Annotated in this window: 99 protein-coding genes, 3 tRNA genes and 1 other RNA gene (2 of these 103 only partly in view); 38 read left to right on the forward strand and 65 right to left on the reverse strand. The window is 71.0% G+C overall.

The window, feature by feature from the left end; genetic code table 11:
- Positions 1-237 carry the 3' portion of a SufE family protein gene (locus BJ984_RS13475; protein WP_179548449.1) on the forward strand. Its footprint begins 201 nt before the window's first position, so the window shows 237 of its 438 coding nt (coding positions 202-438); its start codon lies off the left edge, out of view; the stop codon is at positions 235-237.
- A gap of 30 nt (positions 238-267) precedes the next feature.
- Here BJ984_RS13475 and BJ984_RS13480 read toward each other — a convergent pair whose 3' ends face one another.
- Positions 268-1,458 carry an alpha/beta hydrolase family protein gene (locus BJ984_RS13480; RefSeq protein WP_271206558.1) on the reverse strand — a complete coding sequence of 397 codons (1,191 nt, stop codon included), beginning with the start codon at positions 1,456-1,458 and terminating at the stop codon, positions 268-270.
- Between the two features lie 72 nt (positions 1,459-1,530).
- Here BJ984_RS13480 and BJ984_RS13485 point away from each other — a divergent pair, with 72 nt between their 5' ends.
- The 5 genes from BJ984_RS13485 (at position 1,531) to BJ984_RS13505 (ending at position 7,421) form a co-directional block, all read left to right on the forward strand.
- Positions 1,531-2,127, forward strand: coding sequence for a DUF3000 domain-containing protein (locus BJ984_RS13485; RefSeq protein ID WP_173181078.1), 597 nt, complete (start codon positions 1,531-1,533; stop codon positions 2,125-2,127).
- A 37-nt stretch (positions 2,128-2,164) separates the two neighbouring features.
- A complete protein-coding gene (locus BJ984_RS13490; protein WP_179549466.1) occupies positions 2,165-3,367 on the forward strand; it encodes a ribonuclease D in 1,203 nt (400 codons plus the stop codon).
- Between the two features lie 70 nt (positions 3,368-3,437).
- Entirely contained in the window at positions 3,438-4,646 is a 1,209-nt protein-coding gene (locus BJ984_RS13495) for a thiolase family protein (protein ID WP_179548450.1), read from the forward strand.
- Entirely contained in the window at positions 4,643-6,787 is a 2,145-nt protein-coding gene (locus BJ984_RS13500) for a 3-hydroxyacyl-CoA dehydrogenase NAD-binding domain-containing protein (RefSeq protein ID WP_179548451.1), read from the forward strand. Before BJ984_RS13495 ends, BJ984_RS13500 begins: the two co-directional genes overlap by 4 nt.
- Before the next feature lie 73 nt (positions 6,788-6,860).
- Positions 6,861-7,421 (forward strand): dihydrofolate reductase family protein, encoded by a 561-nt coding sequence (locus BJ984_RS13505; protein ID WP_179548452.1) that lies wholly within the window; start codon positions 6,861-6,863, stop codon positions 7,419-7,421.
- A gap of 41 nt (positions 7,422-7,462) precedes the next feature.
- Here the strand turns inward: BJ984_RS13505 and dxs are convergent, their stop codons facing one another.
- From dxs to dut, 6 genes are all read right to left on the reverse strand, one after another.
- On the reverse strand, positions 7,463-9,463 hold the full coding sequence (gene dxs / locus BJ984_RS13510) for a 1-deoxy-D-xylulose-5-phosphate synthase (RefSeq protein ID WP_179548453.1): 2,001 nt from the start codon (positions 9,461-9,463) through the stop codon (positions 7,463-7,465).
- 145 nt (positions 9,464-9,608) lie between these two features.
- A complete protein-coding gene (gene acnA, locus BJ984_RS13515) occupies positions 9,609-12,425 on the reverse strand; it encodes an aconitate hydratase AcnA (RefSeq protein WP_179548454.1) in 2,817 nt (938 codons plus the stop codon).
- 153 nt (positions 12,426-12,578) lie between these two features.
- Positions 12,579-14,987 carry an HAD-IC family P-type ATPase gene (locus BJ984_RS13520; RefSeq protein WP_179548455.1) on the reverse strand — a complete coding sequence of 803 codons (2,409 nt, stop codon included), beginning with the start codon at positions 14,985-14,987 and terminating at the stop codon, positions 12,579-12,581.
- Positions 14,987-15,730, reverse strand: coding sequence for a DUF3159 domain-containing protein (locus BJ984_RS13525; RefSeq protein WP_271206557.1), 744 nt, complete (start codon positions 15,728-15,730; stop codon positions 14,987-14,989). Before BJ984_RS13525 ends, BJ984_RS13520 begins: the two co-directional genes overlap by 1 nt.
- Positions 15,731-15,734: 4 nt before the next feature.
- On the reverse strand, positions 15,735-16,439 hold the full coding sequence (locus BJ984_RS13530) for a DUF3710 domain-containing protein (RefSeq protein ID WP_179548456.1): 705 nt from the start codon (positions 16,437-16,439) through the stop codon (positions 15,735-15,737).
- Positions 16,436-16,894, reverse strand: a complete 459-nt coding sequence (gene dut / locus BJ984_RS13535; protein WP_173181087.1) for a dUTP diphosphatase — start codon at positions 16,892-16,894, stop codon at positions 16,436-16,438. Before dut ends, BJ984_RS13530 begins: the two co-directional genes overlap by 4 nt.
- 68 nt (positions 16,895-16,962) lie before the next feature.
- Here dut and BJ984_RS13540 point away from each other — a divergent pair, with 68 nt between their 5' ends.
- Positions 16,963-17,409: a DUF3093 domain-containing protein gene (locus BJ984_RS13540; protein WP_179548457.1), complete on the forward strand. Its 447-nt coding sequence runs from the start codon at positions 16,963-16,965 to the stop codon at positions 17,407-17,409.
- Positions 17,410-17,431: 22 nt separating this feature from the next.
- On the opposite strand, the gene BJ984_RS13545 is transcribed toward BJ984_RS13540, so the two are convergent.
- Entirely contained in the window at positions 17,432-17,725 is a 294-nt protein-coding gene (locus BJ984_RS13545; RefSeq protein WP_066038695.1) for a DUF4193 domain-containing protein, read from the reverse strand.
- A 201-nt stretch (positions 17,726-17,926) separates the two neighbouring features.
- Here BJ984_RS13545 and sepH point away from each other — a divergent pair, with 201 nt between their 5' ends.
- A complete protein-coding gene (gene sepH, locus BJ984_RS13550; RefSeq protein ID WP_179548458.1) occupies positions 17,927-19,165 on the forward strand; it encodes a septation protein SepH in 1,239 nt (412 codons plus the stop codon).
- A 144-nt stretch (positions 19,166-19,309) separates the two neighbouring features.
- Here the strand turns inward: sepH and BJ984_RS13555 are convergent, their stop codons facing one another.
- Complete coding sequence (locus BJ984_RS13555; RefSeq protein ID WP_179548459.1) at positions 19,310-20,470, reverse strand: alkaline phosphatase family protein; 1,161 nt, start codon at positions 20,468-20,470, stop codon at positions 19,310-19,312.
- Between the two features lie 75 nt (positions 20,471-20,545).
- Here BJ984_RS13555 and BJ984_RS13560 point away from each other — a divergent pair, with 75 nt between their 5' ends.
- Positions 20,546-23,077 (forward strand): DNA gyrase/topoisomerase IV subunit A, encoded by a 2,532-nt coding sequence (locus BJ984_RS13560; RefSeq protein ID WP_179548460.1) that lies wholly within the window; start codon positions 20,546-20,548, stop codon positions 23,075-23,077.
- Positions 23,078-23,087: 10 nt separating this feature from the next.
- On the opposite strand, the gene BJ984_RS13565 is transcribed toward BJ984_RS13560, so the two are convergent.
- On the reverse strand, positions 23,088-23,315 hold the full coding sequence (locus BJ984_RS13565; protein WP_173181092.1) for a DUF7455 domain-containing protein: 228 nt from the start codon (positions 23,313-23,315) through the stop codon (positions 23,088-23,090).
- Positions 23,316-23,522: 207 nt separating this feature from the next.
- On the opposite strand from BJ984_RS13565, the gene BJ984_RS13570 reads away from it, so the two are divergent.
- On the forward strand, positions 23,523-25,640 hold the full coding sequence (locus BJ984_RS13570) for a DNA gyrase/topoisomerase IV subunit B (protein WP_271206556.1): 2,118 nt from the start codon (positions 23,523-23,525) through the stop codon (positions 25,638-25,640).
- Between the two features lie 40 nt (positions 25,641-25,680).
- Here BJ984_RS13570 and BJ984_RS13575 read toward each other — a convergent pair whose 3' ends face one another.
- From BJ984_RS13575 to BJ984_RS13595, 5 genes are all read right to left on the reverse strand, one after another.
- Complete coding sequence (locus BJ984_RS13575) at positions 25,681-26,445, reverse strand: type 1 glutamine amidotransferase (protein WP_179548462.1); 765 nt, start codon at positions 26,443-26,445, stop codon at positions 25,681-25,683.
- A complete protein-coding gene (locus tag BJ984_RS13580; RefSeq protein WP_179548463.1) occupies positions 26,442-27,806 on the reverse strand; it encodes a MurT ligase domain-containing protein in 1,365 nt (454 codons plus the stop codon). The genes BJ984_RS13575 and BJ984_RS13580 overlap by 4 nt, the downstream gene beginning before the upstream one ends.
- A 4-nt stretch (positions 27,807-27,810) precedes the next feature.
- Entirely contained in the window at positions 27,811-29,127 is a 1,317-nt protein-coding gene (locus BJ984_RS13585) for an RNA polymerase sigma factor (protein WP_179548464.1), read from the reverse strand.
- Between the two features lie 216 nt (positions 29,128-29,343).
- Positions 29,344-30,657: an MFS transporter gene (locus BJ984_RS13590; protein WP_179548465.1), complete on the reverse strand. Its 1,314-nt coding sequence runs from the start codon at positions 30,655-30,657 to the stop codon at positions 29,344-29,346.
- 93 nt (positions 30,658-30,750) lie between these two features.
- Positions 30,751-31,677, reverse strand: a complete 927-nt coding sequence (locus BJ984_RS13595) for a proteasome assembly chaperone family protein (RefSeq protein WP_179548466.1) — start codon at positions 31,675-31,677, stop codon at positions 30,751-30,753.
- Between the two features lie 104 nt (positions 31,678-31,781).
- Between BJ984_RS13595 and BJ984_RS13600 the strand changes: the two genes are divergently transcribed.
- From BJ984_RS13600 to BJ984_RS13620, 5 genes are all read left to right on the forward strand, one after another.
- Positions 31,782-33,302, forward strand: a complete 1,521-nt coding sequence (locus BJ984_RS13600) for a leucyl aminopeptidase (RefSeq protein WP_179548467.1) — start codon at positions 31,782-31,784, stop codon at positions 33,300-33,302.
- 88 nt (positions 33,303-33,390) lie between these two features.
- Entirely contained in the window at positions 33,391-34,764 is a 1,374-nt protein-coding gene (lpdA, locus tag BJ984_RS13605) for a dihydrolipoyl dehydrogenase (protein ID WP_179548468.1), read from the forward strand.
- 96 nt (positions 34,765-34,860) lie between these two features.
- The gene (gene sucB, locus BJ984_RS13610; protein WP_179548469.1) at positions 34,861-36,363 is read left to right on the forward strand and encodes a 2-oxoglutarate dehydrogenase, E2 component, dihydrolipoamide succinyltransferase; all 1,503 of its coding nucleotides are present in this window, start codon (positions 34,861-34,863) and stop codon (positions 36,361-36,363) included.
- Between the two features lie 1,222 nt (positions 36,364-37,585).
- On the forward strand, positions 37,586-37,738 hold the full coding sequence (locus BJ984_RS13615) for a hypothetical protein (protein WP_179548470.1): 153 nt from the start codon (positions 37,586-37,588) through the stop codon (positions 37,736-37,738).
- 271 nt (positions 37,739-38,009) lie between these two features.
- Positions 38,010-38,723, forward strand: a complete 714-nt coding sequence (locus BJ984_RS13620) for a DUF4191 domain-containing protein (protein WP_173181103.1) — start codon at positions 38,010-38,012, stop codon at positions 38,721-38,723.
- Between the two features lie 67 nt (positions 38,724-38,790).
- On the opposite strand, the gene BJ984_RS13625 is transcribed toward BJ984_RS13620, so the two are convergent.
- Positions 38,791-39,213 (reverse strand): RDD family protein, encoded by a 423-nt coding sequence (locus BJ984_RS13625; protein ID WP_173181104.1) that lies wholly within the window; start codon positions 39,211-39,213, stop codon positions 38,791-38,793.
- Positions 39,214-39,400: 187 nt separating this feature from the next.
- On the opposite strand from BJ984_RS13625, the gene glnA reads away from it, so the two are divergent.
- Positions 39,401-40,825, forward strand: coding sequence for a type I glutamate--ammonia ligase (glnA, locus tag BJ984_RS13630; RefSeq protein ID WP_173181105.1), 1,425 nt, complete (start codon positions 39,401-39,403; stop codon positions 40,823-40,825).
- Positions 40,826-40,959: 134 nt separating this feature from the next.
- Here the strand turns inward: glnA and BJ984_RS13635 are convergent, their stop codons facing one another.
- Both BJ984_RS13635 and BJ984_RS13640 read right to left on the reverse strand, forming a co-directional pair.
- Positions 40,960-43,947: a bifunctional [glutamine synthetase] adenylyltransferase/[glutamine synthetase]-adenylyl-L-tyrosine phosphorylase gene (locus BJ984_RS13635; RefSeq protein WP_179548471.1), complete on the reverse strand. Its 2,988-nt coding sequence runs from the start codon at positions 43,945-43,947 to the stop codon at positions 40,960-40,962.
- A 51-nt stretch (positions 43,948-43,998) separates the two neighbouring features.
- Entirely contained in the window at positions 43,999-45,336 is a 1,338-nt protein-coding gene (locus BJ984_RS13640; RefSeq protein ID WP_173181107.1) for a glutamine synthetase family protein, read from the reverse strand.
- Positions 45,337-45,392: 56 nt separating this feature from the next.
- Between BJ984_RS13640 and BJ984_RS13645 the strand changes: the two genes are divergently transcribed.
- Positions 45,393-47,129, forward strand: a complete 1,737-nt coding sequence (locus tag BJ984_RS13645; protein ID WP_179548472.1) for an NAD+ synthase — start codon at positions 45,393-45,395, stop codon at positions 47,127-47,129.
- A 184-nt stretch (positions 47,130-47,313) separates the two neighbouring features.
- Here the strand turns inward: BJ984_RS13645 and BJ984_RS13650 are convergent, their stop codons facing one another.
- Positions 47,314-49,248: an alpha/beta hydrolase gene (locus BJ984_RS13650; RefSeq protein ID WP_179548473.1), complete on the reverse strand. Its 1,935-nt coding sequence runs from the start codon at positions 49,246-49,248 to the stop codon at positions 47,314-47,316.
- A gap of 98 nt (positions 49,249-49,346) precedes the next feature.
- Here BJ984_RS13650 and panB point away from each other — a divergent pair, with 98 nt between their 5' ends.
- The 4 genes from panB to rnpB all read left to right on the forward strand — a co-directional run bounded on the left by panB (position 49,347) and on the right by rnpB (position 51,603).
- On the forward strand, positions 49,347-50,180 hold the full coding sequence (gene panB, locus BJ984_RS13655) for a 3-methyl-2-oxobutanoate hydroxymethyltransferase (protein ID WP_179548474.1): 834 nt from the start codon (positions 49,347-49,349) through the stop codon (positions 50,178-50,180).
- A 61-nt stretch (positions 50,181-50,241) separates the two neighbouring features.
- Complete coding sequence (locus BJ984_RS13660; RefSeq protein ID WP_173181111.1) at positions 50,242-50,430, forward strand: SPOR domain-containing protein; 189 nt, start codon at positions 50,242-50,244, stop codon at positions 50,428-50,430.
- A complete protein-coding gene (ppgK, locus tag BJ984_RS13665) occupies positions 50,427-51,206 on the forward strand; it encodes a polyphosphate--glucose phosphotransferase (RefSeq protein WP_179548475.1) in 780 nt (259 codons plus the stop codon). Before BJ984_RS13660 ends, ppgK begins: the two co-directional genes overlap by 4 nt.
- A 22-nt stretch (positions 51,207-51,228) precedes the next feature.
- Positions 51,229-51,603: RNase P RNA component class A (rnpB, locus tag BJ984_RS13670), an RNA gene on the forward strand.
- 58 nt (positions 51,604-51,661) lie between these two features.
- Here rnpB and BJ984_RS13675 read toward each other — a convergent pair.
- The 3 genes from BJ984_RS13675 to BJ984_RS13685 all read right to left on the reverse strand — a co-directional run bounded on the left by BJ984_RS13675 (position 51,662) and on the right by BJ984_RS13685 (position 54,152).
- Positions 51,662-52,396, reverse strand: coding sequence for a zinc ribbon domain-containing protein (locus BJ984_RS13675; RefSeq protein WP_179548476.1), 735 nt, complete (start codon positions 52,394-52,396; stop codon positions 51,662-51,664).
- 64 nt (positions 52,397-52,460) lie between these two features.
- Positions 52,461-53,279 (reverse strand): Nif3-like dinuclear metal center hexameric protein, encoded by an 819-nt coding sequence (locus tag BJ984_RS13680; protein WP_179548477.1) that lies wholly within the window; start codon positions 53,277-53,279, stop codon positions 52,461-52,463.
- A 30-nt stretch (positions 53,280-53,309) separates the two neighbouring features.
- Positions 53,310-54,152, reverse strand: coding sequence for an SDR family NAD(P)-dependent oxidoreductase (locus BJ984_RS13685; RefSeq protein WP_179548478.1), 843 nt, complete (start codon positions 54,150-54,152; stop codon positions 53,310-53,312).
- Between the two features lie 160 nt (positions 54,153-54,312).
- Here BJ984_RS13685 and BJ984_RS13690 point away from each other — a divergent pair, with 160 nt between their 5' ends.
- Positions 54,313-54,804: a hypothetical protein gene (locus BJ984_RS13690; RefSeq protein ID WP_179548479.1), complete on the forward strand. Its 492-nt coding sequence runs from the start codon at positions 54,313-54,315 to the stop codon at positions 54,802-54,804.
- Between the two features lie 37 nt (positions 54,805-54,841).
- Here BJ984_RS13690 and BJ984_RS13695 read toward each other — a convergent pair.
- A tRNA-Val gene (locus BJ984_RS13695) sits at positions 54,842-54,914 on the reverse strand.
- A 113-nt stretch (positions 54,915-55,027) separates the two neighbouring features.
- Between BJ984_RS13695 and BJ984_RS13700 the strand changes: the two genes are divergently transcribed.
- Positions 55,028-55,732: a DUF1345 domain-containing protein gene (locus BJ984_RS13700; RefSeq protein WP_246306467.1), complete on the forward strand. Its 705-nt coding sequence runs from the start codon at positions 55,028-55,030 to the stop codon at positions 55,730-55,732.
- Between the two features lie 48 nt (positions 55,733-55,780).
- Here the strand turns inward: BJ984_RS13700 and BJ984_RS13705 are convergent, their stop codons facing one another.
- The 3 genes from BJ984_RS13705 to BJ984_RS13715 are packed head-to-tail and all read right to left on the reverse strand — an operon-like array spanning position 55,781 to position 57,870.
- Positions 55,781-56,698: a hypothetical protein gene (locus tag BJ984_RS13705; protein ID WP_179548481.1), complete on the reverse strand. Its 918-nt coding sequence runs from the start codon at positions 56,696-56,698 to the stop codon at positions 55,781-55,783.
- Complete coding sequence (locus BJ984_RS13710; protein WP_179548482.1) at positions 56,695-57,348, reverse strand: SatD family protein; 654 nt, start codon at positions 57,346-57,348, stop codon at positions 56,695-56,697. Before BJ984_RS13710 ends, BJ984_RS13705 begins: the two co-directional genes overlap by 4 nt.
- Positions 57,349-57,396: 48 nt before the next feature.
- Positions 57,397-57,870 (reverse strand): peroxiredoxin, encoded by a 474-nt coding sequence (locus BJ984_RS13715; protein WP_173181122.1) that lies wholly within the window; start codon positions 57,868-57,870, stop codon positions 57,397-57,399.
- A gap of 230 nt (positions 57,871-58,100) precedes the next feature.
- Here BJ984_RS13715 and aceE point away from each other — a divergent pair, with 230 nt between their 5' ends.
- The 6 genes from aceE to BJ984_RS13745 all read left to right on the forward strand — a co-directional run bounded on the left by aceE (position 58,101) and on the right by BJ984_RS13745 (position 65,924).
- A complete protein-coding gene (gene aceE / locus BJ984_RS13720) occupies positions 58,101-60,827 on the forward strand; it encodes a pyruvate dehydrogenase (acetyl-transferring), homodimeric type (protein WP_173181123.1) in 2,727 nt (908 codons plus the stop codon).
- A 104-nt stretch (positions 60,828-60,931) separates the two neighbouring features.
- Positions 60,932-62,161 carry a PucR family transcriptional regulator gene (locus BJ984_RS13725; protein WP_179548483.1) on the forward strand — a complete coding sequence of 410 codons (1,230 nt, stop codon included), beginning with the start codon at positions 60,932-60,934 and terminating at the stop codon, positions 62,159-62,161.
- Between the two features lie 95 nt (positions 62,162-62,256).
- Positions 62,257-63,177 (forward strand): ACP S-malonyltransferase, encoded by a 921-nt coding sequence (locus BJ984_RS13730; RefSeq protein ID WP_179548484.1) that lies wholly within the window; start codon positions 62,257-62,259, stop codon positions 63,175-63,177.
- 38 nt (positions 63,178-63,215) lie between these two features.
- The gene (locus tag BJ984_RS13735; RefSeq protein WP_173181126.1) at positions 63,216-64,220 is read left to right on the forward strand and encodes a beta-ketoacyl-ACP synthase III; all 1,005 of its coding nucleotides are present in this window, start codon (positions 63,216-63,218) and stop codon (positions 64,218-64,220) included.
- Positions 64,221-64,277: 57 nt separating this feature from the next.
- Positions 64,278-64,526 (forward strand): acyl carrier protein, encoded by a 249-nt coding sequence (locus tag BJ984_RS13740; protein WP_173181127.1) that lies wholly within the window; start codon positions 64,278-64,280, stop codon positions 64,524-64,526.
- A gap of 159 nt (positions 64,527-64,685) precedes the next feature.
- Complete coding sequence (locus tag BJ984_RS13745) at positions 64,686-65,924, forward strand: beta-ketoacyl-[acyl-carrier-protein] synthase family protein (RefSeq protein ID WP_179548485.1); 1,239 nt, start codon at positions 64,686-64,688, stop codon at positions 65,922-65,924.
- Positions 65,925-65,960: 36 nt separating this feature from the next.
- Here BJ984_RS13745 and BJ984_RS13750 read toward each other — a convergent pair whose 3' ends face one another.
- Positions 65,961-66,467 carry a DUF3145 domain-containing protein gene (locus BJ984_RS13750; protein ID WP_179548486.1) on the reverse strand — a complete coding sequence of 169 codons (507 nt, stop codon included), beginning with the start codon at positions 66,465-66,467 and terminating at the stop codon, positions 65,961-65,963.
- Positions 66,468-66,706: 239 nt separating this feature from the next.
- Here BJ984_RS13750 and BJ984_RS13755 point away from each other — a divergent pair, with 239 nt between their 5' ends.
- Entirely contained in the window at positions 66,707-67,255 is a 549-nt protein-coding gene (locus BJ984_RS13755; protein ID WP_179548487.1) for a PadR family transcriptional regulator, read from the forward strand.
- Here the strand turns inward: BJ984_RS13755 and BJ984_RS13760 are convergent.
- The 7 genes from BJ984_RS13760 to BJ984_RS13790 all read right to left on the reverse strand — a co-directional run bounded on the left by BJ984_RS13760 (position 67,202) and on the right by BJ984_RS13790 (position 74,756).
- On the reverse strand, positions 67,202-69,631 hold the full coding sequence (locus BJ984_RS13760) for a transglutaminase TgpA family protein (protein ID WP_179548488.1): 2,430 nt from the start codon (positions 69,629-69,631) through the stop codon (positions 67,202-67,204). The two genes, BJ984_RS13755 and BJ984_RS13760, sit on opposite strands and share 54 nt — an antisense overlap.
- On the reverse strand, positions 69,628-70,911 hold the full coding sequence (locus BJ984_RS18960; RefSeq protein ID WP_179548489.1) for a DUF58 domain-containing protein: 1,284 nt from the start codon (positions 70,909-70,911) through the stop codon (positions 69,628-69,630). The genes BJ984_RS13760 and BJ984_RS18960 overlap by 4 nt, the downstream gene beginning before the upstream one ends.
- A gap of 2 nt (positions 70,912-70,913) precedes the next feature.
- Positions 70,914-71,921 (reverse strand): AAA family ATPase, encoded by a 1,008-nt coding sequence (locus BJ984_RS13770; protein ID WP_179549468.1) that lies wholly within the window; start codon positions 71,919-71,921, stop codon positions 70,914-70,916.
- A gap of 180 nt (positions 71,922-72,101) precedes the next feature.
- Positions 72,102-72,260 carry a hypothetical protein gene (locus BJ984_RS13775; protein ID WP_179548490.1) on the reverse strand — a complete coding sequence of 53 codons (159 nt, stop codon included), beginning with the start codon at positions 72,258-72,260 and terminating at the stop codon, positions 72,102-72,104.
- 96 nt (positions 72,261-72,356) lie between these two features.
- Positions 72,357-72,430, reverse strand: a tRNA-Ile gene (locus BJ984_RS13780).
- A 93-nt stretch (positions 72,431-72,523) separates the two neighbouring features.
- Positions 72,524-73,783, reverse strand: coding sequence for a glycosyltransferase (locus BJ984_RS13785; protein WP_218870077.1), 1,260 nt, complete (start codon positions 73,781-73,783; stop codon positions 72,524-72,526).
- A gap of 70 nt (positions 73,784-73,853) precedes the next feature.
- Positions 73,854-74,756, reverse strand: coding sequence for a DMT family transporter (locus BJ984_RS13790; RefSeq protein WP_173181135.1), 903 nt, complete (start codon positions 74,754-74,756; stop codon positions 73,854-73,856).
- A gap of 54 nt (positions 74,757-74,810) precedes the next feature.
- Here BJ984_RS13790 and BJ984_RS13795 point away from each other — a divergent pair, with 54 nt between their 5' ends.
- A complete protein-coding gene (locus BJ984_RS13795) occupies positions 74,811-75,437 on the forward strand; it encodes a peptide deformylase (protein ID WP_179548491.1) in 627 nt (208 codons plus the stop codon).
- 76 nt (positions 75,438-75,513) lie between these two features.
- Here the strand turns inward: BJ984_RS13795 and BJ984_RS13800 are convergent, their stop codons facing one another.
- Both BJ984_RS13800 and BJ984_RS13805 read right to left on the reverse strand, forming a co-directional pair.
- A complete protein-coding gene (locus BJ984_RS13800; RefSeq protein ID WP_179548492.1) occupies positions 75,514-75,819 on the reverse strand; it encodes an AzlD domain-containing protein in 306 nt (101 codons plus the stop codon).
- Positions 75,816-76,598: an AzlC family ABC transporter permease gene (locus BJ984_RS13805; protein WP_179548493.1), complete on the reverse strand. Its 783-nt coding sequence runs from the start codon at positions 76,596-76,598 to the stop codon at positions 75,816-75,818. The genes BJ984_RS13800 and BJ984_RS13805 overlap by 4 nt, the downstream gene beginning before the upstream one ends.
- A gap of 131 nt (positions 76,599-76,729) precedes the next feature.
- Here BJ984_RS13805 and BJ984_RS13810 point away from each other — a divergent pair, with 131 nt between their 5' ends.
- Complete coding sequence (locus BJ984_RS13810) at positions 76,730-76,981, forward strand: hypothetical protein (protein WP_179548494.1); 252 nt, start codon at positions 76,730-76,732, stop codon at positions 76,979-76,981.
- 106 nt (positions 76,982-77,087) lie between these two features.
- On the opposite strand, the gene BJ984_RS13815 is transcribed toward BJ984_RS13810, so the two are convergent.
- The 6 genes from BJ984_RS13815 to dusB all read right to left on the reverse strand — a co-directional run bounded on the left by BJ984_RS13815 (position 77,088) and on the right by dusB (position 83,975).
- A tRNA-Asn gene (locus BJ984_RS13815) sits at positions 77,088-77,160 on the reverse strand.
- A gap of 66 nt (positions 77,161-77,226) precedes the next feature.
- Positions 77,227-78,237, reverse strand: coding sequence for a D-isomer specific 2-hydroxyacid dehydrogenase family protein (locus BJ984_RS13820; RefSeq protein ID WP_179548495.1), 1,011 nt, complete (start codon positions 78,235-78,237; stop codon positions 77,227-77,229).
- Entirely contained in the window at positions 78,234-79,232 is a 999-nt protein-coding gene (locus tag BJ984_RS13825) for an ATP-binding cassette domain-containing protein (RefSeq protein ID WP_179548496.1), read from the reverse strand. Before BJ984_RS13825 ends, BJ984_RS13820 begins: the two co-directional genes overlap by 4 nt.
- A 109-nt stretch (positions 79,233-79,341) precedes the next feature.
- Entirely contained in the window at positions 79,342-81,423 is a 2,082-nt protein-coding gene (gene dnaG / locus BJ984_RS13830; protein ID WP_179548497.1) for a DNA primase, read from the reverse strand.
- A 34-nt stretch (positions 81,424-81,457) separates the two neighbouring features.
- The gene (locus tag BJ984_RS13835) at positions 81,458-82,798 is read right to left on the reverse strand and encodes a deoxyguanosinetriphosphate triphosphohydrolase (RefSeq protein ID WP_271206555.1); all 1,341 of its coding nucleotides are present in this window, start codon (positions 82,796-82,798) and stop codon (positions 81,458-81,460) included.
- Positions 82,791-83,975, reverse strand: coding sequence for a tRNA dihydrouridine synthase DusB (gene dusB / locus BJ984_RS13840; RefSeq protein ID WP_179548498.1), 1,185 nt, complete (start codon positions 83,973-83,975; stop codon positions 82,791-82,793). Before dusB ends, BJ984_RS13835 begins: the two co-directional genes overlap by 8 nt.
- A 64-nt stretch (positions 83,976-84,039) precedes the next feature.
- On the opposite strand from dusB, the gene BJ984_RS13845 reads away from it, so the two are divergent.
- Complete coding sequence (locus tag BJ984_RS13845; RefSeq protein WP_246306468.1) at positions 84,040-84,576, forward strand: aminoacyl-tRNA deacylase; 537 nt, start codon at positions 84,040-84,042, stop codon at positions 84,574-84,576.
- Between the two features lie 121 nt (positions 84,577-84,697).
- Here BJ984_RS13845 and BJ984_RS13850 read toward each other — a convergent pair whose 3' ends face one another.
- From BJ984_RS13850 to leuA, 4 genes are all read right to left on the reverse strand, one after another.
- Positions 84,698-85,399: a DsbA family oxidoreductase gene (locus tag BJ984_RS13850; protein WP_179548499.1), complete on the reverse strand. Its 702-nt coding sequence runs from the start codon at positions 85,397-85,399 to the stop codon at positions 84,698-84,700.
- Between the two features lie 28 nt (positions 85,400-85,427).
- Positions 85,428-86,255 carry an isoprenyl transferase gene (locus tag BJ984_RS13855; RefSeq protein ID WP_179548500.1) on the reverse strand — a complete coding sequence of 276 codons (828 nt, stop codon included), beginning with the start codon at positions 86,253-86,255 and terminating at the stop codon, positions 85,428-85,430.
- Complete coding sequence (gene recO / locus BJ984_RS13860) at positions 86,252-87,010, reverse strand: DNA repair protein RecO (RefSeq protein ID WP_179548501.1); 759 nt, start codon at positions 87,008-87,010, stop codon at positions 86,252-86,254. Before recO ends, BJ984_RS13855 begins: the two co-directional genes overlap by 4 nt.
- A 154-nt stretch (positions 87,011-87,164) precedes the next feature.
- Positions 87,165-88,925: a 2-isopropylmalate synthase gene (gene leuA / locus BJ984_RS13865; protein WP_179548502.1), complete on the reverse strand. Its 1,761-nt coding sequence runs from the start codon at positions 88,923-88,925 to the stop codon at positions 87,165-87,167.
- Positions 88,926-89,158: 233 nt separating this feature from the next.
- Between leuA and BJ984_RS13870 the strand changes: the two genes are divergently transcribed.
- Both BJ984_RS13870 and BJ984_RS13875 read left to right on the forward strand, forming a co-directional pair.
- Positions 89,159-89,584: an OsmC family peroxiredoxin gene (locus BJ984_RS13870; protein WP_179548503.1), complete on the forward strand. Its 426-nt coding sequence runs from the start codon at positions 89,159-89,161 to the stop codon at positions 89,582-89,584.
- A complete protein-coding gene (locus BJ984_RS13875) occupies positions 89,581-90,474 on the forward strand; it encodes a TIGR01777 family oxidoreductase (protein WP_179548504.1) in 894 nt (297 codons plus the stop codon). The genes BJ984_RS13870 and BJ984_RS13875 overlap by 4 nt, the downstream gene beginning before the upstream one ends.
- Before the next feature lie 3 nt (positions 90,475-90,477).
- Here BJ984_RS13875 and BJ984_RS13880 read toward each other — a convergent pair whose 3' ends face one another.
- The 11 genes from BJ984_RS13880 to rpsO all read right to left on the reverse strand — a co-directional run bounded on the left by BJ984_RS13880 (position 90,478) and on the right by rpsO (position 100,535).
- Positions 90,478-90,936 carry a hypothetical protein gene (locus BJ984_RS13880; protein WP_373877441.1) on the reverse strand — a complete coding sequence of 153 codons (459 nt, stop codon included), beginning with the start codon at positions 90,934-90,936 and terminating at the stop codon, positions 90,478-90,480.
- Positions 90,933-91,787: a 4-hydroxy-tetrahydrodipicolinate reductase gene (gene dapB, locus BJ984_RS13885; protein WP_179548505.1), complete on the reverse strand. Its 855-nt coding sequence runs from the start codon at positions 91,785-91,787 to the stop codon at positions 90,933-90,935. The genes BJ984_RS13880 and dapB overlap by 4 nt, the downstream gene beginning before the upstream one ends.
- Positions 91,784-92,314, reverse strand: coding sequence for a GNAT family N-acetyltransferase (locus tag BJ984_RS13890; protein ID WP_179548506.1), 531 nt, complete (start codon positions 92,312-92,314; stop codon positions 91,784-91,786). The genes dapB and BJ984_RS13890 overlap by 4 nt, the downstream gene beginning before the upstream one ends.
- On the reverse strand, positions 92,314-92,916 hold the full coding sequence (locus BJ984_RS13895) for a histidine phosphatase family protein (protein ID WP_173181154.1): 603 nt from the start codon (positions 92,914-92,916) through the stop codon (positions 92,314-92,316). The genes BJ984_RS13890 and BJ984_RS13895 overlap by 1 nt, the downstream gene beginning before the upstream one ends.
- Positions 92,916-94,277 (reverse strand): M16 family metallopeptidase, encoded by a 1,362-nt coding sequence (locus BJ984_RS13900; protein WP_179548507.1) that lies wholly within the window; start codon positions 94,275-94,277, stop codon positions 92,916-92,918. The genes BJ984_RS13895 and BJ984_RS13900 overlap by 1 nt, the downstream gene beginning before the upstream one ends.
- A 99-nt stretch (positions 94,278-94,376) precedes the next feature.
- Positions 94,377-96,647 (reverse strand): polyribonucleotide nucleotidyltransferase, encoded by a 2,271-nt coding sequence (locus BJ984_RS13905; protein WP_173181156.1) that lies wholly within the window; start codon positions 96,645-96,647, stop codon positions 94,377-94,379.
- Between the two features lie 222 nt (positions 96,648-96,869).
- Entirely contained in the window at positions 96,870-97,451 is a 582-nt protein-coding gene (locus tag BJ984_RS13910) for a hypothetical protein (RefSeq protein ID WP_179548508.1), read from the reverse strand.
- Between the two features lie 4 nt (positions 97,452-97,455).
- On the reverse strand, positions 97,456-98,211 hold the full coding sequence (locus tag BJ984_RS13915) for a methyltransferase domain-containing protein (protein WP_179548509.1): 756 nt from the start codon (positions 98,209-98,211) through the stop codon (positions 97,456-97,458).
- Positions 98,211-99,365, reverse strand: coding sequence for a type III polyketide synthase (locus tag BJ984_RS13920; protein ID WP_179548510.1), 1,155 nt, complete (start codon positions 99,363-99,365; stop codon positions 98,211-98,213). The genes BJ984_RS13915 and BJ984_RS13920 overlap by 1 nt, the downstream gene beginning before the upstream one ends.
- 78 nt (positions 99,366-99,443) lie before the next feature.
- A complete protein-coding gene (locus BJ984_RS13925; RefSeq protein ID WP_246306469.1) occupies positions 99,444-100,109 on the reverse strand; it encodes an FMN reductase in 666 nt (221 codons plus the stop codon).
- A gap of 156 nt (positions 100,110-100,265) precedes the next feature.
- Positions 100,266-100,535: a 30S ribosomal protein S15 gene (gene rpsO / locus BJ984_RS13930; protein WP_173181160.1), complete on the reverse strand. Its 270-nt coding sequence runs from the start codon at positions 100,533-100,535 to the stop codon at positions 100,266-100,268.
- Positions 100,536-100,731: 196 nt separating this feature from the next.
- Between rpsO and BJ984_RS13935 the strand changes: the two genes are divergently transcribed.
- Together BJ984_RS13935 and BJ984_RS13940 are read left to right on the forward strand one after the other, a co-directional pair.
- On the forward strand, positions 100,732-101,802 hold the full coding sequence (locus BJ984_RS13935; protein WP_179548511.1) for an isopenicillin N synthase family dioxygenase: 1,071 nt from the start codon (positions 100,732-100,734) through the stop codon (positions 101,800-101,802).
- On the forward strand, positions 101,799-103,157 hold the full coding sequence (locus tag BJ984_RS13940; protein WP_179548512.1) for an MFS transporter: 1,359 nt from the start codon (positions 101,799-101,801) through the stop codon (positions 103,155-103,157). The genes BJ984_RS13935 and BJ984_RS13940 overlap by 4 nt, the downstream gene beginning before the upstream one ends.
- Positions 103,158-103,187: 30 nt before the next feature.
- On the opposite strand, the gene BJ984_RS13945 is transcribed toward BJ984_RS13940, so the two are convergent.
- The 8 genes from BJ984_RS13945 to BJ984_RS13980 all read right to left on the reverse strand — a co-directional run bounded on the left by BJ984_RS13945 (position 103,188) and on the right by BJ984_RS13980 (position 113,202).
- Positions 103,188-105,425, reverse strand: a complete 2,238-nt coding sequence (locus BJ984_RS13945) for a HelD family protein (protein ID WP_179548513.1) — start codon at positions 105,423-105,425, stop codon at positions 103,188-103,190.
- 87 nt (positions 105,426-105,512) lie between these two features.
- Positions 105,513-105,887: an FKBP-type peptidyl-prolyl cis-trans isomerase gene (locus BJ984_RS13950; protein WP_173181164.1), complete on the reverse strand. Its 375-nt coding sequence runs from the start codon at positions 105,885-105,887 to the stop codon at positions 105,513-105,515.
- A 60-nt stretch (positions 105,888-105,947) separates the two neighbouring features.
- Positions 105,948-107,201: a PrsW family intramembrane metalloprotease gene (locus BJ984_RS13955; protein WP_271206554.1), complete on the reverse strand. Its 1,254-nt coding sequence runs from the start codon at positions 107,199-107,201 to the stop codon at positions 105,948-105,950.
- Between the two features lie 74 nt (positions 107,202-107,275).
- On the reverse strand, positions 107,276-108,718 hold the full coding sequence (locus BJ984_RS13960) for an FAD-binding oxidoreductase (RefSeq protein ID WP_179548514.1): 1,443 nt from the start codon (positions 108,716-108,718) through the stop codon (positions 107,276-107,278).
- Positions 108,715-110,280, reverse strand: a complete 1,566-nt coding sequence (locus BJ984_RS13965) for an aspartate ammonia-lyase (RefSeq protein ID WP_179548515.1) — start codon at positions 110,278-110,280, stop codon at positions 108,715-108,717. Before BJ984_RS13965 ends, BJ984_RS13960 begins: the two co-directional genes overlap by 4 nt.
- An 85-nt stretch (positions 110,281-110,365) precedes the next feature.
- A complete protein-coding gene (locus BJ984_RS13970; RefSeq protein WP_179548516.1) occupies positions 110,366-111,769 on the reverse strand; it encodes an aldehyde dehydrogenase family protein in 1,404 nt (467 codons plus the stop codon).
- Between the two features lie 15 nt (positions 111,770-111,784).
- Positions 111,785-112,021: a hypothetical protein gene (locus BJ984_RS13975; protein WP_179548517.1), complete on the reverse strand. Its 237-nt coding sequence runs from the start codon at positions 112,019-112,021 to the stop codon at positions 111,785-111,787.
- Positions 112,018-113,202, reverse strand: a complete 1,185-nt coding sequence (locus BJ984_RS13980) for an inorganic phosphate transporter (RefSeq protein WP_179548518.1) — start codon at positions 113,200-113,202, stop codon at positions 112,018-112,020. Before BJ984_RS13980 ends, BJ984_RS13975 begins: the two co-directional genes overlap by 4 nt.
- Positions 113,203-113,260: 58 nt before the next feature.
- Here BJ984_RS13980 and BJ984_RS13985 point away from each other — a divergent pair, with 58 nt between their 5' ends.
- Positions 113,261-115,343, forward strand: partial view of a S9 family peptidase gene (locus BJ984_RS13985; RefSeq protein WP_179548519.1) — the 5' portion only. Its footprint extends 35 nt past the window's final position; 2,083 of the gene's 2,118 nt are visible here — the first part of the coding sequence; it begins with the start codon at positions 113,261-113,263; the stop codon falls past the right edge of the window.

Genomic DNA, 115,343 nt, shown 5'->3' on the forward strand with positions numbered 1-115,343 from the left:
GGCGTGGTCGTGCACCTCTACGCGACCGCGCCGCGCGAAGCGCCCACCACGCGCGGTTTCGCCTCGATCCTGGTGCAGGGCATCGACGGGCTGACCGTCGACGAGGTGCTCGGCATCCCCGACGACTTCCCGAACACGATCGGTCTGACCGAGGCGGTGTCGCTGCTGCGCATCCGGGGGATGACCGCCATGCTCGGCCGCACCAAGCGGCAGCTGCGCGAGCGCGTCGCGGCCTGAGCCGCAGCTGTTACTGCGCGTGCGCGGCCGCTACAGCCCGTTCGCGGTCAGCCAGTCGCTGATCGCGCGGTTCCACTTCACCCGGTCGTAGTTCCAGAGCTTCGTGTGGCGGGCGATCGAGAACGGCACGAAGGTGACGAGGTCGGGGCGGGCCTCCGCCAGCTTCCGCGACGCGCCAGAGGGCACGTAGCCGTCGTCGTCGCTGTGCATGAGCAGCACCGGCACGTCGACCTCGTCGGAGCGCTTCACGAAGTCCAGCCGGTCGAGATCGAGCGGATGCTGCTGCCCGGTCACGAGGCGGCCCGGCGCGTGCGTGATGGCGGCGAAGGCCGCATCCCCCACGAGCTCGGGCACCCGGCGCGCCCTCCCCTGGAAGCGCAGCACCTCGCGCCAGTCGACCGCCGGGGACTCGAGGGCGATCCCCCGGATCAGCTCGCGGTGCCGCGCCCGCCCCATCGCCTGCAGTGCGATCGCGCCGCCCATCGACCAGCCCATCAGCACGACGTCCCGGGCGCCGTGCTCGTGCGCCCAGGTGATCGCCGAGTCGAGGTCCTCCCACTCGGTGTCGCCGAGCGCGTAGCGGCCGTCGGCCGAGCGCGGGGCCTCGCCGTCGTTGCGGTAGGAGATGTGCAGCACGTGGTACCCGTGCTCGTGGAAGACCGGCAGCGCCCGGATGGTCTCGCCGCGGCGCACCCCGCGCCCGTGCACCTGAACGACCCACTTGGTCGACGCGGGATCGGCCGCCGGAACGTACCAGGCGGGGGCCGGGCCCACCGCGGTCGGGATGCCGACCTCCTCGACGGCCACTCCCAGCTCGCTCGGGTGGATGTAGTACCAGCCGCTGACCCGGCCGCTCCGCGCGCGGGAGAGGTCGCCGTAGTCGACGGCCAGCACCGAGCGCCGCACGACCCCGTCGGACACCGACAGCACCTCGCCGATCCTCGCGTGACCGGTGTCGGCCGAGAACCGCAGGCTGTAGAGGCCGGGCAGGATCGAGTCGGCGGTGACGGCGAGGTCGACCGTGCGGGCCGTCTCGTCGTAGCCGAGGATGCGCACGTCGTCGACGGGCAGTGACGGGGTCACGATCGCGCGCGAGGTCAGCGCCGCGACCACGGCGCCGGCGGCGGTGACCACCGTGGCGGCGGTTCCGGCGGCGAGGGCGACCACGGCCCAGACGGGGACGTTCGGCCGGAGGTCCGGCCGGGTCGACGCACGGCTCACGCGGGCTCTCCCTTCGTGCGGCACCCGGCGTGCCGTCGCCGGGTGGAACGCAAAGAACTCTAGTCTGCAGACGTGCCCGATTCTCCCTTCAGCCCGGACATTCCGGCGGCGTTCGGCGCGGCGCTCGACTCGCTGCGCCGGGCCGACACGCGCGAGGAGCTCGTCGTGCACGAGATCCCCGCCCCCGGCAACCTGGCCCCCAACGCCGTGGCGCTCGCGGCCGACGTCACGCCCGCCCGGCACGGCGCCGACTCCGAGCTCGGCACGGGGCGGTTCATCCTGCTCCACGACGAGGAGCGGCCCGAGGCCTGGGGCGGCGAGTTCCGGGTGGTCTGCTTCGCGCAGGCGCCGCTCGAGACCGAGATCGGGCTCGACCCCTTCCTGGCCGACGTCGCCTGGTCGTGGCTCGTCGACGCGCTCGACGCACGCGGCGCCAACTACCTGAACGCCTCGGGCACCGCCACGAAGATCATCTCGACCGGCTTCGGCGAGCTGCAGGCGCAGGGTGACGGGGCCCAGATCGAACTCCGCGCATCCTGGACCCCCACCGACCACAACATCCAGGCCCACGTCGAGGGCTGGAGCGAACTGCTGTGCATGCTGGCCGGCCTTCCCCCCGTGGTCGACGGGGTGACGATGCTGCAGACCAGGCGAGCACGACGTGACTGAGGACCCCATCGAGACACCGGCTTCATCCCCCGCCCCCATCGCCGTCCCGGCGCGCACCGTCATCACCACGGTCGACGACTTCCACGACGCGGTCGAGGCCATCGCCGCGGGCCACGGCCCCATCGCCGTCGACGCGGAGCGCGCGAGCGGCTTCCGCTACTCCCAGCGGGCCTACCTGATCCAGCTCTACCGGCGCGGCTCGGGCACCTTCCTGATCGACCCGCCCGCGATCGAGGAGTTCGCTCCCCTGCAGTCGGTGATCGGGGACATCGAGTGGGTGCTGCACGCCGCCAGTCAGGATCTGCCGTGCCTCCGCGAGGTCGGACTCGAGCCGAGCACCGTCTTCGACACCGAGCTCGCCGCGCGACTGCTGGGCATCCCCCGGGTCGGGCTCGGCACCGTGGTCGAGGAGCTGCTGGGCATCCATCTGGCGAAGGAGCACTCGGCAGCCGACTGGTCGACCCGCCCGCTGCCGGCCTCGTGGCTCGAGTACGCCGCCCTCGACGTCGAGCTGCTGATCGACCTGCGCGACTCGATGGCCGTGCTGCTGAAGGAGCAGGGCAAGCTCGAGATCGCCGCGCAGGAGTTCGCCGCCGTGGTGGCGAAGGAGGACAAGCCGCCGCTCGCCGAGCCGTGGCGGCGCCTCACCGGCGTCTCGGCGCTGCGGGCCGACCGGCACCTGGCCGCCGCCCGCGAGCTCTGGCTCGCCCGCGACGAGCTCGCCCGGGCCACCGACACCGCTCCCGGGCGTCTCGTGCCCGACGCCTCGCTGATGGTCGCCGCCCGCGCCCTGCCCACCTCGCGCCGCGAGCTCGCCTCGCTGAAGCAGTTCTCGGGCCGGGCCAGCCGCAGCGAGATCGACCGCTGGTGGGCCGCCATCGAGCGCGCGCTGACGACCGACGACATCCCCGTGCAGCGCCGTGGCACCGACACCCTTCCTCCCCCGCGCAGCTGGGGCGACCGTAATCCCGAGGCGGATGCGCGACTGAAGACCGCTCGCACGGCCCTCGCCGAGCTCTCCGCCGACCGCGCCATCCCGCTCGAGAACCTCCTGACGCCCGACTTCCTGCGCCGCGTGGCCTGGAACCCGCCCTCCCCGCTCACCCTCGAGAGCCTCTCGGAGGCCCTCGCCGAGCTCGGTGCGCGGCCGTGGCAGATTGAACTCACTGCACAGCCGATCCTGCAAGCCTTTGTGGAACCCCACCAAAGCGCCGATCCGGCCGAGAAAGCCGATTCGTAGGAAGAATCAAACGATTCCTGGCTGTCAGGGGCCCCCTCTACGATCGAGACGTTCCCAACCAGGAGGCATTGTGGCCGAAAGAACTGAAGTCGTTTTCGTCGATGGAATGCGCACCCCCTTCGGGCGCGCGGGCGAGAAGGGCATGTACTGGCAGACCCGCGCCGACGACCTCGCGGTCAAGGCGATCACCGGAGTGCTCGAGCGCAACCCGCAGCTCCCCAAAGACCGCATCGACGACGTCGCCATCGCGGCGACCACCCAGCAGGGCGACCAGGGGCTCACCCTCGGGCGAACCACCGCCATCCTCGCGGGCCTGCCGCTCTCGGTGCCCGGCTACGCGATCGACCGCATGTGCGCCGGCGCCATGACGAGCGTGACCACGGTGGCCGGGGCGATCGCCTTCGGCGCCTACGACTTCGCCATCGCGGGCGGTGTCGAGCACATGGGCCGGCACCCGATGGGCTTCAACGCCGACCCGAACCCGCGCTTCCTCGCGGAGCGGCTGGTCAGCGGCGAGGCGCTCAACATGGGCAACACGGCCGAGCGCATCCACGACCGCTTCCCGCAGCTCACCAAGGAGCGCTCCGATCGCTACGCGCTGCGCAGCCAGCAGAAGGTCACGGCGGCCTACGAGGCCGGCAAGATCCAGCCCGACCTGGTGCCGGTCGCCATCCGCAGCGGTGAGGGCTGGGGGCTCGCCACGCGTGACGAGGCGCCGCGCCCCGAGACCACGATGGAGGGCCTCGCCGGCCTCCGCACCCCGTTCCGCCCGCACGGCCGTGTGACCGCGGGCAACTCCTCGGGGCTGAACGACGGCGCCACCGCCTCGCTGATCGCGAGCGAGACCGCGGCCCGCGAGCTCGGCCTGCCCGTGCGCATGCGCCTGGTCTCGTTCGCCTTCGCCGGCGTCGAGCCCGAGATCATGGGCATCGGCCCGGTGCCGTCCACCGAGAAGGCACTGCGCAAGGCCGGGCTGTCGATCGACGACATCGGCCTGTTCGAGCTGAACGAGGCGTTCGCCGTGCAGGTGCTGTCCTTCCTCGACCACTTCGCGATCGACGACGACGACCCGCGGGTGAACCAGTACGGCGGCGCGATCGCGCTGGGGCATCCGCTCGCCTCCTCGGGCGTGCGTCTGATGATCCAGCTCGCGCGTCAGTTCGAGGAGCACCCCGAGGTGCGCTACGGCCTCACCGCGATGTGCGTGGGCCTCGGCCAGGGCGGCACCGTCATCTGGGAGAACCCGAACTGGAACAAGAAGGCGAAGGCTGCACGATGACCGACTACTCCACGATCGACTTCTCCGATCTCCAGGCCTTCTCGGTCGACGAGGTCGTCACGCACTCGCTGGTGCGCGACGTGCCGCTCGGAAGCGGCAAGACGCTCGCCCTGATCACGCTCGACAACGGGCGCGACCACACCCGGCCCAACACGCTCGGGCCGGTCGGCCTCCTGGAGTACCTGCACACGCTGCAGGGGCTGCGCTCGCGGGCCGCGGCCGGCGAGATCGACGCGGTGGCCGTCACCGGCAAGCCGTACATCCTGGCCGCCGGTGCCGACCTGAGCAAGGTCGGCGAGATCCCCAGCAGAGACGCAGCGCGCAAGATGGCGCAGCTCGGTCACTACGCCTTCGGCGAGATGAAGAAGATCGGCGTGCCGAGCTTCGCCTTCGTCAACGGGCTCGCGCTCGGCGGCGGTGTCGAGGTGGCCCTGGCCGCCGACTACCGCACCATCGACTCTTCGACGCCGGCGCTCGCGCTGCCCGAGGTCTTTCTCGGCATCATCCCGGGCTGGGGCGGCGCCTACCTGCTGCCGAACCTGATCGGCATCGAGAACGCCCTCAAGGTCGTGATCGAGAATCCGCTCAAGAACAACCGCACGCTCAAGGGACAGGAGGCCTTCGATCTCGGCATCGCCGACGCGATCTTCGGGCCGGGCAACTACCTCGAGGACTCGCTGAAGTGGGCCGACGGCGTGCTCACGGGAGCCGTGAAGGTGAAGCGCCCGAACGAGCCCGGCAAGGTCGAGCGCCTGGTGAAGTGGGATGCGGCGGTGGGCATCGCCCGCAAGATGCTCGAGTCGCGCATCGGCACGGTCGCGAAGTCGCCGTACCGCGCGCTCGACTTGCTGAAGGCCGCGAAGTCGGGCACGCCCGAGGAGGGCTTCGAGCGGGAGGACGAGGCGCTGGCCGAGCTCATCGCGGGCGACCAGTTCCGCGCGAGCATCTACGCCTTCAACCTGGTGCAGAAGCGCGCCAAGAAGCCCGCCGGCGCCCCCGACAAGGCGCTGGCCAAGAAGGTCACGAAGGTGGGCGTCATCGGCGCCGGCCTGATGGCCTCGCAGTTCGCGCTGCTGTTCGTGCGCCGCCTGCAGGTGCCGGTGGTCATCACCGACCTCGACCAGTCGCGGGTCGACAAGGGCCTGGAGTACATCCGCGGCGAGATCGCCACGCTGCTGTCGAAGGGCCGCATCTCCAGCGACGAGTCGAACCGCCTCAATGCACTCGTCTCGGGCACCACCGACAAGGCGGAGTTCGCCGACGCCGACTGGGTGATCGAGGCCGTCTTCGAGGAGCTCGGTGTGAAGCAGGACGTCTTCGCCGAGATCGAGAAGCACGTCTCCGAGACCGCGGTGCTCGCCACCAACACCTCGTCGCTCTCGGTGGAGCAGATCGGGGCGAAGCTCGCTCACCCCGAGCGGCTGGTCGGCTTCCACTTCTTCAACCCCGTGGCGGTGATGCCGCTGATCGAGGTGGTGAACGCCCCGGCCACCGACGAGGCCACGCTGGCGACGGCGATGGGCGTGGCGGCGAAGCTGAAGAAGACCGCCGTCATCACGCGTGACACCCCCGGCTTCGTGGTCAACCGCGTGCTGGCCAAGGTGCTGGGCGAGGCGATGCACGCGGTCGACACGGGCACCCCGTTCGAGGTGATGAACCACGCGCTCGACCGCTTCGGCCTGCCGATGACCCCGTTTGAGCTGCTCGAGCTGGTCGGCCTCAAAGTCGGTGCGCACGTGCTCGACACGCACCATGCGGCGTTCCCCGACCGCTTCTTCGAGAGCACGAACCTGCATGCGCTCGCCGAGCACGGCCGCATCTTCGATCGCGACGACAAGGGCAAGATCAAGGGCTTCGACAAGACCGCGGTCAAGATCGTCACCCCGCCGAAGGGCACCGGCACGCCGATGACCGCCGACGAGATCGCCCGCCGTGTCGAAGACGGGCTGGCCGACGAGGTGCACCGCATGCTCGAGGACGACGTGGTGCACGCGGCGGAGGACATCGACCTCTGCCTCATCCTCGGCGCCGGCTACCCGTTCCAGATGGGCGGTCTCACGCCGTACCTCGACCGGGTGGGCGCCTCGGAGCGCGCCTTCGGCGACACCTTCCACCACCCCCTGATCAAGGGCGTCGAGTAGCCCCTCGGCTCTCGCCCCTCGAAGCGGCCACCGCACCCTCCCGGGTGTCGGTGGCCGCTTCTACGGTGGGGGCATGGTGACGGGACGCAGTGGGAAGACGCAGTACTACGTGGCGGCCTCGGTCGACGGCTACATCGCCGACCGGGAGGGCGGCCTGGAGTGGCTGCTGCAGTTCGCCTTCGAGGAGTTCCAGGACGAGTACGACGCGTTCTTGGCCGAGGTGGGTGTGGTCGTGATGGGCTCGGCCACCTACGAGTTCGTGCTGGCCGAGGGCGGGCCGTGGGCCTATCCCGAGCAGGTGTCGTGGGTGCTGAGCTCGCGTCCGCTGCCCCTGCCCGAGCAGCAGGAGGGTGAGCTGCGGTTCGCCCGCGGCGACGTCGCCGAGCTGCACGCGCAGTGGGTCGAGGCGGCGGACGGTCGCAACATCTGGATCGTGGGCGGGGGTGACGTCGCGGCGCAGGTGGCCGACGCGGGGCTCCTCGACGAGATCGTGCTGACGACGATGCCCGTGGTGCTCGGCGCGGGTACACCGCTCCTGCCCATCGCTGCCACGAGCGGCGTTCTGATCGCCTCGGGCACGCACGTGCATCCGAGTGGCGCGATCAGCACGCGCTACGCCCTCCCTCGGCCCTGAGCGGGCGCAGGCCGCCACGGCAGACGATCAGGCAGCCGCGCTCAGCGGCTGGCGGGGTGGAAGGGGGTCGAGCCGGTGTCGGCCGAAGGCGCCGCCGCGTCGGGGTGCGACGAGGACGGGCCCGCGGAGGCGGGGCGGGAGTCGACGGGACGGGCGATCGGGATCTTGTTGCCACGCACCTGCGCCACGAGGTCTTCGGCGATCTGCGTCGGAGTGAGTCCCACGCGCTCGAGGATCTGCTCGCGGGTCGCGTGCTCGAGGAACTCGTCGGGCAGCCCGAGCTCGGTGACGGCGGTGTCGACGCCCGCCTCACGCAGGTCCTGACGGATGCGCGTGCCGATGCCGCCGACTCGCACGCCGTCCTCGATCGTCACGACGATGCGGTGCGCATCCGACAGCTCGATGATGCTCCATGGCACGGGAACGACCCAGCGCGGGTCGACCACGGTGCACCCGATGCCCTGCTCGGCGAGCAGCTCGGCGACGTCGAGGGCGATGGTGGCCATGGTGCCCACGGCGACGATCAGCACGTCCTTCGACTCGCCCTCGCGCAGCACGTCGACACCGTCGCCGGTGCGGCGGAGCGCCACGAGCTCAGGCCCCACGGAGCCCTTCGGGAAGCGGATGACGGTCGGCGCGTCGGTGACGCGCACGGCCTCGGCGAGCTCCTCACGCAGACGCTCGGCGTCACGGGGGGCGGCGAGACGGATGCGCGGCACCACCTGGAGGATGGCGAGGTCCCACATGCCGTGGTGGCTCGCCCCGTCGGGCCCGGTGACGCCGGCCCGGTCGAGCACGAAGGTGACGCCGGCCTGGTGCAGCCCGACGTCCATCAGGATCTGGTCGAAGGCGCGGTTCACGAAGGTGGCGTAGAGCGCCACGACCGGGTGCAGCCCGCCGAAGGCGAGGCCGGCGGCGGAGGTGACGGCGTGCTGCTCGGCGATGCCGACGTCGAGCACGCGCGACGGGAAGCGCTCGGCGAACTTGTGCAGCCCGGTGGGGCGCAGCATCGCGGCGGTGATGCCGACGATCGTCGGGTCGTTCTCGGCCTGCACCACGATCTCGTCGGCGAACACGCCCGTCCAGGACGGGGCGCCCGAGGAGCCGATCGGCTCGCCCGTCTCGGGGTCGATCTGGCCCACGGCGTGGAACTGGTCGGCCACGTCGGCGAGGGCGGGCTCGTAGCCGCGGCCCTTCTCGGTGATGGCGTGCACGATGACGGGCGCCGCGTAGTCCTTCGCCTGGCGCAGCGCCTCTTCCATCGCCCGCACGTCGTGGCCGTCGATGGGGCCGACGTACTTGATGTCGAGGTTGGCGTAGAGCGCGGCGTTGTTCGTGAGGCGGCTGAGGAAGCCGTGCAGGCCGCCGCGGGCGCCGCGGTAGAGCGCGCGGCCGGGAGCGCCGAGGTGGTCGAACAGGCGACGGCTCGACTGGTGGAGCTGCTGGTACTTGGATGCGGTGCGCACCCCGTTGAGGTACCGAGCCATGCCGCCGATGGTCGGTGCGTAGGAGCGGCCGTTGTCGTTGACGATGATGACCAGGTTGCGGGAGTTGTCGTCGCTGATGTTGTTCAGCGCCTCCCAGGTCATGCCGCCGGTGAGGGCGCCGTCGCCCACCACGGCGACGACGTGCCGGTCGGTCTGGCCGGTCATCTCGAAGGCGCGGGAGATGCCGTCGGCCCAGGAGAGGGAGCTCGACGCGTGCGAGGACTCCACGACGTCGTGCGGGCTCTCGGAGCGCTGCGGGTAGCCGGCGAGGCCGCCCTTCTGGCGCAGCATCGAGAAGTCCTGGCGCCCGGTGAGCATCTTGTGCACGTAGGACTGGTGGCCCGTATCGAAGACGATGGCGTCGCGCGGTGAGTCGAAGACCCGGTGGATGGCGATGGTCGTCTCGACCACGCCGAGATTCGGCCCCAGGTGCCCCCCGGTCTTCGAGACCTCGGCCACGAGGAACGCCCGTACCTCGGCCGCGAGGACTTCGAGCTCCTCGGTCGAGAGGGCGTCGAGATCACGCGGACCCCGGATCTGTTCGAGCAGGCTCATACCTTCCACCTTCCCACGCCCAGCTGAATTCGCAGTCTACGCCGCTCGGAAAGGCCACCTGGGGATGCGCCCGGAACGACGGAGCGGTGGGGCCCGGAGGCTCCCACCGCTCGCTGTCGGTCGCTGATCAGCTGTCGGTCACGGATCAGACCAGGCTGCGCAGCACGTACTGCAGGATGCCGCCGTTGCGGTAGTAGTCCGCCTCACCAGGGGTGTCGATGCGCACCACGGCGTCGAAGGTGATGGTCGACTTGCCGGGGGCCGACGACTCGCTGGGCTCGGCGGTGACGCGCACCGTCTTCGGCGTGCTGCCGGAGTTGAGCTCCTCGATGCCCGCGATCGAGACGATCTCGGTGCCGTCGAGACCGAGCGACGCCCAGCTCTCGCCGGCCGGGAACTGCAGCGGCACGACGCCCATGCCGATCAGGTTCGAGCGGTGGATGCGCTCGAAGCTCTCGACGATGACGGCCTTCACGCCGAGAAGCGAGGTGCCCTTCGCCGCCCAGTCGCGCGACGAGCCGGAGCCGTACTCCTTGCCGCCGAAGATCACCAGCGGCGTGCCGGCCGCCTGGTAGTTCTCGGAGGCGTCGTAGATGAACGACTGCGGTCCGCCCTCCCGCGTGAAGTCGCGGGTGTAGCCACCCTCTACGCCGTCGAGGAGCTGGTTCTTCAGGCGGATGTTCGCGAAGGTGCCGCGGATCATCACCTCGTGGTTGCCACGACGCGAGCCGTAGGAGTTGTAGTCCTTGCGGTCGACGCCGTGCTCGTCGAGGTAGCGGCCGGCGGGGCTGTCGGCCTTGATGTTGCCGGCCGGGCTGATGTGGTCGGTCGTGACCGAGTCGCCGAGCTTCGCGAGCACGCGGGCGCCCGTGATGTCGGAGACCGGGGTGGTCTCGAGCGTCATGCCCTCGAAGTACGGGGGCTTCCGCACGTAGGTGGACTGCGCGTCCCACTCGAAGGTCGGGCCGGTGGGCGTCGGCAGCGACCGCCAGCGCTCGTCGCCCTCGAAGACGCTCGAGTACTGGTGGGTGAACATGCCCGTGTCGATCGAGGAGTCGATCGTGGCCTGCACCTCCGCCGCATCGGGCCAGATGTCCTTCAGGAACACGTCGTTCCCCTGCGAGTCCTGACCCAGCGGGTCGACCTCGAAGTCGAAGTTCATCGAGCCGGCCAGCGCGTAGGCGATGACGAGCGGCGGCGACGCCAGGTAGTTCATCTTCACATCGGGCGAGATGCGGCCCTCGAAGTTGCGGTTGCCCGAGAGCACCGCGGTGACGGCGAGGTCGTTCTCGTTGATGGCGGCGCTGACCTCGTCGATCAGCGGGCCGGTGTTGCCGATGCAGACGGTGCAGCCGTAGCCGACGGTGTAGAAGCCGAGGGCCTCCAGGTCGTCGGTGAGGCCGGCCTTGGCGTAGTAGTCGGTGACGACCTTCGAGCCCGGGGCGAGCGTGGTCTTGACCCACGGCTTGGCCTTCAGGCCCAGCTTGTTCGCGTTGCGTGCCAGCAGGCCCGCCGCGAGCATGACGCTCGGGTTCGAGGTGTTGGTGCACGAGGTGATGGCGGCGACCGCGACGGCTCCATGGTCGAGCGTGTAGCTCTCGCCGGCGGGGGTCTCGACCCGGGTGGGCTTCGACAGGTCGCCGGGGGCGTGGCTGACGTGGGAGTGCGAGACCTCGTGGGCCGAGTTCTCGTCCTGCGGGGTGAAGCCGATCGGGTCGGATGCCGGGAAGGTGTCCTCCACCGCGGCGTCGACGCGGGACAGGTCCTGCGTGGCGTAGTCGGCCAGGTCGCGCACGAAGGTCTCCTTCGCGACGCTGAGCTCCACACGGTCCTGCGGACGCTTCGGGCCCGAGATCGAGGGCACCACGGTGCTGAGGTCGAGCTCGAGGTACTCGCTGAACTCGGGCTCCTGCGCCGGGTCGTGCCAGAGCTTCTGCAGCTTCGAGTAGGCCTCGACCAGAGCGACCTGCTCATCGCTGCGGCCGGTGAAGCGCAGGTAGTCGAGGGTGACGTCGTCGATCGGGAACATGGCGGCGGTCGAGCCGAACTCGGGGCTCATGTTGCCGATGGTGGCGCGGTTCGCGAGCGGAACCTGACCGACGCCCTCGCCGTAGAACTCGACGAACTTGCCGACGACACCGTGCTTGCGCACCATCTCGGTGATGGTGAGCACCACGTCGGTCGCCGTGACTCCGGGCGGGATGGAGCCGGAGAGCTTGAAGCCCACGACCTTGGGGATGAGCATCGACACGGGCTGGCCGAGCATGGCCGCCTCGGCCTCGATGCCACCGACGCCCCAGCCGAGCACGCCCAGGCCGTTGACCATCGTGGTGTGCGAGTCGGTGCCGACGCAGGTGTCGGGGTAGGCGCGGAGGACTCCCCCGACCTCACGGGTGTAGGTGACGCGCGCCAGGTACTCGATGTTGACCTGGTGCACGATGCCCGTTCCGGGCGGCACGACCTTGAAGTCGTCGAACGCCGTCTGGCCCCAGCGCAGGAACTGGTACCGCTCGCCGTTGCGCTCGTACTCGATCTCGACGTTGCGCTGCAGCGCGTTCTCGGTGCCGAACAGGTCGGCGATGACCGAGTGGTCGATGACGAGCTCGGCGGGCGCCAGCGGATTGATCTTCGCCGGGTCGCCGCCGAGGGCACTGACGGCCTCGCGCATGGTGGCGAGGTCGACGATGCACGGCACGCCGGTGAAGTCCTGCATGACCACGCGCGAGGGCGTGAACTGGATCTCGGTGTCGGGCTCCGCCGTGGGCACCCAGTCGCCGATTGCCGAGATGTGCTCGGCCGTGATGTTCGCACCGTCCTCGGTGCGGAGGAGGTTCTCGAGCAGCACCTTGAGGCTGAACGGGAGCTTCTCGTGGCCCGGCACCTGATCGATGCGGAACACCTCGTACGAGGCGTCTCCGACCTTCAGAGTGTCTTTCGAACCGAAACTGTTGACTGCCGACACGTCGACCTCACCTTCGCTGACTCACGACAATCCTTGTGCGTGAGAAGGGTGAATGGCTAGCAAGGGAACCCTTACCGAAAAGGCCCCGGAAGCCGGTTCACGCCTGATTGATTTATCTTGACGTCAAGATAAATATAGCACCCGGCCGCCGTCTCACTCCCGGTCGGAGACGAGGCCCTTCGAGCGGGCGATGCGGTACCAGAGCTCGATACCGGCCGCGCCCACCACGCCGACGCCGACCGCGAAGGCGAGACCGGGCAGCCCGGGCACCTCGAGGGCGAAGAAGTCCCGGGCGATCGGGATCGTGAACGACACCGCGAAGGCGAGCGTGACCGAGCCGATCAGGGCGAGCCGCGCCTTCGAGAACGGCCGCGCCAGCACGCTCAGCACCCAGAGCGACACGATGAACAGGGTGATCGTCACGAGGCTCCGGGTCTCGTCCAGCGGCAGCAGCTCGCTCAGCACCGCGAACGAGGCGATCACGGCCGCCGAGGCGATCAGTCCCGACGGGATCGAGAAGCTCAGGATGCGCTTCAGCACCCCCGGCCGGTAGCGCCGCCGGTTCGGGGCCAGGGCGAGGAAGAACGACGGGATGCCGATCGCCAGCGTCGACACCAGCGTCATCTGGCGGGGCAGGAACGGGAAGCGCCAGAGCAGCACGGCGACCACCACGGCGAGCACGATCCCGTAGACCGTCTTCGTCAGGAAGAGGTTCGACACCCGCTCCACGTTGGCGATCACCCGGCGGGCGTAGTCGAGCACGGTCGGCAGCCGGTCGAAGCGGCCCTCGAGCAGCACGATGCGCGAGACCGCCCGGGTGGCCGGGGTGGCGTTGCCCATCGCGATGCCGAGGTCGGCGTCCTTGACCGCCATGGCGTCGTTGACGCCGTCGCCCGTCATGGCGACGGTGTGGCCGTCGGCCTGCAGCTGGTGCACGACCCGGCGCTTCTGCTCGGGGGCGACGCGCCCGTAGACGCTGGTGCCGGCCAGCGCCTCGACGAGCTCCTCGTCGGAGACGAGGGTCGAGGCGTCCCGCGCCTCGCCCGGCAGGCCGAGCTCCCTTGCGATCGCGCCGACGGTGACCGGGTTGTCGCCCGAGAGCACGACGACCCGCACGCCCTGCTCGTCGAAGTAGTCGAGCGTCGGCCGCGCATCCGTTCGCACCGTCTCGTGGAAGACCGCGATCGCCGCGGGCCGGAAGCCCTCGCCCGGGGTGACCCGCTCGGAGTAGTCGGAGGCCAGGCCCGTGCCGCGGCCGAGTGCCAGCGCGCGCCGGCCGCCGGCGGCGATGCCCTGGGCGGCGGCCAATGCATCCGGGAACCCCTCGAGCAGGCGTTCGGGGGCGCCGAGCAGCCAGGTCTCGCGGCTGCCCTCCCGATCGAAGGTGACGGCGCTGAAGGCGCGGCGCGAGTTGAACGGCAGCCGCTCGACGACCGTGCCGCCGTCGGCGTCGAAGTGCGAGCGCAGGGCGAGGGCGGTCTGGTTGGCGGCGACGTCGTGGGCGATCAGGCCGAGCACGGCGTCGAGCTCGGCGTCGGCGAAGGGCGGGAACGGCGAGCCCGCCGGCGGATCGATCGTGACGAGCCGCTCGAAGCCGATCTCGCCGGTGGTGAGCGTGCCGGTCTTGTCGAGGCAGAGCACGTCGACGCGGGCCAGCACCTCGACCGCGGCGAGCTCCTGCACGAGCACCTTCTGCCGCCCGAGCTGGATCACCGCGACCCCGAACGCGAGGCTCGTCAGCAGCACCAGCCCTTCCGGGATCATGCCGACCACGGCGGCGACCGTGTCGATGCCGGCCTGACGGAAGTCCTCGGGGCTCGTGCCGTCGCCGCTGTAGGCGATCACCCGCCCGATCACGACGATCGCGATGATCGGCAGCAGCAGCCAGGTGAGGTACACCAGGATGCGCGTGGTGGCGGCCCTGAGCTCGGAGTACACCACGGAGTGGCGCTTGATCTCGCGGGTCAGCGTGTTGGCGTAGGAGTCGGCGCCGACCGCCGTGACGGTCGCCTCGGCGGTGCCCGACACCACCAGCGAACCCGACAGCACCTTGTCGCCCGGATGCTTGGCCACCGGTTCCGACTCACCGGTGAGCATGGACTCGTCGACCAGCAGATCGCTGGCGCTGCCGAGGGTGGCGTCGGCGGTGACCTGGTCGCCCGGCCGCAGCAGCATCAGGTCGTCGAGCACGATCTGCTCGGGCCGCACGATCACGACGGCGCCGCCGCGGCGCACCGCGGTCTCGGGGGCCGAGAGCAGCGCGAGGCGCTCGAGGCTGCGCTTGGCGCGCAGCTCCTGCACGATGCCGATCAGCGAGTTGACGACGACGATGCCGAAGAACAGGCCGTCGCCGAGGTCGCCGAGCAGCAGCACGGCGATGAAGCAGGCGGTGAGGATGCCGTTGAAGAACGTGAGCACGTTCTCCCGCAGGATGCTCGAGACCGACCGCGACAGCGACGAGTCCTGCTCGTTCGTCTGCCCGCGGGCGACCCGCTCGGCGACCTCCTCGGCGCTCAGCCCCGGTGCCTCCCCCGCACCGACGCGCTCCCCCGGCGTGGTCACTAGCCGGCCGTCTCGGACGGAGCGGGATCGGCGCCGGCCGTCGGCTTGGCGTAGGCCGCCCGCACGAGCAGCCAGGTCACCCAGAGCAGCCCGGCGTACAGCGGCACGCCCATGATCAGCTTCACCGAGCCGAGCAGCGTCGTCTCCCCCGCGAGGTAGAGCGGCAGCTCGAACAGCAGCCGGGCGGCGAACAGCCCCACCCAGCACCAGGTCGCGACCAGCACGACCCGGCCCTTGGCGGGATCGGAGCGGTAGCCGGCCGGGTCGTTGGCCAGGAGGCCCACGATCACGCCGATCAGCGGCCGGCGCAGGATGAGGGAGACCAGCAGCACGATCAGGCAGACCGTGTTGATCGCGATGCCGACGAGGAAGTTGTCCTCGGCCCGGCCCGTGAACAGCGCCAGCGCCGCCGAGACACCGACGCCGAGCAGCCCGGCGACGGCCGGCATCGGCGCGCTGCGGGTGACGAGCCGCACGAGCACGAAGACGACCGACACGGCCACCGGCGCGACGACCGCGAGCACCAGGTCTTTCGTGAACGTGTAGATCACGAGGAAGGCGAGCCCGGGCAGGATCGACTCGATCAGGCCGCGCACGCCGCCGATGGCCCGCAGCAGCGAGGAGCCCGACGGGGTCTCCCCCGGCTTCACCTGCCCGATGCCGGCGTTCCGGGCCGCCTGGGCGAACGCCTCGTGGAAGGTGGGCTGGCGCTCTGCATCGCGCCCGGGGCCGGCGTCGCTCACCGGATCAACTGCCGGCAGGGGCCGCGCCGCCCGAGGCCGCGGTCTTCGGGATGCTCAGCGGGATCAGGTCGCGCGGCGGCATCGGTTGCGTGCCGCGCACCACGACGACGCTGCGGAACAGCTCCTCGACGGCCGTCTTGGCGGTGGGGTTCTGGATGGCCTCGCCGGCGATCACGCCACGCAGCAGCCAGCGCGGGCCGTCGACGCCGATGAACCGGGCGATGCGCATGCCCTGCGTGCCGTCGGGCGCCGTGGCGGGCACGCCGGCCACCAGCTCGGGGCCGAACGGGCCCACCTGCGCGGTGCTCTTCCCGCCCTGCTTGAGGATCTGGTCCTCGATCTGCTCGCGGATCTCGTGCCACAGCCCGGTGGAGCGGGGCGCGGCGAACGCCTGCACCTGCAGCGTCGACCCGGCGTAGTCGAGGCCCACCGCGACGACGCGATTGGTGCCCTCCTCCACCTCCAGGCGGAGGTGCAGCCCCTCGCGGGGCAGGATCTTGAGGCCGCCGAGGTCGACGTAGGGCCGGGCGGGGTTGGCCTCGGTGGCGTCGAAGGGGCCGTCGGTCGCGCGGTCGGCGGGAGCGGACTTGGCGTCGCGGTCGACGACCTCCGCGGCGTCGTCGCCGGTGGCGGTGGTGCCGTCGGCGCCGCCGGTGGTCGCCAGCTCGCCCTCGGTGGGCTCTTCTGGCACGAGTTCGTTGTCGGTCATGACTGGTTTCCGTTCGTGGGCGACGAGTATCCGGTCGACCCGAAGCCGCCCTGCCCGCGATCGCTCCCGGGGAGCGTCTCGACGGGCACGAACACGGCTCGTGTCACCGGCATCACGATCAGTTGCGCGATTCTGTCGCCGACGGCGATATCGTACGGCACTGCGCTGTCGGTGTTCAGGAGGGCGACCTTGATCTCGCCGCGATAGCCCGCGTCGACGGTGCCCGGGGAGTTGACGATGGTGATGCCGTGCTTCGCGGCCAGCCCCGAGCGCGGCACCACGAAGGCGGCGAAGCCGTCGGGCAGCGCGATCGAGACGCCCGTGCCGACGAGCCGCCGTTCACCGGGCGCGAGGGTGAGCGCCTCTGCGGAGCGGAGGTCGGCCCCGGCGTCCCCGGGGTGGGCGTACTCCGGCACCTCGGGCGCGGTGATCAGGATCTCGGTGGTGGAAGTCACGAGACGAGGCTAGGGCATCCGCTGCCGGGCTGTCGGGCCTCCCCCGCAAAGGATGATCGAATAGAGCCATGTCGCACTATCGGGAACGGCTCACCCCGTCGCTCTGGGTCTTCGTGGCCACCGCCCTCGTCATCCCCGCGAGCATCCTGGTGTTCGCGCCGGTGACCGCGGTGCCGGGGCTCGCGGTCGGCACCGCCGTCGGGCTCGTGCTGTACGCGGGGGTGCTGGCCGTGCTGGTCGCGACCGCGCCGGTGATCGAGGTGTCCGGTGGCCGGCTCAGGGTCGGCCGCGCATCCATCGCCCTCGATCTTCTCGGCGGATGCACGGCTTACGAGGGCCCGGAGGCCTTCGCCGAGCGGGGCACCCGTCTCGATGCGCGCGCCTTCCTCTGCATCCGGGGCTGGATCAAGCCGGTCGTTAAAATGCGAATCGCCGATCCGCTGGACCCGACACCCTACTGGCTGGTGTCGAGCCGGCGTCCCGGCGATCTCATCGATGCGGTGACGGTGCGCTAGGCGCGCCTCGCGTGCAGGGCCTCTAGGAGGCGCACTCCACGCAGATGGCGCCGAGCTTCTCCTCGTGATCGATCTGGGAGCGGTGCTTCACCAGGAAGCAGCTCACACAGGTGAACTCGTCGGCCTGCGGGGGCAGGACGACGACATCCAGGTCGAGGTCGGAGAGGTCGGCCCCGGGGAGTTCGAAACCACCCGGGTTGTCGGCGTCATCGACATCTACGACGCCGGACATCTTGTCCGGAACTCGCTCCTTCAGCGCTTCGATCGAGTCCGAGTCGTCGTCGGTCTTGCGCGGTGCGTCGTAATCAGTCGCCATGCCCATCCACTTCTTGAATACAGCCGTTTAACCAAATCGGCGGCGTTAGTTTGCATCATTGATGCCCGAATAGCAAACCGTCGAATGAGCAATGAATACTCATGGCGCCATCAACTTCCGGCACGCCCGGAACATTCCCCGGTGCAGGGGGCGCCGCATGGCATCCTGTCAGCGAACAGTGACCTCTGGAGGCCTTCCACCATGCAGGATCTATCGGTAATCGGAGTCGAGAACGGGGCGTTGATCGTCTCGAGCGACGGCGGGGAGCGTTTCCGCATCGTCATCGACGACGTGCTCCAGTCCCGGCTCCGTGCGAGCATCGCGTCCGCGCAGAGCGGAAAGAAGGTCTCGCCGCGCGAGATCCAGATGCACATCAGGGCCGGGCTCTCGGCCGTCGAGGTGGCCGAGCTCACCGGGGCCGACGTCGAGTACGTCGAGCGCTTCGAGGGCCCCGTGCTCGCCGAGCGCCAGTTCATGGTCGACTCCGCGCTCCGCGTGCCCGTGCAGCCCACCTCCCCGGCCGACCCGCTCGGCGAGGAGCCGCTGTCGACCTTCGGCGACGCGCTCGAGGAGCGCCTCGAGGGTCTCGACGCGAAGGACATCCGCTGGGCCAGCTGGAAGGACGAGTCGGGCTGGATCGTCAAGCTCACCTTCTCCTCCCGCGAGATCGATCACGACGCCCGCTGGCAGTTCGACCCCAAGCGGCACGTGCTCACCCCGCTGAACAACGAGGCCACCACGCTCTCCCGCCACGGTGAGCTGACCGAGGGGCTCATCCCCCGGCTGCGCGCGGTGTCGGCGGACGACGCCCAGCGCTTCGACAGCGGCGCCTTCGACCCGCTCGACGACCGGGGTGCCGACTCCGAGACGACTCCGGATGCTCACGCCGAGCCCGAGGCGCCCGCCGCGCACACCCCGTCCGAGACCCCCACCACGGTCGTCGGAGCCAGCCGCCTGCTGCGCGACCCCTCCCGCGAGGCGGCCGGACGCGCCGAGAACCGCCCCTTCGACGCCTTCGCCGTGAAGCGCTCGGACGACGAGCCGGCCGACCACAACCAGACCGCCGACCTGCTCGAGGCGCTGCGGCGCCGGCGGGGCGAGCGCGAGGCGGCGGCGTCCGAGCCCGAGGAGACGGCCGAGCATCCGGTCTTCGGCGGGCCCCGTGCCCTCGACCGTTCGGCCGCACCCTCGGGTTCGGGTTCGGGCTCGGGCTCGGGCTCGGGTGAGCGTGACGACGCCCAGGAGGTGGCCGACCTGTTCGGCCCCGACCCGACCGACACCCCGCTCGACGGCCTCGGCTCGGAGCTGGCCGACGCGCCGGCCGGCAAGGGCGGGCGCGGAGGCACCGGACCGCAGCCGCGGGCGAAGCGCCAGCGCGCGTCGATGCCGAGCTGGGACGAGATCGTCTTCGGCGCCCGCAGCGACGACGACCCGGCCTAGCCCGGGCTCCGCCCTGCCGCTCGGTCGCGGCATCCTGCTGCTCCAGCGGCTCGGTCGCGGCTAAGTGCTGCTCCAGCGGCTCGGTCGCGGCAGAATGCGACCGTTCGGCGCGACTCAGCGCGACTCAGCGCGACTCAGCGCGACTCAGCGCGCGAAGGCTCCGGCACGCAGGAGCGGCACGAGCGTCTCTTCGTCGGTGAGCGAACCGTGCTGGCCGATCATCGACTGGCCTGCCGTGTCGCCGCCGCGGCCGTCGTAGTAGGCGACCAGCTTGCGGGCGGCGACGATCACGTCGCCGATCCTCGGCCGTACCTCGTCGTCGACGGCCGGGCCGAACCAGCCGGCCGCGATCGCCTCGTCGCGCGTCGCGATCCACGCCCGGGAGCCCTCGGCGGCGCGCCAGGCGTCAGCCAGGCGGTCGGCGGCGGCACGCGCATCCGGAACCGACAGGGCGGGGTCGAGGTAGAGCTGCACGCAGCGCGGGTCGCCGCCGATGTGACGCACGCCCTCGACCAGCGACGGCACCTCGCCGAACAGCACGTGCCCCGTCACGGGCACGTCGACGACACCGTGGTCGGCGGTGAGCAGCACGCCCTCGCCGCGCCGCAGCTGGGACACGAAGCCGCCGTAGGCCTGGTCGAGCGTCTCGAGGGTGGCCAGCCAGCGGTCGGACTCCCAACCCTTCGCGTGCGCCAGCTGGTCGAGCTCGGGCACGTAGAGGTAGACCAGCCGGCGGCCGCCCTGGTCGAGGAGACGGCGGGCGGCGGCGAAGCGCTCGGCGATCGAGCCGGCCGGCACGTACTCGGCGCCGCGGAGGATGGCCTGGGTGAGCCCTGAGGTGGCGTACTTGGCGGGCCCGATGGTGTTCGAGGGGATGCCCGCGTCGCTGAGCTGCTCGAAGACCGTCGGGCGGCGCTGCCAGGTGGCCGGATCCATGGCCTCCGACCAGCCGGAGAGCTGGTTCACGACGGCGTTCGCGGCCGGTACGAGCGCCGTGTAGCCGACGATGCCGTGCTCGCCGGGGCGCGTGCCCGTGGTGAGCGACGAGAGCGCGGCGGCCGTCGTGGTCGGGAAGCCGCTGACGATGCTCGAGCGCTTGGTCAGCGCGGCGGTGAGCGACCGGGCGTGACCGGCCCGAGCGCGGAGGGCGGCGGTGCCCAGCCCGTCGACCAGCACCACGACGACGCGTTCGGCCGCGGGGAGCCCCAGCGGGTTGGGCTCGCCCGCCAGTGCCCGCGTGCAACTCGGCAACACGTCGGCGAGCGTCAGCTCCCCCGCCGCGCGCGTCGGTAGCATGGTGACCATTCGGCCAAGTCTGGCACACGACCTCCTGCCGCGCCCCTGCACCCGGGCGTGCGCGGCTCCACGAGAAACCACCCAATGACAGCAGCGAAGAACGATCCGTCCGAAGCCGTCGTCGAGAAGATCCTCGACGTCGATGTCTCGACGGAGATGCAGGACTCGTTCCTCGAGTACGCGTACTCGGTCATCTACTCCCGCGCCCTGCCCGACGCCCGTGACGGCCTGAAGCCGGTGCAGCGCCGCATCCTCTACATGATGAGCGACATGGGCCTGCGCCCCGACCGTGGGCATGTCAAGAGCGCCCGCGTCGTGGGCGAGGTGATGGGCAAGCTGCACCCGCACGGCGACACCGCCATCTACGACGCCCTGGTGCGCCTCGCGCAGTCCTGGACGATGCGGGTGCCGCTCGTCGACGGCCACGGCAACTTCGGCTCACTGGACGACGGGCCCGCCGCCTCGCGCTACACCGAGGCCCGCCTCGACGCGGCCGCCATGGCGATGGTCGAGAACCTCGACGAGGACGTCGTGGAGTTCGTGCCGAACTACGACAACCAGCTCACCCAGCCCGACGTGCTGCCCGCCGCCATCCCGAACCTGCTGGTCAACGGCACCACCGGCATCGCGGTCGGCATGGCCACCAACATGGCCCCGCACAACCTGATCGAGGTCGTCGCCGGAGCCCGCTACCTGCTCGAGCACCCCGACGCCTCGCTCGACGATCTGATGTCGTTCATCCCGGGCCCCGACCTGCCGGGCGGCGGAACCATCGTCGGCCTCGCCGGTGTGCGCGACGCCTACGAGACCGGCCGCGGCGCCTTCAAGACGCGCGCGAAGGTCTCGGTCGAGAACCTCACTGCGCGGAAGGTCGGCCTCGTGGTCACCGAGCTGCCCTACCTCGTCGGCCCCGAGAAGGTGATCGCGAAGATCAAGGACGGGGTGACCTCGAAGAAGCTCCAGGGCATCAGCGACGTCACCGACCTCACCGACCGCACGCACGGCCTGCGCCTCGTGATCGGCATCAAGACGGGCTTCAACCCGGATGCGGTGCTCGAGCAGCTCTACAAGCTCACCCCGCTCGAAGACGGCTTCAACATCAACAACGTGGCGCTCGTCGACGGCGGCCCGCTGACGCTCGGCCTGCGCGAGCTGTTGATCGTCTACATCAACCACCGCATCGACGTCGTCACGCGTCGCACCCGCTTCCGCCTGGCCCGGCGCAACGAGCGCCTGCACCTCGTCGAGGGCCTGCTGATCGCCATCCTCGACATCGACGAGGTCATCCAGGTCATCCGCACCAGCGACGACAGCGAGGCCGCGCGAGCGCGCCTGATCGACGTCTTCGAGCTCAGCGTGCTGCAGGCCGACTACATCCTCGAGCTGCGCCTGCGCCGCCTGACCAAGTTCTCGCTGATCGAGCTCGAGGCCGAGCGCGACCGCCTGCGCGAGGAGATCGCGCAGCTCGAGGCGCTGCTCGGCGACCCCGCGCTCATCCGCCGGGCCGTCTCCGACGAGCTCGAGGAGGTGGCCGAGAAGTTCGGCACCCCGCGCCGCACCCTGCTCACCGAGGCGCGGCCGCAGGCACCGGCCTCACGCCGCTCGCAGCCCGTGCTCGAGGTGGCCGACTCGCCCTGCACGGTGTACCTCAGCACGACCGGGCGGGTGCTGCGGGTCGACCGGGAGGAGAGCGCCGAGGGCGACGGCGGCCCGGGCACACCGGCCGGCTCTGGTTCTGGCTCAGGCTCAGGCTCCGGCTCCGGCTCCGGCTCCGGCTCCGGCGCACCTCTGCGCCGCAGCAAGCATGACGCCATCCGCAGCGAGGTCACGACGACCCGCCGCTCCGAGGTCGGGGCCGTCACCGACACGGGCCGGCTGATCCGGATGCCCGTGCTCGACCTCCCCGCCGCACCCCTCAACTCGGTGCAGCTCGGCGCCGGTGTGCGCATCAGCGACTACCTCGCCCTCGACGCCAAGCGCGAGAAGATCGTCGGCCTCGTCTCGCTGACCTCGGAGGTCCCGATCGCCCTCGGCACCGCTCAGGGGGTCGTGAAGCGTGTCTCGCCCGGCGCCTATCCGGCGAAGCCCGACTTCGAGGTCGTCGCCCTGAAGCCCGGTGACAAGGTCGTGGGCGTCGCCCAGCACTCCGAGGACGACGAGCTCGTCTTCATCACCTCGGATGCGCAGCTGCTGCGCTTCTTCCAGGCGAGCGTGCGGCCGCAGGGAGTGACCGCGGGAGGCATGGCGGGCATCAACCTCGGCTCCGGCGCCTCGGTGATCTACTTCGGCTCGGTGCCCGACACGGGCGACGCCGTGGTCGTGACCATCGCCGGAAGCACCGCGACCCTCGCGGGCACCGACCCGGGAACGGGCAAGGTCTCGGAGTTCGCCGAGTTCCCACCGAAGGGCCGCGCGACCGGCGGCGTGCGGGCGCACCGCTTCCTGAAGGGCGAGGACGTGCTCACCGTCGCGTGGGCGGGCCCGGCTCCGGCGCTCGCCGTCGCCAACGACGGCGCCGCCCGGACCCTCCCCGAGGTCGGGGCCCGGCGCGATGCGTCGGGAGTGGGTCTGGGCGGCGTCGTGGGGTCGGTCGGCGCGGAGCGCTCGACGGTCTGACGGGCTGCTGCTACTTCGACAGCAGCTTGGCGGACTCGTCGTGCCAGCCGGTAGCGACCTGGGAGAGCTTCTCCTGGTACTTGCGGCCGTGGTGGGCGCAGAACAGGAGCTCTCCGCCTGACGGCATGTCGACTCGGATGTAGGCCTGGGCGCCACAGCTGTCGCAGCGGTCGGCCGCGGTGAGCTGGTAGGCGTTCTCGATGTCGGAGACAGCCTCGGTGTCGGCGATTGACTGCATCTTCTGCTCCTTAGCTGCTCGGGCGGTTCGGGTTATGTGCAATCAAAGCACCGATTCCGGTGGCCTCGTCGCCAATGCCCCGTGTTTCGCTCTGCGCGTACCGCGCATCCGCTCTGGTGGTGCCGGATGCGGTCACCTGCTCGCGGGGCCGGGTGTGGCGCGGCAGGAGGGCGTTGCCCAGCGATTACGCTGGATGAGGAGGCCGACGTGCTCTCCGCGAACCACGAAGGAGACCCGGTGGCCACACCGTCCGACTACTCTGCCCGGCATCTGTCCGTCCTGGAGGGGCTCGAGGCCGTGCGCAAGCGCCCCGGTATGTACATCGGCTCCACCGACTCCCGCGGCCTCATGCACTGCCTCTGGGAGATCATCGACAACGCGGTCGACGAGGCCCTCGGCGGGCACGGCAGCTCCATCGACATCGTGCTCCGCGGCGACGGCAGCGTCGAGGTGCGCGACACGGCCCGCGGCATTCCCGTCGACATCGAGCCCAAGACGGGGCTCTCGGGCGTGGAGGTCGTGTTCACGAAGCTGCACGCCGGTGGCAAGTTCGGGTCGGGCTCCTACGCGGCGTCCGGCGGGCTGCACGGCGTCGGAGCATCCGTCGTGAACGCCCTCTCGGAGCGGCTCGACGTCGAGGTCGACCGCGACGGCAAGGTCTGGGCGATGTCGTTCCACCGGGGCGAGCCCGGCATCTTCGACGACCAGGGCGGTGAGCCGAGCCCGGATGCGCCGTTCACGCCGTTCGAGAAGCAGAGCGAGCTGCGGGTGGTCGGCAAGGTGAAGCGCGGCGTCACCGGCACGCGGGTGCGCTACTGGGCCGACCGGCAGATCTTCACCAAGGGCGCCGAGTTCCAGACCGACGACCTGGTGGTGCGGGCGCGGCAGACCGCATTCCTCGTGCCCGGGCTCGCGATCGAGATCGACGACGAGCGCGGCGAGGAGCCGCGCCGGGAGTCGTTCCGCTACGAGGGCGGCATCTCGGAGTTCGTCGAGCACCTCGCCGCCGACGCGCCGGTCACCGACGTCTGGCGCATCCAGGGCTCCGGCACCTTCACCGAGACGGTGCCCGTGCTCTCGGAGTCGGGTGCGATGCTGCCGACCGAGCTGCGCCGCGAGTGCGAGGTCGACCTGGCCCTGCGCTGGGGCATCGGCTACGACACCTCGTTCAAGAGCTTCGTCAACATCATCTCGACGCCCAAGGGCGGCACGCACCAGACCGGCTTCGAGGCCGGGCTGCTGAAGTTCCTGCGGCAGACGGTCGAGGCGAACGCACGCCGGCTCAAGGTCGGCAACGACAAGCTCGAGAAGGACGACGTTCTCGCGGGCCTCACCGCGGTGCTCACCGTGCGCCTGCCCGAGCCGCAGTTCGAGGGCCAGACGAAGGAGGTGCTGGGCACCCCCGCCGTGCGGAACATCGTCTCGCAGGTGGTCACGAAGGGCCTCTCCGAGCGCTTCTCCTCGCCCAAGCGCGACGACAAGACGCAGGCCTCCCTGGTGCTCGACAAGGTCGTCGCCGAGATGAAGTCGCGCATCTCGGCCCGCGCCCACAAGGAGACCCAGCGCCGCAAGAACGCGCTCGAGAGCTCGTCGCTGCCGGCCAAACTCGTCGACTGCCGTTCCTCCGACGTCGCGCAGAGCGAGCTCTTCATCGTCGAGGGCGACTCGGCGCTCGGCACCGCGAAGCTCGCGCGCTCGAGCGAGTTCCAGGCGCTGCTGCCCATCCGCGGCAAGATCCTGAACGTGCAGAAGGCGTCGATCGCCGACATGCTCTCGAACGCCGAGTGCGCGTCGATCATCCAGGTGATCGGGGCCGGTTCGGGCCGCTCCTTCGACCTCTCGGCCGCGCGCTACGGCAAGATCATCCTGATGAGCGACGCCGACGTCGACGGGGCGCACATCCGCACCCTGCTGCTGACGCTGTTCTTCCGCTACATGCGGCCGCTGATCGAGGACGGCCGGGTCTACGCCGCCGTGCCCCCGCTGCATCGCGTGGTCGCGATCAACCCCGGTTCGAAGCCGAACGAGACGATCTACACCTACTCCGAGGCTGAGCTGAACGGTGTGCTGGCGCAGCTGAAGAAGTCGAACCGCCGCTACCAGGACCCGATCCAGCGATACAAGGGCCTCGGCGAGATGGATGCCGACCAGCTCGCCTCGACCACGATGGACAAGCGCCACCGCACCCTCCGTCGGGTGAACGTGGCCGACGCGGCCGTGGCCGAGCGGATGTTCGAGCTCTTGATGGGCGACGAGGTGCCGCCGCGCAAGGAGTTCATCATCGCGGGTTCCGACAAGCTCTCCCGCGACCGCATCGACGTCTGACCCGGCCCTACTCCTCGCGACTCGCCAGGAGGAAGGCGCGCTACTCGGAGAGAGGCGCGGCCGCGATGGTGGCGCGGGCGCTGCGGGCGCGCTCGTCGACGAGACGCAGCGACTCGGGGGCCGGGTCGGTGTACTCCAGGCCGCGGCGCAGGCGCGCGGTGTCGAGCAGCGAGTCGGCGAGGGCCGGGTTGTTCGCCAGCACCGGGCCGTGCAGGTGGGTGCCCAGCAGGTTGTCCTCCCAGAAGCCCTCCTCGCCCGGCGTCTCGGTGTTGCCGCGCCCGTAGACCACGCGCCCCAGGGTGCCGTGCGGGCCGACGTCGACGAAGGAGCCGCGGTTCTCGAAGCCCACGATCGGGCCGATCCGCGGCGACTCGAGCACGAAGTCGCCCACGACGCGCGTTCCGCCGTGGCGGGTCGCGACCGGGAACACCGAGGCGCCCTCGAGCACCTGGCCCGACTCGAGTGCGATGGTCTGCCCGAGCAGCTGGAATCCCGCGCCGACGGCGAGGAACGGCCGGCCGTCGTCGGCCAGCGTCCGCAGATCGCCGGCGATACCCTGCACGAGCGGATGCGCGATCAGCTCGGCCGACACGGGTCCGCTGCCGATGAACACCAGATCGGCATCGTCGAACCGCGCCCGCACGGCGCCGTCGCCCGGCCCGTCGTAGCTCAGCACCTCGACGGGGAGCCCGCGCCACTCGGCGCGGAGCGTCAGGATCTCGACGTTGCCGCCCTCGCCGTTCAGCCCGAGCAGCCGGGGGAACAGGTGCAGGATGCGCAGAGCGCCCTTCGGGGCCGCGCTCACGCCGCTCCCCCGCCCTCGAGCTCCTTGAAGCCCAGGATCTTGCGGATGCCCATCATCTGCTCGTAGTTCAGGATCATCACCTTGTGTCCGGTGGCCGGCTTCGGAAGCGCGAGGAACGCCTTCAGCGCCGCGCGCACGTCGAGGTCGACCGAGCCGACGGGGATGCCGAGGTAGCCGAAACGCGTGGCGAACTGCCAGGCCTTCGAACCCGTGATGCCGTCGACGTGGTCGAGTGCCGAGAAGTCGATGTCCCAGATCCACGACGGGTCGGGCGTGCCCTCGTCGACCGCGAGGAAGACCTGCTCGGGCGCCGCCTCGAGCGAGTCGAGGTTGAGCTGCAGGCTCGCCGGGTTCTTCATCATGATGATCTCGATCTGCTCACCGTCGACGACGAGCATCTCCCCGCGCCCGTAGACGGTGGCGAGGGAGTCGAGCGCCTGGCTGACGAGCTCCGGCCGGAAGCGGTCGCCGAGCACGCTGCGGGCGGTGGCGGCGGCGCCGGCCGCGTCGAGCGCGTAGTGCAGCCCGCGGGACGGGAGCTTGACCTCGATGACGATGCGATCGTCGGACGGGCCGGCCACCGCATCCGTCGACCCCGCCGAAGGCGCTGCAGGGCTCGCGTCGAGCGTCGTCTTCTCGATGGCCAGGGTCGCGCGGCTGCCGGTGAGGGCCACCACCTCGACCGCGGCCGGCCGGGAGCCGGGCTTCGCGCCGGTGTCGCCGAAGCGGTCGGCCGAGGCGACGCCGTGGCTGGCGGGCTCGACGAGCTCGGGCCGGCCGCCGAAGAACGACACCGCGCGGCCGGAGTAGGCGGGGATGCGGGTGTCGAGGTCGACCAGGAAGTTGTCCTCCCGGTTGAGGATGAGACCGTCGGTGGAGGTGGCCGCGACCCGGGCCAGCATCGCGGCGACGCGGTCGGGCTCGTGGTAGCGGTTCAGCTGGTCGATCTGGATGTTCAGCAGCAGCACGGTCTTGGGCTTCAGCAGCTCGGCGAGCCGGGTGCCGTAGCCCTCGTCGACCTCGAGGATCGCGATGTCGGCGTCGAGCCGGCCGCCCACCGACACCTCGGAGAGGAGGGCCGACGCGATGCCCTGCGGCAGGTTGCCGCCCGAGGGGTTGGTGAACACCTTCAGGCCGTGGGCCCGGATGATCGCCGCCAGCATGTTCGTGGTGGTCGACTTGCCGTTCGAGCCCGAGACCGCGACCACGCCGTCGGGGATGGCGGCGATGGTGCGCTCGAGGAAACCCGGGTCGATGCGCAGGGCGATGTTGCCGGGGATGGCCGAGCCGCCGCCGCGCAGGCGTGCGGCGACCCGGACGGCCCGTCCGACGAGGACGGCGGCCGTGGTGCGGACTGTCACCGGCCTACTCGAGGTAGTCGCGGAGCGACTGCGAGCGGGACGGGTGGCGGAGCTTGGCCATGGTCTTCGACTCGATCTGGCGGATGCGCTCCCTCGTGACCCCGAAGGTGTCGCCGATCTGGTCGAGCGTCTTCGGCATGCCGTCGCCCAGGCCGAAGCGCATGCGGATGACGCCGGCCTCGCGCTCGGAGAGCGAGTCGAGCAGTGACTCCAGCTGCTTCTGCAGCATGGTGAAGCCCACCGCGTCGGCCGGCACGACCGCCTCGGTGTCTTCGATCAGGTCGCCGAACTCGCTGTCGCCGTCTTCACCCAGGGGCGTGTGCAGCGAGATGGGCTCGCGGCCGTACTTCTGCACCTCGACGACCTTCTCGGGCGTCATGTCGAGCTCGCGGCTGAGCTCCTCGGGCGTGGGCTCGCGACCGAGGTCCTGCAGCATCTGGCGCTGCACGCGGGCGAGCTTGTTGATGACCTCGACCATGTGCACGGGGATTCGGATGGTGCGGGCCTGGTCGGCCATGGCGCGGGTGATGGCCTGACGGATCCACCACGTGGCGTAGGTCGAGAACTTGAAGCCCTTGGTGTAGTCGAACTTCTCGACCGCACGGATGAGGCCGAGGTTGCCCTCCTGGATCAGGTCGAGGAACTGCATGCCGCGACCGGTGTAGCGCTTGGCGAGCGACACGACGAGGCGGAGGTTGGCGCCCAGCAGGTGGCTCTTGGCGCGCTGGCCGTCTTTCGCGACCCACTGCAGCTCGCGCTTGGCCTGCGGGCTGAGGTTGTCGGTGTTGGCCAGCTTGTCCTCGGCGAACAGGCCCGCCTCGATGCGCATGGCGAGCTCGACCTCCTCGGCCGCGTTCAGCAGGGCGACCTTGCCGATCTGCTTCAGGTAGTCCTTGACGGGGTCGGCGGTGGCGCCGGTGATGGTGCTGGAGTACACCGGCACCTCGTCCTCGTCGTCGACGAGCGAGAGCACCAGCGCGCCTGTCGGCAGTGCCTCCTCGGCGGCGGCGGGCTTGGTGGCCTTGTCGTCGTCGCCGTCGGTGTCGCCGGCCTCGGTGTCGCCCTCGGCGACCACCTCGGTGTCGGCCTCGACGTCGACCTCGACCTCGGTCTCCTCGTCGGGCTCGGCCTCGTCGTCGTCGGCGGCCTTGGCCTTGGTGGCGCGCTTGGGTGCAGCCTTCGCCGCCGTCTTCGGCTTCGCGGCGGCCTTGGTGGCCGGCTTCGCCTTCGCGGCGGGCCGCTTGGCGGCGGGAGCCGCGGTCTCGACCTCGTCGGGCGTCGTCGCCTTCTCGAGGGTGTCTGCGGACTTGGGGGTGGCCATTAGTTCACCTTTCACGCCACGCGGCGGGCGGATCGAGCTCGTGGCTCCGGGCGGAGGGGCCCACTGCGTGAAGATGTTTTTGGACAGTACTAAGACCCATGTCAAGTGCCGGTTTCTCGCAGCCGTAGGAGGCGCTGCGACCGTGCACAGGAACGGGTCTTCATATCAATTATTGCACGGAAACGGAAGACCGCTCACCGTCTCGCCCCCGACGGTTCACCCTCTCCGCTTCCACTTCCTGAGGAGTGCAACCCAGATGGGGCCCACGGATATTCCCTCGTCCTCCTCCATCTTGCGGCGGGTGCGACGCCGCGCGCGGAGCAGCATCACGACCCCGAAGCCGATCACGAGGTACTGCACCGAGAAGGCCAGCCGGAAGGCGTCGAGGTCATAGAGGGAGTCGCTCCAGCCCGCGTCGAACTGAGCGTCGAGGATGACGCCGATCAGGAACATGATCACGAAGCTCGCGGTGAAGCCGCCCACGTTGACGATCCCGTTCGCGGAGCCGAGCGAGCGGATCGGGTTGAACGAGCGGGCGAAGTCGAAGCCGATCAGGGAGCCGGGGCCGCCGACGCCCATCGAGACGACGAGCAGCACGATCAACCAGAACGGGGGCACGCCCGGCCAGAGCAGCACGGCCGCCCAGACGAGCCCGAGGGTCGCGGTGATGCCGAGCACGAGGTTGGAGCGACGCAGCGGGAAGCGCGCGGTGAGGATGCCGAGGATCGGCCCGGCCACCAGCCCCGTGAGAACGATCACCACCAGGAGAACGGATGCGGTGCCCTGCGCGATCCCGACGGCCGACACGAGGAAGGGGAACCCCCAGAACAGCGCGAACGCGGTGCCGGAGGACTGGGTGACGTAATGCGACCAGAAGCCCAGCTGGGTGCCTGGTCGCTTGAGGGTCGTGCCGAGGCCGCGCACCGCATCCTTCACCGAGGCCACCCGGGGCTGCTCGGGCACGTCGGCCGGGCGGTCGGCGAGGAACGCGACGCCGAGCACGAAGCCGGCGAAGGAGAGGGAGGCGGCGGCCGCGAAGGCCGGGGTCCAGCCGACGTTGTGCAGCACCCACGCGAAGGGCAGAGCACTGAGGATCTGGCCGATCGCCCCGATGTTGCCCGTCCACTGCGACAGCAGGGGAACGCTGCGGCCCTGGAACCACGAGTTGATCAGCCGGATCAGGGAGATGAAGACCGCGGCGTCGCCGGCTCCGACGAGGATGCGCCCGGCGATCGCGATGCCGATCGACGGAGCGAAGGCGAGCACGAGCTGGCCGATCACCATGATCGCGGAACCGGTGGTGATCAGGAGCTTCGGGCCGACGCGGTCGATCAGCAGCCCGATCGGGATCTGCAGGCCGGCGTAGACCACCAGCTGGAGCACGGCGAGGGCCGAGAGCAGTGCGGCGGAGGTCTCGAAGCGCTCGGCCGCGTCGACCCCGGCGACGCCGAGGGTGGACCGCTGCAGCACCGCCGCCATGTAGGCGAACACGCCGACCGCGAAGACGATCCAGGAGCGGCGGGAGTTCACTGCGCCAATGCTACTCCGGAGCGGTCAGGGCTCAGGCGGAGCGATGCCGGCTCCGGCAGTGCGGGTGCCGGCTCCGGCAGGGCGGGTGCCGGCTCAGGCGGAGCGGGTGTCGTCGTCGCCCAGGCGGTTGCCCGCGAGGAAGCGCTCGAGCTCGTCGGCGATCTCGTCGGCCGAGGGCAGCTCGCCGTCGACGTCGGTGAGCGGAGAGCGGGTGCCGTTGCCCTCCATGTAGGTGTCGTGACGCTCCTCGAGCGTCGACACCAGCCGGGCGAGCTCGGTGTTGGACTGCACCTGCTCGTCGATCTTGCCGACGAACACCCGGCCCTCTTCACGCAGACGGTCGGTGGGGAAGATCAGGCTGGTGGCCGCGCTGACGCTCTCGACCGCCACGAGCGCGGCGGTGGGGTACTCGGTGTCGGCGAGGTAGTGCGGCACGAGCAGCACGAAGCCGGCGATCGGATGCCCCAGCTCCTGCAGGCGGTACTCCACGAGGTGGAGTGCGTTCGCCGGCGCCTGGGTCGTGGGCTTCCAGACCGAGAGGGCGTCGATCAGCTCGCTCCGGTTGCCGCTGACCGTGACGCGCACGGGGCGGGTGTGCGGCACGGGCATCGGGATGGCGTGCACCCACGTGGTGGTGCTCACCGAGAAGCGCTGCACGAGCTCGATCACGGCGGCCGAGAAGCGCTCCCACTGGAAGTCGGGCTCGAAGCCGTTGAGGAACAGGAAGCGCTGGCCGATCTCGTCGGTCATCAGGTGCAGGCGGAGGGCCTGCGGCTGATAGTCGCTGATGTGATCCTGATCGAAGGTGATGATCGGGCGTCGGGCCCGGTAGTCGAGCAGGATGTCGGGGTCGAATTCCGCGACGACCGTCGACTCGAGCGTGTCGAGGAGGTACTCGCCGAACTGCGCCACGGCACCGCCGGCGTCGGTGAAGCCCGACAGAGCGGCGACGAGCTGAAGCCCGTCGGGCACGAGACCCGGTTCGGCCACGACGTCATAGAGACCGCTCGGATTTTCCATGCCCCAACTCTAATCGGGAGCGCTCACGCGGCTCGGGCGCGGGTCGCATGCCCAGAGCGAACACGGATCGGGAATAGACGGAGGAGCCCGGTTAGGCTGGCGGGATGACTTCGGCCTCGCTCTCCCTCCGCTCCCCCGACCAGCAGCTCACCGAGGAGGAGGTGCTCGTCGTCGCGGCCTCCACCGCCGACGGCGAGGTCTCGGTGCGCGGCTCGCTCGGAGCCTCGTTCGGCACCGAGATCGAGGCCGCCCTCGAGGCGTCGCTGGAGGCCGTGGCCTTCGGGGGCAAGAAGGACGAGTTCGTGCGGCTGCCCGCCCCCGCGGGCGTCACGGCGAAGGCCGTCGCCGTCGTGGGCCTGGGAACCGCCGAGCCCGACCTCGAGGCCCTCCGCTACGCCGCGGGCGTCGCGGGCCGTCGCGCCACCGGCGCCGCGCCCGTCGTGATCGACTTCGGTGTCGAGACCCCCGCGGAGCTCGAGGCCGTCGCCGAGGGCGCGGGCCTCGGCTCGTACGACTACACCGACTACCGGGGAACCGGCACCAGCTCCGAAGAGCCGGTGGCTCCCCGCCGCATCGAGGTGGTGCACGGAGCGCTCGCCGCGGAGGACGCGGCGACGGCTCTGGAGCGCGCCCGCACCTCCGCCGAGGCCGTCGAGCTCGTGCGCGACCTCGTGAACGTGCCGGCGCTCGACCTCTACCCCGCGAACTACGCCGACAAGGTCCAGGAGCTCGTCGAGGGCCTGCCGATCGAGGTCGCCGTGTGGGACGAGGAGCAGCTCGTCGCGCAGGGCTTCGGCGGCATCGCCGGTGTCGGCCAGGGTTCCGCCCGGCCGCCGCGCCTGGTGAAGGTCTCGTACCACCCGGCCGCGGCCGAGAAGCACATCGCCCTCGTGGGCAAGGGCATCACCTTCGACACGGGCGGGCTCTCGCTGAAGCCGCCGGTGTCGATGATCGGCATGAAGTACGACATGGCCGGATCGGCCACGGTGCTCGCGGCGGTGCTCGCGGCCGCCCGGCTCGATCTGCCCGTGCGGCTCACCGCCTGGCTCTGCCTGGCCGAGAACATGCCGTCAGGCGTGGCGATCCGCCCCGGCGACGTGCTCACCATCCGCGGCGGGCGCACCGTCGAGGTTCTCAACACCGACGCCGAGGGGCGTCTCGTGATGGCCGACGGCCTCGTCGCCGCGAGCGAGGAGAAGCCCGACGCGATCATCGACGTGGCGACCCTGACCGGGGCCGCCGTCGTGGCCCTGGGCAACCGCTACACCGCCGCCATGGGCGACGAGCGTCTGATCGACCAGGTGCTCCAGGCGGCCGACGCCGCCGGCGAGAAGATCTGGCCGATGCCGCTGCCCGAGGAGCTTCGTCCGCTGCTCGCCTCGGACATCGCGGACATCGCGAACGTCAAGCCGGGCAACACCGCCGGCGGGATGCTCGTCGCCGGCGTGTTCCTGAAGGACTTCGTCGGCAAGGACGACGCCGGGGTGACCATCCCCTGGGCGCACCTGGACATCGCCGGCCCCGCCCAGAACAAGGACGGCGGCTACGGCTACACGGTCAAGGGCCCGACCGGAGTGACGGTCCGCACCCTGCTCCGCCTTGCCGAGGCCTTCTCCCGCGCGTAGTAAGGTCGTAAGGGCGAAAAAAATCGCCCTTCTTCCATGCCCACCCACGCATGCGGGCCTGGATCTCTATGCACGAGGGAGTTGCTAGGTGTCGGAACAGAATTTTGACATTGTGGTTCTCGGCGGCGGCAGCGGTGGCTATGCGGCCGCCTTGCGGGCCAGCCAGCTGGGCTTCACGGTCGCGATGATCGAGAAGGACAAAGTGGGCGGCACGTGCCTGCACCGCGGCTGCATCCCGACCAAGGCGCTCCTGCACTCGGCGGAGGTCGCCGACGTCTCGCGCGAGTCGGCGAAGTACGGCGTGAACACCACCTTCGGCGGCATCGACATCGCGGCGGTCACGGCCTACCGCGAGGGCATCGTCGCGTCGAAGTACAAGGGTCTCGAGGGTCTCGTCAAGGCCCGCGGCATCACCACGATCGCCGGCGAGGGCCGCCTGACCTCCCCCACCACCGTGCAGGTCGGCGACCAGACCATCACGGGCGGCAAGATCGTGCTCGCCACCGGCTCGTACTCGCGCACCCTGCCGGGCCTCGACATCGGCGGCCGGGTGATCACCTCCGAGCAGGCCCTCGCGCTCGACTTCATCCCGAACAAGGTCGTCATCCTGGGCGGCGGCGTCATCGGCGTCGAGTTCGCGAGCGTCTGGAAGTCGTTCGGCGTCGACGTGACGATCGTCGAGGCGCTGCCCCACCTGGTGCCGAACGAGGACGAGGCGATATCGAAGCAGTTCGAGCGCGCTTTCCGCAAGCGCGGCATCGCCTTCAACCTCGGCACCCGCTTCTCGGGCGTCACCCAGGACGAGAACGGCGTCGTCGTCTCGCTCGAGGACGGCAAGACCTTCGAGGGCGACCTGCTGCTCGTCGCCGTCGGGCGCGGGCCGGCGACCGCCGGACTCGGCTTCGAGGAGGCCGGCGTGAAGGTCGACCGCGGCTTCGTCATCACCGACCACCGCCTGCAGACCAGCGTTCCCGGCGTCTACGCCGTCGGCGACATCGTGCCCGGGCTCCAGCTCGCCCACCGCGGCTTCCAGCAGGGCATCTTCGTGGCCGAGGAGATCGCGGGCCTCAACCCGCAGGTCGTCGAGGACGTGAACATCCCCAAGGTCACCTACTCCGACCCCGAGGTCGCCTCGGTCGGCCTCACCGAGGCGAAGGCCAAGGAGAAGTACGGCGACGAGAAGATCTCGTCCTACGACTACAACCTGGCCGGCAACGGCAAGAGCCACATCATCGGCACCACCGGATCCGTGAAGGTCGTGCGTCTCAACGACGGCCCCGTCATCGGCATCCACATGATCGGCGCCCGCGTGGGCGAGCTGATCGGCGAGGGCCAGCTGATCGTGAACTGGGAGGCCTACCCCGAAGACGTCGCCTCGCTCGTGCACGCGCACCCCACGCAGAACGAGGCGCTCGGCGAGGCGCACCTCGCTCTGGCCGGAAAGCCCCTGCACGCGATCTGATCGAGCGGGCCTCCGGGCCACGCCGACCGGGCCCGTGCCCCCAACCACCGTGCCGACTAGGCTGAATACGAACTGTTCCATAAGGAGACAAAGGTCATGAGCGAATCCGTCAACCTTCCCGCACTCGGTGAGAGTGTCACCGAAGGAACGGTCACCCGGTGGCTCAAGAACGTCGGCGATCGCGTCGAAGTTGACGAGCCCCTTCTCGAGGTCTCGACCGACAAGGTCGACACCGAGATCCCGTCGCCCGTCGCGGGCGTGATCGAGGAGATCCTCGTCCAGGAGGACGAGACCGTGGAGGTCGGCACCGCGCTGGTGCGCATCGGCGACGGCTCCGGTGGCGGCGATGCCGCCCCGGCCCCGGCCGAGGCTCCCGCCGAGGAGGCCCCCGCGGCCCCCGCCGAGTCGGCTGCTCCCGCGGAGCCCGCTCCGGCCGCTCCCGCCGAGGAGAAGCCCGAGGAGGTCGTCACCCCCTCGGTCGACGCACCGGCCCCCGCCGAGGAGCCCGCTCCGTCGGCTCCCGAGCCCGTGCAGGAGACCCCGGCACCCGCTCCGGTCGCTGCAGCTCCCGCCGCTGCCCCGGCTCCCGTTGCCGCCCCGGCACCGGCCGCCGCTGCCCCCGCCGCCGCTGCCCCCGCCGCCGCTGCCCCCGCCGCCGAGGCTGCCGCCGCGCCGTCCGGCCCGAACGCCGGCTACGTCACCCCGCTGGTGCGGAAGCTCGCTCACGACCAGGGCGTCGACCTCTCGACCGTGACCGGTTCGGGCGTCGGCGGCCGCATCCGCAAGGAGGACGTGCTCGCCGCGGCCGAGGCCGCCAAGGCCCCCGCTGCCGCTCCGGCCGCCGCCGAGGCGCCGGCCCCGAGCACCAAGCTCGAGACCTCGCCGCTGCGGGGCACCACGCAGCCGATGTCGCGCCTCCGCAAGGTCGTCGCGGAGCGCGCCGTGGCCTCGATGCAGGCGTCGGCGCAGCTGACGACCGTGGTGGAGGTCGACGTCACCAAGGTCGCGGCGTTCCGCGACTCGGTGAAGGGCTCGTTCCTCGAGAAGACCGGCCAGAAGCTCTCCTTCCTGCCGTTCTTCGCCCTGGCCGCGGCCGAGGCGCTCAAGGCGTTCCCGATCATCAACGCCACGGTCGACGGTGACAGCATCGTCTACCCCGACCACGAGAGCATCAGCATCGCGGTCGACACCGAGCGCGGTCTCCTCACCCCCGTGGTAAAAAACGCCGGTGACCTCGACATCGCGGGCTTCGCGGCCCAGATCGCCGACCTCGCCGCCCGCACCCGCGACAACAAGCTGAAGCCCGACGAGCTGGCCGGCGGAACCTTCACCCTCACCAACACCGGTTCGCGCGGCGCGCTGTTCGACACGCCGCTCGTCTTCCTCCCGCAGGTCGCCATCCTCGGCACCGGCGCGGTCGTGAGGAAGCCGGCGATCGTGAAGGTCGACGGAGCCGACGCCATCGCGGTGCGCTCGATGGTCTACCTCGCCCTGAGCTACGACCACCGCATCGTCGACGGTGCCGACGCCGCCCGCTTCCTCAGCGCGGTCAAGAACCGCCTCGAAGAGGGCGCCTTCCAGGCCGACCTCGGCATCTGACCCCGCGGTCGCACCGAGCTCGTACGAGCGGATCCTGAAGCCGGTCTCGCCCCTCACCACGAGGAGCGAGACCGGCTTCGCCGTTCCTTCTCCGCCCTCGACCTCGTCCTCCGTCGCCCCGTCCACGCCCACCGTCGCGCCGCCGGCACCGCCCGTGACCGTGGCCCGCAACAGCACCAGTCCGCCGAAGTCCTGAACCACCTCGACCCCGCGCACGGTGCCGCCCAGCGGATCGGCCCGACCGTCCTCGCCGCCGCTCGCCGCCCGCGCCCGGTCCTGAGCGAACGCCGGAGAATCCCGGCTCTCGACCCGTTCCAGGCATTCGTCCCCCTCCCTGCCGAGGCACGCCGCTCGGTCGGCCAGCAGCTCCGTGACTGCGGCCACCGGGTCGGCCCGCGGGTCGGCGTAGCCGGGCACTGTCCGCACCACGCTCGAAGCACCCTCGGACGGTGACGATGACGATGACGGTGCAGGGGACGGTGACGGGGACACCGCCGTCGACTCCGGTGGAGGAGCACTCGACGTGGCCTCTCCGTCGCGCGGGAGGGGCAGGAGCGACACCACCGCCGCGACGGCGACCGCCACCACCGCACCGACCATCAGTGCGATCCGCCGGTGCCGGCCCTCCACCGCACGCCTCCCGCGAGACCGCACCGAGCGCCGCACGGCCGTCCAGCTCTCCCGCATCGCCAGCAGCGCGGGCTCCAGCGTCTCGATGAACTGCAGCTCAGGTGCCTCGCCCGGCTCCACGACGACAGGCCGCCACGGATCATGGCCGGCCCCACCCACCGCCTCGACCGGTTCCACCACGACCGGCCGCGACGGATCATGGCCGGCCCCACCCACCGCCGCATCACCGACCTCCGCTCTGGACCGAAACGCCGCATCACCCGCCTCCGCGCTGGACTCAGCTCCCGCATCGCGGACACCGCTCGCACCACCCCGGGCCACCTCGAGCAGCACCCGCAGGTCGGCTGCCCGAGCGGCCTCATAGTCCGTGCGCCCGGCGCCCGTCCGGGCGATCTCCGACCCGTCGAGCATCACCGCGTGCCCGAACCCCACGACGCCCAGCGCACCGGAGGCGTCGATCAGCAGGGCGGAACCGTCGAGAGCCCCGTGCGCGATCCCGATCGAGTGCAGGGCGGCGACGGTGGTGGCGAGGGAGCGCGCAGCCTCCGGGGGCAGCGCCGACGGGTGGGCCGGGCGGCCCGGCACGAGCGACATGACCGTGACGGGGTCGTCGTGCGCGGTGCGGAGGCACGCCACGAGCGTCGGCATGGCCGCGACCGGATGCCGCGCCAGTACCTCGCACTCCGCGCGGCAGGCGGCCCGGGCATCCGGAACCCACACCTTCACGATCACCGTCGCCCGCTGATCACCTACCGGATGCGCCCGGAAGACATTCGCTCGCTCCCCCACCGCCACGAGCTCGGTGAGACGGTAGCCGGGCACGAGAGGTGGGGCGGGTGAGGTCATGCCAGAAGCGTGACGCAGCGCTCGGCAGCCGCAACGGTCGGCAAGCGATCTGGGGAGGAACGAGCATCCGGAACCCAGTGTGCAGGAGGGGCAGCAGACGTGCAGCCCCGATCGCACGCCCGCAGAGAACGTGGCCCCCGATGACGGTGCCAACCCGTATCCTTGGAGTCATGGCACGCAACACCGAGAAGACCCCCAAGAAGCCCAAAGAGCCCGGCCGTCTGAAGCAGATGTGGCAGGTCTTCAAGATGACCCGCCGCTACGACTCCCACGCGGTGTGGATCATGGCGCTCGGCTTCGCCCTGCCCGTGATCGTCGGCGTCGTGCTGGCGCTCGTGCTCGCGGGCGGCAACGTCTTCGGAATGGTGATGTGGATCCTGGCGGGCGTGCTCGCCGGTCTGCTGGCCGCCCTGATCATCCTCGGCCGTCGTGCCGAGCGTGCCGCCTACAAGCAGATCGAGGGGCAGCCGGGTGCGGTCGGCGCGGTGCTCCGCAGCTCGCTCCGCCGCAGCTGGACGGGCAGCGAGATGCCGATCGCCGTCAACGGCAAGACGCAGGATGCGGTCTACCGCGCCGTCGGCCGCGGCGGTGTCGTGCTGATCGGTGAGGGCTCGAAGACCCGCACCACCAAGATGCAGGAGGACGAGCGGCGCAAGGTGCTGCGCATCCTGCCCAACGTGCCCGTGACCTTCATCAACGTCGGCCCCGACGCCGGCACGGTGCCGCTCCACCGCGTGCCGCGCACGCTCGCGAAGATCAAGCCCACGCTCACCAAGCCCGAGGTGCTCGCCGTGTCGAACCGGCTCACGTCGCTGTCGTCGTCGCCGCTGCCGATCCCCAAGGGCATCGACCCGATGCGCATGCGTCCGCAGCGCGGCCGCTAGCGCGCATCCCTCTACGAACGAAGGCCCCGTCACAGGACGGGGCCTTCTTCGTGGGACAACCAGCCGCTCAGCGCTTGATCAGCATGGTCCCCGCGAACACGTCGTGCAGCCCCCGCTGATCCGAGTCCCAGATCACGGCCGGGATGATGAGCACGAGCAGCACGGTGCGGAGAATCGGCCGCCACCGCCCTGCCCAGCTGCCGTCGAGCCGCACCAGCCGCAGCCCCAGCAGCAGGTGCCCGACGCCGCCGCCGAGCAGGATGAGCAGCACGATCTGCTCGACCAGGAAGATCAGCAGACTCGCCCAGTCGCTGCCGAAGAAGAACGCGAAGTAGATCACGTAGCAGAGCGCGAAATCGATCAGGAGGGCGGCGATCCGGCGGCCGGGGCGGGCGATCGAGCCGTGGCCCTCGCGGTTCAGGCCGAGGCGCTCCCCCGGCCAGTCGCTCGGGGCGGCCCCGCCGGGCGGGAGTGGTGCAGAAGACGTCACCGCACAAGCCTAGAGCCGAAGAGTGAACGGATGCCCAGCCCGCCGGCCACGCGCATCCGTCCACAATCCGTGAAGCCGTAACATCCCGGAAACAATCGCGACACAGTCGGGCAACCCCCTGCCTCTATCCTGACGAGTGGCTGCATCTGTAGCTGTTTCTGTACCAAGCCATTTGGAGATCTCTCACATGTTCAGTGATTCTTCCGAGGTGCTCAAGTTCATCAAGGACACGGATGTCAAGTTCCTCGACATCCGATTCACGGACCTTCCCGGGGTCCAGCAGCACTTCAACATCCCCGCCTCCACCGTCGACGAGGAGTTCTTCGCGGTCGGACAGCTCTTCGATGGCTCGTCGATCCGCGGTTTCGCGTCGATCCACGAGTCGGACATGCAGCTCATCCCTGACGTCTCCACGGCTTACGTCGACCCCTTCCGGGCCGAGCGCACCCTCATCATCGTCTTCGACATCTACAACCCGCGGAACGGCGAGATCTACTCGCGCGACCCGCGTCAGGTGGCCAAGAAGGCCGAGAAGTACCTCGCGTCGACCGGCATCGCCGACACCGCGTTCTTCGCCCCCGAGGCCGAGTTCTACATCTTCGACGACGTGCGCTACGAGGTGAAGCAGAACTCGAGCTTCTACTCGGTCGACTCCAGCGAGGCCGCGTGGAACACCGGTCGCGAGGAGGAGGGCGGAAACCTCGCCAACAAGACCCCCTACAAGGGCGGCTACTTCCCCGTCAGCCCGGTCGACCAGCACGCCGACCTGCGCGACGACATCTGCCTCAAGCTGATCGACGCCGGCCTCATCCTCGAGCGCTCGCACCACGAGGTCGGCACCGCCGGCCAGGGTGAGATCAACTACCGCTTCGACACCATGGTGCACGCGGCCGACGACATCCTGAAGTTCAAGTACATCGTGAAGAACACGGCGAACCTCTGGGGCAAGACCGCGACGTTCATGCCGAAGCCGCTCTTCGGCGACAACGGCTCGGGCATGCACACCCACCAGTCGCTGTGGAACGACGGCACCCCGCTGTTCTACGACGAGGCTGGCTACGGCGGGCTCAGTGACCTCGCGCGCTGGTACATCGGCGGTCTGCTGAAGCACGCCCCCGCGGTGCTCGCCTTCACGAACCCGACGGTGAACTCCTACCACCGCCTGGTGCCCGGCTTCGAGGCCCCCGTGAACCTGGTCTACTCGGCCGGAAACCGCTCGGCGTCGATCCGCATCCCGATCACGGGCACGAACCCCAAGGCCAAGCGCATCGAGTTCCGTGCGCCCGACGCCTCGGGCAACCCGTACCTCGCGTTCGCCGCACAGCTGATGGCGGGCCTCGACGGCATCGCCAACCGCATCGAGCCGCACGAGCCCGTCGACAAGGACCTGTACGAGCTTCCCCCCGAGGAGGCGAAGAACATCCCGCAGGTTCCCGCGACGCTCGATGCCGCGCTCGACGCGCTCGAGGCCGACCACGAGTTCCTCACCAAGGGCAACGTCTTCACTCCCGACCTGATCGAGACCTGGATCTCGTACAAGCGCGAGAACGAGATCAAGCCCATCGCCCAGCGCCCGCACCCGTTCGAGTTCGAGCTCTACTACGGCGTGTAAGCACACCGCACGATCACGGGCCGCATCCTCTCGCGAGGGTGCGGCCCTTCTCGTTGCAGCGGGCGAGCGGATGCGCGGCAGCGCTCCGAGACGTCACGACGTCGCGGCGCCGAGCCCCGGCGCGGCCTCGACCCCTACTGCCCGTAGAACAACCGCTCGAAGACCGTGCGGGAGCGGCGGGTGACCCCGAGGTAGTCCTCCTCGAGCTGCGACGCCGACCCCGGAGGGTACTCCAGCAGCCGCGCGACGCCCTCGAGCGAGCGGCGGTCGGACGGCAGCACGTCGGAGGTCTTGTTCGTCCAGAGGGTCATCGCCGAGCGTGCGCGGGACGCGAAGATCCAGGCCTCCCGCAGCTTCCGGGCGTCGTCGTGGTTGATCAGCCCGGCGGCCTCCTCGGCGGCGAGGGCGAGCAGCGTCGACGTCGTGCGGAGCGACGGGATCGGCGAGGCGTTCTGCAGCTGCAGCAGCTGCACGTACCACTCGACGTCGCTCAGCGAGCCCCGGCCGAGCTTCAGGTGCCGCGCCGGATCGGCGCCCTGCGGCAGCCGCTCCTTCTCGACCCGGGCCTTGATGCGCTTGACCTCGCGGGCCTCGGTCTCCGAGAGCGTCGAGGGGTAGCGCACGGTGTCGGCCAGCGCGTGGAAATCCTCGATCAGCGCCCGGTCGCCGGCGACGCCGTTCGCGCGGAGCAGCGCCTGCGCCTCCCAGGTCAGCGACCAGCGCTCGTAGTAGGTGGCGTACGAGGCGAAGGAGCGCACCGCAGGGCCGTTCTTGCCCTCGGGACGCAGATCGATGTCGAGGTCGAGCGGCAGCCGCGCATCCTCGGTCAGGCGCACCAGCTCGTTCACGATGAACTGCGCCACCGACTGACCCGTCGCCGTGTCGACGCGCACCGGTCGGAAGACGTAGAGCACGTCGGCGTCGGAGCCGAAGCCGAGCTCGCCGCCGCCGTAGCGGCCCATGCCGATGATCGCGAACTCGATGCCGTCGCCGTGCGCGAGGGCGGCCGACTGGCGGATGACCGCCACCGTCCCCTCGAGCAGCACCGTCGTGACGTCGGTCAGCCCCTTGCCGAGCTCCTGCACGGTGACCATGCCGAGGATCGACGCGATCGCGAGCCGCAGCACCTCGCGCCGGCGGGCCGTGCGGAGGGCCATCGCGGCCGCGTCGGGGGTGTCGTGGCGGGCCACGATCGAGCGCATCTCGTCGTCGAGCACGGCGCGCGGGCGGGGGCGCAGCTCCTCGTCGTTCTCGAGCCAGGCGGCGGCCTCGGGGATGCGCTCCAAGAGCTCCCCCACGAAGCGCGAGCCCGACAGCACCTGGGTGAGCCGCGCGGCGGCGCCGGAGGAGTCGCGGAGCATCCGGAGGAACCAGTAGGTCTCCCCCAGGGTGTCGGAGAGCCGGCGGAACGCCAGCAGCCCGTAGTCGGGGTCGGCCCCGTTCGCGAACCACTGCAGCATCACGGGCAGCAGCGTTCGCTGGATCTGCGCGCGCCGCGAGACACCAGCCGTCATCGCCCGGATGTGACCGAGCGCGCCGCCCGGGTTCTGGAAGCCGATCGCCGCGAGCCGGGCCTCGGCCTGCGCGCTCGTGAGGGCCTGCTCGTCAGGTGAGAGCGCGGCGACGGCGGCGAGCAGCGGGCGGTAGAAGAGACGCTCGTGCAGGCTCCGCACGCGCACCTTGATCGCGGTCCAGCGGGTGACCAGGTCGGCGGCGCTTCCGGCGAGCCCGGTGCCGCGGGCGAGCACGCGCTGCTCCGACTCGTCGCGGGGCATCAGGTGGGTGCGGCTCAGCTGCCGCAGCTGCAGCCGGTGCTCGAGCAGGCGCAGGATGCGGTAGTCCTGGCCGAACTCCACGGCCTCGACCCGGCCGATGTAGCCGGCGTCGGCCAGGGCCGTCAGCGCCGGAAGCGTGCCGCGCTGCCGCACCGTCTCATCGGTCTGGCCGTGCACGAGCTGCAGCAGCTGCACGGTGAACTCGATGTCGCGGAGGCCCCCGGGGCCGAGCTTCAGCTGGTACTCGACGTCGTCGTTCTTGATGTGCTCGGTGACCCGCTCGCGCATCCGCTGCACCGACTCGACGAAGTTCTCCCGCGAGGCGCTCGACCAGACCTGAGGCGCCACCAGCCGGGTGTACTCCTCGCCGAGCGCGAGGTCGCCGGCAAGGGGGCGCGCCTTCAGCAGCGCCTGGAACTCCCAGTTCTTCGCCCAGCGGTCGTAGTAGGCCGCGTGCGACTCGAGCGAGCGAACCAGGGCGCCCGCCTTGCCCTCGGGCCTGAGGTTCGGGTCGACCTCCCAGAGGCCGGGTTCGAGACCGGATTCGCCGATGCCGCGCATGGTCACCATCGCCAGGCGAGTGGCGATCTCCATCGCGCTCGACGTGGGCAGCGCGCCCGAGCCCTCGCCGACGAAGATCACGTCGACGTCGCTGACGTAGTTCAGCTCGCCCGCGCCGGCCTTGCCCATGCCGATGATGGCAAGACGGGTGGCCCGCACGTCGTCGGCCGGGAACTGCCAGAGGCCGTTGCCCTTCGTCGAGATCTGGCGGCGGGCCACCGCGAGGGCCGCCTCGAGCGCGCCGGCCGCGAGGTCGGCGAGGGCTTTGGCCACGAGGGGCACGCCGGCGACCGGGTCGGGCTGCTCGAGGTCGTAGGCGGTGACGAGGGCGAGCAGCACGCGGTAGCGCACCCGCAGCGCCGTCCAGGCGTCCTCCCCGACGAGGGCCGAGAAGCCGTCGACGGCGCCGACCGACTCCAGCAGCGACCGTCCGGCCTCCTCGGCGTCGGGCAGCCGCAGGGTCTCGACGTCGAGCGCGGCCAGCTCGCGCGGGTGCCGGGTGAAGAAGTCGGTCAGACCGGCGGATGCCCCGAACACCCGGATGACGCGCGTGCGCAGCCGAGCATCCGCGAACGCCTGCTGCAGCACCGCGGGCGAGCGCAGGCCGAAGCGCCGCACACCCTCGAGCGCCTGGTCGGGGTCGGCCGCCGCCTGGAACGCGGGCAGCAGCTCCTCGACCGGCACGCCGCTCGCCTCGGCGAGAGCGGGCAGCTCCTCGGCCGCCCAGCTCAACCGGGCGAAGCCGAGGCGCGCCAGATCGGTCAGCGCGGTCTTGGAACGGGGCATCAGGCGCGTCTCAGCGGAGCCGCCGCCCGGCACGGAGCCGGGCGGCCGCACTCACAAGATCTCGAGGTTGGATTTCAGCTCGTAGGGCGTGACCTGGGCGCGGTAGGCCTTCCACTCCTGCCGCTTGTTCAGCAGCACGTAGTTGAAGACCTGCTCACCGAGGGTCTCGGCGACGAGCTCCGACTCCTCCATCAGGCTGATGGCGCGGTCGAGCGAGGCCGGCAGCGCGTCGTAGCCGAGCGCCTTGCGCTCCGCGTCGGTGAGGCTCCACACGTTGTCCTCCGCCTCGGGCGGCAGCTCGTAGCCCTCTTCGATGCCCTTGAGACCCGCTGCGAGAAGCAGCGAGTAGGCCAGGTACGGGTTCGCCGCCGAGTCGATCGCGCGGTACTCGATGCGCGACGACTGGCCCTTGTTGGGCTTGTACAGCGGCACGCGCACGAGCGCCGAGCGGTTGTTGTGACCCCAGCAGACGAAGCTCGGGGCCTCGTCGCCGCCCCAGAGGCGCTTGTAGGAGTTGACGAACTGGTTCGTCACCGCCGTGATCTCGGGGGCGTGCTTCAGCAGCCCGGCGATGAAGTTGCGGCCGATCTTCGACAGCTGGTACTCGGCGCCCTGCTCGTAGAACGCGTTCGCGTCGCCCTCGAACAGCGACAGGTGGGTGTGCATGCCCGACCCCGGATGCCCGGACAGCGGCTTCGGCATGAACGTCGCATAGACGCCTTGCTCGATCGCCACCTCCTTGATCACGGTGCGGAAGGTCATGATGTTGTCGGCGGTGGTGAGCGCGTCGGCGTACCGGAGGTCGATCTCGTTCTGGCCCGGGCCCGCCTCGTGGTGGCTGAACTCCACCGAGATGCCGAGGTCTTCGAGCATGCGCACCGAACGGCGACGGAAGTCGTGCGCGGTGCCACCCGGCACGTTGTCGAAGTAGCCGGCCGAGTCGACCGGCTCGGGGCCGTCTGGCCCGTACTGCGACGACTTGAGCAGGTAGAACTCGATCTCGGGGTGCGTGTAGAACGTGAAGCCGCGGTCGGCGGCCTTCGCCAGGGTGCGCTTCAGCACGTTGCGCGGGTCGGCGACGGCGGGCTGGCCGTCGGGCGTCGTGATGTCGCAGAACATGCGCGCCGTCGGGTCGATCTCGCCCCGCCAGGGCAGGATCTGGAACGTCGTGGGGTCGGGATGCGCGAGCACGTCGGCCTCGAACGAGCGGGTGAGACCCTCGATCGCGGAGCCGTCGAAACCGAGGCCCTCGGCGAACGCGCCCTCGACCTCGGCCGGGGCGATCGCGACGGATTTCAGGGTGCCGACGACGTCTGTGAACCAGAGCCGAACGAACTTGATGCCCCGCTCCTCGATCGTACGAAGAACGAAGTCCCGTTGCTTATCCATCTGGCGGACAGACCCTCTCTCCGGCACACGCTCATGCCCCTATTAGGCTAGTGGCTATGCCGAGACTTCGCTTAGCGTTGGCCCAGACGAACCCCGTGCTGGGAGACCTCGAGGGGAACTCCCGCGAGATCATCCGCCTGACCCGCGAGGCGGCCGAGGCGGGCAGCGACCTCGTCGCGTTCGGCGAGATGGCGATCTCGGGCTACCCCATCGAAGACCTCGCGATGCGGCCGAGCTTCCTCGCCGCCGCGCACGAGCGGGTCGACCGCCTGGCCGTCGAGCTGGCCGAAGCCGGTCTCGGCGACGTGCCGGTCATCGTCGGGCATCCGGACGGGCCCTTCGAACCCCGCCTGCTCGGCACCTCGAACGCCCCTACCGCGATCGCCCAGAACGCCGCGAGCGTGCTGCAGGGCGGGCGGGTCGTCGCCCGCTACGCCAAGCACCACCTGCCGAACTACTCGGTGTTCGACGAGTACCGCATCTTCATCCCGGGCGACGAGCTGCTGGTCATCCGGCTCAAGGGCATCGACGTCGCGCTGCTGATCTGCGAAGACCTGTGGCGCGACGGCGGGCCGGTCAGCCGGGTGCTGACGGCGGATGCGGGGCTCCTCGTGGTCATCAACGGCTCGCCCTACGAGCGCGACAAAGACGAGGTCCGCCTGCCGCTCGTCACCCGCCGGGCCACCGAGACCGACACGATCGTCGCCTACGTCAACCTGGTCGGCGGCCAGGACGACCTCGTCTTCGACGGCGACAGCGTCGTGGTCGACCGCGACGGCGGCATCCTCGCCCGCGCACCGCAGTTCCGCGAGCACCTGCTCGTGGTCGACCTCGAGCCCGAGGCGGCCACGCACGCGCAGCTGCCCGACGACGTGCGGCGGATCGAGCTCTCCCCCGGTGCCGTCGATTCGGAAAAGCCGCCCATCGCCGCCGACGTGGCCGAGCTCCCGGATGACCGGCAGCAGATCTGGGACGCGATCGTGCTGGCGCTCCGCGACTACGTGGAGAAGAACCGGTTCCCGTCGGTCATCCTCGGGCTCTCGGGCGGAATCGACTCCGCCGTCTGCGCGGCCCTCGCGGCCGACGCGATCGGAGCCGAGCGGGTGTTCGGCGTGTCGATGCCCTCGCGCTGGTCGTCCGACCACTCCCGCTCCGACGCGGACGACCTCGCCGAGCGGATCGGGCTGCACTACCGCACCGAGGCCATCGCCGACCTCGTCGTCCCGTTCGAGAACCAGCTCGGGCTCACCGACATCGCCGCCGAGAACCTGCAGGCGCGCACGCGTGGCGTCATCCTGATGGGGCTGTCGAACCAGGAGGGGCACCTCGTGCTCACCACCGGCAACAAGAGCGAGCTGGCGGTCGGCTACTCGACCATCTACGGCGACTCGGTCGGCGGCTTCGCGCCGCTGAAGGACGTGCCGAAGATGCTCGTCTGGGAGCTCGCCCGGTGGCGGAACTCCCATGCCGAAGCGCTCGGACTCACGCCGCCGATCCCCGAGAACTCCATCTCGAAGCCGCCGTCGGCCGAGCTCCGCCCCGGGCAGACCGACCAGGACTCGCTGCCCGACTACGAGGAGCTCGACGCCATCCTCGAGGCCTACATCAACGGCGGACTCAGCATCGCCGACATCGTGGAGCTCGGCTTCGACACCGCGACCGTGCAGCGCATCACCACTCTCGTCGACCGGGCCGAATGGAAGCGCCGGCAGAGCGCCATCGGGCCCAAGATCTCGCGCACGGCGTTCGGGCGAGACCGGCGGCTGCCGATCACGTACCGGCCGTCTTTATAGCCGCGCCGCCGCCTCTGCGGCGCGGGCGGCGTGCGATGCCGCCGTCGCGGCCCGCTGCTTCGCGGCGTGCTGCCGCGACGATATCGCCTGGGGCCGGGTGGGAGCGGCCTCGTGCGACTTCGGCACGGGCCATCCAGTGCGAGCAGCTACAGGCGGCGCCCGGGGTTCGGCGCCGCCCTCGCGGTCAGCTGGGGAGGACCGCCACCCAGACGAACCAGACGATCATGCCGAGCCAGACGATGGTGGCCGCCGCCGCCAGGGTGGCCGCCGCGCGACCGCCGAGACGCCAGACCGGGATGATCCCGAGGAAACCCACACCGAGCAGGATGCCGAGCCACGGCGTCACCGTCGGCACACCCACGAGCGTGAACGCGGGGCTCGACGCCAGCGCCGACGACACCGTCACCCAGAGCGCCGCGAGGAACGCCACCCCCGTCACCGGCGCGATGCCGGTCGCGATCAGCAGCGCGATCGACTCGCGCCGCACCGCCTGCACGATGACCGCGATCAGCCAGCCGAGGAACCACAGCCACGCGAAGCCGCCGAAGATCAACGGGATCGTCAGCGGGAACGGCTCCTGATCCTCGACGGCCGTGACCACCGAGTCGAAGCGCGAGGTCGGATGCACGTCGTCGGCCGAGATCGCCGGGTTCGCCTCCGCGAGGTCGGAGCAGGTCGTCTCGACCGGGATACCGGTCTGAGCGAGCCACGCCGCCAGCTGATCCATGCCGCACGGGTCGGCGAGCACGCCGGCCCGGCCCGCGCCCTGCAGCGTCACCACCTGGCTGTTCGGGAACGATCCGGTGCCGCTCTGCACGACGGCGAGGGGCACGAGCGGGTCGGTGTCGCTGCCGAAGATCAGCGCGGGCTGCTGCTGCGGCACGATCGTTCGGGTCTCGCCCGCGGATGCCGCCAGGCCGAGCGGGCCGCAGAGCTGGTCGGCGGCCGTCAGGTAGGTGAGCACCGGCTTGGGCGTCGGCTCCTCGTCGGACCCCTCGGCGACGGGCTCCAGCGGGTCGGCCGACCAGAACGGCTGCTCGTCGCGGCAGGCCTCGACCCAGTACTGGGCGAGGCTCGTGCGCGACAGGTTCTCGAGCACCGGATCGACGATCGGGTTGAGGGCATCCGTCTCGCCCTCGGCCAGCCGCTGCAGCAGGTACGGCACCGCCGCGGCCGTCTCGGGGTCGTAGAGCGCCTGCTGCACGATCGTCACCGCATCGGAGCCGGTCAGCGAGTAGTAGCGCTGCCGGTTCGTGAACGGGTTCGTCAGCAGGCCGTTCACCGGCTCGTCGCTGAACAGTGCGGCGGTGTCGGCGAGGTCGGCGTTCAGCTCGGGGTACTCCCCGCCGCTCCGCTCGGACAGCGTGCGGAGCGCGTTCTCGAGCGCCGCGTAGGCGTCGCCCTTGATGTCGCGGTCGATCGGGCTGAAGGCGTTGAGCACGACCGCGTCGACGCCGGCCGCGTCGGTCGTGGCGACCGTCTGCATGACCTTCGTCGACCAGGTGTCGCCGAACAGGGTCCAGCTCGGGTAGGCCAGCACGGTGCGCAGCTCGACCAGGTCGGCGGCGGTCTCGGTTCGCGTGTACGCCGAGACGTTGCCGCCCTGCTCGGCGAAGGCCGCGAGGCAGTCCTTCAGCTCGACGGCCACCGTCGTCATCTCGGCCGCGGGGCTCGAGTCGTCGGTGAAGGTGTCGACGTAGGCGGCCGAGGCGGCCGGGCAGTCCAGCGGCGCGCTCGACTCGAGGCTGCCGCGCTGGGCGAGCGCGACGATGTCGCGTGTGCCGCCGATCCGGGGGTCGGCCGCGAGGGCCTCGGCGATCGAGGTCGAGCTCTGGCCGGGGCCGCCCGCCATGGTGACGACAGGGCTGCCGGTCGGAGGCTGCGTCTCGGCCGGGATGACCACGTAGGGCAGGTCGATGGCCCGGCTCGCCGGGTCGCCGCGGGTCTCGGGAACGCTCAGCGTGCCGCAGACGGCGCGGTCGGGCAGCCCGTCCTCACAGCTGCGCTCGGCGATCGACGCGGCCTGGGCGGCAGGCGGCTGAGCGAGCACCGGCCCCGAGAGGATGAGGGCGGCGAGTACGGTCGCCGCCGCGATCGGAACGGTGATACGACGGCCCACGACTCCCCTTCGGCCAAGTGCGAGAATCACGCATTCGGGTTACGTGACCCTCAACCTAACGCATCCGCCCGCCGAACCCGCGGAACTAGACTGGTGACATGCCAGAGCAGACGACGTCGTCGGAGAAGCCCGTTTCCAAGCGCGTGCGCACCCGCCACTTCCAGACGGCGAAGGACTCGGGCATCCGCATCACGGGTCTGACCAGCTACGACATGCTCTCGGCGCAGATCTTCGACGAGGCCGGGATCGACTTCCTGCTGGTGGGCGACTCGGCCGGCAACAACGTCCTCGGCTACGACACGACGGTGCCGGTCACGGTCGACGAGCTGATCCCGCTCGCGCGCGGCGTGGCGGGTGCCGTGTCCCGCGCCTTCGTCGTGGCCGACATGCCCTTCGGCTCCTACGAGAACAGCGCCGAAGAGGCCCTGCACACCGCGGTCCGCTTCATGAAGGAGTCCCGCGCGCACGCCGTGAAGCTCGAGGGAGGGGTGCGCAGCGCCGACAAGATCCGCCGCATCGTCGACGCGGGCATCCCGGTGATGGCGCACATCGGCTTCACGCCGCAGAGCGAGCACGGGCTGGGCGGCCACATCATTCAGGGTCGCGGCGAGGGCGAGGCGGCCCTGATCGACGACGCCCTAGCGGTCGAGGAGGCCGGGGCGTTCGCCGTGGTGCTCGAGATGGTGCCCGCCGAGGCGGCCCGCCGGGTCACCGAGCGGCTGCGCATCCCCACCATCGGTGTCGGCGCCGGCCCCCACGTCGACGGCCAGCTGCTCGTCTGGACCGACTTCGCCGGCTTCTCCACGGGGCGCGTGCCGAAGTTCGTCAAGCAGTACGCCGACCTGCGGGGTGCGCTGACGGATGCGGTGACCGCGTTCCGCGGCGACGTCGCCGAGGGTGCCTACCCGGGCCCCGAGCACAGCTACGAATAAACTCCCCCTGACACAGCTGCACACTGACGCACAGCTGGACACCGAGCCCACGGAGGACACGATGAGCGACGACCCGTCGACGCAGTACTGGTACAACATGAAGACCGGCCAGGTCGAGAAGGGCTACGTGTCCTCGGTGGTCGACCGCGTCGGGCCGTTCGAGACCCACGAGGAGGCCGAGCACGCGCTCGAGACCCTCCGCGCCAACAGCGCCAAGTGGGCCGAAGACGACGCGAACGACAACCGGTGACCGAGAACACCCCCGACACCGTCGCGGTCGGCATCGACATCGGCGGCACGGGCATCAAGGGCGCGATCGTCGACGTGACCACCGGTGAGCTGCTCACCGACCGCAAGAAGTTCGCAACTCCCGAGGGCGGCAAGCCCGACGACATCGCCAAGACGGTCACCGACCTGATGGAGTCGCTCGGCGACGTCCCGGCGTCGGCGACCGTGGGCATCTGCTTCCCGGCCGTCGTGCGCCACGGCGTCACGATGTCGGCCGCGAACGTGTCGAAGAAGTGGATCGGCTTCGAGGCCGAGAAGCTGTTCGAGAAGACGCTCGGCCGCGACATCACCTTCGTGAACGACGCGGATGCCGCGGGCTTCGCCGAGGTGCGCTACGGCGCGGCGAAGGGCAAGAGCGGTCTGATCATCCTGACCACCCTCGGCACCGGCATCGGCACCGCGCTGATCTACAACGGGGTGCTCACCCCGAACGCCGAGCTCGGCCATCTCGAGATCGGCGGCGTCGACTACGAGACGAGGGCCGCCTACTCCGCCAAGGAGCGGGAGGACCTGAGCTGGAAGAAGTGGGCCGAGCGCCTGCAGGTCTACTACGAGCGCCTCGAGGCCCTGTTCTCCCCCGACGGCTTCATCGTCGGCGGCGGGGTGTCGAAGCACCACGAGGAGTTCCTGCCCCTGCTGAAGCTCGACACGCCGATCGTGCCCGCCACGCTCCGCAACAACGCGGGCATCCTGGGCGCGGCCAGCCTGTCGACCATGCGGACGACGTTCCTGGAGTAGACGGCTACACTCGACAACGTGAATGGGCCGGCAGACGGTCGCGTCACCGTCCCGGGCTCCGGCCCGGGCGGTGCCGAGGAACGTCCGGGCTCCACAGAGCAGGGCGGTGGGTAACACCCACCCGGGGCAACCCGCGAGACAGTGCCACAGAAAGCAGACCGCCACGGGCCCCGGCCCGCGGTAAGGGTGAAACGGTGGCGTAAGAGACCACCAGCGACCGTGGTGACACGGTCGGCTCGGTAAACCTCGCCCGGAGCAAGGTCAGACAGGAAGCGTTGAGGCTGCTCGCGGAGCTTCCGGGTAGACCGCTCGAGGGCTGCGGTGACGCAGCTCCTAGATAGATGGCCGTCAGGGAGCGTGCTCCCTACAGAACCCGGCGTATCGCCGGCCCATTCACCTCACCCGGCGCGCGGCCGCCGACGCGCATCCGGGAACCCGGCGACTCGGAGTCGGACTCAGAGCCCCGACTCGTCGGTGCGCACGAGGATGCAGGTGCTCTCGGGGTCGAGCACCACGTCGTCGGGCGCCGCCGCGCGGATCGCCGCCAGGTCGGTGCCCGTCAGCTCGACGTTGCTGCCGAGCGACACCCGCCGCTGCAGCAGGGCCGCACCCACGCCGTAGCGCTCGCGGAGCTTCTGGTAGAGCGCCAGAAGCTCGGGCACGATGCCCCCGGCCACCGCGTCACGCGCCGAGCGGGCGATCTCGAGCTGCTTCAGGATGCGCTGCCTCTGCTCGTCGCGGGCACCGGCGAGCATCCGCTCCTCGGTCGCGATGTCGTCGCGGCGGGCGGTGATGGCGGCGAGCCGCACCTCGATCTCCTCGACGCGCTCCATCACCGCGAACTCCGTGTCCTCCAGGTTGAGCCGGCGCACCCGGAGCGACTCGAGCTCGCGCTCGAGGCCCTGGATGTCCTTCGACGACGACGTGGCCTGCAGGCGCTCGTTGTCGCGTTTCTCCCGGGCGGTGACGGTGTGGATGTCGGCCTCGACGCGGCCGATCTCGTTCTGCGCGCTCTCGAGCTCGCCGCTGACCGAGGCGTACTCGGCCCGGGCCGCCGCGGAGTCGCGCTGCAGCTCGGCGAGGCGCTTCTCCTGCGGCAGGGTGCGGAGGGAGTGCTCGAGCTGCGCCACCTGGTTGTCGGCGGCCTGGAGGTCGAGGAGCTTGAGCTGTTCGGCGGCGGGAGCCTTCATCGGGTGTCCTTCGGAATTCGGTGGAGGTCGGAGTCGATCGGGGCGCCGGTCATCGGTTCTGCGGTCACTGGGTCACCACGAAGTCCCAGGGGTCGGTGCGCAGTTCGCTCACAGCGAACTCGACGTCGGGCAGCGCTTCCGCCAGCTGGGCGGCGGCGGTCTCGAGCCAGAGCCACTCGCTGGCCCAGTGCGAGACGTCGATCAGCGCCGGGCCGCCGGCGACGAGTGTCTGCTCGCGCGACTCGGAGGCCGGGTGGTGCCGCAGATCGGAGGTGATGTACACGTCGGCGGCACGCACGGCGGGGTCGCCGAGCAGCGAGTCGCCCGCTCCCCCGCAGAGCGCGACGGTCGAGACGGGCTGGTCGTAGTCGCCCGCGACCCGCACGCCCGTGGCCGTGGCGGGCAGAACGTCGCCGAGGGCGAGCGCCAGGCGGCCGAGGGTGGTGGGCTCGGGCATCCGCCCCACCCGGCCGAGGCCGGTGCCCTCGCGTGCGCCGGCCACGATCGGCCGGGTCTCGACGAGGCCGAGCTTCGCAGCGATGACCGCCGAGGTGCCGTCGTCGACGATGTCGGCGTTGGTGTGAGCGGCGATGAGGCCGCAGCGGGCGCGGATCAGCCGGGCGAGCAGGGCGCCCTTGTACCCGGTCTCGGCGACGGTGGTCACGCCGCGCAGGAGCAGGGGGTGGTGCACGAGCAGCACGTCGGCGTTCGTGTCGACGGCCTCGTCGACGGTGACCGACACGGCGTCGACCGCGAGCAGCACGCGCCGCACCTCGTCGCCCGGGGCGCCGCTCACGAGGCCCGGCGCATCCCACCCCTCGGCGAACTCGGTGGGCCACAGCCGCTCGACGGCGGCGTTCAGATCGGCAAGCGAGGTCGGCACGCCTGCGAGTCTACCGGGGGCGCCCTCGGCCTACCGGGACGGCAGACCCACGAGCTCGGCCGATCGCTCCCACAGCTCACGTGCCACCTCGGGGTCCTCGGCCTGCCTTGCCGTGCGTCCGCCGGCCTTGAGCCCGTCGAAGTACGTGCCGCTCGGGGCGGGCACCGGCCCGTCGGACACGAGCGCGTCGAGCGGTGCCGCACCGGCCTCGGGGGTCGTGCCCCAGTGCCCGCCGGTCAGCGCCGTGCCCACCCGGATCAGCACCGAGTCGCTGCCGAACGACGTCACCACGGCTCCCGGATGCACGCTGAACGCCTGCACGGCGCTCTCGCGCCGCGCCAGCTCCTTCATCGTCAGCACCACGGCCAGCTTCGCGGAGCAGTACGGCAGCCACCCGCCGAGCCACGGCCTCCGCCGCCCCTCGAGGTCGTCGAAGCGGATGCGCCCCCACCGGTTCGCCGCACTAGCCGTCGCGACGACCCGGGCGTCGCGCCCGACGTCGGCGGCCGCCCGCAGTGCCGGGAGCATCAGCCGCGACAGCAGGTACGGTGCGAGATGGTTCACCTGGAAGCCGAGATCGTGCCCGTCGACCGTCGTGCCGCGCTTCGAGACGAGGCCACCGGCGTTGGCCAGCAGCACGTCGACCGTGCCGTAGCGCTGCCGCAGAGCATCCGCGAGCCCCCGCACCTCGTCGAGCCGCGCGAAGTCGGCGACGAACGCCTCGCCGCCCACCCGCTCGGCGACGCTCCGCGTGCGCCCGGCGTCCCGCCCCACGACGGCGACCCGATCACCGCGCCCGGCGGCCTGCTCGGCCACCACGGCCCCGATCCCCGAACTCGCCCCGGTCACGACGACGACCCGCTCCGCACCCATCCCCCCACCCTGCCACCCCATTCCGGCCGGTGGCGCATCGGAACCCGTCCCACCGCACGAAGCGGACCACACGTCGGGTGGGACACCCGCCAGTGCGCTCAGCGGACAGCGTCCCGTCCGCCGCTTCCGCGACCCGCCGGTTCACGGAAGAGTGTCCCGCATGACCGCGCCGACCACCGCTCCCGTTGCCCGCCGCACCGTCATCGGCGCCGCCTGGGCGGCCCCCGTCATCGCCGTGGCCGTCGCGACGCCGGCCCACGCGGCCAGCACGCCCCGGCCCCAGCTCGCGGGGCGCGCCGACGGCCCCGAGGAGTACCCGGATGGCGGCGCGAGCACCTTCGGCGTGCATGTCACGAACACCGGTGCCGAGACCATTCCCGCCGGGTCGATCGTCGCGACCCTGACCGACAGCGATCCCCGCTTCAGCTACTCGGGCTTCTCGGGGCAGCTGTGGAACTACACCTCGAGCTTCCCCGACGGGTCGATCTCGTTCCAGTACGACGCGGAGCTCGTTTCCGGGGACGAGACCGACATCCTGCTGCTGCTCATCGACAGCGCAGACCGGAGCCAGAGCCCCGTCCCGGTCGCCGAACTGGTGGTGACGGCCCCGGGCTTCCGCGCCGCGACGGTGCCTCTGCCGATCGTGTACTGACGTCCGGAACGGACGCGTGCGGCGGGGTGGGGTGGAGTGGGCCCTACCGGGCTCGAACCGACGACATCCACGGTGTAAACGTGGCGCTCTACCAACTGAGCTAAAGGCCCCTGCGCGCGTGGGCAGGCACTGCAAGCTTAGCGGGGCGCGCGGTGGCATGTCAGCGAGGCGGAGGGCGGCGCGTGGGCGGGCGCCGACGCAGGACGCGCCTAGACTGCGGAGCGTGACGGATGACGGCGGCGAGAGCGCCACGACCGAGAAGGCGCAGGCCGAGCACCGGTGGCCGGCCGCGATCGGGGTGCTGGTCATCCTGAGCTGCTACGCGCTGCTGCCGCCGAGCCTGTTCGGCACCGTGCGCTACGGCGTGATCGCGCTCTGCGTGGCGCTGCTCCTGGCGGTGGTGGTGATCAACCCGCACCGGCTGGTTCGCGAGACGGCAGCCTCACGGCGGCTGGGGCTCGCGCTGACGCTCGTGATCGGGCTGACGAACCAGGTGCTGCTCGTGGTGCTGATCTCGATGCTCGTGCAGAACTCCGAGGACGGGCCGACGCTGCTGCTCGGCGCCCTCGAGATCTGGCTGACGAACGTGATCGGCTTCGCGCTGCTGTACTGGGAGCTCGACCGCGGCGGCCCCGTGGTGCGCACCCAGCGCTCGCGGCGGGAGCTGCCGCCGGCCGACTTCCGGTTCCCCCAGGACGAGGACGACGACGCCATCGACGAGGTCGCCGCCCACTCCTCGAAGTCGAGCAACTGGCGCCCCGGCTTCGTCGACTACCTCTACTTCTCGCTGTCGAACTCGATGGCCTTCAGCCCCACCGACACGATGCCGCTGACCCATCGCACCAAGCTGCTGATGGGCCTCGAGGCGTTCGCCGGCTTCGTGCTGCTGGCCCTCGTGATCGCTCGCGGGGTCAGCCTGCTCGGCTGAACGCCACCCACCAGCACGCATCAGCCATCAGCTTATATCGGGCGATTATCAGCTGTGGGCTGATAGCCAGAGGGCTCCGGCTGCGATCAGCGCCAATGCCCAGCTGACGAAGCTGCCTACGAGGAAGTACTCGGCCTTCGACCCTCCGGCCCGGTCGTTGGAGATCTCGGGGAACCGCACGATGCCCTTGGCGGCGAGCAGCCCCGCGACGATCGGCAGCGCGCCGACCAGCGAGAGCGCCACGATCAGCAGGCGCTCGAGCGGGCCGATCAGGCGTCCGCCCCGCAGGTCGGCGACGGTCGGCACGGTCGAGGCCCCGTCGTCGCCCTCGCGCATGACCACGCGGGTGCGTGAGAAGAACGGCCCGGGGGTCTCGACCTCGAGCGTCCGTCCGTTCTCGTCGGCCGGTGCGTTCTCGAGCGGGTCCGCCACCCCGTCGAACAGCGCCGGCCGCAGCGCCGAGCGCACCACGATGTTCGCGCTCTCGACGAGGAACAGCAGGAGCCCCAGCCCGAGCGCCACCGTCTCGATCGGCAGCCCCGCCACGACGCCCACCGGCGACTTCGCGAGCCCGTCCACGAGGTAGCCCGACAGCCGCCCGTCGAGCGGGTTCCAGAAGACCGAGCCGACGAGCACCAGCAGCACCACGACGGCGGGCAGGATGCGCAGCCGGGGGTGCCGCGACGGGGCCACCTCCGGGCTCCCCGCCGGCCGGGCGCCGGCATCGGCCGCGGTCGAGACGAGCCACCCCACCGCGAGCACCAGGGGCAGCGCGAGCCAGAGTGGAGGCACGCCGAGCCCCGTGGCCGCCAACCCCAGCAGCACGGCCCAGACCACGGCGACGCAGATCACCACGACGAACACGGTGACACCGGCGCGATCGCGCGGCCGAGCATCCGGAACCAGCCCCGCGCGAGCGATGTCGGCGCTGCCGATGAGCGCCAGGAGCACCGCCGCGAGGATCACAGCGCCGCCTTGAGCGCGGCGGTGGCCGTGAGCACGCTCATGCCACCCGAGCGCCGGAGCGACTGGGAGACCGCCCCCTGCGAGATGCCCTCGGCGTCGGCCAGCTCGGCCTGCAGGCGCCCGCGCATGGTGCCGTAGGTGAGGCGGCGGGCGCGCGGGCTCATCGCGCTGACGAGGTGGTCGCGGGTGAGCAGGTAGGCGTTGACGGCGGAGGCGAGGCGCGCGTCGCCGTCGGTGGCGAACCAGCTGCGGAGGGTGGGGGTGCGGGAGTCCTCGCGGTCGTGCGCCTCCTCGATGGCCGCGCGGGCGAGCCACCAGGCCGAGCCGTCCTGCACGGCGCCACGGGTGCCGCGGCCGACCTCGCGGAGCTCGCCCCAACCGATGCCGAAGCGGCAGTCGATGCCCTCGGGAAGGGCGAGCCGGGCGGCGAGGGTCGCCTCGAGCGCCGAGCCGAGGGTGGGATAGACGGCCTGGAACTCGTCGCCGACGGTGGCGACGAGCGGCTCCGTGCCCGATGACGGCGCGTCGTGGGCGATCAGCTCGTCGACCCCGGCGAAGGCCGCCTCGATCGCCGCCTGTGCAGCGGGCCGGTCGTCCAGCTTCTTCGAATCGACGATGTCGACGATCACTGCTGCGCGCTCTGAGACCATCGCATAAGTGTAGCGCTTATATTTCGGGAATATAAGGTGCTGGCTTATTCAGACGCGGGCGGGCAGCAGGTCTTCGAGGGCAGCGCGGTAGGCGGCGATCGAGCGGGCCTCGCCGGGGGCGGTGATGAACGAGGCGCGGATGATGCGGTTGGTGTCGATCAGGAAGGTCGCGCGGTTCGCGAAGCCCTTCTCCTCCAGGAACACCCCGTAGTCCTTGGCGACGTCGCCGTGCGGCCAGAAGTCGGCGACCAGGTCGAAGTCGTAGCCCTCCTTCTCGGCCCAGGCGCGGAGCGTGGCCTTCGAGTCGACCGAGATGCCGATGAGCTTGACGTTCGCGTCGTCGAAGAGCGAGATGTTGTCCTCGAGGGCGCAGAGCTCGCTGGTGCAGACGCCCGAGAAGGCGAGCGGAAAGAACACCAGCGCCACGGGCTTCTTGCCCTGGAACTGACTGAGCCGGATGCGCTCCCCGTACTGGTTGGGGAGGTCGAAATCGGGAGCGAGGGTGTCGTTCTCCAAAGCCATGATCGGCTGCCTTTCCGATGCCGGGTGTCTCTCGGCAAACGCGCAAGCCATCCTAGACCCGTCCTGAGCAGACTCCAACCGTCCTGTGCGAACCGCCTGCGCTGTGGGCTCGCCCAACCGCGCGGTATCCCCGGTTTAAGTCAGTAGGCTTGTCGGTGGCGTTCCGAACCCCATCCTGGCAAGGGCGCCCGACGAGAACAGATCTGTAAACAACAGAAGAGAGGTCGCCGGTGACTGTCAACGACCAGGACCCGTACTCCTCGGGGCACATCGACTCCGATCCCGAAGAGACCGCCGAGTGGAACGAGTCGCTCGACGCGCTCGTCGAAGCCCGCGGCCACGGCCGAGCACGTGACATCGTGCTCAGCCTGCTGAAGCGCTCGAAAGAACTGCACCTCGGTGTCCCGATGGTTCCGACGACGGACTACATCAACACCATCGCGCCCGAGAACGAGGCCCCCTTCCCCGGCGACGAGGCGCTCGAGCGCAAGTACCGGGCGTGGATTCGGTGGAACGCGGCCATGACCGTGCACCGCGCGCAGCGCCCCGGCATCGCCGTCGGCGGCCACATCTCGACCTACGCGTCGAGCGCTGCACTCTACGAGGTGGGCTTCAACCACTTCTTCCGCGGCCAGGATCACCCGGGCGGCGGCGACCAGATCTTCATCCAGGGCCACGCCTCCCCCGGCACGTACGCGCGCGCGTATCTCGAGGGCCGGCTCGACGAGAACCAGCTCGACGGCTTCCGCCAGGAGAAGTCGCACCCGGGCGGGGGCCTCAGCTCCTACCCGCACCCGCGGCTGATGCCCGAGTTCTGGCAGTTCCCCACGGTCTCGATGGGTCTCGGCCCGATCAACGCGATCTACCAGGCCCAGGCCAACAAGTACCTCACCAACCGCGGCATCAAGGATGCGTCCGACCAGCAGGTCTGGGCCTTCCTCGGCGATGGCGAGATGGACGAGGTCGAGAGCCGTGGCCAGCTGCAGGTCGCCGCGAACGACGGCCTCGACAACCTGAACTTCGTGATCAACTGCAACCTGCAGCGTCTCGACGGCCCGGTGCGCGGCAACGGCAAGATCATCCAGGAGCTCGAGAGCTTCTTCCGCGGTGCCGGCTGGAACGTCATCAAGGTCATCTGGGGCCGGGAGTGGGACGACCTGCTCGCCCGCGACACCGACGGCGCCCTGCTGAACCTGATGAACACGGTTCCCGACGGTGACTTCCAGACCTACAAGGCCGAGTCGGGCGCCTACGTGCGCGAGAACTTCTTCGGCCGCGACCCGCGCGCCCTGAAGCTCGTCGAGGGCTACTCCGACGACGAGATCTGGAACCTCAAGCGCGGCGGCCACGACTACCGCAAGGTCTACGCGGCGTTCAAGGCCGCGTCCGAGCACAAGGGCCAGCCCACCGTCATCCTGGCGCACACGATCAAGGGCTACGGCCTCGGGCCGTCGTTCGAGGGCCGCAACGCGACCCACCAGATGAAGAAGATGACGCTCGACAACCTCAAGATGTTCCGCGACGAGATGCACATCCCCATCTCCGACGCGCAGCTCGAGGAGAACCCCTACCTCCCGCCCTACTACAAGCCGGGCGAGGACGACGAGGCCATCCAGTACCTGCACGAGCGCCGCCGCGCGCTCGGCGGCTACCTGCCCGAGCGCCGCACCAAGCACACCGCCATCACGCTGCCCGACGACTCCAGCTACCAGACCCTCAAGAAGGGCTCCGGCACGCAGGAGATCGCGACGACGATGGCGTTCGTGCGCCTGCTGAAGGACCTGACCCGCTCGAAGGACTTCGGCAACCGCGTGGTGCCGATCATCCCCGACGAGGCGCGCACCTTCGGCATGGACGCGTTCTTCCCGTCGAACAAGATCTACAACCCCAAGGGCCAGACCTACACCTCCGTCGACCGGGAGCTGCTCCTGGCCTACAAGGAGAGCCCCCAGGGCCAGATCATCCACGTGGGCATCAACGAGGCCGGCGCCATGGCGTCGTTCACCGCGATCGGCACGAGCTACTCGACCCAGGGCGAGCCGCTCATCCCGATCTACGTGTTCTACTCGATGTTCGGCTTCCAGCGCACGGGCGACGCCCTGTGGGCGGCGGGCGACCAGATGGCACGCGGCTTCGTGATCGGCGCGACCGCCGGCCGCACCACCCTCACGGGTGAGGGCCTGCAGCACGCCGACGGCCACTCCCCCCTGCTCGCCTCGACCAACCCCGCGGTGGTCAGCTACGACCCGGCCTACGGCTACGAGCTGAACCACATCGTGCGGGCGGGCCTCGAGCGCATGTACGGCGGCCAGCACGACGACCCGAACGTCATGTACTACCTCACGGTGTACAACGAGCCGCACGTGCAGCCGGCCGAGCCCGAGGGTCTCGACGTCGACGGCGTCGTGCGCGGCATCTACCGCCTGAAGTCGGGCTGGATCGAGGGCCCCAAGGCTCAGATCCTCTCCTCCGGCGTGGCGGTGCCGTGGGCCCTCGAGGCGCAGGAGCTGCTCGCGAACGACTGGGGCGTGTCGGCCGACGTGTGGTCGGTCACCTCCTGGGGCGAGCTGCGGCGCGACGGTCTCCGGGCCGAGTCGCACAACTTCCTGCACCCCACCGAGGAGCGCCAGACGGCCTACGTCACCACCAAGCTGCAGGATGCGCACGGTCCGTTCGTGGCCGTCACCGACTACATGCACGCGGTGCCCGACCAGATCCGTCAGTTCGTCCCGGGCGAGTACGCCACGCTCGGCGCCGACGACTTCGGCTTCTCCGACACGCGTCCGGCGGCCCGTCGCTTCTTCAAGATCGACGGCCCCTCGGTCGTGGTGCGCGTGCTCGAGCAGCTCGCGGCCCGCGGCGAGGTCGACCAGAACGCCCCCTCGTGGGCGATCGAGAAGTACCGTCTCTACGACGTCACCGCCGGAACCTCCGGCTCGGCGGGCGGCGAGAGCTGACCCGGAGCAGATGACCAGACGATCGATCGCGGTCGAGGGCCCAGGCCCGCTGAGCCCGGGCCCGCTGAGCCCCGGCTCGGCGGCGCCCGGCCCGGGAGGCGCCGATGCCTAAGACCAAGGAGCAGACACTCGCGTGGCTGCGCACCATCTCGGGCGAGCTCTCGACCGCGACGATCAAGAAGCTCGACGCCACGCTGCCCTGGTACGGCGACATGCCACCGGGGCGACGTTCGGCCGTCGGGCTGGTGGCCCAGCAGGGCATCAAGTCGTTCATCCAGTGGTACGACGACCCGACGACCACCACCTGGATCGCCGCCGACGTCTTCGGCTCCGCTCCCCGCGAGCTCCTCCGCTCGGTGAGCCTGCAGCAGACCCTGCAGCTCATCCGGGTGGTCGTCGAGGTCGTCGAGGAGCGCGTGCGCGGCACCGACGCCTCCCTCCGCGAGGCGATCCTGCTGTACTCGCGCGAGATCGCCTTCGCCGCCGCCGACGTCTACGCCCGTGCGGCCGAGGCCCGGGGCCTCTGGGACGCCCGGCTCGAGGCCCTGGTCGTCGACAGCATCCTGAGCGGCGAGTACGACGACGAGCTGCCCTCGCGCATCGCGGCCCTCGGCTGGCACGGCCACGGCGAGGTCAGCGTGCTGGTGGGCACCACGCCACGCCAGCTCGACGTCGACCAGCTGCGCCGCACCGCGCGGCACCTCAACGCCGACCTCCTGATCGGCGTGCAGGGCGGGCGGCTCGTGCTCGTCATCGGGCGCGCCCAGCCGGCCTCGTCCTACGACCAGGTTCCGGATGCGCAGCCCGGCGACCCCGCGATCGACACCCCGCCCGCCGAACCGGTTCTCTCCTTCCTCGACATCGCCACGCAGCTCGAGCCGGGCTTCGGACCGGGCTACCTCGTGCTCGGCCACGAGGTGCCGAGCGTCGTCGACGCCTCGCGAAGCGCGAAGGCGGCCCTCGCCGGCTTCGCGGTGGCCCGCGCCTGGCGGAACGCCCCGCGGCCGATGCTCGCCGACGACCTGCTGCCGGAGCGCGCCCTCGCCGGCGACCCACTGGCCCGGTCGACCCTCGTCAACCGCGTCTACCGGCCTCTGCAGGATCAGTCGCCCGAGCTCATGACGACCCTCTGGTGCTACCTGGACAACGGCCGCTCGCTCGAGGCGACCGCTCGTGAGCTCTTCGTGCACCCCAACACCGTGCGGTACCGGCTGAAACGTGTGACCCAGGTGATCGGCTGGGACGCCACCGGCGCCCGAGAGGCGCTGATCCTCCAGTCGGCCCTCATCCTCGGGTCGATGAACGATCACGACTCGCCGGGCCATCGGCGCTGACCGCCGCCGGTTCTGTATACCTTCGACAATGGATCTCGGAGAGTGTTGGCCCTCGTCGACACGGCCTCCGACCGAACACCTGGGAGACTGAAGCAATGATCGTCGTCGTGTGCCCCGGCCAGGGGTCCCAGACCCCGGGCTTCCTCGAGCCCTGGATCGCCGAGTCCACGTTCCGCGACACGCTCGCCGAGCTGGGCGCCGCCGCCTCGTCCGACCTCGTCGCGCACGGAACCACGAGCGACGCCGACACGATCCGCGACACCGCGGTGGCGCAGCCGCTGATCGTCGCGGCCGGGCTGCTGACCCTCCGCACGCTGTTCGCCGACGGGCGCCGCGAGAAGGTGGGCGGCATCGCCGGCCACTCCGTGGGCGAGATCACGGCGGCGGCGGGGGCGGGCATCCTGAGCGAGACCGACGCCATGCGCTTCGTGGGCGAGCGGGGCCGCGCGATGGCCGACGCGGCCGCCCTCACCACGACCGGCATGAGCGCCGTGGTCGGTGGCGACCAGACCGCGGTGCTCGAGCTCTTCGACGAGGTCGGCGTCATCCCCGCCAACTACAACGGCGGCGGGCAGATCGTCGTCGCCGGCGCCCCCGAGGCCCTGGCCGCCCTGACGGAGCGGGCCCCCCGCGGCGTGCGCGTCATCCCGCTGCAGGTGGCCGGCGCCTTCCACACCCACTTCATGGCTCCGGCCGTCGAGCGTCTCGCGGCCGTCGCCGCGACGCTCACCCCGGCCGATCCGACCCTGCCGATCTGGACGAACAACGACGGCTCGGCGGTGACCAGCGGCTCCCGCTTCGTCGAACTCCTCGTCGGCCAGGTCTCCTCGCCCGTGCGCTGGGACCTCTGCATGGAGTCCTTCGCCGCGGCCGGCGTCACGGGGCTGATCGAGGTCTCCCCCGCCGGCGCCCTCACCGGACTGGCGAAGCGCGGGCTCAAGGGCGTGCCCGCCGTCGCCGTGAAGACCCCCGACGACCTGCCGCAGGCCATCGAGCTCATCGACCAGGCCGCCTGAGCGACCGCATCACAGACGGAAAGGCAGAGCGCACCCGCATGACCACGCCCACCCTGAAGCAGTCCACCGGACCGCAGTTCACCCGCATCTACGCGATCGGTGCCGCCCGCGGCGACATCACGGTGCCGAACGACGATCTGGTCGGCCCGATCGACTCCTCCGACGAGTGGATCCGTCAGCGCACCGGCATCATCGAGCGCAAGCGCGCCTCGCACGACGTGCTCGCCGTCGACCTGGCGCAGAGCGCCTCGCTCGAGGCCATCGAGGGCGCGGGCATCGCCCCCTCCCAGATCGGTGCGATCCTCGTCTCGACCATCTCCAACCCGGTCATCACCCCGTCGCTCGCGACCCAGGTGGCCGAGCGGATCGGCGCACCCCTGGCCGCCGCCTACGACATCAGCGCGGCCTGCGCCGGGTACGCCTACGGCATCGGCCAGGCCGACTCCCTCATCCGCGCCGGGCTCGCCGAGTACGTGCTCGTGATCGGCGCCGAGAAGCTCTCGGAGTTCGTCGACCCGACCGACCGGTCGATCTCGTTCCTGCTGGGCGACGGCGCCGGCGCCGCGATCATCGGCCCGAGCGACTCCGTCGGCATCGGCCCGACCATCTGGGGCTCGGATGCCACGAAGCGCGACGAGATCTACATGACGGGCACGAACATCGGCTTCCGCGACCAGGAGTCCGAGTGGCCGACCCTGCGCCAGAACGGCCAGGCGGTCTTCCGCTGGGCCGTCTGGGAGATGGTCAAGGTCGCGAACCAGGCCATCGAGGCCGCCGGCATCACCGTCGACGACCTGGCCGCGTTCATCCCGCACCAGGCGAACATGCGCATCATCGACGAGTTCGCCAAGCAGCTGAAGCTCCCCGACACGGTCGCCATCGGCCGTGACATCGCCACCACCGGCAACACCTCGGCCGCGTCCATCCCGCTCGCGACGCACCGGCTGCTCGAGGAGCAGCCCGGCCTCTCGGGCGGGCTGGCCCTGCAGATCGGATTCGGCGCCGGTCTGGTGTTCGGCGCTCAGGTCGTCGTGCTGCCGTAGTCCGGCGCCCGACTACACTGAGACTCGGTCAAAATCACACCCCCAAGGAGAAGAACAATGGCATTGTCCACCGAAGAAGTCCTGGCCGGCCTGGCCGAGCTGATCAACGACGAGACCGGCATCGCCACCGACACCGTCGAGCTGGACAAGTCCTTCACCGACGACCTCGACATCGACTCCATCTCGATGATGACCATCGTCGTGAACGCCGAAGAGAAGTTCGACGTGAAGATCCCCGACGAAGAGGTCAAGAACCTGAAGACCGTCGGCGACGCCGTCAGCTTCATCGTCGCAGCCCAGGGCTGAGACCCCGTGCGCTGGTCGGCAGGATCGCCGCAACCGCGATCCTGCCGACCGCACCGCGCCCTTCCGGCGCGCCGGTGACCGCCTGACCCGGGCGCCCTGCCTTCCCGGCGACCCGCGAGCCCACCTGTCCTGGACTGACCACCCACAGAAAGTTTCACCATGAGCACGAAGAAGATCGTCGTCACCGGAATCGGCACGACCTCGCCCCTCGGCGGAACCGCCCGCGAGTCGTGGCAGAACCTCCTCGCCGGCCAGTCCGGCGCGTCGACCCTCGAGCAGAGCTGGGTGGCCGAGAACCAGCTGCCCGTGACCTTCGCCGCTCAGGCCCGCGTGCCCGCCTCCGAGGTGCTGGAGCGCATCGAGACCAAGCGCCTCGACCCGGGCAGCCAGTTCGCCCTCATCGCCGCCCGTGAGGCCTGGGCCGACGCCGGCTCCCCCGACGTCGTGCCCGAGCGCTTCGGGGTCGACTGGGCCACCGGCATCGGCGGCGTGTGGACGCTGCTCGACGCGTGGGACACCCTGCGCGAGAAGGGGCCGCGCCGCGTCCTCCCCATGACCGTGCCGATGCTCATGCCGAACGGCCCGGCCGCCGCGATCGAGATGTCGCTCGGCGCCCGCGCCGGCGCGCGCACCGTCGTCTCGGCCTGCGCGTCGAGCACCGAGTCGATCGCGAACGCCTACGACCACCTGCAGGCGGGCCTCGCCGACATCATCGTCGCCGGCGGCTCCGAGGCGGCCATCCACCCGCTGCCGATCGCCTCGTTCGCGTCGATGCAGGCGCTGTCCAAGCGCAATGACGACCCCGCGACTGCGTCGCGCCCCTACGACCTCACCCGTGACGGCTTCGTGCTCGGTGAGGGCGGCGCCGCCCTCGTGCTCGAGACCGAGGAGCACGCGCTCGGCCGCGGCGCCCGCATCTACGCCGAGCTGCTCGGCGGCGCGGTCACGAGCGACGCGTACCACATCACCGCCCCCGACCCCGAGGGTTCGGCGGCGGCCCGCGCCATGATCGCGGCCGTCTCGAACGCGGGCTACTCCCTCGACGACGTCGCGCACATCAACGCCCACGCCACCTCGACCCCGGTCGGGGACATCGCTGAGTACAAGGCGATGGAGCACGTGTTCGGCGGGCGTCTGGCGGGCATCCCGGTGTCGGCCACCAAAGCCTCCACGGGTCACCTGCTCGGTGGCGCCGGCGGCATCGAGGCGATCTTCACGGTGCTGGCGCTGCACGAGCGCACCGCGCCGCCGACGATCAACCTCACCGAGGCCGACCCCGCCATTCCCCTCGACGTGGTGCGCGAGCCGCGCACCCTGCCCGAGGGCGACCTGCTGGCGATCAGCAACTCCTTCGGCTTCGGCGGCCACAACGCCGTCATCGCCTTCAAGACGGCCTGAGTCCGTGAACTGGTGCCCGCCCCTCGAGGGCGGGCGTCAGCCGAAGGAGCGGTGCAGCCAGACCACCGGCGACATGTCGCTGGCGTAGCGGAAGGGCTCGAGCTCGTCGTCCCAGGCCTGGCCGAGGGCGAGCCGCAGCTCACGGTGCAGCTCCAGCGCGTTCGTGCCGGCCGACTCCATGGCGCTGCGGATGCGGTCTTCGGGGATGACGGTGTTGCCCGCGCTGTCGACCTGCGCGTAGAAGACGCCGAGGTCGGGCGTGTGCATCCACCGGCCGCCGTCGGTGCCCTCGCTGGGCTCCTCGGTGACCTCGTAGCGCAGGTGCTCCCAGCCGCGGAGGGCCGAGGCGATGGCGGCCCCCGTACCGGGCTCGCCCTCCCAGTAGAAGTCGGCCCGCTGGGTTCCGCGCAGAACTGGCTGCTCGATCCAATCGAAGTTCACCGCACGACCGATAGCGCGACCTGCGGCCCACTCGATGTGGGGGCAGAGCGCGCGGGGGGCGGAGTGGACGTAGACCACTCCGCGAGCACCGTTCGCCGCCATTTTCTTCTCCGTTCGTGAGGGACGTCTTCCCCAACGGCCTCTGTGAACGCAGTGATGGCGGTGCTATCCAGTTGTGAGTCTCATTGTGCCAGTGCCGATCCCCGAATCACAACCGTGTCATCCGCGGTTCGTGAAGCTCACAGCCTAGACTCGCGATTGTCTACGGAGTGAACAATTGCCGGTGTGCGATTGCACGGCGAGCAGCCGCAGCGACGGTCGAGTGCAGCGGGAGGAGGGCCATGTCGATCCGATCCGGCATCCTGGCCGTGCTCACGGCGACCGACGCCTACGGCCTGCAGCTGCACGGAGAGCTGGAGGAGCGCACGGAGCGCGTGGGCCGGGTGAACGTCGGGCAGATCTACTCCACGCTCGACCGGCTCGTCACTGCGGGGCTCGTGCGAGCATCCGGAGCCACCGACGACGGACTGCCGCTGTACGGCCTCACCGACGAGGGCAGCGCCGCCGCCGAGGCCTGGCTTGCTGACGCGTCGATCGACGGGGCCGACCCCTGGGGGGACACCACCTTCAAGGTGCTGCTCGCGACGAGCCTCGGCCACCCGGCGGTGCCGGAGCTGCTCCAGCACTACCGGGCGGTGTGGCGGCGCGAGGCGTCCGACGCCGCCGAGGGCCGCTCCCCCGGTGACCTCGCACGCCGGCGCCTCGCCACCGCCGCCCTGGGCTGGCTCGACGATCTCGAGGCCCTCCCGGGCGGGCCGGCCGCCCTCGTCACCCCGCTACGGAACGAGCGTCCCCGTCGAGGCCGCCGCCCGGCGACGCCGCCAGAGTGACACGGGCAGGTACCGGGCGAGCGCCCGGTCGCGCGGCTGTGCCTGCGCATCCAGCCCGCTGATCACCGCGAGCAGGTCGCGCCCGATGCGCGCCCGTGTCTCGTCGCTCGCGCTGCCGGGCGGGGCGTACTGCTCGAACTCGGCGGCGACCCGAAGGCGGCCCAGGGCGTCGACGGGCACCATGTTCTCGGCCGTCAGCCGCCGCTCGACGTCGGAGAGCGTGTCACCGTGGGAGCGCTGCAGCCGGTGGTCGTCGAGGGTGTCCTCCAGCTCGAGCCAGGCGAGGGTGCCAGGCTGCGGGTCGGTGGCGAGCCGGCGGATGCGCCCGCGCCGCACGAACCGCCGGGCCGCGAAGGGCGCCAGCACGACGAGCGCGATCAGGGCGAGCACCCCGGCGAAGATCGACCAGCCGCGCACCTGAGCGAGCACCTGCTGCTCGGCCGACTGCACCGCCGCGACGTCGCCACGATCGGGACCCGCCGAGTTGGTCGCCGTCGAGGTGGAGCTCGGAGCGGGCGCCGACGAGTCGGTCGCCGACTGCTGCGCGTAGTCGGGCAGGCTGTAGTCGGGCGGGGTGATGTCGAGGCCGGGGGTGGGCTCGAAGGGCAGCCAGCCGATGCCCTCGAAGTAGAGCTCGGGCCAGGCGTGCAGCTGGTCGGTGTACACCTCGTAGACGGGCTGGCCGTCGGCCGTGCTGTCGGCGGTCTGGCCCGGCGCGTAGCCCACGGCGATGCGCGAGGGGATGCCGAGGGTGCGCGCCATCACGGCCATGGCGGCCGAGAAGTGCACGCAGTAGCCCTCCTTCTTGTCGAGGAAGGCCGCGATCATCTCGGCATTGCTGCCGTCGTAGCCGTTCGAGGCGGGCGCGGCCAGCGAGTAGCGGAACTCGCCCGAGCGGAAGTACTCCTGCAGCGCGACGGCCCGGTCGTAGTTCGTGGCCGCCCCGGCGGTGATCGTCGAGGCCTCCTGGGCGATGACCGGGGGCAGGTCGGGGGGCAGACCGAGGTAGCCCGCCAGGCTGTCGGGCACCGTGGCTCCGGCGGTGGCCAGCTGCTCGGCGGTCGGCGCCACGGCGAGGCTCGTCGCCTGGTAGTTGATGCCGCGCGTGTCACCCTGCAGATCGGTGATCGTGAACGTGTTCGGCGTGATCAGCCAGTTGCCGCTCAGCGAGTCGACCTGCTGGCTCGGGTAGGGCAGCGGCAGCCAGTCGCTGCGGAGCCCCGCGATCGACACGGTGGTGCTCACGTCGGTGACCGGCACCTCGGGCGCGAGGCCGGGCGGGGTGCCGAACTCCTGGCCCTCGTACGAGATGCCGTCGTACGGCGCCTCCGGCTCCCAGGTGCCGCCCGAGAAGTCGCTCAGGTTGACCATCTTGAGATAGAGGCCCTCCTCCGACGAGGTCGAGTAGGTGAGCGAGAGCACCGGGTCGCTGCGGCGCAGGTCGCGGCCGAGCTGGATCGTGGGGTCGACGCCGGTGGCGTAGGTCGAGGCGAACGGGGTGCCGTCGCCCTGCTCCGCCAGGTCGCGCGAGGTAAGTCCGGGGGTGACGGTGGGCAGCACGACCATCGCGGCGACGGCGGCGGCGGCGAGCCCCAGGGCGAGTCCGGCGTTCCGCCCGCCGGCGGTGGCCCGGATGCGCGTGGTCGGCTTCGCGCGCCCGCCCGAGCCGATGCGCGCGCCCGTCCAGAGCACGAGCAGGAAGGCGAGTCCTGTGAGCAGATACACCAGCACCTGGGGGTCGTCGCGCCGCACCAGGGGCGCGATCGTGAGCACGGCGAGCGGACCGGTGCCGCTGAGCGCCGGCACCCGGAGCCCGGTGGCGAGCTCGTCGCTGACGAGCGCGATCAGCCCGATCGACATCACCAGCAGCTGGGTCAGCTCGGGCACCGCGACGGCCGGCACCTCCTGCACCGCGATCGACTCCCGCGCAGCGGCGAGGTCGGCGGAGATGTCGGTGATGGTGTCGAGGGTCGGCAGCACGAGCCAGGTCGTGCCGGGGGCGTAGAGCAGCACGACGATCGCGACCCAGAGCAGCACGGCCACCCCGACGACCACCACCTCGGGCAGCCCGCGGGCCCGCAGCAGCGCCGAGACCCCGAGCAGCACGACGACCATCGCCATCGTGGCGAACCACCAGCCGATGCCCTGCAGCAGGGGCGAGAGGCTGAACAGCGCGAAGCCCATGGTCAGGCCGACGGCGAGCGTCGTCGTCCAGGCTCCCGAGCGCTCCCGCCGACGGGCAGCGGATGCACGGCTGCGGCCGCTCGCCGGCCGGCCACTCCGGCCGCCGCCGACCGCCTCGGTCGCGCGCTGACGCCCGCTCGGCGACCCCTCGGGGGCCGCCGGCGACACCGGAGGACGCAGCACGGTGCTCATGCGAGCCCCCGCGCCTCGCCGAGCGACCGCCACAAGGCGGGCAGGCTCTCGTCGGGAGAGCAATCGACCACGGTCCAGCCCGACGAGCGGAGCTCGGCGGACACGGGGGCGGATCCGGGGGCGGCTCCGGGGGCAGCGGAGGCAAGAGCATCCGTCTCGCCCACCACGAACACGACGGCGTGCGACGACATGGCGGCCAGCCCCCGGATGCGGTCGGCGGCGCCCGGTGCGTTCGACACGACGGCGAACACCGGCGGGGCGTCGGGCGAGGTGAGCGCCGCCTCGTCGACGGCCGCCCGGAAGTCGCTCGGGTCGTGCACGGCGTCGGGCCCGGTGCGGGCGAGTTCGCGCATCGCGCGGGCCGCACCGAACGGCGCGACCAGCACCTCGGCGCCGTCACCGGTGCCGTGGCCGACGAGCCGCACGCCGAAGCCCTCGTTCATCAGGTGCACGGCGATGGACCCCATGGTGCTGACGGCCCACTCGAAGCCGTCACCCGGCAGGAAGGAGTGGGCGTCGAGCAGGATGACCGCATCCTGATCGTTGCGCTGGTCGTCCTGTCGCACCATCAGCTCGCCGTGCTTCGCCGTGGCCGGCCAGTGCACGCGGCGCATGGAGTCGCCGGGGAGGTACTTGCGAGCGATGACGTCCTGCTCCCCCGCGCCCACGAGGCGGCGGGAGACCTGCTCGGCGCCGTCGCCCGTCGAGAGGCGCAGGTCGACGCGGGCGAGCTCGTAGACCGTCGGGGTGATCAGCACGGTGTCGGTGCCACCGAAGCCGAGCCGTCGCGTGGCGCAGCCGAAGGGGTCGGTGAGCGTGAGCTCGAGCGGGCCGATCGGATGCTCGCCCCGCCGCCCCGTGTCGAGGGGGTAGTCGAGGCGCTGCACCGGCGGCTCGTCGAGCGTCGAGGAGGAGTAGCGCTCGAGCGGCGGGAAGAGCGCGGGCGGAGCGGCCTCGAGCGGCGGGGCGGTGCGCTCCCGCCAGGCGGCCGCGGGGGTGCGGAGGCTGCCCCAGTTCTGCAGGAACATCGACACGGTGACCGCCTGACCGACGGTGCCCGACTCGGGGCTGAACCGTCGGCGAACGGTGATCGCGATGCGGCGCAGCGCCACCCAGGCAAGCGAGAGCAGCGGAACGGCGAGCAGGAAGCAGGCGAGGTAGGCGAGCTCCTGGCGGCGGAACAGCTGCGTGAGCACGAGCACGACGACGCCGGCTGCGACGAAACCCCACCCGCGCACGGTGAGGCGCGGCAGGGAGCGGGTCGGACGGGGAGCGGGCACGGTCAGGCCGACGGGCGGGAGCGGTTCAGCGGCACCGGGGTGGCCGCGACGATCCCCCGGAGCGCGGTGGCGATCGCTTCGGTGCCGCCGCCGCGGGTGTCGCTGGCCGCGCGGCGGGTGGCGACGATGCGGTGCGCGAGGATCGGCACGACGAGCTCGTTGATGTCGTCGGGCACCACGAACTCCCGGCCGCGCAGGGCGGCGAGCACCTTGGCCGCGCGCACGAGGTGCAGGGTGCCGCGGGGGCTCGCGCCGAGCCGGAACTCGGGGTGGATGCGGGTCGCCTGCACGATCGAGACCACGTACGACTCGACGGCACGGCTGACGTAGATGGCGCGGGCGGTGTCGATCAGCTCGGCGAGCCGGTGCTTGTCGACCACGGCCCGGAGGCTCGCCATCGGGCTCGAGGACTCGCGGTGGTGCAGCATCGAGAGCTCGGCGGAGGCGTCGGGGTAGCCCATCGAGATGCGCGCCATGAAGCGGTCGCGCTGCGCCTCGGGCAGGGCGTAGGTGCCCTCCATCTCGATCGGGTTCTGCGTGGCGACCACGATGAACGGCGGTTCGAGCGGATGCGTGGTGCCGTCGACCGAGACCTGCTGCTCCTCCATGCACTCCAGCAGGGCGGACTGGGTCTTCGGCGAGGCGCGGTTGATCTCGTCGGCGATGACGATGTTGGCGAACACGGCTCCGCGCTTGAACTCGAAGGCGTGGTCGACCTGGTTGTAGATGGAGACGCCTGTCACGTCGGACGGCAGGAGGTCGGGCGTGAACTGGATGCGGCTGACCGTGCATCCGACGCTCGTGGCGAGGGCCTTGGCCAGGGTGGTCTTGCCGACGCCCGGCACGTCTTCGACGAGGAGGTGGCCCTCGGCGATCAGCACGATCAGGGCGAGGGTGGCGGCCTCGGTCTTGCCGTCGATGACCCGTTCGAGGTTGTCGAGGATGGCGCCCGTGTACCGCCCGAACTCGTCGAGGCTGAGCGGGGCTCCCGCGCCGGCCGGGGTGGCCATCGGCGAGGAGGTGAGGGCTTCGGATGTCACGGGCGGAGGTCTCCTCGATCAGCGGCGATGCAGGGTCGGGCCGGGGTGGGCACGCGCATGACAATCACGATAAGCGCCAGGGCCGACAATTTCACCCCTTACTCAGGGCCTGCATAGGCGGCTCACACGCTGGCCCGCGCACGGCGGCGCTCAGAGGAACCGCTGCAGGGCGAGGTAGACGAGCACGCTGGTGATCAGGAGGGTCGCGACGACCACCGTCGGCGCGAACGCCCGGTGCCCCGACAACCGCTGCCACGGAGTGGACAGCTCGGGCCGGCGGAAGTCTCTCTTCGGGTCTCGATCCGGCATGCGCCCCTCCGCTGCTTCGGCACGACGGGCCCCTCCCGTCACCGGTTCTTCGGAGCGGCCTGTCCCCCGGATTGGTCACAGGGGGTGCAGGTGTCGTAGGGCGGACGGGACTTGAACCCGTGACCGACGGATTATGAGTCCGCTGCTCTGACCAGCTGAGCTACCGCCCCGAGACCGCGGCCGGGCAGCCGCGGAATCGAGACAACGATACCCTGCCCCGCGGCACGGGCAGGTGCGCGACGCCAGCGCGGGCAGCCCCCCGCTCAGGCCGGCGGCGTGCTCGACACGGGGTGGGGCGCCTCGGGCACCGGCTCCCCGCGGTAGATGTGCTCGAACGTCGTCAGCGTGCGCTGGATGTCGTGCGCCTCCACGATGCGCAGCGACTCGTTCTTGAAGCGGTCGAGCTCCTCCTGCGGCAGGGTGAGCACGCGCTCCAGCCGGTCGGCGAGCTGCTGGGCGTCGCCCGGGGCGAAGAGGTAGCCGTTCTCGCCGTCGTGCACGAGGTGCGGCAGCGCCATGGCGTCGGCGGCGACCACGGGCAGTCCGCTCGCCATCGCCTCCATGGTGGCGATGCTCTGCAGCTCGGCGATCGACGGCATCGCGAAGACGGTGGCCCGCGTGTAGAGGCGCTGCTTCTCCTCCTCGGTGACGTAGCCGGTGAAGGTGACGCGGTCGCCGATGCCGAGCTGCTGCGCCATGGTCTGCAGGTTCTTCAGCTGGTCGCCGCCGCCGACGATGTCGAGCTTGACGTCGAGGGAGTCGGGCAGCAGCTGGATGGCCTTGAGCAGCACGTCGAGGTGCTTCTCACCGGTGACCCGGCCGACGAAGATCACCCGGTTCTCGGTGTGTGGCGCGAAGTCGGGCACGAACAGCGAGGCGTCGACGCCGCAGGAGATGGCGTAGACGTCGTGCAGGCCGGTCTCCTTCTCGAAGTAGTCGGCGGCCCGGCGGGTGGGGGCGGTGACCGCGTCGGCGCGCAGGAACGATCGGCGGGCGGCGGCCCAGGCGAGCCCGATTGCCCAGTTCTGCAGGAACTTCGGGATACCCGTGAAGGCCAGCATGTTCTCGGGCATGAAGTGGTTCGTGCCGACGATGCGGATGCCGCGCTTCTCGGCCTCGGTCGAGAGCCCCCGGCCGATGATGATGTGCGACTGGAAGTGCACCACGTCGGGCTGCACCTCGTCGATGATCCGCGCGCTGTTCTGCCGGATGCGCCACGGCATCGCGAAGCGCAGCCAGTCGTGCGGGTACCAGCGCCAGCTGTACAGGCGGTGCGCGGTGATCACGTGGCCGTCGTAGACCTCTTTCCAGGTGCCGTGCTTGCGCCCGGCGGAGGGGGCCACGACGTGCACGTCGTGTCCGCGCGAGGCGAGACCGGAGGCGAGGTGCTCGGAGAAGCGGGCCGAGCCGTTGACGTCGGGCGAGAAGGTGTCGGCGCCGATCAGGATGCGCAGCGGCCGGTCCGTCGTTCCGGGTGCCGGCCGGGCATCCGGTGCGGTGTTCGGATCACGGGAGTCAGTCAAACCGTCGTCTTCCTTGGGATGGGGGCGGGCCGCACGCCGGCGGACACCGCGGGTTGAGGAGAAAACTACCCTAGTGCTGCGCCTGGGGGTGGTAGCGCGCGAGCCCGAACACGCCGACGACGGCGATCGCGCCGCATGCGATGAACGCGAACATGGCCCAGAGCGGCGCCTGGGAGGCCTCGCCGAGCACCAGGATGCCGATGCCCACCGCTACGAGCGGGTCGATCACGGTGAGGCCGGCGATCACGAGGTCGGGCGGGCCGGACGAGTAGGCGTTCTGCACGAAGTAGCCGCCGAGCGCCGCGGCGGCGAGGAGACCGATCAGGGCCAGCACGGTGAGCCACTCGAAGTCGGCCTGGAAGATGCGGCTGATGACCACCTTCGCGAGGGTGGCCACGAAGCCGTAGAGCACGCCAGCGCCCACGATGTAGGCGATCGCCTTGAAGCGGCGGCGCAGGAAGGCGAAGCCGACCGCGAACAGGGCCAGCACGACGGCGAGGATGATCAGGATGACGATCAGCTCGCGGGTGCCGACGGGCTTGTCGACCGCGGTGAAGGCCGCGACCAGCACGAACAGGCCGACACCGCCGACGCACAGCACGATCGAGATGATCGAGCTGCGGTTGAGCTTGACCTTGCTCACCCGCGAGTTGAGCACGGCCGTGATCACGAGGGCCACCGCGCCGAGGGGCTGCACCACGATGATCGGCGAGAAGCCGAGGCTGGTGAGCTGGAACACGATCGCGAGCCCGAGCATCACGGTGCCGAGCACCCACGACGGGCGACCGAGCAGCGCCATCATCTGGCGGGCGTTCAGGCCCTTCTCGGCCTGGTTGGTGTTCGCCTCGACCTTCGCGACCCCGCGGTGCTGGAACTGGGCGCCCAGGCTGAGGAAGACCGCGCCCACGAGGGCGATCGGGATGCCGATGAACTGCTTCGGGTCGAGAGCGATCGGCTCGGTCAGCTGAAGCATGTCGAGAGGCACTCGTCGACAGTACCCTGCGGGTACCCCGGTTAGGCTTAGCGAATGGCCGTTCTCCCGATTCGGATCTCCGGCGATCCGGTGCTGCACACGCCCGCCTCCCCCGTCGTCGCCATCGACGACGAGCTCCGCTCCCTCGTGGCCGACATGTTCGAGACCATGGACGCGGCGCCCGGAGTGGGCCTCGCCGGCCCGCAGGTGGGCGTGCCGCTCCGCCTCTTCGTCTTCTCCTACGTCGAGGACACGGGCGACGAGGACACGGGTGACGAGGAGGGCGACGACGACTCCCCCGACGACACCGCGTCCCTCCGCGAGTACCGCGGCGTCGCCATCAACCCCGAGCTCTACATCTCCCCCACCTCGGTCGAGCCGGCCGACCCCGACACCGAGTCCGAGGGCTGCCTGTCGTTCCCCGGCGAGCGGTTCCCGCTGGTGCGGGGCGAGTCGGCCATCCTGCGTGCCACCGACCTCGACGGCCGGCCCTACGAGATCGAGGCGCACGGCTGGCTCGCCCGCATCTTCCAGCACGAGTTCGACCACCTCGAAGGGCTGCTCTACATCGACCGGATCGATCCGGTCTACGCGAAGGTGGCCCGCAAGATCGAGCGCAAGAAGGGCTGGGGCGTGCCCGGCTACGCGTGGCTGCCCGGGGTCGACGAGCTCGACGCCTAGGAGTTCGCGCCTCGTCAGTTTCTGTAGGGCCGGTTATTGAAGTGCCGGTTCCTGAAGGTCGGCGCGGCGGGGCTGCTCAGGTGAGCATCCGGATGCCCGCGGCGACCAGTGCCGCGACGATCACCACCACGACGAACGGAACGCGCAGCGCGTAGAGCACGGCGGCCACCAGCACGGCCGGCACCCGCGCGTCGAGCTGCACGGCCTGACCGGCCCCGAAGGTCTGCACGCCGATCAGTGCCGCCAGGAGCGCCACCGTCATCAGGTTGGCGACGCGGGCGACGGTCGGGTGCTCGAAGGCCTTCGGCGGGATCAGGTAGCCGGCGACCTTGAGCGCGGCGCAGACGATCGAGGCGAGGAGGACGATCTGCCAGGCTGTCATGCGGCACCTCCCGCCGGCGGGCTCGGCCGGGCCGACGGCTCGGCCGGTGACCCGGCCGTCGGCTTCGCGGCGAACAGGTTGAAGCCGCCCACCACGAGGGCGACGCCCGCCGCCACGAGAACGGGCAGGCCGGGCACCAGCACGGGCGTCAGCAGCGTCGCCACGACGGCGGCGGCCACCGCGACGGCCTGCGTCTGGCGCTCCTTCAGGCGCGGCCAGAGCAGCCCCAGGAAGGCTGCGGCCGCGGCGGCGTCCAGACCGTAGGCGCTGACGTCGCCGAGCAGGTCGCCGATCAGCGCGCCGATGAGGGTGGTGAGGTTCCAGCCGAGGTAGATGGCGAGGCCGGTCACCCAGAAGCCGGCCCGCTGCGCTGCGGGCGTGGTCTGGGCGGTGGAGACGGCAACGGACTCGTCGATGGTCAGCTGCGCGGCGGCCGCCCGGCGCCAGAAGCCGGGGCCGACGACGGGGGCCATCCGGATGGAGTAGAAGACGTTCCGGGTGCCGAGCAGCGCGGCGCTCGTGATCGCGGCGGGGCCGGCCGCGAGACCGCCCGAGGCGAGCACACCGATCAGGGCGAACTGCGAGCCGCCGGTGAACATCACGAGGCTGAGGAAGCAGGTCTGCCAGACGTCCAGGCCCGAGAGGGTCGCGAGGGCTCCGAACGAGATGCCGTAGACGGCGGTGGCGAGGCCGACGGCGAGGCCGGAGCGGATGGCCGCGCGCTCCCCGGGGGTGCGCGGCCCAGGGGTGCGCTGCCCAGGGGTGCGCGGCTCGGCCATTCCCCGATCCTGCCAGAGGGTGGGCGCAATCCGGGAACCGGCCGTGAGCGGCGCGCAAGCCCTGGCCGCCCCGGGAGGGCGAGCGTAGGGTGCGAAGGACGCACGAGGCTTGTGGGAACGGACGATCGACGATGATTGAACACGAATACGGGCGGGTGGTGCACCACGGAGGGCGCACGTTCTTCGCCACCGAGACGATGGCCGAGATCTTCGAGGCGGCCGCGGCCGACATCGTGGCCCGAGGTGACACGGAGCTGGTGCCGCTGCTACACCGCGGCGGGGTCGACCTGCTGCTGGTGGGGCCGCGCGTGCCGATCGCTGTGCGGCGCATCGAGGTGGGCCGGGCACCGGTGGCGGAGCCTGAGAAGCGCACCGCCGTCTGACACCAGGGCTCGACGCTCGGCCTCTGGTTCAAAGCGAAGCGCGGCCCGGAGCCCGGAGCTCGCCTTAAATAAGGAAAGCCTCGCGGGTGGAGCCGCGAGGCCTTCGCTCCCCGACTTGGACTCGAACCAAGAACCTGCCGGTTAACAGCCGGCTGCTCTGCCAATTGAGCTATCGAGGAATGGTGCTGCCGGAACAGCGCTCAATACATTACCACCACTTTCGCGGCGCTCCTGACACCGCGGCGTCAGTACCCCGCTGCCGGGTCGACGCGCCCCGCGAACTCGCCGGTCTCGAGGAACGCGCGCACGTTGTGGCGCACGCGCGCGGCCAGCAGCGGCGCGATCATCTCGGGCGTGTCCGCCGAGTGCGGGGTTGCGATCGCGTTGTCGAGCGAGAAGAGCGGATGCCCGTCGGGCAGCGGCTCGGGATCGGTCACGTCGAGGGCGGCCCCCGCGATGCCACCGCTCTCGAGGGCGGCGACGAGCGCCTCGGTGTCGACGAGGCCGCCGCGCGCGATGTTGACGAGGTGGGCGGTGTCGGGCAGGAGCTCGAGCTGGCGGGCGCCGATCAGCTTGTCGGTGCCGGCGGTGAACGCGGCGGCGACCACCAGGAGGTCGGCCTCGGGCAGCACCTCGTCGAGCTGCTCCACCGTGACGGTGCGGTGAGCTCCCGCGACCGGGTCGGCGGAGCGGCGCACGATGGTGACCGTCACGCCGAACGGCTCGAGCAGCCGCAGCAGCTCGAGGGCGATGCCGCCGGCGCCGATGATGACGACGTTCAGCCCGTAGAGCGAGGATCCGATCTTCGGGCCCCACGTCGTGGCACGGATGCGCGTGGGCAGTTCGCGGAGGAGCGCCAGCGCGAGCGTCAGCGCGTGCTCGGCCACGGGCTGGGCGTAGGCGCCCTTGGCGCTCGTCCAGACGAGACCGGGGCGGTCGTGGTCGCGGATGGAGTCGGCGAAGGCGTCGACGCCCGCCCAGGGCAGCTGTACCCAGCCGATGCCGGGGTAGGTCGAGATGATCTCGTCGAACTGCTCGGGACGGTCGTGGGCGAGCCAGACGATGCCCCGGGTGTCGTCGCCGAGCGGTGCGACGGTGCCGCCGGCCGCCTCGACGGCCTCCACGAAGGTGGGATCGGCCTCGGGCAGCACGGCGATCGGGCCGGGCTCGGGCCGCTCGCCGGCGGGCAGCGCGTCGGCGGCGACCGCGAGCACCTCGCGGTGGCGTCCGTCGAAGGATCGGGATCGGGGCGTCATCGGGCTCCTCGGGTCTCGTCGTCGTTCGGGTTCAGCGTGCCGACCGGGTCATCGTCGGCGTCGGCGGCTTCCGGCTCGTCGGCGTCCTCGACCGCGTCGTCATCCGCCTCATCGTCCCCGTCGAATTCGTCCTCGCCGAAACCGTCCTCGCCGAAACCGTCCTCGTCGAACTCCTCGTCGTCGAGCCCGTCGCCGTTCAGCTCCTCCGCGAGACGCACCACGTACGGGTGCCGCGGGTCGGCGAGCACGTCGTCGATCGGCCCGAGGCCCACCACGACGCCCTCATGGATGACGGCCACCCGGTCGGCGCTCCGCCGCAGCGTGTCGAGGTCGTGGCTGATGATCAGCGCGCTCGCACCGCGTGCCCGCTGCAGGCCGGCGATCACGTCGACCACCGCGCTCCGCACCGAGACGTCGACGCCCGCGGTCGGCTCGTCGGCGATCAGCAGCACCGGGTCGAGGATGAGTCCGCGCGCCACCGCCACCCGCTGCCGCTGCCCGCTGGACAGCTCGTGCGGCAGCTTCATCATCGAGCCCACGGGCAGCAGCAGCGCGTCGACGAGCGTGGCGGCCTTCAGGCCGGCCTCGTGCCGGTCGTAGCGCTTGTCGCGGAGCAGCAGCGGCTCGGCGACGAGCTCCGCCACCGTCATGTTCGAGGTGAGCTTCGACCCGGCGTCCTGGGCCACGTAGCCGACGCCGAGGGTGAGCTTGCCGAGCTTGCCCCGGCGGATGCCGCGCATCTCGAATCCGAGCACCTCGAGACTGCCGCCGATGATGCGCGGCGACGACTCCTTCGAGGCCCGCAGGGCGGCCTGCCCCGACGCCACGTGCGCGAGCGTCGACTTGCCGGAGCCGCTCGACCCCACCAGCCCCACGATCTCCCCGGGGGCGACCGTGAGCGTGAACCCCTTCACGGCGGTGAAAGCGGGACTGACGCTGTGCGAGGGGTACTCGATCGTCACGTCGGAGGCGGAGAGCACGTTTCGTTCGACCATCAGGCTTCGAGCCTAGGCGCGAAGTCGCGCCAGACCCCGACGGCACGGCGGATGCTCGGAGATTGCGCGACCCGGCCCACCGCTCCCTCAGGCGCGGTGCGATCGGGCGCTACTCCCCGACGAAGGCCCGCCGGTCGGCCTCGAGCTGCGCCGACTGGATCTGGATCTCGCGGTAGAGCACCGGCTCCGCCACCCGGTCGGTTCTCTGCAGCCGCAGCACGAGCTCGTCCTTGCGGCGGCTGAGATCGCGCTCGACGAGGGCGCGCACGACTCCGCGCAGGTAGTTCTCGGGCGCGCGCTCGGGTCGCTCGGGAATGGGCGCGACCGCCAGCTGCTCGACCAGGGTGCGGTACTCCGGCGGCACGTCGGCCTGCACCGTCTGCACGAAGTCGGGCTGGTCGAAGTGCTCCACGTTCCGCGCGACGGCGTCGCGCACGGCGGCCAGCGGCGCGCTGGCGAAGCCGCAGCCAGTCGACCGGGTGAGCAGCTCGGCGCCAATCACGGTGGGCGACTGCAGCATGGCCATCAGGGCATCCCGCTCCCGGCGCACGGTGGTGGTGGAGGGCAGCTCCGTGAGGGAGACCGCGGGCACCTGGACGGGCACGGCCTCGAGGGTCGTCACCGACGCCACCTGGGGGTCGGCCGCCGGCGAGGGCCGGTACCCGCCCTGGCCACCGGATGCTCCCTGGCCGCCCTGGCCGCCCTGACCGCCCTGGCCACCCTGACCGGCCTGGCCACCCTGACCGCCTCGGCCGTCCTGCCCACCGGCGCCGCCCGGTCGCAGCGCCCCGCGGTCGCCACCCGGCGCACCGCCACGATCACCGCCGTTGCCCTGCCCTTGTCCGTGGCCCTGCCCCGCACCCGAGCCGCCGCTCCGCACCGAACGCTCGACCGCCTGCTGCACCACGTCGAGGTCGGTGCCGAGCATCTTCGCGAGCTGCCGGGTGTAGGCGGGCCGGAGCGCCGAGTCGCGGATGTCGGCGACGATCGGCGCCGCGTCCCGCAGCGCGGCCACACGACCCTCGACGGTGTCGAGGTCGTAGGCCGAGAGCTTCTGCCGGATGACGAACTCGAACATCGGCTTCTTGCTCTTGATCAGGCGGCGGACGGCGTCGTCGCCCTTGGCCAGACGCAGGTCGCAGGGGTCGAGACCGTCGGGCGCCACGGCGACGTAGGTCTGCGCGGCGAAGCGCTGCTCCTCGCTGAACGCGCGGAGGGCGGCTTTCTGGCCCGCGGCGTCGGGATCGAAGGTGAAGATGACCTCGCCGAGGCCGGCGGAGTCGTCGGAGAGCACCCGCCGCATGATCTTGATGTGGTCGACGCCGAACGACGTTCCGCAGGTGGCCACCGCGGTCGTGACGCCGGCGAGGTGGGCCGCCATGACGTCGGTGTAGCCCTCGACCACGACGACCTGGCGGCTGCGGGCGATGTCGCGCTTGGCGAGGTCGAGCCCGTAGAGCACCTGCGCCTTGTGGTAGACGATCGTCTCAGGGGTGTTGAGGTACTTCGGGCCCTTGTCGTCGTCGAACAGCCGGCGGGCGCCGAAGCCGACGGTCTGCCCGGTCTGGTCACGGATCGGCCAGATCAGCCGCCCGCGGAAGCGGTCGTAGGTGCCGCGGTCGCCCTGGCTGAGCAGGCCCGCCGCCGTGAGCTCCTGCTCGGTGTAGCCGCGGCCGCGGAGGTGCTTGCCCAGGTTGTCCCACCCCTGCGGGGCGTAGCCCACGCCGAAGCGCGCGGCCGCCGCGGCGTCGAAGCCGCGCTGGCCGAGGAAGGCGCGGCCGGCCTCGGCACCGGGCGAGGTGAGCTGCTCGGCGAAGTACTCCCGCGCCGCCTCGTTCGCCGCGAGGAGGCGTGCCCGGTTGCCCTGGTCGGCCGCCGCTCCCCCGTCTTCGTAGTGCAGCTGGAAGCCGATCTTGGCGGCGAGCCGCTCGACGGCCTCGGAGAAGGTGACGTGGTCCATCTTCTGCAGGAAGGTGAACACGTCGCCGCCCTCGCCGCAGCCGAAGCAGTGGTAGTAGCCCACCTGCGGCCGCACGTGGAAGCTCGGCGACCGCTCGTCGTGGAACGGGCAGAGCCCCTTCATGGAGCCGACGCCGGCGCTCTTCAGGGTGACGAAGTCGCCGACGACGTCGGCGATGTTGATGCGCGACCGGACCTCGTCGATGTCGTTGCGACGGATCAGTCCTGCCATGTCACCCGCCCTGCCATCTCGCCCACCGGTCCTCCTAGGATAGAGCCCGCCTGGGCCCCTCGGCCGCGAGCAGCTCTTCTCCCAGCCGGCCCGCATCGCCCTGTGCGCAGAGCCGCTCGTACCAGGCCAGCGCCGTCTGATCGGTGAGGCTCGCGACCTGGTCGACGACCACCCGCCGGGCGGCCCGGTCGTCGGTGGCGGTGCGCCAGTCGTCGGCGAACGCGGGGTCGAGCGCGGCCCCGTCGCTCTGCCAGAGGCGGTCGGCGAGCTCCATCAGGAGCCCCCGCTGCTGCTGGTAGAGCGGCTGCCTGGCGTCGTTCGACATGACGAACACCGAGACGATGCCCTTGAGCGTGGCGATCTCGGCGGCCACCCAGTCGGGCACGATGACGTCGGCGCCGTAGCGGGTGATGCTCGGCGTCGGAAAGGACTCGCGGGTGGCCCGCGTGGCCGCTCCGGCGAAGCGCCCGATCAGCTGGCTGGTGAGGTTCTTCAGCCCGGCGTGGGCGCGACGCGAGTCGTCCCACTCCGAGAGCCAGACCTGCAGCGAGTCGAGGCGCTCGAACGCCTCGCTCAACTCGTCGAGCGTGAAGCCGCCGCCGGCACGGGCATGGATGCTGCGCACCAGATCGGCGTGATCGACCCGCCGGGCCAGCACCCGTACGTCGATGTAGCCGTTCAGCACGGCGTCTTCGAAGTCGTGCACCGAGTAGGCGATGTCGTCACTGAGATCCATCACCTGGGCCTCGACGCAGAGCTTCCGGGCCGGCGCTCCGGCCCGGAACCAGTCGAACACCGGCGCGTCGTCGTCGTAGACGCCGTACTTCAGCCGGCCGCTCGGGTCTTCGACGGGGTCGGACGCCGCCCACGGGTACTTGCAGCTCGCGTCGAGGCTCGCCCGGGTGAGATTGAGGCCGTAGCCGTGCCCGCTGTCGTCGAACACCTTCGCCTCGAGCCGCGTGAGGATGCGCAGGCTCTGCGCATTGCCCTCGAAGCCGCCGATCGACTGCGCCCACTGGTTGAGGGCCTTCTCGCCGTTGTGACCGAACGGCGGATGCCCGAGGTCGTGCGCGAGGCACGCGGAGTCGACCACGTCGGGGTCGAGGTCGAGGCTGGAGGCGAGCTCCCGCCCGACCTGTGCCACCTCGAGCGAGTGGGTGAGCCGGTTGCGCGCGAAGTCGGCGACGACCGTGGGGCTCAGCACCTGCGTCTTGGCCGCCAGGCGGCGAAGCGACGAGGAGTGCAGGATTCGGGCGCGGTCGCGCTGGAAGTCGCTGCGCCGGGTGTAGTGCTCCTCGGGCAGCATGCGCTCGGCGTCGGACTCGGCGTAGCCCTTCGTGGGCGCGAAGGTCTGCAGGTCGAGGGCGTCAGCCACCGCTGTTCTCCTTCTCGGCCGCGGCGACCTCGGCACGGCCCGCGGTCTCGAGCGAGCGCGACTCCAGCCAGCGGTCGGGCAGCGAGGGGCGCTTCGGGCTGCCTGCCCGGCCGCGGGGGCCCTCGGCGTCGGCGCCCGGGTAGGGCATCGACCAGTCGAGCTCGGCCAGGATCTCGTCCATCTGCTCGAGGCTCTGCACCGTGCTGAGAGCGGCGCGCACCTCGTGCCCGGCCGGATAGCCCTTGAGGTACCAGGCGACGTGCTTGCGGATGTCGCGGCAGGCCCGGCCCTCGTCGTCGTAGAACTCCACCAGCAGCTCGGCGTGCCGGCGGAGGGTCTGCGCGACGACGCCGAGCGACGGCGCCGCCCGCAGCGCCGCCGCCTCCTCGGCCGAGAGCTCGCCCGCGCGCACCCGGAATGCGGCGGCCAGGTCGCCGAACAGCCACGGCCGGCCGAGGCAGCCGCGCCCGACGACCACGCCGTCGCACCCGGTCTCGTCGACCATGCGGATGGCGTCTTCGCCCGACCAGATGTCTCCGTTGCCGAGCACCGGGATCGAGCTGATGGTCTCTTTCAACGTCGCGATGGCCGACCAGTCGGCCTGACCGCTGTAGAAGTCGCTCGCCGTGCGGGCGTGCAGCGCGATCGCCGCGGCGCCCGCCCCCTCGGCGGCCTTCGCGGCCTCGAGGTAGGTGAGGTGGTCGGAGTCGATGCCCTTGCGCATCTTCACGGTGACGGGCACGTCGCCGGCGGCCTCGACGACCGACTCGACGATCTCACGGAAGAGGTCGAGCTTCCAGGGCAGCGCGGCACCCCCGCCCTTTTTGGTGACCTTGGGCACCGGGCAGCCGAAGTTCATGTCGATGTGGTCGGTGCGGTCTTCGTCGACCAGGATGCGGGCGGCCTCGGCCATGGTGGCGGGGTCGACGCCGTAGAGCTGGATGGAGCGGGGCGTCTCGCTCGGGTGGTGCGTGATGAGGCGGAAGGTCGCCTCGTTGCGCTCGACGAGCGCCCGGCTCGTGATCATCTCGCTCACGTAGAGCCCGGCGCCGAACTCGCGGCAGAGCCGGCGGAACGCCGTGTTCGTGATGCCGGCCATGGGCGCGAGCACCACCGGCACGTCGAGCTGGATCGGCCCGATGGCCAGCCGGTCGGGGGTGAGGGTTGAAGTGGACATCGGGTCAATTCTCCCAGACGTGGACGGCCACGGCGACGCGGCCGGGAATCCTGTGGACGGATCGATGGTTGCTCCGACTGTGATGGACGAGACGGACGAAACAGAGACCCCGGCTGCGGACCGGCCCACGGGCACCGACCGCGTGCGCGAGCACGCCCGCCGACTCGGCCTCGAGGTCGAGGTCGTCGAGCGCCCCGAGGCGGGCTCGCTGCAGGAGGCCGCAGCGCTGCTCGCGCTCGAGCCCGGCGACATCGCCAAGAGCCTCGTGGTCAAGCGCCACGACGGCGACTTCCTCTTCGCGCTCATCCCGGGCGACCGCCAGATCAGCTGGCCGAAGCTCCGCACCCTCGTCGGAGTGAACAAGCTCTCGATGCCCCACCAGGACGTCGCGCTGGCCGCCACCGGCTACGAGCGCGGCACGATCACCCCGCTTGGCAGCACGACCGAGTGGCCGGTGTACCTCGACGAGTCCTTCGCCGGCCGCCGGGTCGCGATGGGCGCGGGTGCCCACGGCCACAGCGCCTACGTCGACGCGGATGCGCTGGCCGCGGCCCTCGGCGCGACCGTCGCCGACATCAGCGAACCGCTGCCCGAACGCTAGAACGAGCAGGAGTCGCCCTCGCAGCTCGCCCCGGGAGCGCCCAGCACGGTCAGCAGAGGTGTGACGGCGGGAACGGCGCCGGTCGCCCCGGCCGATGCCTCGGCACGAGCATCCGTCGCCGTCATGAGCCGACCTCGACCCGCTCGCCGGCCACCTGGGCCAGCACCTGCGCGAACGTCGCCGGATCCTGAGCGCCCGACACCCCGTACTTGCCCTCGAAGACGAAGAACGGCACGCCCTGGATGCCGAGCTCCTGCGCCTGGCGCTGGTCGGCCCGCACGGCGTCGACGTTCTCGCCCGACTCGAGCGAGCGCACGACGTCGTCGCGGTCGAGTCCGAGCTCGGCGGCCAGGTCGGCGAGATCCTCGATGCGACCGACGTGCCGGCCCTCGACGAAGTAGGCCTTGAGCAGGCGCTCCTTCATCTCGAGCTGCAGCCCGTGCGCCTTGGCGTAGTGCATCAGCTCGTGCGCCTTGACGGTGTTGGTGTGCTTCAGCGCGTCGTAGTCGTAGTCGAGCCCGACGGAGGAGGCGATGCCGGTCACGCGCTCGAGCATCTGCGAGGCCTGCTCGGCCGGGATGCCCTTGTGGCCCGAGAGGAACTCGATCTCGTCGCCGTCGAAGTCGACGGGGGTGTCGGGCGAGAGCTCGAAGGAGTGGTACTCGATCTCGACGGGCACGGAGCCCTCGGTCGAGGCGTACTCCTCGATGCCGAACTCGAGCTTGCGCTTGCCGATGTAGCACCACGGGCAGGCGATGTCGCTCCAGATGTCGATCTTGATGGCCTCGGAGGAGGCAGCAGAGGAGGCAGCGGTGTCAGTCACACGAGAGGCAACGCGAACGGATGCCCGCTCATTCCGCCTCGATCGACGACGTCTCGGCGGCCGGAGCGTCGACCGCCCCGCCGAACCGCCGGTTGCGCCCCGCGTAGTGCTCGATGGCCTGCCACAGGTCGACCCGGCTGAAGTCGGGCCAGAGCCGGTCGAGGAACACCATCTCGGCGTAGGCCGACTGCCAGGGCAGGAAGTTCGAGGTTCGCTGCTCGCCCGAGCTGCGAACGAACAGGTCGACGTCGGGCAGCTCGGGTACGTAGAGATGGCGCTGGATGAGCTTCTCCGAGACGGCGGAGGGGCGGATGCGGCCGGCCGCGACGTCGTCGGCGATCGCCCGCACCGCATCCGTGATCTCGTTGCGGCCCCCGTAGTTGACGCACATCGTCAGCGTCAGCGTGCTGTTGTGAGCCGTCAGCCGCTCGGCGAACTGCAGCTCCTTGATCACGCTCGCCCAGAGGCGGGGCTTGCGGCCGGCCCAGCGGATGCGCACGCCCCACTCGTTCAGCTGGTCGCGCCGACGGTGCAGCACGTCGCGGTTGAACCCCATCAGGAAGCGCACCTCGTCGGGCGAGCGCTTCCAGTTCTCGGTGGAGAAGGCGTAGACGCTGACGTGCTTCACGCCGATCTGCACGGCTCCGGCGACCACGTCGAGCAGGGCCGCCTCGCCGGCGCGGTGCCCCTCGATGCGGGTCAGGCCGCGCTGATTCGCCCAGCGGCCGTTGCCGTCCATCACGATCGCGACGTGCTTCGGCACCGCGGCGGCGGGCACGGCGGGCGGGTACAGGCCCGTCCAGTCGAGGGGGCGGAACGGCTCGGCCTTCGGCGACGTGAACGGAACGGGACTCAACTCGGCTGCACCTTCTTCTGCGGCTTCCCCGGCCCCCGTTCGACGTGCTCGAGCGATCGGAGCCCGCGTTCCAGGTGCCACTGGGTGTACGCCGCAACGATACCGCTCGCGCGCGAGCGCACCGGGCCGTCGGCGGCGTCGGCGGTCGTCCAGTCGCCCGTGAGCAGGGCGGTCAGCAGCTCGAGGGTGCTGGTGTCCAGGCGCGGCGTGCCGGGCGGGGCGACCGACTCGGCCACCACCCCGCCGAGCTGCACCACGAAGGCGGAGTGCGGGCCCGGCTCCCCCGTCACGGCGCAGTCGTGGAAGCTCGGTGCCCAGCCGGCCATCGAGAGCGCCCGCAGCAGGTAGGAGTCGAGCGTGGCGTTCGGGCCGTGCTCGCCACGGGCGAGCGAGCGGAGGGCCCCCACCAGCAGCAGGTACTGCTGCAGCGAGGGCTCCTCCTCCGTGAGCTTGTCGGCGGTCTCGACCATGGCGCTGGCAGCGGTGTAGCTGGCGTAGTCGGCCGTGATCTCGGCGCCGTACGAGCCGATCGTCACCGCCTGCGTGATGGTGTCGAGGGTGCGGCCCTCGTAGAACTGCACGTCGGCGACCATGAACGGCTCGAGCCGGGCCCCGAACTTCGACGCGGTGCGGCGCACCCCGCGGGCGACGGCCCGCACCTTGCCGTGGTGCCGGGTCAGCAGGGTGACGATGCGGTCGGCCTCACCCAGCTTGTGGGTGCGGAGCACCACGGCGTCATCACGGTAAACGGGCACAGCCCATTATCCCGCGCCCGGCCGGATGCCCGGCCAGGCGCGACCGGTGAGGCGACGCCGAGACCCCGCTCGCGCGCCACCCCGCCGGCGGATGCCCGCAGAGCTACGCCGAGACCCCGCTCGTGCGCCACCCCGCCGGCGGATGCCCGCAGAGCTACGCCGAGACGAGCTCCCGCTCGGCATCCCGCACACGGATCGCCCGGTTGACCGCCGACACGACCGCCTTCAGCGACGCGGTCGAGATGTCGGCGTCGATGCCCACGCCCCAGAGGCGGTTGCCGTCGACCTGCAGCTCGACGTAGGCCGCGGCCAGGGCGTCGCCCGAAGCGCTGAGGGCGTGCTCGACGTAGTCGTAGAGCTTGATGTCGACGCCCTGCTCGGTCATCACGTTCAGGAACGCGGCGATCGGGCCGTTGCCCGAGGCCGAGGTCTCGATCACGTCGTCGCCGACGCGCAGGGTGACGTCGAGCGCCACCGATCCACCGAGGTCGCTCGAGGTGCGGGTGCGGTGCAGCTCGAAGCGGCCCCACTTCTCCTCGGCGGCCGAGGAGGGCAGGTACTCGTCCTGGAAGACCGCCCAGATCTGCTCGCTCGTGACCTCGCCGCCCTCGGCGTCGGTCTTCGCCTGCACGACGCCCGAGAACTCGATCTGCAGCTTCCGCGGCAGGTCGAGCGCGTGGTCGGTCTTCAGCAGATAGGCGACGCCGCCCTTGCCCGACTGGGAGTTGACGCGGATGACCGCCTCGTAGGAGCGCCCCAGGTCTTTCGGGTCGATCGGCAGGTAGGGAACGGCCCAGACCAGGTCGTCGACCTCCTTGCCCTGGGAGGCGGCGTCGGCGGCCATGGCCTCGAAGCCCTTCTTGATGGCGTCCTGGTGCGAGCCGCTGAACGCCGTGTAGACGAGGTCGCCCGCCCAGGGGCTCCGCTCGTGCACCTTCAGCTGGTTGCAGTACTCGGCCGTGCGGCGCACCTCGTCGAGGTCGCTGAAGTCGATCTGCGGGTCGATGCCCTGGGTGAACAGGTTGATGCCGAGGGCGACCAGGTCGACGTTGCCGGTTCGCTCCCCGTTGCCGAACAGGCAGCCCTCGATGCGGTCGGCGCCGGCCAGGTAGCCGAGCTCCGCGGCGGCCACGGCGGTGCCGCGGTCGTTGTGCGGGTGCAGCGAGATGATGACGTTCTCGCGGTGGTTCAGGTGCCGCCCCATCCACTCGATCGAGTCGGCGTAGACGTTCGGGGTCGCCATCTCGACGGTCGAGGGCAGGTTCAGGATGACCTTGCGATCGGGTGTCGGCTCGAACACCTCGAGCACCTGGTTGCAGATGTCGACGGCGAACTCCAGCTCGGTGCCGGTGTAGCTCTCGGGCGAGTACTCGTAGTAGACCTGCGTCTCGGGCACCAGGCTCTCGAAGGAGCGGCAGAGGCGTGCGCCCTCGAGGGCGATGTCGACGATGCCCTGGCGGTCGGTGCGGAACACCACGTCGCGCTGCAGCACGCTGGTGGAGTTGTAGAGGTGCACGATCGCCTGCTTGGCGCCCGCGATCGACTCGTAGGTGCGGCGGATCAGGTGCTCGCGCGCCTGGGTCAGCACCTGGATCGTGACGTCGTCGGGGATCGCGTTCTCCTCGATCAGCGAGCGCACGAAGTCGAAGTCGGTCTGCGAGGCGCTCGGGAAGCCGACCTCGATCTCCTTGTAGCCCATGCGCACCAAGAGGTCGAACATGATGCGCTTGCGCTCGGGGCTCATCGGGTCGATCAGCGCCTGGTTGCCGTCGCGCAGGTCGACCGCGCACCAGCGGGGCGCCTCGGTGATGTGCTTCGCGGGCCAGGTGCGGTCGGGCAGCTCGACAGCGAACTGCTCGTGGTAGGGCCGGTACTTGTGGATCGGCATGGCCGAAGCGGCCTGGTTGTTCTTCATGTCGTGCGTTCCTTCGTCAGAATCTGGTCAGCCATCGGCGAACTCCGCGACGAGGGAGGCCTGGAGACTAGGACTCGTCGCGGCAGCTAAGAAGGAGCAGACCGAACAGCACGCGCCCAGATTAGCACGATCGCCCGCCCCGTCTGAGGTCGTCGTGACACGGTGACCGGCTCCGCCCTGGGGCGGCGGATGGCACCGCGGTAGGGTGAGGGCACCGACACGGGAGGTTGTCCATGGCTGTGACCAGTGAGTCGACGACGGTCTGGCGGGGTGACCTCGAGAGCGGATCGGGCACGACCACGCTCGACAGCTCCGGCGCGGCGAGTCTCGCCGTGAACTGGCGGGCCCGCTCCGAGGGGGCCGAGAGCGTGACGACGCCCGAGGAGCTCCTCGGTGCCGCGCACGCCTCCTGCTTCTCGATGGCCTTCGCCGCCGCACTCGCCCGCGGCGGGCACGCGCCCGAGTCGCTGCAGACCACCGCGGCGGTCACCTTCGACCCCGCCCACGGCATCACCGGCAGCCATCTGCTCGTCAGCGCGGTCGTGCCCGGCATCGACGAGGCCGACTTCCAGCGCATCGCCGAGGAGGCCAAGACGGGCTGCCCGGTCTCGAAGGCCCTCACGGGCATCCCGGTCACCCTCGAAGCGAGCCTCGCGTGAGCGCCGCCCAGACGGTGCTCATCGCCGGCGGCTCCGGCTTCATCGGCACCGAACTCACCCGCCAGCTGCGCGCGGAGGGCCACACCGTCCTCATCCTCGTGCGCCGCCCGGCCCGCACGCCGACGGAGCGCTCCTGGGACCCGGAAGCCCGCTGGATCCCCTCGGCCGTCGTCGAGGGCGTCGACGCGATCGTCAACCTCTCCGGCGCCTCGATCTCGAAACTGCCGTGGACGCTCCCCTACAAGCGCGAGATCCTGCAGTCGCGTGTGCTCGCCACCAGCACCCTCGTCGACGCCATCGCCCGTACCGAGAACCCGCCCTCGGTCTTCATCTCGGGCTCGGCCGTGGGCTTCTACGGCGACCGGCCCGGCGAGACGCTCACCGAGTCGTCGCCGCTCGGCACCGGGTTCCTGGCCAAGGTGACGGATGCGTGGGAGCGCGCCGCCGCACCGGCCGCCGCGCGCACGCGGCTCGTCACGGCACGAACCGGCCTCGTCGTCGGCAAGGGCGGTGGCGCCCTCAAGCCGTTGACCCTGCTCGCGAAACTCGGACTCGCGGGCCCGGTCGGCAGCGGCGAGCAGATCTGGCCCTGGATCAGCCTCTACGACGAGGCGGCCGCGCTGCGGTACCTCCTGACCTCCGATCTCTCGGGCCCGGTCAACCTCGTGGGCCCGCGCCCGGCGCCGGCCTCCGAGGTCGTGCGCACCCTCGCCGAGGACCTGCACCGCCCCTACTGGCTGCCGGCCCCGGCGTGGGCGCTCAAGGCGGCCCTCGCCGACGCCGGCCGCGACCTGCTGCTCGCCGACCAGGACGTCTCGGCGCAGAAGCTCCTGTTCAACGGCTTCACCTTCCGCGACGGCACGATCGAGGCGGCCCTCAGCCAGATCTGACCGCTACGCGGTGCCCGCCCGCCGCTCGGCGCCTTCGAGACGCACGGCCGAGCGGAGGGCGGCGCGGGCGCGACGACGGTCGCCCGAGGCGTCGTAGGCGAGGCCCAGGCGGAACCAGGCCCGCCAGCTCGTCTCGTCGTGCTCGACGGCGTCCTTCCAGCGGGCGAAGTCGGCATCGGCCGCCTCGCGCTCGGGGCGGCCGCTCGTGCGCTTGGGCAGGTCGTCCGGGGGGAGCTCCCCCTCGCGGTCCATCCGCTCGACGAGCTGCTCGGTGCGCACCCCGAACCAGAGCTCGCGGGCGAGCGCCCAGGCCCCGACGAGCGGCAGGGCGATCAGGGTCACCCCGATGACGATCGCGATCGGCTCTCCGGTGAGCACGAACATCACGGCCCGCTGGCCGACGAGCACGAGGTAGATCGCGAGCACGACCGCCATCACGATCGCGGCGATGCGGCCCTTCACGGGGTCACGGTGGTGGCGGTCGCTGCCTGGCCCGAGACGTTCTCGGGAGCGGCAGCGGTGTCGGGAGCCGAAGCCGCAGCCGGTGCCGCAGCACCGGCGGCCGGCGCAGCCCCGCCCGGCAGCCCCAGGTCGATCAGGCTCTCGAGCCCCACCGTCACCCCGCGCGCCGTCGACGCCGCCCGCAGCGCCACCAGGATGCCCTGGGTGTACGAGCTCGGCGAGATCGTCTCGTGCGTCAGCGTCAGCACCTCACCGGTGCCCCCGAAGATCACGTCCTGCTTGGCCACGACCCCCGCGAGCCGCAGGCTGTGCACCGGGATGCTCGCGACCTGCTGCCCCCGAGCCCGTTGGTCGGTGTGCGGAGCGGCGACAGGCCCGCGCGACGCCCGGGCGGCGGCCATCAGCTCGGCCGTGCGCACGGCGGTGCCCGAGGGCGAGTCGACCTTGCGGGCCGCGTGCGCCTCGACGATCTCGATCGAGTCGTAGAATCTGGCTGCCATGGTGGCGAACGAGGTGGCGAGCACCGACCCCAGCGAGAAGTTCGGGATGACCACGACACCGTTCGTCGGCTCGTCACCCAGCAGGCGTTTCAGCCCGGTGATGCGCTCGGCCGACCAACCCGAGGTGCCCACGAGCACGTTGCGCCCGTTCGTCACCGCGTACTCGACGACCTTCTGGCTCACCCCGGGCACGGTGACGTCGACGACGACGTCGGCGGCCAGCATCTCCGACAGCTCGCTCGACGAGCCGAGCGATGCCACCAGCTCGAACTCCGGATGCTCGGCCACGATCCCAGCGACCAGCCGGCCCAGCTTCCCCGTTGCGCCGACGACGGCCACCTTCACGCTCATCCTTCCAACCTACCGGGCACGTCGGGGTGCTGGTCGGCCGGCGGCGGGTCCAGCGGCTTGCGGTACCACCGCGTCGCGTTCGGATTGTCGTTGTAGGCCTCGGCCGGCACGAAGCCGGTTCGCGCGTACAGCCGGGCCGCCGCCTCCAGCGTGTGGTGCGTGTCGAGCACGAGCTCCGTGGCTCCGAGCGCGCGGGCGCTCTGCTCGAGGGCGTCGAGCAGCTGCCCGGCCCAGCCGCGGCCCCGGGTGGACGGGTCGAGCCACACGTGCTTCACCTCGGCGCGTACGGCGCCGCCGTCACGGGCGGGGTCGGGCGCGAGCATCCGGATGCCGCCGCACCCCACCGGAACGCCCGAATCGTCGTCGACGACCAGGAAGACCCCCCGCACGCCGTCGAACTGCGACGGGTCGGGCAGGGTGACCGTGTACCCGCCCGCCTGCGGGAACGCGGCCGCGCGGTAACCGAAGTAGTCGCGCAGCAGCTGCTGCTCGGCCGGCTGCGACACGTCTCCCGAGCGGATGCGCATCAGTACGGCTGCGGGTCGTTCATGCCGGTGCGCAGCTCCACCGGCAGGTGGCCGAGGTCGTTGAAGGCGACGAGCTCGGGCAGCCGCCCGGTCTTCCAGCGCAGGATGGTCAGCCCGGCGTGGGCCGCGTTCAGGCCGGCCCAGCGCCATTCGGGAGCATCCATCGCCTCGCGCACGAACCAGGCGATCACGAAGTTGTGCGTGATCAGCAGGTCGTGGGTGGAGTCGCGGGAGGGCGTGAAGAACTCGGCCACCGCATCCGCCATCTGGGCGCGACCCGCCTCGACCTCGTCGTCGGTGACGGAGTTGAAGAAGGGCTCGAAGGTGTGCGGCATCTGCGGCGAGTAGCCCGTGGGCACGCAGTCGAACAGCAGCGCGCTCGGCTGCGGGTCGAGGGCCGGCAGGTGCTCGGACATGATCTGCGCGGTCTGCTCGGCGCGCTGCAGGGGCGAGTGCCGCACGGAGTCGAAGGGCACTCCCCCGAGCCGGTCGGCGATCAGCCGCGCCTGGCGCTGGCCGCGGGGCGAGAGCGGGCCGTCGGCGACCCCGTGCTCGGCGTCGAGCTGCTCGCCGTGCCGCACGAGGTAGAGCGTGTGGCCCATCAGGCGCCCACCGTCGCCGCGAACGCGTCATCGGTGATCGGGCCGACCGCCGCGATGCTGACCGAGCCCTCGAGGATGGTGGCGGCGAGCTCCTGCACGTCGTCGGCCGTCACCTCGGACAGGCGGCGCACGCTCTCGTCGAGGTCGACGAACTCGCCGATCGTCAGCTCGGAGCGGCCGAGGCGGGACATGCGGGTGTCGCTGTCCTCGAGGGCGAGCGCGGCCGAGCCCGAGAGCTGGCCCGAGGCGCGGCGCAGCTCGTCGGCGGTGATGCCGTCGTCGGCCAGGCGGCGGAGCTCGGAGAGCATGAGCTCGGTCACCGCGCCCTCACGGCCCGGCGTGCATCCGGCGTACATCAGGAAGATGCCCGCGTCGGAGTAGCTCGGGGCGTAGGAGTAGACGGAGTACGCGAGGCCGCGGCGTTCGCGCACCTCCTGGAACAGGCGCGACGACATGCCGCCGCCGAACACCGAGTTGAGCACGGCCATCACGGTGCGGCGCTCGTCGGTGGCGACGAGGCCGGGGAGGCCGACCATGACGCTGGCCTGCTCGGTGGGCTTGGTGACGACGGTGAGCGGATGGCCCGCGTCGAGTGCGACGGGCGTCGTCGAGCGGCGTGCACGCGGGGTGGCCGGCGTGTCGAGATCCCACTCCGAGCGCGCGAGCGAGGCGACGACCCGGGCCACGAGCTCGTCGTGGTCGACGGCACCGGCGGCCGAGACCACGAGGTCGTTCGGCCGGTAGGCGGCCTTGAAGTGCTCCCAGACGGCCTCACGCGTCACGGCGCGGATGGCCTCGGGGGTTCCGCCGACGGGCCGTCCGAGCGGATGCCCGCCCAGCACCGCCTCGAACAACCGCTCCCCCGCGACGTCCGACGGGTCGTCCTCCGCCATCGCGAGCTCCTCGAGGATGACGCCGCGCTCGGTCTCGAACTCCACCGGATCCAGCAGCGCCGAGGTCACCATGTCGGAGAGCACGTCGACGGCCATCGGCAGGTCGGCGTCGCGCACCTTGGCGTAGTAGCAGGTGTACTCCTTGCTGGTGACGGCGTTGTGCTCGCCGCCCACGGAGTCGAACGCGATCGCGATGTCGAGCGCCGTGCGGGTCGGCGTTCCCTTGAAGAGCAGGTGCTCGAGGAAATGGGTCGAGCCGTAGCGCGACGGCGTCGTGCCCACGGCGCCGAGCTCGTCGCGCGAGCCGGCGGCGACCCAGTAGCCGATGGTCGCGGAGCGGGAGCCCGGGATGTGCTCGGTGAGGATGCGCACACCACTCGGGAGGATCGTTCGCCGCACCAGCCCTTCGGCGGCGGTGCCGATCGAGAGTTCCGGAAGGTCGAGCGGGAGGTTCACGGCGCTGTTCATCGCTGCCAGCCTATCCCGCCCTTCCCGTGCACAGCCCGAATGACGGATGCCCGCCCCGGCGAACCGGGACGGGCATCCATGTGGTAGCTGCAGCGGCTATCAGGCCTCGGCGGGGACCTCGACGGGCTCGCCGTCGGCGGTCTCGGAGATCACCGGAGCGAGCGACAGCTTTCCGCGGTCGTCGATCTTCGTGATCTGCACCAGGATCTTCTGGCCGACGCCGAGCACGTCCTCGACGTTCTCGACACGCTTGCCACCGGCGAGCTTGCGCACCTCGGAGATGTGCAGCAGGCCGTCCTTGCCCGGGAGCAGGGAGACGAACGCACCGAAGGTGGCGAGCTTCACGACGGTGCCGAGGAACTGCTCACCGACCTCGGGGTTCTGCGGGTTCGCGATGGCGTTGACCTGCTGGCGGGCGGCCTCGGCCGAGGGGCCGTCGACGGCGCCGATGTAGACGGTGCCGTCCTCCTCGATGGAGATGTCGGCGCCGGTCTCGTCCTGGATCGCGTTGATCGTCTTGCCCTTCGGGCCGATCAGCTCGCCGATCTTGTCGACGGGGATCTGCACCGAGATGACGCGCGGCGCGGTGGGCGCCAGCTCGTCGGGCTCGTCGATGGCGGCGTTCAGCACGGAGAGGATCGCGTCGCGCGCGGCCTTCGCCTGCTTCAGCGCACCGTCGAGCACGGCGGTGGGGATGCCGTCGAGCTTGGTGTCGAGCTGGATCGCGGTGACGAACTCGCTGGTGCCGGCGACCTTGAAGTCCATGTCGCCGAGCGCGTCCTCGGCACCGAGGATGTCGGTGAGCGCCGCGTAGCGGGTCTCGCCGTCGACCTCGTCGGAGACGAGGCCCATCGCGATGCCGGCGACGGGTGCGCGCAGCGGCACACCGGCGTTCAGCAGCGACAGGGTCGACGCGCAGACGGAGCCCATCGAGGTGGAGCCGTTGGACCCGAGGGCCTCGGACACCTGACGGATGGCGTAGGGGAACTCCTCGCGCGACGGCAGCACCGGCACGAGGGCGCGCTCGGCGAGGAAGCCGTGCCCGATCTCGCGACGCTTCGGCGAACCCACGCGGCCGGTCTCACCGGTCGAGTAGGGCGGGAAGTTGTAGTGGTGCAGGTAGCGCTTGTGCGTGATCGGCGACAGCGAGTCGATCTGCTGCTCCATCTTCAGCATGTTCAGCGTGGTGACGCCCAGGATCTGGGTCTCGCCGCGCTGGAAGATGGCGGAGCCGTGCACGCGCGGGATGACCGCGACCTCGGCGTCGAGCGGACGGATGTCGGCCAGGCCGCGCCCGTCGATGCGCACGCCGTCGCGGAGGATGCGGCCGCGGACGACCACCTTCGTGACGGACTTGTACGCGGCGGAGACCATCGGGGGCACGTCGCCACCGAGCTCGCCGGCCTCGACCTTGGTCTGGATGGCGGCCTTGACGCGCTCCTTGAGGGCGTCGTCGGCGTTCTGGCGCTCGGTCTTGTCGGCGATCTGGTAGATGCCCACCAGCTCGTCGTAGGCGAGCTCGGCGACCGCGTCGTAGGCCTGCTGCGTGTAGGGCAGGAAGATCGGGTATTCCTTGATCTCCTTGGCGGCCTGGTCGGCGAGCGACTTCTGCGCCTCGACGAGCTGCTTGATGAAGGGCTTGGCGGCCTCGAGGCCCTCGGCCACGACGGCCTCGTTCGGCTTGGTGGCGCCGCCCTTGATCAGGTTCCAGCTGTTCTCGGTGGCCTCGGCCTCGACCATCATGATGGCGACGTCGGACGAGCCGTCCTTGTTCTCGACCACGCGGCCGGCGACGACCAGGTCGAACACCGCATCCTGCAGCTGCGAGAACTTGGGGAACGCGACCCACTGGTCGGGCTCGGTGCCGTAGCCCGGCATGAGTGCGAGGCGGATGCCGCCGATCGGACCCGAGAAGGGCACGCCCGAGATCTGGCTCGACGCGGAGGCCGCGTTGATGGCCAGCGAGTCGTAGAACTCGTCGGGGGCGATGCTCAGCACGGTGATGACGACCTGCACCTCGTTGCGGAGGCCGGTGATGAACGACGGGCGCAGCGGCCGGTCGATCAGACGGCAGACGAGGATCGCCTCGGTGGAGGGGCGGCCCTCACGACGGAAGAACGAGCCGGGGATCTTGCCGGCGGCGTAGCTGCGCTCCTCGACGTCGATCGTCAGGGGGAAGAAGTCGAAGTTGTCTTTGGGGTGCTTGCCGATGCTCGTGGCGCTCAGCAGCATGGTGTCGTCGTCGAGGTAGGCGGCGACGGCTCCCTGGGCCTGCTGCGCGAGGCGGCCGGTCTCGAAGCGGACGGTGCGCTTGCCGTACTTGCCGTTGTCGATGACGGCTTCGGCGAACTTGATCTCAGGACCTTCCAAGAGGTCTGTCTCCTTTGTTTAGCGTCGCAGCCCCGTGTGGGCCACGACTCCTCGCGTCGGAGCAGCGATGCTGTTGAATAGCACAGCTGGTCACCAGTAGAAGGACTCCGGATGCTCTCCGGAACGCCACCACCGAGGACCAGCCGCTCGATCACGCATGGATCGGCCTGCTCTCGACCTTGAGAGTCTATCAGTCCGGGCTTGGATGGCCGCGGTGGCGCGCTAGAGGACGATCTCGACCCGGCGCGAACGGTCGGTGCCGACGACGGTCACAGGAACGGTCGCGGCCCGCCCGGAGGCGGCGACGCCCCGCAGCGCCTCGTCGACCCGCGCGTCGACCTCCCGCGGCACGAACCCCACCCGGTGCGCGGCCCCGGCGTCGTCGACCAGGTCGACGGCGACCCGCAGCTCGCGGCCGAGCCACCGACTCGCGTCGGGCGTCAGCACCGCCCGCACCGTGCGCGACTTCGCCACGGCGGCCTCGATCGCGGTCTGCCGCCGCTCGCTCTCGGCGACGCGGGTGGTGACCGGCACCTCCCCGAGCCCGGGGAAGGGCACGAGGTCGACGCCGCTCAGATCGTGCCGGGAGTTCTCGCTGTCGTGCCCCTTCTTGCGCAGCAGCGGCACGATCAGCGCCAGCGCCGCCGCGACGGCGATCGCGAGCAGCAGCACCGAGGCGATGGGGCCGACGACCGGCAGCGAGGGCCGGGCGACGAGGCTGGCGGCCATGGCCGCCACGAGCACGACGACGAACAGCAGCGCCTCCCAGCGCCAGAGCGGCTTGAATCGGCGACGGGCGTCCATGCCTCTACTCTGCCGTACCGGCGGCCTCGGGTTTCGCGGCGTAGCTCAGCAGCAGGCGGTAGGGCGACTGCGACTCGACGGTCCAGCCGCGCCGTGCGACCACGGCGAGCTCTCCCTCGGTGTAGCTGCGGCGGATGGAGGTGAGCCCGTCCTCTCGGAGGAACGAGTGCCGGAACACCGGCAGCGGCAGCGCGGTCAGCAGCCAGTAGGCGGCGTACGCCCCCCGGCTGCGGCGGATGTCGCTGTGGATCGCGAGCCCGCGGGTGAGCAGTTCGCAGTCGATCAGCAGGTCCTCGAGCTCCACGGGCGTCAGGTGGTGCAGCACGTGGTTGGAGATGACGAAGTCCCAGCGCTGGGCGACGTCGACGAACTGGGAGCTGTTCGCGCGGGCGAAGCGCACGTCGTCGGGGTTGGGGGCGTCCTGGGCCGCGGCGATGGCCCGCGCATCCGGATCTATGCCGACCACGGTCAGCTGCAGCCCGTCGCGCTTCGCCCAGCGCGCGATGGCCCGGGCGATGTCGCCGCCGCCGCAGCCGACGTCGAGCAGGGTCGAGGGCTCGGTGGCCGACAGCAGCGGCCTGATGCGTTCGGTGTAGGTGCCGCGCCAGCCGGCGACGAGCCGGTTCATGGTGCGGAACTGCCGGTAGGTGCGGCCGAGCAGCTCGGGGTCGGCGTCGTCGTGGTCCATCAGCTCGCGCGCATCCACGGCGCGCTTGCGGAACGGCCGCGCGCCGGGGGGCTTGCGCTCGAGCCGGGCCATCAGCCCGCCGGCCTGAGGGTGAACAGGCCCGACTCGACGGTGAGCCCGGGGCCGAAGGCCATCGCGCACACCCGCTCGGGCGGACGCGAGGAGGCGGGACGCGCATCCGTCGTGCCCGTCACGAGCGCCTGGTCGAGGATGCCCTTCAGCACGAACAGCACCGTGGCGCTCGACATGTTGCCGTAGTCGCGCAGCACCTCGCGCGACGGTGCGAGCTGGGCCGGCGTGAGCCCCAGGGTCTGCTCGACCCGGTCCAGGATGCTCCGCCCACCGGGATGGATCGCCCAGTGCGTCGCGGCCTCCGCTCCGGCCTGCCCGAGCAGCGGCTCGAGAGCGGTGCGGATGTTCTGCTCGATGATCTTGGGCACGTAGCTGGAGAGCACCATCTCGAAGCCGTGGTCGCCGATGGTCCAGGCCATGTCGGCCTCGCCGTCGGGCACGATGGCGCTGGCGAACTCGTCGAGTGCAAGCGTCGGGTAGGCGGAGGCGCCCGTCTCGCGGGCCGTGACGACCGCCGCGGCCGCCCCGTCGGCGAACACGGAGGAGGCCACGATCTGGTCGGGCTCGTTCGACGAGCGCACGTGAAGGGTGCAGAGCTCGACGCAGACGACGAGCACGACGGCGTCGGGGTCGGCCTCGCAGAACGCCTTCGCGATGCGCAGCGCGGGGAAGGCGGCGTAGCAGCCCATGAAGCCCACGTGATGGCGCTGCACCGAGTCGGAGAGCCCCAGTTCGCGCTGCAGCGCCCAGTCGGGGCCGGGTGCGAAGAAGCCGGTGCACGAGGCGGTGACGACGTGGGTGACGTCGGCCGCGGTGATGCCGGGAGCCAGCGCGTCGAGGGCCCGCTTCGCCGCGGTCACCGCGAGCCCGGGCGCCTGCTCGACGTAGATGCGATTGCGCTCGCCCGTCGACGGCGACGAGAAGGCCCCGGTCGCCGCATCGACGAACAGCTCGGTGGAGGCCCGGCCGTCTGCGGCCAGCTCGTCGAGCACGGTGTGCCGGGTGCGGATGCCCGACGAGTCGAAGGAGGTGGCGACGAGTCGCTGCCCGAGCCTCGTCAGCCCCGGCTGCGCGGCGAAGAGGTCGCGCACCCGCTCCTGAGCGAGCTCGGTTCGGGGCACGGCCGTCTGGATGGATCGGATGCTCGCGGCCATCTGCTCATCCAAGCACGAACGGCTGGGCCCCGCCCCGGGGTTGCGTCGGCTCGCCGGGAACATCCCCGACGGGTCGCGTCAGCGCGCCGGGAACATCCCCGACGGGTCGAACGAGGCGTCCAGGGCGAAGGGGTCGACGACCTCCGCGGAGCGGGTCGAGACCTCGACCTGGGCGGCCAGCTCGCGCCCGGCGCGGCGGATGCGGTCGGGCAGCGAGGCGGTTCCGGTGACGTCGGCTCCCCCGCCCCAGTCCTCGCTCGCGGCGAACACGGCGGTGGGCAGCACGACCGCGCGGAGGTAGGAGAACAGCGGCCGCACGGCGTGGTCGAGCGCCAGAGAGTGGCGTGACGTGCCGCCGGTCGCGGCGATCAGCACGGGCAGGCCGGTGAGGGCGGCGTTGTCGATCACGTCGAAGAACGACTTGAACAGTCCGCTGTAGCTGGCGGTGAAGATCGGCGTCACGGCGATCAGGCCGTCGGCGCGGCTCACGGCGTCGAGGGCGCTCTGCAGCCGGGGGCTGGCGAAGCCGGTGAGCAGATTGTTCGTGATGTCCTGGGCGAGGTCGCGCAGTTCGATCACCTCGAGGTCGACGGATGCGCCGCGGAGGTCGAGCTCGGCCAGAGCGGCCTCGCTCAGGCGGTCGGCGAGCAGCCGGGTGCTCGAGGGCTGGCTGAGGCCGGCGCTGACGACGACGAGCTTCTTCGACATGGCCGCGTTGTTCGACATGGCCGCGTTGTTCGTCATGTGGGGATCCCTCCGGAAAACTTCATGCGTTTGCATGTAGTCGATGCAACGATCCGACTCGGAGTGGTATTCCCGAACGCAGAACGGGCCGCCACCCGGAGGTGACGGCCCGTTCAGAGCGGTACGTGGTGTCGCCCGAGGGGCGAACCCAGGAATCTATCGACGCAGCCCCAGGCGCTCGATGAGCGAGCGGTAGCGGTCGATGTCGATGTCCTGCAGGTAGCCGAGCAGTCGACGACGCTGGCCCACGAGCAGCAGCAGACCACGACGCGAGTGGTGGTCGTGCTTGTGCTCCTTGAGGTGCTCCGTGAGGTCCTTGATGCGGCGGGTCAGCATGGCGACCTGCACTTCAGGGGATCCGGTGTCACCGGGGTGGGTAGCGTACTCGTCGATGATCGCCTTCTTGACGTCTGCTTCGAGTGCCATAGATGGGATCCCCTTTCTCTCGTTGCGCGGTGCCAGTCAGCCTGATGCTGTGGCTCTCTTTGTCCGCGGCCGTTCACACGGCAACCTGAAGACCTTACCAGAAACACGCCCGTAACACTTCGCCGCCCAGTTCGCCCGCCAGGCGGGAACACACGATAGTAGATGTGCGTTGCAGACACGGAACGGACGGATCGACATGACAGACACCCTGGGCACAGCCCCCCTCAGCACCGCGACCCTGCCGGTGCTCGACCTCAGCCGGCTGAACGGCGACGCCGCGGACGCGGAGGCCTTCCGCCTCGAGCTCCGCGAGGCCACGCACGACTACGGCTTCTTCTACCTCGTCGGGCACGGCGTGCCGCACGAGCTGATCGAGCGCGTGATGGCGACGGCCCGGCGCTTCTTCGCCCTCCCCGAGGCCGACAAGCTCGCGATCGAGAATCTGAACAGCCCGCACTTCCGCGGCTACACCCGCGTGGGCGGCGAGCTCACGCAGGGCAAGGTCGACTGGCGTGAGCAGATCGACATCGGCGTGGAGCGCGAGCCCGTGCCGGTCTCCGACGAGACCCCCGACTACATGCGCCTCGACGGCCCGAACCAGTGGCCGGCCGCTCTGCCCGAGCTGCAGGAGGTCGTCGGCGAGTGGTACGAGGAGCTCAACCGCGTGAGCCTCACTCTGCTCCGCGCCTGGGCCGTCTCGCTCGGCGCCGAGGAGGACGTCTTCGACGCCGCCTTCGCCGAGCGCCCCTCCACCCTGATCAAGATCGTGCGCTACCCCGGCAAGAGCGACCCCGAGCCCAAGCAGGGCGTCGGCGCCCACAAGGACTCGGGTGTGCTCACCCTGCTGCTCGTCGAGCCCGGCAAGGGCGGCCTGCAGGTCGAGAAGGACGGCGCGTGGATCGACGCTCCCCCGATCGACGACGCCTTCGTGGTGAACATCGGCGAGCTGCTCGAGGTCGCCACCAACGGCTACCTCAAGGCCACCGTGCACCGCGTGATCTCCCCGCGCATCGGTGACGACCGCGTCTCCATCCCCTTCTTCTACAGCCCGGCGCTGGACGCCACGATCCCGGTGCTGCCGCTGCCCGAGGAGCTGAAGGCCGAGGCCAAGGGCATCACGGTCGACCCGCGCAACCCGATCTTCACCACCTACGGCGAGAACGCCCTGAAGAGCCGCCTGCGCGCGCACCCCGACGTGGCCGCGAAGCACCACGCCGACCTCGTGGAGAAGAACGCGGCCGCCGCCGCGCAGAACACCCAGGAGTGAGCGACCCCCGCCCCAACGGCGGCGGACCGGCCGGAGACGATCTCGTCCCGCAGCCGGCCCGCCGCCGTTCGGCGTTCGTCGACATCACCCCGCTCAGGGCGAGCCCCGCCTTCGCCCGCCTCTGGGCCGGGCAGGCGATCTCGGGCATCGGCAGCCAGATGACGGTCGTGGCGGTGGGCCTCGACGTCTACCGCCTCACCTCGTCGACCCTCGCCGTCGCCGGGGTGGCCCTCTTCGCCCTGGTGCCCATGATCGTCGCGGGCCTGTACGGCGGGATGCTCGCCGACGCCTTCGACCGCCGCCGCGTCGCCCTGCTCGCCGCCGTGATCGCCTGGGTCTCGACGGCGCTCCTCGCCGTTCTCGCCTGGACGGGTGCCGACAGCGTCGGCGCCCTCTACACCCTGGCCACCGTGAACGCCGTGTCGGCGACCGTGGTGCAGACCACGCGCTCGGCCATCTTCCCGCGCATCCTGCCGCGGGAGCTGCTGCCCGCCGCGGCCGCCCTCAGCGGCATCACCACCGGCGTGATGGTCACCGTCGGTCCGGCCCTCGCCGGTGTGCTGGTCGCGTCGGTCGGCTTCGGCTGGACCTACTCCATCGACGTCGTGCTCTTCGTCGCGGCGTTCCTCGGCATCGCGAGCCTGCCCCGCATCCTGCCCGAGGGCGAGGTGCACCGGCCGGGGCTCACGTCGCTGCGTCACGGCTTCGCCTTCCTCCGGCGTGCGCCGAACATCCGCGCCTCGTTCCTGATCGACATCGCGGCGATGACCTTCGGCCAGCCGCGCGTTCTCTTCCCGGCGGTCGGTGTGCTCGTGCTCGGCGGCGGCCCCGTTACCGTCGGCGTGCTGACGGCCGCCTTCGCGATCGGCTCGCTGCTCGCGAGCGTGTTCTCGGGCCGGCTCGGCCAGGTGCGCTGGCAGGGCCGCGCGATCGCGCGTGCCGTGCAGTCGTACGGCGTGTTCACCGCGCTCTTCGGCGTCGTGCTGCTGGTCGCCGCGCTGACGGGCGGCACCGTGGGACAGGACTGGGCGCGGGTCGACCTGGCGGGCCTCGGCCTCGCCTCCCTTGCCCTGATGGGCGCCGGGGTGAGCGACGAGATCAGCGCGATCTTCCGGTCGACGATGCTCCAGACGGCGGTGCCCGACAACATGCGCGGCCGCCTGCAGGGTGTCTTCACCGTGGTCGTCACGGGCGGCCCGCGCATCGGCGACCTCTACGTCGGCGCGCTCTCGGTCGTAGCGGCGCTCTGGCTGCCACCCCTCGTCGGCGGCCTCGCGATCGTCGTGGCGGCCGGCGTCATCCTGCGCTTCGTGCACAGCTTCCGCGCGTACGATGCGCTCGACCCGAAGCCGTAGCTGCAGCTGCAGCTGCCGACATCAGCCCGGCTACAGCCCCGCGGGCGCCTGCTCCCCCGGTGCCAGCACCAGGCTCAGCCGCTGCGTCGACCGCGTCATCGCCACATAGAGAGCGGATGCTCCCCGCGTGCTCTCGGCGACGACACCCTCCGGCGACGCCACCACGACGGAGTCGAACTCGAGGCCCTTCGCCTCGGCCGGCGACAGCAGCGCGATCGGACGGGAGAGCCCCCGCACCCCGACCCCCACGTCGTCGCCGAACCGCTCGGACAGCATCGACGAGAGCGCACCGAGCCGCGACGCGGGAGCGATCACCGCGGTGGTGCCGCCCTGCTCGACCATCTCGGCGACCCGGGCGCGCACGGCCTCGCCTAGCGCCGCATCCGTCGCCGTCTCGACCGCGTCGACCGGCCACTCGGTGGTGCGCACCGAGCGCGAGCGAGTCACCGTGAGCCCGTTCGCCACGGCTACCCGCTCGGCGGCGGCGACGATCTGGGAGGGCGTCCGGTAGTTGACCGTGAGCTCCTCGAGCCGCCAGTTCTCGCCGACGAGGGGCGACAGCGTCGACTCCCAGCTGGTCGAGGCGGCGGCCGAGCTGGCCTGGGCCACGTCGCCGACGATGGTGAGCGAGCGCAGCGGGGCCTTCCGCAGCAGCACCCGCCACTGCATCGGCGACAGCTCCTGCGCCTCGTCGACCACGATGTGCCCGTAGGTCCAGCTGCGGTCGGAGGCGGCGCGCTCGGCGGTCGTCAGCACCGCGTCCTGCTCGGCGAAGCCGGCGACGACGGTCTCGGCCGAGACCTGGCCGTCCACGTCCATGTTGCTGATCGCGGTGCGGGCGTTCTCGAGGTCGCGCTTGCGCTGCTGCTTCTCCGCCCGCTTCTGGGCGGCGTCGCCCGGGTTGTACTCGCCGAGCAGCTCGGCCGCCTCGTCGAGCAGCGGCACGTCGGAGACCGTCAGCGCCGACCCGCGCTCCCGGCGCAGCAGCTCGCGCTTGGCCTTCGACCAGTGCGAGGTGAGCGATGCCAGCCACTGCGGGCGGGCGTAGAGGTCGTCGAGCAGCTTCTCGGGGGTCAGCGGGATCCACGCGGTGTTGAGGGCGACCCGCACGTCGTAGGCGGTGCGGATGTCCTCCCGCAGGTAGGCCAGATCGGCGTCGTCGACGGTCGAACCGCGACGGCGCAGCTGCTCGGCGAGCTGCTTGGTGAGCTGACCCAGGAGGTTCTTCACGAACGAGACCCGGCCCTCGTTGTAGGGCTTGCCCGACTCCCGCGCTTTGGCGATCGCATCGGCGACGGCGGACGGCTGGAGCACCAGGGTCTCGCCGTTGATCGTCAGCGTCTGCGGCTCCTCGGGCACCCGCTGGCGCGAGCGCACGGCGCGGCGGATGAGCGCCGCCATCTCGGCGGAGCCCTTCAGGGCGGCGACGGCGGGCTCGTCGTCGACGGTGGCCTCGACGCCCGGGTAGAGCTGCCCGAGGCTCGCCAGCACGACGCCGGTCTCGCCGAGGCTCGGCAGCACGGCGTTGATGTACTGGAGGAAGGCACGGCTGGGGCCGACGACGAGCACGCCGCTCGAGCCGAGCCGTTCGCGGTGCGTGTAGAGCAGGTAGGCGGCACGGTGCAGCGCCACCGCGGTCTTGCCGGTGCCCGGGCCGCCCTGCACGACGAGCACGCCCTGCAGCTCGGAGCGGATCACCCTGTCCTGCTCGGCCTGGATGGTCGAGACGATGTCGTGCATGCGGCCGGTGCGCTGGGCCGAGAGGGCGGCGAGCAGGGCCCCCTCGCCCTGAAGGGCGGTGCCCTCCTCGTCGAGCAGCTCGGCGTCGAAGACCTCGTCCTCGATTCGCACGACCTCGCGGCCGCGGGTGGTGAGGTGGCGCCGGGCGCGGGCGCCGAGCGGGGTGGCGGCGGTGGCCTGGTAGAAGGCCCGGGCCTGGGGTGCGCGCCAGTCGAGCAGCAGCGGCTCGAGGTTCTCGTCGCGGAGGCCGATGCGGCCGATGTAGTGGTGGGTGCTTCCGTTGTCGTCGGCCTCGGCGAGCTCGAGCCGGCCGAAGGCCAGGCGTTCGCCCACCTCGCGGAGCTGCCCGATGCGATCCTCGTAGGCACGGGCGAAGGCGTCGCGCTCCGAGCGGCTCTGGTGGTTGCCGCCGACGCTCTCGCGGCGCACGGCGGCGAGCTCGCGCTCGGCGTCGGCGCGCAGACCGTCGAGCCGCTGGTACAGCCCCGACACGTACTCGCGCTCGCGCGCCAATTCCTCGTTGACCACAGAACCTCCCGAAACCCGGCAAGCAATTCTACTCGCGCGTTTCGGGAGGTTCGTCGCACACCCGTCGAACGGATGGCGACGGGAGGCTTACGGAACCGAGATCAGGTCGATCACGAAGATCAGGGTCTTGCCCGCGAGGAAGTGACCCGAGCCGGCCGGACCGTAGGCCAGGTGCGGCGGGATGGTCAGCTTGCGACGGCCGCCCTCCTTCATGCCGGGGATGCCGTCCTGCCAGCCCGCGATGAGGCCGTTCAGCGGGAAGCTGATCGTCTCGCCACGGCCCCAGGAGGAGTCGAACTCGTCACCCGTCTCGTACTCGACGCCGAGGTAGTGCACCTCGACGGTGGCGCCCGGGGTCGCCTCCTTGCCGGTGCCCTCGACGATGTCGTCGATCACGAGCGTGGTGGGCGCGGGGCCCTCGGGGAAGTCGATCTCGGGCTTCGAAGCAGTGGAATCAGTCATGACTCCATCCAAGCCCACCTGCCGATGCATGGCAAAAGCGACCGGCGTCACGCGGCTCGGTCAGGTCAGCGGATGCCCGCCCGACGCCCCGGCGAGGGCGAGACGATCGGCGAGCAGCGACTCGAGCAGCGCGGCCTCGTCCTGGCGTGGTGCGGCGGTGGAGCGCCCCGCGAGCATGCGCTGCCGCACGAACGCGAGCCGCGTGGCGTCGCGGGTGAACGCCCGCATGGCGGGCTCCCCGTTGCCCGGCAGCGTGCGCGCCCAGCGGCGCGCCGCCCGCCGGCCCGCGCCGGTCGAGAGCATCTCCACCTCGGCCGGGCTGAACCAGCCCGCCGCCGCGTACTCGCTCAGGCGCGCGTGGGTGAGCCGCCGCTCCGAGCGCCGGAGCAGCACGACGAACACGATGGCGAGCACGAACAGCGGCACCTGCACCACGAAGTAGAGCAGGAAGTACCCGTCGAGGCCCTCGACCAGGAAGGTCGACCCGTTCCACAGCGCGTGCAGGCCCATGGCGAGCACGAGGCCCAGCAGGAACACGGCGACCGCCGCGAACCAGTGCTTCTGCCGGACGGCGAAGCCCAGGGCGACGCCCGTGCAGGCGGTGAACATGACGTGCGCGAACGGCGACATGATGCCCCGGAGCACGAAGGTGAAGCCGAGCCCGACGCCGCCCGACTCGATCAGCGACTGGCCGAAGTAGAGGATGTTCTCGGTGAAGGCGAACCCGGCCGCCACCGTCGCCCCGTAGACGAGGCCGTCGACCGGGCCGTCGAACTGCCGACGGAAGACGATGACGAGCAGCAGCACGCCCGCCGCCTTGGCGCTCTCCTCGACCACCGGGGCCTGGATGACCGAGCTCCACAGATCGCTCGTCGTCGCCTGCCCGTCACTCGCCGTGGCGACGATGACCTGCACACCGAGGTCGACGATCAGGGCGATCGCCACCGACGCGGCCGCGCCCCAGAGGAACGCGAACCAGAGCGCGGGCCGCGGCTCGGGCTCCCAGCGGTCGATCACGGTGATCGCCGTGATCACGACCGTCAGCGGGATGAGCGCGAGGATCGCGCAGATCACCACGGCCGCCGGGCCGAGCCCGAGCACGAGGTACCCGATCACCGCGAGGAAGACGAACGCCAGCACGATGATGCCGACGATCAGCAGCACGAGCGAGGCGGTCGACCCGGTCTGCCGTCGGGCGGGCGCCCCCGACGCCGGGAGCGGTGGCAGTGCGGCGGCCGGCCCGGCATCGGGGGCCTGCGCGGGCGCGGGGGCGGACACGGCCGACGCCGGGTGGCGGGGGTCGAAGAGCGTCACGAGCAATCCTCACGGTCGGGGAGATCCCAGCGTAGCGCGAACCGCCGACGCCGAGCACCCCGTTGCGCGGTCGGCTAGTACACCTTTCCCGGGTTCATGATGCCCAGCGGGTCGAACACGGCCTTGAGGCGCCGCTGCAGCTCGAGGCCGCTCTCCCCCAGCTCCCCCTCGAGCCAGCGCCGCTTGAGCACGCCGACGCCGTGCTCACCCGTGAGCGTGCCGCCGAGCCGGCGGGCCGACTCGAACAGCTCGTCGGCGGCCTGCCAGACGATGTCGGGCGCTCCCCCGACGACCTCGCCGCCCGGCACGCCGACGATGGCCGGCGGCACCACGAAGTTCGGGTGCAGGTTTCCGTCGCCGGCGTGCGCCACCGTGGGGATGTCGAGCCCGTAGGCCGCGCCGATCCGCTCGATCTCGGCGAACATCGCCGGCAGCGCCGAGCGCGGCACGCAGATGTCCTCGATCAGCACCTCGCCGAGCACCTCGAGCGCCGGGTGCATGCTGCGCCGGAACGCCAGCAGCTCGGCGGCGACGACCGGGTCGGCGGACTGCTCGACACTGAACGCCCCCGCCTCCCGGAGCACTCGGGCGATGGCGTCGCCCTCCTCGGCGGCTCCGGCCCCATCGGTCTGCACGAGCACGAAGGCCGCACCGGGGGCCCGCTCGGGCGTGCCGAGGTAGCGGGTGACCGCGGCGACGGTCAGGGCGTCCATCAGCTCCATCACCGCGGGCCGCACGCGCGAGGCGGTGACCGCCGCGCAGGCCGCCGCGGCGGCGGTGAGGTCGGAGAAGAAGGCCGCGATGGTCACGAGCTGCCCCGGCGGGATCGGCCGGATGCGCACCGTGGCTCCGACGATCACGCCGAGCGTGCCCTCCGAGCCGGTGAACAGCGCGGTGAGGTCGTAGCCCGTGACGCCCTTCACGGTGCGCCGCCCGGTGGAGAGCAGGCTGCCGTCGGGCAGCACCACGTCGAGCCCGAGCACCGCCTCGCGGGTCACGCCGTACTTGGCGCACATCAGGCCACCGGCGTTCGTGGCGATGTTGCCGCCGATCGTGGAGATGGCCTTGGACGCCGGGTCGGGTGAGAACGCGTAGCCGTGCGGCTCCAGCGCCTCCCCGAGCGCGGCGTTGATGACGCCGGGCTCCACGACCGCGATCTCGTCGTCGAGCGCGATCTCGAGGATGCGGTCCATCTCCCGCACGCTCAGCACGATCGCACCGGGTGTCGCCGTCGCGCCGCCGGCCAGGCCCGTGCCCGCACCGCGCGGCACGACCGGCACCCGGTGGGCGCTCGCGATCCGCAGCACGGCCTGCACGTCCTCGACGCTCCGGGCCTCGACGAGGGCGAGGGCGCCGCCCTCGGACCACCAGCCCGAGCGGTCGGTGCGCAGCACGTCGAGCGCCGCGGGGTCGAGGATCACACGGTCGCCGAGCTCGTCGATCAGCTGGCCCAGGGCGGATGCCCCGGCCCCCGTCTCGCCCGGGCCGGTGGCCCGCGCATCCGTCACCGTGCTCATCGCTCTCCTTCTCCAGATGCGTCGGCCACGCCGCCGCCGTCGGTGTCCGTGCCGGCGCCTGTGCCCGCATCTGCCAGCTCTTCCATCTCGACCACGTCGATCGCCGCCGTGATCGCCTCGATGCCCGACAGCCGCGCCGGCGAGATGAGCTTCATCACCCGTTCGCGGCTCATCAGCCCGGCCTCGACGACGAGGTCGGCGATGTTGCGGTGGGTCAGCAGAGCGGTCTTCGCGAGCGCCGAGGCGGCGGTGTAGCCGATGTAGGGCGTGAGCGCCGTGACCACACCCACCGAGGTCGACACCATCGTGTCGAGCCGGTCGAGGTTCGCCGTGATGCCGTCGATGCAGTTCACGCGGAGGGTGCGCCAGCCCTGCGTCATCCAGGCGAGGCTCTGCAGCAGCGAGTGCGCGATCACCGGCTCGAAGGCGTTCAGCTGCAGCTGCCCGCCCTCGGCCGCCATCGTGATCGTGACGTCGGCACCCGCGACCGAGAACGCGACCTGGTTCACGACCTCGGGGATGACCGGGTTCACCTTGCCCGGCATGATGCTCGAGCCGGCCTGGCGCGCCGGCAGGTTGATCTCGCCGAGACCGGCCTGGGGACCGCTGGAGAGCAGCCGCAGGTCGTTGCAGATCTTCGAGAGCTTGATGGCCGAGCGCTTCAGCACGCCCGAGAGGGTCATGAACACGCCGGCGTCGCTCGTGGCCTCGACGAGGTCGGCAGCGGTGACGTGCTCGAAGCCGGTGAGGTCGCGGAGGTGCCGGCAGACGGTGGCGGCGTAGTTCGGGTCGGCCGTGATGCCGGTGCCGATCGCGGTCGCGCCGAGGTTGATCTCCCAGAGCAGCGGCATCGTGTGGCGCAGGCGCTCGAGGTCCTCGGTGAGGGTGGTGGCGAAGCCGTGGAACTCCTGGCCGAGCGTCATCGGCACGGCGTCCTGCAGCTGGGTGCGGCCCACCTTCAGCACGTGGCCGAACTCGACGCCCTTCGCGGCGAAGGCGTCGCGCAGCTGCTCGTGCTCGACCATCAGCCGCTGCAGCGAGAAGACCATCGCGAGCTTGACCGCCGTCGGGTACACGTCGTTCGTGCTCTGGCTGCGGTTGACGTCGTCGAGCGGGTGCAGGACGTCGTACGAGCCCAGCGGATGCCCGCCCGCCGCCAGCGCGACGTTGGCGATCACCTCGTTGGCGTTCATGTTCGTCGAGGTGCCGGCCCCGCCCTGGATGACCCCCACGACGAACTGGTCGTGGAACTCCCCCGCCCGGATGCGCTCACAGGCGGCCTCGATGGCGTCGGCCTTCGCCTGGTCGAGCACCCCGATCTCGGCGTTGGCGCGGGCGGCGGCCTGCTTCACGATGGCCAGGGCGTTGACGAGGTCGGGGTAGACGGAGATCGGCCGGCGGCTGATCGGGAAGTTCTCCAGCGCCCGGGCGGTGTGCACGCCCCAGTACGCCTCGGCGGGGATCTCGACGCTGCCGAGGCTGTCGGTCTCGGTGCGGGTGGCGCCGACCGCTTCGTCGGCTGCGGTCGGGGAAGCGGTTCCGGTGGGAACGGTGGTGGTCACGGGTGGGGCTCCATTGCTCGTGTCGTGTCGTCCCGTTCGTGGCGGGACGGCACCGACTCTACTCCGGGCCCCGTTCCGCGGGCGCTCAGCTCAGCCGGCGCAGCAGGCCTCGCACGAAGCCGTCCCTGCGCTCGGTGTAGGGCGGGTAGACGAGCTTCAGCGTGTCAGGCACGAGGCTCTTCCTGAGCACGGCCTTCTCGTGGCTGAACGTCTCGATGCTGCGCCGCCCGTGGTAGGCGCCCATGCCGCTCTCGCCCACGCCGCCGAAGGGCAGCCCGGGCACCGTGAGGTGCGCCACGGGCACGCCGAAGCCGACGGCACCCGAGGAGGTCTCAGTCAGGATGCGCCGCTGCGCGACCGGGTCGTTCGTGAAGGCGTAGAGCGCCAGGGGCTTCTCGCCGGAGCGGATGAACGAGATCGCGTCGTCGAGGCCGGTCACCGTGACGATCGGCAGCAGCGGCCCGAAGATCTCCTGCTGCATCACGGGCGCGTCGCGGGCGACGTCGCCGAGCAGTGTCGGGGCGATGTACCGGGTGCGGTCGTCGGTGCGCCCGCCACTCAGCACCGTGGCGCCGTCGAGCAGGCCCGTCAGCCGCGAGTACTGCTTGTCGTTCACGATGCGGCCGTAGCTCGAGCTCGAGCGCGGATCGCCCTCGTACAGCTCGGCGATCACCTCGACCAGGTGCGGCACGAGCGCGTCGGCCACCTCCCGCGTCGCCATCAGGTAGTCGGGCGCCACACAGGTCTGGCCGGCGTTCAGGAACTTGCCCCAGGCGATCCGCCGGGCGGCGCCCGCCAGATCGACCGTGTCGTCGACGTACACCGGCGACTTGCCGCCGAGCTCGAGCGTGACCGGGGTGAGGTGCTTCGCGGCGGCCGTCATCACGATGCGGCCCACCGCGGCGTTGCCGGTGTAGAAGATGTGGTCGAAGCGCTCGGCGAGCAGCTGCGTGGTGACCTCGACCCCGCCTTCGACGACCGCGACGGCCCGCTCGTCGAGGTAGCGCGGCACCAGTTCGGCCAGCAGGGCGGACGTGGCCGGGGCGAGCTCGCTCGGCTTCAGCAGCACGGCGTTCCCGGCGGCGAGGGCTCCGACGGCGGGCTCGAGCAGCAGCTGCAGCGGGTAGTTCCAGGGCGAGATGACGAGCACGACGCCGAGAGGCTCGAGCATCGTCGAGGCGCTCGCGGGCGCCAGGGCGAGCGGCACGGGCACGCGGCGCGGGCGCAGCCAGCCGCGGAGGTGCTTCAGTGTGTGCTGGATCTCGGCGACCACGACGTTCAGCTCGGTCAGCGCCGCCTCGGTGGGATTCTTGCCGAGGTCGGTGAAGAGGGCGTCCTCGAACGCCGCGGAGTTCTCGTCGAGCATCCGCTTCATGGCCGTCAGCTGGGCGGTGCGCCAGCGCAACGACCGGGTGACCCCCTCGTCGAAGCCCGAGCGGAGCACGGGGACCACGGGGGTGAGGGGCGCGATGATCGGATCGGAGGTCATGGCGACATCGTAGGTTCAGCGGTGCAGAAAAGGCACTATCAGATAGATGCCGAAGAGCACCGCGCAGACGCTCAGGCCGAAGCAGAGGTAGGACAGCGCTCGCGCCCAGCCCGGACGCACCGGCTCGCCGGTGGCGGCGTCGGGGTGGGTGAGGCTCTGGAACCTCAGCCCGAACGAGTACAGGCTCACCACCACGGCGGTCGACACCAGCGAGGCCACCGCCACGATCAGGAACGCTCCCCAGTCGATCACTTCACGGCCTTTCGCTTGCGGCGGGTGGCTTTCGGCGTGCGCACCGCGATGGTGGCGGCGTCGACCTCGCTCAACGCGTTCTTCGAGTCGACGTTGTTGCGCCGGGAGATGACGAAGATCGTGACGATGACGGCGACGCCCGCGACCAGGTCGATCACGAGGCCCACCGGCCCGATGCCGACGACCAGCGCGGCGAGGGCGCCGACGATGGCCGAGGCGGGCAGGGTCATCAGCCAGCCGAGGCCGATCCGGCCCGCCGTGCGCCAGCGCACCGACGCGCCCTTCCGCCCGAGGCCCGAGCCGATCACCGAGCCGGAGGCGACCTGGGTGGTGCTGAGCGCGAAGCCGAGGTGGCTCGACGCGAGGATGGTCGCGGCCGTGCTGGTCTCGGCGGCGAAGCCCTGGGCGGGCTTCACCTCGGTGAGGCCGGCGCCGAGGGTGCGGATGATGCGCCAGCCGCCCATGTAGGTGCCGAGCGCGATCGCGAGCGCGCAGGTGATGATCACCCAGAACTCGGGCCCCGAGCCCGTGGGCTGCAGCCCCGACGCGATCAGCGTGAGCGTGATGACGCCCATCGTCTTCTGCGCGTCGTTGGTGCCGTGCGCGAGTGCCACGAGCGAGGAGGAGAAGATCTGGCCGTAGCGGAACCGGCCGCGGACGCCGGACTGGGTGCTGTCGCTCGGCATCCGGGTGATCGCGTACGCCAGCCGGGTGGCGACGAAGGCGACCAGCCCGGCGACCAGGGGGGCGACGAGCGCGGGCAGGATGACCTTGGACACGAGCACGCTGTAGTCGACGACCCCGAACCCGGCCCCGACCACGGCCGCGCCGATCAGGCCGCCGAACAGGGCGTGGGACGAGCTGGAGGGGAGCCCGAACAGCCACGTCAGCAGGTTCCAGACGATCGCGCCGATCAGGCCGGCGAAGATCATCTCCGGCAGGATCTGGACGCCCCCGTCGCCCTCCTTGATCAGGCCGCCCGAGATGGTCTTGGCGACCTCGGTGCTGAGGAAGGCGCCCACGAGATTAAGCACGGCGGCCAGTGCCACGGCCACCTTGGGCTTCAGGGCGCCGGTCGCGATCGGCGTCGCCATGGCGTTCGCCGTGTCGTGGAAGCCGTTCGTGAAATCGAAGAACAGGGCCAGCGCGATGACGAGCACGACGACGACGGTGAGATCCACCCTGCAACCCTATTCGTTCACCCGCCGTTCATGTTCACGGGCGATCTACGCTGGAGTCATGGCATCGCTCCCTCCCCGCGCCCGCAAGGTCCCGTTCGATCGTGTGCACCACGGCGACACCGTCTCCGACCCCTACGAGTGGCTGCGCGACAAGGAGGATCCCGAGGTGCTCGCCTACCTCGAGGCCGAGAACGCGTTCACCGAGGAGGCCACGGCGCACCTCGCCGGGCTCCGTCAGGAGATCTTCGACGAGATCAAGGGCCGCACCCGGGAGACCGATCTCTCGGTGCCCGTGCGCGACGGCGGCCACTGGTACTACACCCGCACCGCCGAGGGTTCGCAGTACGGCGTGCACTGCCGCGCGCCGATCGCCGGCCCCGACGACTGGACTCCCCCGTCGATCGAGCCGGGCGTGCCGATCGACGGCGAGCAGGTCGTGCTCGACGACAACGAGCAGGCCGCGGGCCACGAGTTCTACTCGCTCGGCTCCTTCGACGTCTCCCCCGACGGGCGGATGCTCGCCTACGCGGTCGACGTCGTCGGCGACGAGCGCTACACGCTGCGCATCCGCGACCTCGAGCTCGGCGAGGACCTGCCCGACGAGGTCGCCGACACCTTCCCGGGCGCCGTCTTCGCCGGCGACGGCGCGAGCGTCTACTACCCCACGGTCGATGACGCCTGGCGCCCCGACACCATCTGGCAGCACGTCGTCGGCACGAGCGGCACCGACGACCAGGTCGTCTTCACCGAGCCCGACGAGCGCTTCTGGGTCGGCGTGGGCCTCACCCGCAGCCGCCGCTACCTCGAGATCGCGGTCGGCTCGAAGATCACCAGCGAGGTGCTGCTGCTCGACACCGAGCATCCCGAAGCCGGGTTCCAGGTCGTCTGGCCCCGGCGCGAGGGTGTCGAATACGCCGTCGAGCACGCGATCGTCGGCGGTCGGGACCGGCTGCTGGTGCTCCACAACGACCAGGCGCTGAACTTCGAGCTCGTGGCCGTCGACCTGGCGCAGCCGCTCGACCGCTCGTCGTGGGAGACCGTGATCGCCCACGACGAGGCCGTGCGCCTGGAGGACGTCGACGCCTTCGCCGGCCACCTGACGATCGACTACCGGCGCGACGGCCTCACCCGCATCGCGCTGCTGCCCCTCGACGCCGGCACGACGAGCCTCGCGGGCGCCGCCTTCACCGAGCTCGAGTTCGACGAGCCGCTGTTCTCGGTGGGCACCTCGGGCAACCCCGAGTGGGAGCAGCCGACCATCCGCTTCGGCTACACCTCATTCGTCACCCCCTCGTCGGTGTTCGACCACGACATCGCCACCGGCACCTCGACGCTGCTGAAGCAGCAGGCGGTGCTCGGCGGCTACGACCCCTCGTTCTACGAGCAGCGCCGCGAATGGGCGACGGCCGCCGACGGCACCCGGGTGCCGATCTCGCTGGTGGCCCGGCGCGGCGTGCTCGGCACCGATTCTCCGGCGCCGCTGGTGCTCTACGGCTACGGCTCCTACGAGTCCTCGATCGACCCGTCGTTCTCAGTCGCCCGCCTCTCGCTGCTCGACCGCGGCGTGGCCTTCGCCATCGCGCACGTGCGCGGCGGCGGCGAGCTCGGCCGGCACTGGTACGAGGACGGCAAGACGCTGACGAAGAAGAACACCTTCACCGACTTCGTCAGCGCGGCCGAGCGGATGATCGAGCTCGGCTTCACCGCCCCGTCGACGCTCGTGGCGCAGGGCGGAAGCGCCGGCGGCCTGCTGATGGGTGCGGTGGCGAACCTGGCGCCGCAGCTGTTCGCGGGCATCCTGGCGCAGGTGCCGTTCGTGGACGCGCTGACGTCGATCCTCGACCCCTCGCTCCCCCTGACCGTGATCGAGTGGGACGAGTGGGGCGACCCGCTGCACGACCCCGAGGTCTACGCGTACATGAAGTCGTACTCGCCGTACGAGAACGTGACCGAGCAGGAGTACCCGCGCATCCTGGCCGTGACGAGCTTGAACGACACCCGCGTGCTCTACGTCGAGCCCGGGAAGTGGACGGCGCGGCTGCGCGACGTCGGTGCGCCCGTGCTGCTCAAGACCGAGATGTCGGCCGGGCACGGCGGCGTCTCGGGCCGGTACGAGCGGTGGCGCGAGGTCTCGTACGAGT

It is taken from the genome of Herbiconiux flava (genome assembly GCF_013409865.1).
GTDB lineage: Bacteria > Actinomycetota > Actinomycetes > Actinomycetales > Microbacteriaceae > Herbiconiux > Herbiconiux flava.

Bases quoted from the DNA above. Each gene is read 5' to 3' on its own strand.
- BJ984_RS13500 (WP_179548451.1), top strand. From the start codon at position 4,643: ATGACCGACTACTCCACGATCGACTTCTCCGATCTCCAGGCCTTCTCG.
- BJ984_RS13505 (WP_179548452.1), top strand. From the start codon at position 6,861: ATGGTGACGGGACGCAGTGGGAAGACGCAGTACTACGTGGCGGCCTCG.
- dxs (WP_179548453.1), bottom strand. From the start codon at position 9,463: ATGAGCCTGCTCGAACAGATCCGGGGTCCGCGTGATCTCGACGCCCTC.
- BJ984_RS13530 (WP_179548456.1), bottom strand. From the start codon at position 16,439: ATGACCGACAACGAACTCGTGCCAGAAGAGCCCACCGAGGGCGAGCTG.
- BJ984_RS13540 (WP_179548457.1), top strand. From the start codon at position 16,963: ATGTCGCACTATCGGGAACGGCTCACCCCGTCGCTCTGGGTCTTCGTG.
- BJ984_RS13545 (WP_066038695.1), bottom strand. From the start codon at position 17,725: ATGGCGACTGATTACGACGCACCGCGCAAGACCGACGACGACTCGGAC.
- sepH (WP_179548458.1), top strand. From the start codon at position 17,927: ATGCAGGATCTATCGGTAATCGGAGTCGAGAACGGGGCGTTGATCGTC.
- BJ984_RS13555 (WP_179548459.1), bottom strand. From the start codon at position 20,470: ATGGTCACCATGCTACCGACGCGCGCGGCGGGGGAGCTGACGCTCGCC.
- BJ984_RS13560 (WP_179548460.1), top strand. From the start codon at position 20,546: ATGACAGCAGCGAAGAACGATCCGTCCGAAGCCGTCGTCGAGAAGATC.
- BJ984_RS13565 (WP_173181092.1), bottom strand. From the start codon at position 23,315: ATGCAGTCAATCGCCGACACCGAGGCTGTCTCCGACATCGAGAACGCC.
- BJ984_RS13585 (WP_179548464.1), bottom strand. From the start codon at position 29,127: ATGGCCACCCCCAAGTCCGCAGACACCCTCGAGAAGGCGACGACGCCC.
- BJ984_RS13595 (WP_179548466.1), bottom strand. From the start codon at position 31,677: ATGGAAAATCCGAGCGGTCTCTATGACGTCGTGGCCGAACCGGGTCTC.
- BJ984_RS13600 (WP_179548467.1), top strand. From the start codon at position 31,782: ATGACTTCGGCCTCGCTCTCCCTCCGCTCCCCCGACCAGCAGCTCACC.
- sucB (WP_179548469.1), top strand. From the start codon at position 34,861: ATGAGCGAATCCGTCAACCTTCCCGCACTCGGTGAGAGTGTCACCGAA.
- BJ984_RS13615 (WP_179548470.1), top strand. From the start codon at position 37,586: ATGACCGTGACGGGGTCGTCGTGCGCGGTGCGGAGGCACGCCACGAGC.
- BJ984_RS13620 (WP_173181103.1), top strand. From the start codon at position 38,010: ATGGCACGCAACACCGAGAAGACCCCCAAGAAGCCCAAAGAGCCCGGC.
- glnA (WP_173181105.1), top strand. From the start codon at position 39,401: ATGTTCAGTGATTCTTCCGAGGTGCTCAAGTTCATCAAGGACACGGAT.
- BJ984_RS13635 (WP_179548471.1), bottom strand. From the start codon at position 43,947: ATGCCCCGTTCCAAGACCGCGCTGACCGATCTGGCGCGCCTCGGCTTC.
- BJ984_RS13640 (WP_173181107.1), bottom strand. From the start codon at position 45,336: ATGGATAAGCAACGGGACTTCGTTCTTCGTACGATCGAGGAGCGGGGC.
- BJ984_RS13645 (WP_179548472.1), top strand. From the start codon at position 45,393: ATGCCGAGACTTCGCTTAGCGTTGGCCCAGACGAACCCCGTGCTGGGA.
- panB (WP_179548474.1), top strand. From the start codon at position 49,347: ATGCCAGAGCAGACGACGTCGTCGGAGAAGCCCGTTTCCAAGCGCGTG.
- BJ984_RS13660 (WP_173181111.1), top strand. From the start codon at position 50,242: ATGAGCGACGACCCGTCGACGCAGTACTGGTACAACATGAAGACCGGC.
- BJ984_RS13675 (WP_179548476.1), bottom strand. From the start codon at position 52,396: ATGAAGGCTCCCGCCGCCGAACAGCTCAAGCTCCTCGACCTCCAGGCC.
- BJ984_RS13685 (WP_179548478.1), bottom strand. From the start codon at position 54,152: ATGGGTGCGGAGCGGGTCGTCGTCGTGACCGGGGCGAGTTCGGGGATC.
- BJ984_RS13690 (WP_179548479.1), top strand. From the start codon at position 54,313: ATGACCGCGCCGACCACCGCTCCCGTTGCCCGCCGCACCGTCATCGGC.
- BJ984_RS13710 (WP_179548482.1), bottom strand. From the start codon at position 57,348: ATGGTCTCAGAGCGCGCAGCAGTGATCGTCGACATCGTCGATTCGAAG.
- BJ984_RS13715 (WP_173181122.1), bottom strand. From the start codon at position 57,870: ATGGCTTTGGAGAACGACACCCTCGCTCCCGATTTCGACCTCCCCAAC.
- BJ984_RS13725 (WP_179548483.1), top strand. From the start codon at position 60,932: ATGCCTAAGACCAAGGAGCAGACACTCGCGTGGCTGCGCACCATCTCG.
- BJ984_RS13730 (WP_179548484.1), top strand. From the start codon at position 62,257: ATGATCGTCGTCGTGTGCCCCGGCCAGGGGTCCCAGACCCCGGGCTTC.
- BJ984_RS13735 (WP_173181126.1), top strand. From the start codon at position 63,216: ATGACCACGCCCACCCTGAAGCAGTCCACCGGACCGCAGTTCACCCGC.
- BJ984_RS13740 (WP_173181127.1), top strand. From the start codon at position 64,278: ATGGCATTGTCCACCGAAGAAGTCCTGGCCGGCCTGGCCGAGCTGATC.
- BJ984_RS13745 (WP_179548485.1), top strand. From the start codon at position 64,686: ATGAGCACGAAGAAGATCGTCGTCACCGGAATCGGCACGACCTCGCCC.
- BJ984_RS13750 (WP_179548486.1), bottom strand. From the start codon at position 66,467: ATGGCGGCGAACGGTGCTCGCGGAGTGGTCTACGTCCACTCCGCCCCC.
- BJ984_RS13755 (WP_179548487.1), top strand. From the start codon at position 66,707: ATGTCGATCCGATCCGGCATCCTGGCCGTGCTCACGGCGACCGACGCC.
- BJ984_RS13760 (WP_179548488.1), bottom strand. From the start codon at position 69,631: ATGAGCACCGTGCTGCGTCCTCCGGTGTCGCCGGCGGCCCCCGAGGGG.
- BJ984_RS13770 (WP_179549468.1), bottom strand. From the start codon at position 71,921: ATGGCCACCCCGGCCGGCGCGGGAGCCCCGCTCAGCCTCGACGAGTTC.
- BJ984_RS13775 (WP_179548490.1), bottom strand. From the start codon at position 72,260: ATGCCGGATCGAGACCCGAAGAGAGACTTCCGCCGGCCCGAGCTGTCC.
- BJ984_RS13790 (WP_173181135.1), bottom strand. From the start codon at position 74,756: ATGCTTCAGCTGACCGAGCCGATCGCTCTCGACCCGAAGCAGTTCATC.
- BJ984_RS13795 (WP_179548491.1), top strand. From the start codon at position 74,811: ATGGCCGTTCTCCCGATTCGGATCTCCGGCGATCCGGTGCTGCACACG.
- BJ984_RS13800 (WP_179548492.1), bottom strand. From the start codon at position 75,819: ATGACAGCCTGGCAGATCGTCCTCCTCGCCTCGATCGTCTGCGCCGCG.
- BJ984_RS13805 (WP_179548493.1), bottom strand. From the start codon at position 76,598: ATGGCCGAGCCGCGCACCCCTGGGCAGCGCACCCCTGGGCCGCGCACC.
- BJ984_RS13810 (WP_179548494.1), top strand. From the start codon at position 76,730: ATGATTGAACACGAATACGGGCGGGTGGTGCACCACGGAGGGCGCACG.
- BJ984_RS13820 (WP_179548495.1), bottom strand. From the start codon at position 78,237: ATGACGCCCCGATCCCGATCCTTCGACGGACGCCACCGCGAGGTGCTC.
- BJ984_RS13825 (WP_179548496.1), bottom strand. From the start codon at position 79,232: ATGGTCGAACGAAACGTGCTCTCCGCCTCCGACGTGACGATCGAGTAC.
- dnaG (WP_179548497.1), bottom strand. From the start codon at position 81,423: ATGGCAGGACTGATCCGTCGCAACGACATCGACGAGGTCCGGTCGCGC.
- dusB (WP_179548498.1), bottom strand. From the start codon at position 83,975: ATGTCCACTTCAACCCTCACCCCCGACCGGCTGGCCATCGGGCCGATC.
- BJ984_RS13845 (WP_246306468.1), top strand. From the start codon at position 84,040: ATGGTTGCTCCGACTGTGATGGACGAGACGGACGAAACAGAGACCCCG.
- leuA (WP_179548502.1), bottom strand. From the start codon at position 88,925: ATGAAGAACAACCAGGCCGCTTCGGCCATGCCGATCCACAAGTACCGG.
- BJ984_RS13870 (WP_179548503.1), top strand. From the start codon at position 89,159: ATGGCTGTGACCAGTGAGTCGACGACGGTCTGGCGGGGTGACCTCGAG.
- dapB (WP_179548505.1), bottom strand. From the start codon at position 91,787: ATGAGCGTGAAGGTGGCCGTCGTCGGCGCAACGGGGAAGCTGGGCCGG.
- BJ984_RS13890 (WP_179548506.1), bottom strand. From the start codon at position 92,314: ATGCGCATCCGCTCGGGAGACGTGTCGCAGCCGGCCGAGCAGCAGCTG.
- BJ984_RS13895 (WP_173181154.1), bottom strand. From the start codon at position 92,916: ATGGGCCACACGCTCTACCTCGTGCGGCACGGCGAGCAGCTCGACGCC.
- BJ984_RS13900 (WP_179548507.1), bottom strand. From the start codon at position 94,277: ATGAACAGCGCCGTGAACCTCCCGCTCGACCTTCCGGAACTCTCGATC.
- BJ984_RS13910 (WP_179548508.1), bottom strand. From the start codon at position 97,451: ATGGACGCCCGTCGCCGATTCAAGCCGCTCTGGCGCTGGGAGGCGCTG.
- BJ984_RS13915 (WP_179548509.1), bottom strand. From the start codon at position 98,211: ATGGCCCGGCTCGAGCGCAAGCCCCCCGGCGCGCGGCCGTTCCGCAAG.
- BJ984_RS13920 (WP_179548510.1), bottom strand. From the start codon at position 99,365: ATGGCCGCGAGCATCCGATCCATCCAGACGGCCGTGCCCCGAACCGAG.
- BJ984_RS13925 (WP_246306469.1), bottom strand. From the start codon at position 100,109: ATGACGAACAACGCGGCCATGTCGAACAACGCGGCCATGTCGAAGAAG.
- rpsO (WP_173181160.1), bottom strand. From the start codon at position 100,535: ATGGCACTCGAAGCAGACGTCAAGAAGGCGATCATCGACGAGTACGCT.
- BJ984_RS13935 (WP_179548511.1), top strand. From the start codon at position 100,732: ATGACAGACACCCTGGGCACAGCCCCCCTCAGCACCGCGACCCTGCCG.
- BJ984_RS13950 (WP_173181164.1), bottom strand. From the start codon at position 105,887: ATGACTGATTCCACTGCTTCGAAGCCCGAGATCGACTTCCCCGAGGGC.
- BJ984_RS13960 (WP_179548514.1), bottom strand. From the start codon at position 108,718: ATGAGCACGGTGACGGATGCGCGGGCCACCGGCCCGGGCGAGACGGGG.
- BJ984_RS13970 (WP_179548516.1), bottom strand. From the start codon at position 111,769: ATGACCTCCGATCCGATCATCGCGCCCCTCACCCCCGTGGTCCCCGTG.